This window comes from Paraburkholderia fungorum (assembly GCF_046027215.1).
Lineage (GTDB): Bacteria > Pseudomonadota > Gammaproteobacteria > Burkholderiales > Burkholderiaceae > Paraburkholderia > Paraburkholderia fungorum_D.
This window is the reverse complement of the sequence record NZ_JAQQEN010000001.1, coordinates 2,584,904-2,699,761: the sequence shown is the minus strand read 5'-3', so window position 1 is coordinate 2,699,761 and position 114,858 is coordinate 2,584,904. Positions and strand designations below refer to the sequence as shown.

The following is a 114,858-nucleotide window of genomic DNA, read 5'->3' as shown; positions in this document are numbered from 1 at the left end:
GACCCAGGAAGGCAACTTCAAGGGTACGGAAGGCTTTGGCGCGATTCCGTTCGACGGCGTGATTCTGGCGCACTCGAACGAGTCGGAATGGAAGGCATTCCGGAACAACCGCAACAACGAAGCACTGCTCGATCGGATCTTCGTCGTCAAGGTGCCGTACTGCCTGCGTTATGGCGAAGAGATCAAGATCTACGAGAAGCTGCTGCGCAATTCGTCGCTGGCCAACGCGGTATGCGCGCCGGGTACATTGAAGATGATGGCGCAGATGTCGGTGCTCACGCGTTTGCAGGAGCCGGAGAATTCCAGCCTCTTTTCGAAGATGCAGGTGTATGACGGCGAGAATCTCAAGGACACCGATCCGAAGGCCAAGTCGTATCAGGAGTACCGCGACTTCGCGGGCGTCGATGAAGGGATGACCGGTGTGTCGACCCGCTTCGCGTTCAAGATCCTGTCGCGCGTGTTCAACTTCGATTCCACTGAAGTCGCGGCGAATCCGGTGCACCTGATGTACGTGCTCGAGCAGCAGATCGAACGCGAGCAGTTCCCGCCGGAAACCGAACAGAAGTATCTGTCGTTCATCAAGGACGTGCTGGCCTCGCGCTATGCCGAGTTCATTGGCAAGGAGATTCAGACCGCGTATCTGGAGTCGTATTCCGAGTATGGTCAGAATATTTTCGATCGCTATGTGACGTACGCCGACTTCTGGATTCAGGATCAGGAGTTCCGCGACCACGACACCGGCGAAAGTTTCGACCGCGCGTCGCTGAACGCCGAACTGGAGAAGATCGAGAAACCTGCGGGCATCAGCAACCCGAAGGACTTCCGCAACGAGATCGTGAACTTCGTGCTGCGTGCGCGTGCTGCCAATGCGGGGAAGAATCCTGCCTGGATCAGCTACGAGAAGCTGCGCGTCGTGATCGAAAAGAAAATGTTCTCGAACACGGAGGAACTGCTGCCGGTGATCTCCTTCAACGCCAAGGGTTCGGCGGAAGAGCAACGCAAACACGAAGACTTTGTCAACCGGATGGTGACGAAGGGCTATACGCCGAAGCAGGTACGCTTGCTGTGTGACTGGTATCTGCGCGTGCGCAAGTCGTCATGATACGCACAGCGTGCCGCCCGCGCGGTCCGGCCGCGCGGGCACCTTGCGAGGCGCGAGTTGCATGGACATAGCGTTGAATGTGCAACGTGCGTCTCGCGCCCCCGGAATTAGCGCAGCTGCATGGGATCGGGATGAGCGGTATGGGACCAGAGTAAGCGCTGAAGCGGCGACTCTGGTCGACACGCTAACTCCGATCGACATGCGGTGCATGGGACCAGAGTAAGCGCTATGGGACCGGAGTAAGCGCTAAAGCGCTAATTCTGGTCGACACGCTAACTCTGGTCGACATGGGAGACCAGGCGTGCTTCATCAAATCATCGACCGCAGGTTGGCTGGCAAGAACAAGAGCATTGCGAATCGCGAGCGTTTTTTGCGTCGCGTCAAGAACTATATTCGTCGCGCCGTTTCGGAAGCGGTCCGCGACCGCAGCATCAAGGATATCCAGAACACCCAGAGCATCACCATTCCGCGCAAGGACATCGCGGAACCGTCGTTCCGGCATGGCCCCGGCGGCAAGCGGGAAATGGTGCATCCGGGCAATTCCGACTATATCCGCGGCGACAAGATTCAACGCCCGCAAGGGGGCGGCGGCGGAGGCGGGGGCAATCAGGCCAGCAACGAGGGCGACGGTCAGGACGACTTCGTGTTCGAACTGAGCCGCGAAGAATTCATGCAGTACTTCTTCGACGACCTCGAACTGCCGCGTCTCGTCAAAACGCATCTGATGGCCGTGCCCACGTGGAAAAGCATCCGCGCCGGCTGGGCGGCCGAAGGTACGCCGAACAATATCGACGTAGTCAGATCGCTGCGCAGCGCGCTTGGCCGCCGCATCGCGCTCGGTGCGCCGCTCGTCAATCAGTTGCACGAGATGGAGCGGCAACTCGAAACGATGAAGGCCGATCCCGCGGATCGCCGCGAGGAGATCAAACTGCTCGAAGAAGAAATTCACCATTTGCGCGGGCGCATCTGGCGGATTCCGTTCATCGACCCGTTCGATCTGCGTTATGTGAACCGCGTCAAGCAGCCTACGCCTTCGAGTCAGGCAGTGATGTTCTGTCTGATGGATGTGTCGGGCTCGATGGACGAGCAGCGCAAGGATCTCGCCAAGCGCTTCTTCATTCTGTTGTATCTGTTCCTGAAGCGGAATTACGAGCGCATCGAGGTAGTGTTCATCCGCCACCACACGCGCGCCGAGGAAGTCGACGAAGACACCTTTTTCCATTCGACCGAAAGCGGCGGCACCGTGGTATCGAGCGCGCTGGAGCTGATGCAGAAGGTGATGGACGAGCGCTATTCGCCAACTGAATGGAACATTTACGGCGCTCAGGCTTCAGACGGCGACAACTGGACGGACGACTCGCCGAAGTGTCGCAAGATACTCAAGGATGACATCCTGGAGAAGGTGCGCTATTTTGCGTATATTCAGGTAACGCCCGAAGAGCAGAACTTGTGGCTGGAGTACGCGCAACTGGCTTTGAGCCAGCCGCACATGGCCATGAAGAAGGTCGAAACCGCGGCTGACATCTATCCGGTGTTTCGCGAGTTGTTTGAAAAGCAGGTGGCGTCTTCATGACGACCAAACACCTGCACAACGAAGCGCGCGGCTATCAGCCGGAGCGTGGGAAAGGCGTGCCGCAGCGTCAGTCGGGGCATGCCGAGGCCGGGGCGGTCGAAGTTGAAGCCGCCGCCGCTGGAGCAGTCGACGCCGTTGCAGCACGGGGACACACCGGAACGCCCACAGAGGGGCAAAGGGAAGTCCGTATGAACGTAGCCGATAAACGGCCTTTGCCGTGCCCGTCCGACTGGACCTTCGAATTGATCGAAGAGTACGACTCGCATATTGCCCTTGTTGCAGAGCAATATGAACTCGACGTGTATCCGATCCAGCTCGAGCTCATCAGCGCTGAACAGATGATGGACGCGTACGCGTCCGTCGGCATGCCGGTGAATTACCGGCACTGGTCGTTCGGCAAACACTTTCTTGCTACTGAAAAAAGCTACCGGCGTGGGCAGATGGGGCTCGCGTACGAGATCGTCATCAATTCGAACCCTTGCATCGCGTACCTGATGGAAGAGAACACGATGACGATGCAGGCGCTTGTCATCGCGCACGCGGCTTACGGGCACAACTCCTTCTTCAAGGGTAACTATCTGTTCAGGCTGTGGACGGATGCGCACGCGATCGTCGATTACCTTGTCTACGCGAAGAATTACATCGCGGAGTGCGAGGAGCGCTTCGGTCTCGACCGGGTGGAGGAACTGCTCGACTCGTGCCATGCGCTGATGAACTATGGTGTGGACCGTTACAAAAGGCCGCAGAAACTTTCGCTGGAGAAGGAGTTCGCTGCGCGCCGCGAACGTGAGGCGTATCTGCAATCGCAGGTCAACGAATTGTGGCGCACCTTGCCGATGCGGCATACGCCGTTGCCGGAGGAAATCGAGGAGCGTTATCCGCCTGAACCGCAGGAGAACCTGCTGTATTTCGCCGAGAAGAATTCGCCGCTGCTTGAGCCGTGGGAGCGGGAGGTGATTCGTATCGTGCGCAAGGTGGGGCAGTATTTCTATCCGCAGCGCCAGACCCAGGTCATGAACGAAGGCTGGGCGACGTTCTGGCACTACACCTTGCTCAACACCATGTACAACCAGGGCAAGCTGGAAGACGGCTTCATGATGGAGTTTCTCCATTCACACAGCAACGTGGTGTACCAGCCGCCGGTGACGAAGCCGTACTACAGCGGGATCAATCCGTACGCGCTTGGTTTTTCGATGATGAGCGACATTCGCCGGATCTGCGAAGCGCCGACGGATGAAGACCGCAAGTGGTTCCCCGAACTGGCCGGTAGCCCATGGTTGCCTGCGATGCATTACGCGATGCGCAATTTCAAGGACGAGAGTTTTGTGGCGCAGTATTTGTCGCCGCATCTGATCCGGGAAATGAGGCTCTTTTCGGTACTCGATGATGATATGCGCGATGCGCTGGAGGTGTCGGCGATTCACGACGACAGTGGATATCAGTATGTGAGGCAGGCGCTGTCGCGGCAGTACGATATGCATCATCGCGAGCCGAATATTCAGGTGTGGGCGGTTAATACGCGTGGCGACCGGAGTTTGACGCTGCGGCATTTCATGAGCGATAACCGGCACTTGTCGGGTGATAGTGATGAGGTGCTCAAGCACATGGCGCGGTTGTGGCAGTTCGACGTTTATCTCGAGAGTGTTGACGAGAATGGGACTGTCAGGAAGCGGTACGAATGTCGGTATGTGCCTCCGGCGGTGAGGGTTTGATTTTCTTGTCGCCGTAGGCGGTGATTGGTGTTTTTGCCTTTTGCGGCGGCATTATTTGCTGTGTGCCTACGGCGTTTGGTTTTTCATTTCTTATTGGTCTATTAGCGTTCCCCCTGTGCGGGGGGGCACCTACTTTTCTTTGCCCACCAAGTGGACTTCCTTCGGGGCGCCGCCGCAAAGAAAAGTAGGCAAAAGAAAGCGGCTCACACCGCTAGTTCTTAAGCGGCTCCCCTGGCTTGGAGGGTGTAGTGGCTCCGTAGAGATTGAGTCTGCGCACCTGCTGGCCTGAGTGACCAGGCCGTCATGCTTCCGGCGGCGCTGCGCGCGCCGGGGCGGTACTTCACAAAACCATCGGTATATTTCGGCGCCTCGCCGAGGCGAAGCCGATGGCCCCCACCGCGCGCAAACGAAGCGCCCGGTTTCCCTGGTGTACCTGTCCGCGACGCACGTAGTGCGGAGTGGGAGCGGATGACGGCTGTGTCACAGACACTAATGGACCGAGGTGTGATCCGTTTATCACACCACAATCCCCTCCGAGCCAGGAGACCCACTTAAATGTTGGCGGTTTGAGCCGCTTTCTTTTGCCTACTTTTCTTTGCGGCGGCAAAGAAAAGTAGGTGCCCCCCGCACAGGGGGAACGCTAATAAACCAATAAGCAAACAAGGAAGGGCCACCGCCGTAGGCAACCAGCAGGGGGAACACTAATAAACCAATAAGAAACGAAACAGCCACCGCCAGAGGCGAACCAAACAATGCCGCCGCAAAAGGCAAAACCCCACCCCCTTTCTTCCTTGCAATTCTGTAAAATCCGCGCAACCACATAACAATCAAAAGACCACCTTGCGAAGGTAACTCAGAAACAATGAAAACCGACATCATGACCGACCAATCCGTGGCCTCACCCCACGACACCCGCCGCCGCATCTTCGCGATCGTCGGCGCTTCATCGGGCAACCTGGTCGAGTGGTTCGACTTCTACGTCTACTCGTTCTGCGCACTCTATTTCGCGCCAGCATTCTTCCCGAGCGGTAACACCACCACCCAGTTGCTCAACACCGCCGGCGTGTTCGCCGCAGGCTTCCTCATGCGTCCAATCGGCGGCTGGTTCTTCGGCCGCCTCGCCGACAAGCACGGGCGCCGAACCGCCATGATGGTGTCGGTGTTCATGATGTGCGGTGGCTCGCTCGTCATCGCCCTGTTGCCCACCTATGCACAGATCGGCGCATTGGCGCCGGCCCTGCTGCTGGTGGCGCGCCTGTTCCAGGGTCTGTCGGTGGGCGGCGAATACGGCACCAGCGCCACCTATATGAGTGAAGTCGCGCTTAAAGGGCGCCGCGGCTTCTTCGCGTCGTTCCAGTACGTCACACTGATCGGCGGCCAACTCTGCGCCTTGCTGGTACTGGTCGTCCTGCAACAAACACTCTCCACCGAAGAACTGAAAGCATGGGGCTGGCGCGTACCATTCGTGATCGGCGCAGTAGCCGCGCTCGTGGCGCTGTATCTGCGCAAATCGCTCGATGAAACCACCACCGCCGAATCGCGTCAGCGCAAGGAAGCCGGCACGCTGCGCGGCCTGTGGGCGCACAAAGTCGCGTTCATGACCGTGCTCGGCTTCACCGCCGGCGGGTCGCTGATTTTCTACACGTTCACCACCTACATGCAGAAGTACCTGGTGAACACCGCCGGCATGCATGCGAAGACGGCCAGCAACGTCATGACCGCGGCGCTCTTCGTCTACATGGTGATGCAGCCGGCCTTCGGCGCGCTGTCGGATCGCATCGGCCGGCGTCGTTCGATGCTGTTCTTCGGCTTCTTCGCAACCATCGGCACGGTGCCGCTGCTGCACGCATTGAAGGACGTGACGAGCCCGTACGCGGCGTTTGGCCTCGTCGTCGTGGCGCTGGCGATCGTCAGCTTTTATACGTCGATCAGCGGCCTGATCAAGGCGGAAATGTTCCCGCCGGAAGTGCGCGCGCTCGGCGTGGGCCTGTCGTACGCAGTGGCCAATGCGATCTTCGGCGGCTCGGCGGAATACGTGGCGCTCTGGCTGAAGTCAGTAGGCAACGAATCGCTGTTCTACTGGTACGTGACCGCACTGTGCGCGATCGCGGGCCTCGTCTCGCTGCGGATGCGCGATCCGTCGAAAGAAGGCTACTTGCGCCACGAACCGTGAGCGTCATGTGGAACATATAAGCGTTGATTGAGAGCGGCGGCGCGGGGCAACCCGGCCGCCGTTTTTCATTGGCGCAGGCAAGCGGATAAATTCAACGCGCGAGAGCAGGGCTCATGTTCATGTCACCACGATCTCCGTGCCCAAGGCATGCAGCAGATCGCGCAGCGCTTCAGCCTGCGCCATCTTCGCGTCGCTGCGCAAATGAATCTGCACCGCCCGCCCCGCGATTCCATCGACGGGCTGGGCGAGCCACAACTCCACCGCAAGCCCCAATCCCTCCGGCTGATTGACGACAACCGGCTCGATCACACGCGGTTTGAAACAGGCACTGTCGGACATGGCGAATTACCTCCGGGCTGATGATGTCCATCGTAACGAGGCACACATGCCCGATCAAACGACAAATACGCGTTTGCAAATCTGCGGATGCTTAGCAGAAAACGCGCTTATTACAGGAACATTTCCTGGTTCGGCGGCGCGGAGCGCGCTGCTAATGTGGCGGCCATGGATGCGCTCCGTTCACATCCGTTTCACCTGACCTCGAAGAAAGTGAACCCGGCGCTCACCAACTTCACGATCACCGACGAGCGCGCCAAACAGGTCGATTTGAGCATTCCGTATTTTTCGTCGGGCCAGCAGTGTCTGGCGAAGAAGGGCATGTTGAAGTCGGCGGATTACCGACTAACTTCGACGCCGCGGCGACGTCTGTCTGCTGATCGGGTCCATCCCGCACGCTGCGTGCGTCAAGCAATGAGCGGTTGAGTTCCGCTGCGGCTGAATCAGATCAGTTCGGAGCGGTCGGTCACGAGGTCCGTGACGAGTTCCGTCATAACGGCGGCCGGATCGGTCACGACAGCGGGCACCGCCGTAACTGCAGCCGCAACGGCCGCCTGCTGCCGCACTGTCAGCGTGGCCCGCAAGAGCATCAACAGATGGTAGTAGAGCCGCATGCTGAAGCCGTAGCGGTACGCAGACAGATGCGAGAGCGCGATTTTCAGGCCGAGCCGCAGCTGGCGATTCCTCGCATGCACGGAGACGACGATCGGCACGAGCCGGCGCAGTGCGAGTTTGCGCGACGGTTCCAGTTGCGGCGGCAAGTGCAGCGCCTCGACAAACGCATAAGCGCTGAGGGTCGCCGCGATCGTCGTGCCGCGTGTGCTATGCGAGATCGAGACGGCGGTCTTGCGATACACCGACACGTACTCGTGCAGGTAAAACACCGCCCGCGCCGCGAGGCAGAGTTCGGTGCCGAACACAAAATCGCAGCACATGCCGTACTGTTCCTTGTAGCCGATCCGTTTTACAAGGTCAGCGTTGGCCATCCAGCCGTTGTTCGGGAACATCTGGATCAGGCCGGTTCTACCCGGCAGCGGCTGCAAGCCCTCGGCGTCTTTCGTGCGTCGAAACGCCGTGTTCAGACGCATGCTGGCGTCGATGTTCACCGCGCCGCTGTGATCGGCCTCGTACTGATCGGCGAACGCTACCTGGAGCTGTGGATGACGCGCCCATAGCGACACCAGCTTTTCGATGCCGTCGGCGGTGAGTAGGTCGTCGTCGTGAATCAGCAGGATCTTGTCGCCGCTCGCCCGCGCGAACAGGCTCGCGACATTTCGCGCCTGGCCGAGCGACGGCTGATTCATTGCATAGCGAATGCGTGGTTCATTCGCATAGCGCGCCGCGATCAACTCTTGCGTGCGCGCGTCCTTCGAATCGTCGCCGATCACGATTTCCAGATTGCTGTAGGTCTGCGCAAGGCACGAATCGATGCATTCCACGATCAGTTCCGGGCGATTGCACGTGGGCAGGCAGATCGAGACTTTCAGGGTGGAAGAGGAGGTGGACATAGGCTTCGCCTTTTTTATCTGGTGGGGGGCGGCAGCCGGTTCGCTTTGCGCGCACATTGCTGCATGGAGGAAAAATAATCCATCACCGGATAAAAATATTCGGTAATAAATCGGAAGAAATGTCCATCTTCCGAAAGGCGTTCGAAGGGGAAAATTGTGCGGCTTTGCTGCAAAAACGCAGCAAAGCCGCTTGTAGTCAGCGTTTAATATTTCAACTGACTGACGGCTCGCCTTCACCGGGTTTCTTGCCGGGATGGTCTGCCGGCGACTGATCGCGCCCTTCATCGCCACGCTCGGGCAGCTTGCTCTTCTCGTTATCGCTATGCACGGTCGGCTGCGGATGCTCGACGTCGGTCGGCTTCGTTTGCTCGGGTTCCCTGGTTTCGTTCATCGCTGTGCTCCTTGGTTTGGGGACACCTGTACAGCAGCAAGGCTCAGGCCTGACGCCTCGCTTTGGACAACCGTTGCCGATAACGTCCCCCTGCGTTTTCCAGACTTTTTGTTGCATGCTGCTCCAACCCCGCGCCATTGCGGCAAACCGACACGGCGTGTCGTAAGGAGTGCACTGCTAATATCAACCTTACACATTGCTGACGTTTTATTAAAGCCTTGTGGATTTCATTGTTCCATCCAACGCGCATTGTGACGCGGAGGGAAGGGCTCTGGAAGAACTCCGATTAATGAACCACGGAACAGTAATCATGACTGTGAGCTTCAAGAGAATTTCAGCGGGTGCAATGTTGATGGCACCGCTGATGGGCAATGCTTATGCGGCCAACAATGCCTGCCCCGCGCCTGGCGGTATCAAACAAACTGCGGGCGAGTACGGCGGTTATACCTACACGGCGCCAGTGGGGAATGGGCAACAATGGAGCGGGGAGAATCCTATGGCCAAAGATAGTGATTTGGCGCGGTTGGTTTTCAAGGAAGCGTACATCCACAATCAAAAGAGCTTTGTCACTTGCGACTATGTTGTTCGAGACGGGAGGGGCGGTGTGAGAATGGTGCTGAAAACCACTGGGCCAGTTAAAGCGACCGGAAACTCCTGGCGCGATGCCAGGCAATCCGATGGAACCGTGCTGCAAAGCTGCGCCGGAGGGAATCCGGCGCTTTGTGCATTCGAGTAAAGTAATGACGCAGGTCTGACTGAATTCAGGGCACTGACGAGCCAGTTCAGTCAGGCCGCAGGACGGGGCGCCGTGCATTTTTAGGGGATTTTGTGCACACGGAATCCATCACTGCGGATCGCAGAGCAAATCGCATGACCGCCCCTGAAAAAGGGTCTTTTATCGACGCACTTACGATCGATCGCCAGACGACAGTCACCATTTGTCGCCAGGCGACATCATCGACGAATCCGCCGGACAAATGCAGCGCCTCCTGCTGTGCTATACGCGCGCGCTCATCACGCAAGATGGCGCAGACCGTGGTATGCAATCGCCATTGTCCGATCGATCAAGCATTGTGCGGCTGGCTGCTGCTCAGCATCGAGCACCTGCCGTCGAACGAATTGCGCATGACCCAGGAACTCACCGCCAGTATGCTCGGGTGCGCCGCTCTGGCGTCACCTTGGCAGCGCTGGTCTACGCGGGGCTGTGGCTGCACGCTAGCGTAGAGGATGCGAAGTTGCTTCTTCTTTGCCGATAACCGCCTGGTGGCCTCCGTATCGTTTTCGATGCGACTTCGCACTCGCCGAGCCGCGATTCAAACGGCCGGTTCACGCGTCAGGCCCCCCGTCAGCGAAACGATGAAGTCGAAGAATGCCCGTACTTTGGCCGGTGGCCGATGCCGCGAGGGATATAGCGCATACAGCGGATAAACTTCGTCGCCCCAGTCGGGAAACAGTTCGAGCAGCTTCCCATTGGCGAGCAGCGACTCGGCGCCCAGTTCGAGAATCTGCGCGACGCCCTGGCCGGCGGCGCAGACGCCATGCAAGGTGCCGACGTCGTTCACAGTCAGGCGGCCTCGCGGCGTAATCACAATCTTCTTGCGTCCGCGGTGAAACTCCCAACTGAACGGATGACCCGTCAGCGGATCGCGAAATTTGATGCACACATGGCGGCCGTTCTCGAGGTCGGTCGGCGTAACCGGGTGGCCGTGTTTCTTCAGATAGGACGGCGCGGCAACGGTCAGGATCCGCGTATCCAGCAGCTTGCGCGCAATCAGCGTGGATACCGGCGGCTCGCCGAACCGCACGGCCAGATCGAAGCCGTCGGCGACCATATCGCCAAGCTGATCCCGTGTGATCAGTTCAAGCTGCAGGTCGGGATGTTTGTCGATGAAACCACCCAGGCGCGGTCCCAGGACGAGCCGCGAAAAGAATGGATCCATGTTCACGCGCAAACGTCCGCGAACCGCAGTCGCGCCTTGTGCCGCCGAGGCCGCCGCTTCCTCCAGGCCGCCAAGCAGCGGCACGATCTGCTCGTAGAAACGCCGTCCCTCGTCGGTCAACGTCACCGAGCGCGTCGTGCGGTCGAATAACCGGATGCCGAGGCGCGCCTCGAGTCGTGCGACCGAGCGGCTCACGCCCGATTGCGACATGTCGAGCGCTTCGCCAGCCGCGGCGAAACTGCCGCAGTCGACAATCGCCGTCAACACGCCCATGCCGTTCAGCATGCGCTCATCAAATGGCATGATGGTGTGCCTTTTTAGTCGATTTCATGCATGACATGCTAACGCGAACGCGCGTTTGAACCCGTGCAGTCGCGTCGGCAAAAGCCATCCGGAAGTGCCGATCAATGACGTATCGTCATGAGCGTCGTGACAGCCAGGCTATCGCGTCAGGCGCCGGCCAGGCGCTAATCTTGTCGCAGTCGCCGGATGCACGACACGATGCGGTTCTCGTCATGCATTGGGCATAGGTTTAACTTTTTACGGAGAACGCCGCCATGTCGCGTATTTTTATTACCGGTTCCGCCGATGGACTCGGCCAGATGGCCGCGCGCCTCCTGATCGACGCCGGACATCAAGTGGTGCTGCACGGGCGCAGCGTAGCGCGCGCCGACGAAGCGCTGAAGGCCTTACCCGGCGCGCAAACCGCAGTGGCGGGCGATCTGTCGAGCATCGCGGCGACTGCCGCGCTGGCCGACCAGGTGAACCGGCTTGGGCGCTTCGACGCGGTGATCCACAACGCGGCGGTCGGCTATCGCGAACCGCGTCGCATTGCCACCGTCGACGGTTTGCCGCATGTGTTCGCGGTCAACACGCTGGCGCCGTACATCTTGACCGCACTGATCGACAAGCCACAGCGTCTCGTGTATCTCAGCTCCGGTTTGCATCGAAGCGGCGACGCGAGTCTGGACGATCTGACGTGGGAGCGCCGCCCATGGCAGGGCACGGCGGCGTATTCGGACTCGAAACTGCACGACGCGTTGCTGGCTTTCGCGATTGCGCGCCGCTGGCCACAGGTGTTGTCGAATGCATTGGAGCCGGGCTGGGTGGCGACGAAAATGGGCGGTGCGGGTGCGCCGGACGATCTGCAGGCGGCACCGAAGACTCAGGTGTGGCTTGCCGTCAGCGCTGAAGCGGCGGCCACGGTCAGCGGCGAGTATTTCTATCACATGAGGCCCCGCGAGCCCCATCCGGTGGTGTACGACGTCGCCGTGCAGGATCGCCTGCTCGAAGCCTGCGAGCGGTTGTCAGGCATTCGCTTGCCGGATTGAAACGCCTGGAGCGCTGCGGTGCCGGGGAGACTCCGCCCCGCGGACCTCAGTGCCCGGCGCTCTGCGCCGCGGGCCCATGCGCCGGACGCGTGGCGGGTACTTCGTCGAGATGGCGGAAAATCCATGCCGACACCAGCGTGATGGTGCCGACGCACGCAAAGCTCAGGCGGAAGCCGAGCGCCGCCGACCCCCAGTGCGCCGAGAACAGCGTCACGAGACCGCCGCCGATCGACACACCGAGACCGATCGCCAGCATCTGCACCATCGAAAAGAGGCTGTTGCCGCTGCCCGCGTCTTCATGCGAGAGGTTTTTGAGCGTGACGCTGTTCATCGCCGCGAACTGCATCGAGTTGGCCGCGCCGAATACCGCGAGAATCGCAATCTCGACAACCAGCGGCGTGCCGCGCGAAATGAATGCAAACGAGACGATCGCGGCGCCTACGATTACTGTGTTGACGAGCAGGAAGGCGTCATACCCATACCGGCGCACGAGCGGCGCGATCCAGCGTTTGGCGACGGTGCCGGCGAGGGCCGCGGGCAGCATCATCAGGCCGGAATGCAGTGGCGTGTAGCCCAGTTGCAATTGCAGCAGCAAGGGTACAAGGAAGGGCACCGCGCTCGAACCGATGCGGCACACCAGATTGCCGATCAGACCGACGCTGAAATTCGGCTCGCGAAAGAGCTTGAGTTTGAAGAGCGGATCGCTACGGCGTTTCGCGTGCGGAATATACGCGAGCGCGCTGACGACGGCGAGCACGAACAGACCCGCCGACCACGCCGCGCGATGCGTCTCCACGGGCGCGTCGACAGCCAGCGAAAAGGCGATCATGCATAGCGACAGCAGCCCACAGCCGACGAAGTCGAACGGCGGCGCCTGGGTCTCGCCATGCGGCGGCAGGAAGCGCTGCACCGCGTATAGACCGAACGCGCCGATCGGCACATTGATCAGGAAAATCCAGTGCCACGTGATCGCCTGAACGAACCAGCCGCCGAGCGTCGGGCCGGCGATCGGCCCCAGCTGGCCGGCCACTGAAATGAACGCGAGCGCCGAGACGTATTGCTCGCCCGACACGCTGCGCAACACGGCGAGCCGTCCGATCGGCAGCAGCATCGAGCCACCCAGCCCCTGCAGCACGCGCGCCATCACCAGTTGGCCGAGCGTGTGGGCGCTCGCACAGCAGATCGAGCCGAGCACGAACACGAGGATTGCCGCGAAATAGACGCGCCGTGTGCCGAAGCGGTCGGCGAGCCAGCCCGAGGCCGGCGTGAGCATCGCCATTGTCAGCGTGTAGGCGACCACGATCGGCTGCATCGCGAGGGGCGCGACGTGCAGGCTGTGCGCGATCGACGGCAACGCGGTGTTGACGATCGTCGTGTCGAGCGACTGCATGAAAAAGCCGGCGGCGACGATCCACAGTAGCGCGGTCTGGGAAGAATCCTGGGTCATGTTGGACTGGGCAGCGGGGCGGCGGGGCGCGCGACTGGCGGGCCGGGCTCGGTGCAGATCGTTGGGGGATTCCGTCATCATATTGACATTCGCGTCAATCGGGAACCCCACTAGGTATGCTGACTGTTATCGACTTTGCCGATAAGCAGCGCGACAATGGCCCATGCTCAATCCCATCTGGCTCAAGACCTTCGCGACCGTCGCGGCCTGCCACAGCTTCACTGAGGCGGGGCGGCAGCTCGATCTCACACAGTCGAGCGTCAGCGAACACATCCGTCGGCTCGAAGAGAGCGTCGGCCGGCGCCTGTTCGTGCGCGACACCCATTCGCTCGCGATGACACCGGACGGCGAGGCCATGCTCGCCCACGCCAGCGTGATCCTGCAGGCGCTCGCGCGGGCCGAATCGCAGTTTCGCGCGCCGCGTCTGAAAGGGCGCGTGCGGCTCGGCTCGTCCGACGATGTCGCGCTCGGGCCGCTGCCCACCGTATTGGCGGCGTTTCGCGACGCGCATCCCGATGTCGAACTGGAAATCACCATCGGCATGACCGGCAAGCTTTACGAATTGCTGGATGCCGGTTCGATCGACCTGCTGGTCGGCAAACGGCGTCTGGGTGACCGCCGCGGCGTGCCGCTTTTCACGGGGCGTCTGGAGTGGCTGGCGCGCGCCGGTACGCGGGTAGACCTGACGCAGCCGCTGCCGTTGATCCTGGTCGCCGAGCCGAGCGTGACGCGTGCCGTCGTGCTCGATGCGCTGGCCGAAGCCGGCTTTAGCTGGCAGGTGGTGTGCACTAGCAGCAGCCACGCGGGCTGCATCGCGGCCGCGCGCGGTGGACTCGGCATCACGGTTCGTCCGCAGTATCTGGCGGCTCGCGGCCTTGCGCCGCCGTTGAATACGGCCAGTTTGCCGACGCTGCCTTCGGTGGAATTTATCGCGCTGGCGGCCAAACGGCTCAGCCGTCCAGCCGGCACGCTGCTGCAACTCCTGCACGACAGCGACTTACGCGGCTCGTGGATCGGCGAGTAGCCACGCGCCTTCGCAATCTTTGGTGGATTTTAAGTAACTTAATAAAAGATGATTTATAGGTTACTATGACTGTGTGCACGACGCGCACGACGCGCACGCTGTGCCACGAGCCGTGAGGAGCCCGACCATGACCGCAACCGATACCGAAACCTCAGGCGCCGCGCCGGTCGATCCGGAATTCTTCGGCGATCATCCGGCCCTCGATTTGCTCAACACCGTCGTGCAGCAGGACGGTGCGCCCGTGGATATCTGGCAGACCGACGCCGACGTGCTGCGCTGGCTGACACGCCAGCATCTGCATGACGATGCGCGGGCGCCCGCGCGCCTGAAAAGCGGGGCATTGCTGAGCGCGGCGCGCGCGTTGCGCGAAACGGTGCGCAGCGCGGTTGCACAGCGCAAGGCACAAGCTCCGATCGACATCAAGGCGCTCAACGCCTTTCTGAGCGAAGGCCGCCGTCATCTCGAACTCGCGCTGAACGAGCAACACGAATTGCAGGCGATCGAACGCTATGAAGTGAGCACGCCGGCGCAATTGCTCGCACCGCTCGCCGAAACGGCCGCGCAACTGCTGGTTGCCGGCGACTTCAATCTGATCCGCAAGTGCGAGCACCCCGACTGCACGCTGTGCTTCTATGACCGCACCAAATCGCACCGGCGCCGCTGGTGCAGCATGGCGCTATGCGGCAATCGTCACAAAGTGGCGAGTTTTCGCCGCCGTCAGCGGCAGGCGTGAGTGCAATCGCCGGTCGCCGCAACTGGGCGCGGCAGTTGAGCGAGCCGAGGGCCGCTTTTAAAATCGCGGGCGATAGCGTCATAGTCGCGAGCGACAGCACGCGGCATGCAGCGGCGTACTGAGTCGATCCGGCGCAAGCTGGGTCGAATAAGCGCTTAGGAAACCAAAGCATGCGAGCGTTGCATCACCCTGCAACGCTCGCCGGTGCAACACAGTCGACTCGCCTCTGCCTCAGGCCGGCAGCTTGCGGAAGCTGATCGCGAAGCGGTTCCACGCATTGATCGCCGAGACCAGCAGTGTGAGATCGACCAGTTCTTCATCGCTGAAGTGCGGACGCACGATTTCCCACACGGCGTCAGGCACATGGTCGTGCGACACCAGCGTCAACGCTTCGGTCCATTCGAGCGCGGCGCGTTCGCGGTCCGTGAAGAAGGGCGTTTCGCGCCACACCACCACGGTCGCCAGACGGCGGTCGGTTTCGCCGCCTTTGCGGGCATCTGTCGTGTGCATGTCGACGCAGTACGCGCAGCCGTTGATCTGCGACGCACGCAGCCGCACCAGTTCGGTCAGCGATTTTTCGAGCGCCGATTTGCCGATGCGTTCTTCCACGCCGATCAGCGCCTTGATGGCAGCGGGGTTGGCTTTGTAGAAGTCGAGACGTTGTTCCATGATGTGCTCCTGAGGTCGGGTTGGACGCATTCCGTGATGCGATGAGTGAAGATTAATCGCTCGACTGGTTTCTGGAAATGACCGGTTTTATCTATTTTCAGGTAGCCAATTTTTGAAACCTGAGATGCGCCGGATGATTGCCTGAGCGTCCTTACCGCCTGTAATGGCATCGTTGTCGCGGTTCGGGCGATTCTGTATGGTGGGTCATCAACTACCATAAGAGATCCAGAATGATGTCCGACGCAGACCCACTTCAGTCCCCGATCCGCTCTGATGTACTGATCGTCGGCGCCGGCCCGGTCGGCCTGTTTGCCGCTTTCGAGGCGGGCGTGATTGGCCTGTCGTGCCAGATCGTCGATGCACTCGGCAAGGTCGGCGGGCAGTGCACGGAGCTCTATCCGGACAAGCCGATCTACGACATTCCCGCGATTCCCTCGTGTACCGCGCGCGAACTGGTGGAGCGTTTGATGGTGCAATGCAAGCCGTTCGACGTGCCGATCCATCTGGAACAGCGCGTCGAATCGGTCGAGCAGCGCGACGATGGCCGCTGGACCGTGCGCACCGATCGCGGCCTCGTGTTCGACGTGGCGGCGATCCTGCTCGCCGCCGGGAATGGCGCGTTTGTGCCGCAAAAACTGGCGCTTGCCGAGGCCGTGCCGCTGGAGTCTCGCCACGTGCACTACAGCGTGCCGCGTCTGGCCGACTTCGCCGACAAGACCGTGGTCGTGGCCGGCGGCGGTGATTCCGCGCTCGATTGGGCACTGGCATTGCGCCAGGTCGCGCGGCGTGTGACGCTGGTGCATCGGCGCAACGGCTTCAGCGCTGCGGATTCGAGCGTCGAGACGATGCGGCGCGCGGTCGAGGCCGGCGAAATGGACTTCATCGTCGGCGCGATCGCGGGGCTCGTCACGGAAGACGACGTGTTGAAATCGATCGCTCTGCGGCATATCGAAGGGGAAACCCAACTCGCTGCTGAACAACTGGTCGTGCTGTACGGGCTGGTTGCGGATCTCGGGCCGATTGCGCAGTGGGGCTTGACGATTCGCGGCGGCCGCGTCGACGTGGATACCTCGAACTACGAGAGTTCGCGGCCCGGTATTTTCGCGGTCGGCGACATCGCCGGTTATCCGAACAAGCAGAAGCTGATTCTGTCCGGCTTTCACGAGGCGTCGCTGGCGCTGCGCAAGGCGTACGCCTACGCGTACCCGGAAAAGAAACGCGTGCACGTCCATTCCAGCTACGACGCGAAGCTGGCCGAGAAGGTGGCAGCGGCCTGACAGGCACGCTGGCCGATCCCTACCACGTCTCATTCGAAACGCCGCTGGGCCGCGCGAGGGCCCAAGCGGGAATTCGTCTGCACATTCCTCGTCACCTGCTGCGTCCAAAAAACTGACGTTCACAAAGTTATCATTGACAGTATCTGACATTGCAGATATATTGATTTCAACCAACGAGGAGCTGCGCATGGACCACTACACGCCGGAGAGTTTCAGGTTGACGCATAGCGTAGGGTTTGCCATCAACAAGGCGCGCAACCTGTTGGTAACGGAACTGGATGCGGCGCTGAAGCATCTGGACATTACCAGTCAGCAAATGGGCATTCTGCTGTCCTTGCATAGAGGCATCGCCACCACGCCGTTTGAACTGTCCAAGTTGCTTGGAATCGACACGGGCCTGATGACGCGCATGCTCGACAAGCTGGAACACAGGGGCTTGCTGGAGCGTTCGCGCAGCCTGGAAGACCGCCGCGTCGTCAATCTGGCGTTGACGGAAGAGGGCGAAACGGTGGCCACGCAGGTTCCGCACATTGCTCCAGCGGTGCTGAACACACGGTTGAAGAAGTTTAGCAAGGCGGAATTCGAAGAACTGAACCGCCTTCTGTACAAGTTTCTCGGCGAGTAACCAAACCCACTGGAACCGGAATGCTGCGGATGATCGTAGCTATTTCTTTATCCATATATCTGATAGGTCAGTAAATGAAATCACAGTTAAATTCACAGGCAGTCGGGTCGCGGGTCGCGAAGGCTGGTGTGACCGTGATCTTCGCGGCCGTGCTGTCGGCTTGTGTGAACTACGCCGGCATTTCGAGCGACAAGCAGATGGCTCAGCCGCAGACCTACGCGACTCAACAAAGCATTCCCGCCGACAACGGTCACTGGCCGGCCGCCGATTGGGCCGACCAGTTCGGCGACACGCAACTGAAGGCGCTGCTTGAAGAAGCGCTCAAGGGCAATCCGTCGATCGAACAGGCCCGCGCCCGGGTGGCCGCGGCGGCCGCCTACAGCGATACGGCCAAAGCCAGCACGATGCCGCAAGTCGGCGCGACGTATTCGTTCACCCGTCAGCAATACTCGGGTACCGCGCTGGTGCCGCCGCCGTATGGCGGCTCCTGGCAGTCGGAAAACAAGGGGCTGCTGTCCGCTTCCTACGACCTCGATCTGTGGGGCAAGAACCGCGAAGCGCTGAAGGCGTCGCTGTCGCAATTGCAGGCCACTCAGGCCGACGCCGAAGTCGTGAAGCTGTCGCTGACCTCGGCCACCGCGCGCGCCTATAACCAGCTGGCCCGTTTGTATGTATTGCGCGATATCGCCCAGCAGGAAATCACGCAGCGCGAACAGATCGACCGCATCACCGCGGGCCGCATTGCAACGGGTCTCGACACGCAAGTCGAGCGCAAGACCGCGCAGGCGAACCTCGCCACCAGCCGCGCGAATCTGGCTGCGCTCGACGGCGCGATTCTCACCACACGTTATCAACTGGCCGCGTTGCTCGGCGCCGGTCCCGACCGCGGCCTCGCAATCACGCGCCCGGCGCTCGGTATCGGCGACGAAGTCCGTCTGCCCGACAACTTGCCCGCCGATCTGGTGAGCCGCCGCCCGGACCTGGTTGCCGCGAAATGGCGGGTCGATGCGCTCACGCATGACGTGAAGGAAGCCAAGGCCGAGTTCTATCCCGACATCAATCTGAGCGCCGCGATTGGTCTCGACGCGTTCGGCTTCGGCCGCTTCCTCACGGCGGCGAGCCGCACGGCATCGGCGGGGCCGGCGATCCATCTGCCGATCTTCGACGCCGGTCAGTTGCGCGCGCAACTGAGGGGCCGTTATGCCGACTTCGATTACGCCGTCGCCACGTATAACCAGACGCTGGTCACCGCGCTGTCCGAAGTGGCGACCCAGCTCGCGCAAATCCGTTCGACCGACGAGCAGCTCGGCGATGCGCAAGCCGCCCAGGAAGCCGCGCGCAGCGCCGATCAACTGGCCCTCACGCAATACAAGGCCGGTCTCGCGAATCAGTTGACCGTGCTCAACGCCGACACCACCGCGCTCGCCGCCGATCAGCAGGTCGCGAATCTGAAGATGAACCGGCGTGACCAGCAGATCGCGTTGGCCGCGGCGCTCGGCGGCGGCTATACCGACAACAGCGCCGACAACAGCGCCGACAACGGCGATTCCACCGCACACGCCACCGCACACGCCAACCCGGCGGCACCGGCAGCCGCAGCGGCGTCAGCAGTGCAAACCAACCCTGTGGTCGCCGCGCGCTGATGCGCCCTCGCGACACTTTTATATCCTGTCAGGAGCCAGAAAAATGAGCGATACGATCAACACCGACCGCGCGACGGCGAACGCGGACCAACCCGCGCAAGCGCAGGCCCCCACGAAGCGCAAGCTGCTGCTCGCGCTGCTCGCGGCAACCGTGGTGATAGCCGGCGCCGGTTACGGTGCGTATTACTACACGGTCGGCCAGTATTACGAGTCGACCGACGATGCCTACGTCAGCGGCAACCTCGTGCAACTGACGCCGCAAGTGACCGGTACGGTCGTCGCCGTGAATGCCGACGACACGCAGATCGTCAAGAAGGGCGAGCCGGTCGTCACGCTCGACAATGCCGATGCGAAGATCGCGCTGGGCAATGCCGAAGCGGCGCTTGGCCAGACCGTGCGCCAGGTCAGCGGCCTCTATGTGAATAACGACTTTTACGCTGCCACCGTCGCGCAACGCGAGTCCGATCTTGCCCGTGCCAACGCCGACCTCAAGCGTCGCCAGGCCGTTGCCGAAACCGGCGCGGTGTCCGGCGAGGACATCGCTCATGCGCGCGACGCCGTCGCTTCCGCGCAAGCCGCGCTCGATGCCGCCCGTCAGCAGTCCGAAGCCAACCATGCGTTGACCGACCGCACGTCGATCGAGCAGCACCCGAACGTGCAGGCCGCGGCATCGAAAGTGCGCGACGCCTACCTGAGTTACGCCCGCAACACCTTGCCCGCGCCGGTCACCGGTTACGTGGCGCGCCGCTCGGTACAGGTCGGTCAGCGCGTGGCGCCGGGCACGCCGCTGATGGCGATCGTGCCGCTGGACGGCGTGTGGGTCGACGCGAACTTCAAGGAAGTCCAGTTGAAGCATATGCGTATCGGCCAGCCCGTCACGCTCACCGCCGACGTGTACGGCTCCAGCATCAAGTATCACGGCCGCGTGCTCGGCTTTTCCGCCGGCACGGGCGCCGCATTTGCCGTGCTGCCCGCGCAGAACGCCACCGGCAACTGGATCAAGGTCGTGCAACGCTTGCCCGCGCGGATTCTGCTCGATCAAGGCGAATTGAACGCGCATCCGCTGCGGATCGGTCTGTCGATGCAGGTGGATGTCGAGACGCGCGATCAGTCCGGCGCTCAGCTAGGCGCGGCAGTCGGCACCTCGTATCACACCGACGTGTTCGCCGAATACGGCGACGAGGCCGATGCGGAAATCGCGAAGATCATCGCGCAGAACATGCCGGCAGCGCACACGGTTGCAGCGGGTACAACGCAAAAGAGCGCAGCACGTAAAGCGGGTTGAAACACCGCTTTTTTTCGGCCAATTAACTGCTAAGTCAGATATTTGTCTTTTTCTACAGGTGATGAAATGAATGGATCGACGACCGCCGCCACGCCCCCGCCGCTGAGCGGCGGCAAGCTCGTGCTGGCGACCATCGCGGTGGCGCTCGCCACTTTCATGAACGTGCTGGATTCGTCGATCGCAAACGTGGCGATCCCGACCATTTCGGGCAATCTCGGCGTCTCGGTGGACGAGGGGACGTGGGTGATCACGCTGTTCGCCGCCGCCAACGCGATTGCCATTCCGCTGACGGGCTGGCTCACGCAGCGCGTCGGCCAGGTCAGGTTGTTCGTGTGGGCGATTCTGTTGTTCGTGCTGTCATCGTGGCTGTGCGGCATGGCGCCGACGCTGCCGGTGCTGCTCGCCGCGCGGATCGTGCAGGGCGCGGTGGCTGGTCCGTTAATTCCGCTGTCCCAGGCGATTCTGCTCGGCTCCTATCCGAAGGAAAAGAGCTCGGTTGCACTCTCGTTATGGGCCATGACCGCGACCGTCGGCCCGATCGCCGGTCCGGCGCTCGGTGGCTGGATTACCGACAGTTACTCGTGGTCATGGATCTTCTACATCAACATTCCGGTGGGCCTGTTCGCAGCCGGCGTGACATGGGCGATCTACCGCACACGCGAAACGCCGACCAGGCGCTTGCCGATCGACAAGGTGGGACTTCTGTCGCTGATCGCCTGGGTGGGCTCGCTGCAGATCATGCTCGACAAGGGCAAGGATCTCGACTGGTTCAATTCGCCCGTAATCGTTGCATTGACCGTGTTCGCGGCAATCAGCTTTACGTTCTTCGTGATCTGGGAGCTGACCGAGAAGAACCCGATCGTCAATTTGCGATTGTTCGCAGGCCGTAACTTCATGGGCGGCACGATCGCGATCTCGGTAGCGTACGCGGTATTTTTCTCCAACCTCGTGTTGTTGCCGCAATGGATGCAGGAATACTTGAACTACCGCTCGGTGGATGCGGGCCTCGCCACCGCGCCGCTTGGCATCTTCGCCGTGCTTCTCGCGCCGGTGATGGCGAAGATCATGCCGAAGTCGGATTCGCGGGTGCTGGCAACCCTGGCTTTTCTCGGCTTTGCCGGCGTGTTCTTCATGCGTTCGCTCTACACCACCGGTGTGGACACATGGACCCTGGTATTGCCGACCTTGTTGCAAGGCATTCCTACGGCATTGTTCTTTGTTCCGCTGACCGCGATTATTCTCTCGGGTCTCAAGCCCGACAAGATTCCGGCCGCGGCGGGCCTGTCGAACTTCGCACGGGTATTTGCCGGGGCAATGGGAACCTCGCTTGCCGCGACGGGCTGGAACGACCGGACGATCCTGCATCATGCGCGGCTCGCTGAACAGACCGGTGTGAATAACCCGGTTTTCACGGCGGGTCTCGATTCGGTGCATAACACGCTGGGCGGAAGCACCGCGCAAGCGCTGGCCTTCTTCGAGAATTCGCTGAATGCGCAAGCAGCCATGCTTGGGTTGAACGATATTTTCTGGATTTCCGCTGTGATCTTCGTCGCGATTGTGCCGTTGATCTGGATCACGAAGCCGGACAAGAGCAGCGCTGCCGCGGCGGCTGGGGCCGGCGGCCATTAAGGTTTCTGATTTCGTGCGGATGACGCCCGGCCGTGATGGCTATCACGGCCGGGCTTTTTTTTATGTCAGGCTATTTTCCGGCGGGCGCGCTGGCGGCCGCTGCCGCGCTCGCGGCTTTGTCTTTCTTTTTGGCCTCGTGGTGGCCGATCGCGCAGCCTGCCGTCGCGCCTGCCACGCCGTGGTCGCCGGCGACGTGGCCCGTGACCCCGCCCACCACCGCGCCTTTGGTACAGCCTTCCGCTTGCACGGCTGAGTGGGCGAGGGCGAGTGTCGCAGTGATGGCGATCGTGGTGAGTACTCGTTTCAATTGGGACTCCTGTTGTGGTGTGCTTCCGGGGTGTAGCAAGACAGAGGCCCGCCACTCGCCGGCTGTGCGGAGGACGGGCTGCCGGGTGTTTGCGTGGGCCCCGGCGCGACACAATGTACGAAGCGGCGGCCCATTGCCGGTGTATGCTTTTGGACGGAGCCACTATCCTTCCCGCCATGAACGAACCAGACGTCCCTTCCGCCGGTGAAAACGGCGAGTCCGCCAAAGGCCAACCCGGACCGCGCCCGGGCGAGGCCGTGGCTATCGATTACTGGATGCTGGTGCAGGCGATCGAAGACTATGCGATCTTCCTGCTCGATGCGACGGGGCGGATCGTCAGCTGGAATGCCGGTGCGCAGAAACTGAAGGGCTATGCGGCGAACGAGATCATCGGTCAGCATTTCTCGCGCTTTTATACCGAAGAAGCAGTGGCGCGCGGCTGGCCGACCTATGAATTGCAACAGGCGTCGCTGACCGGCCGGTTCGAAGACGAGGGCTGGCGCGTTCGCAAGGACGGCACGACCTTCTGGTCGAATGTCGTCATCACCGCGATTCGCAATGACGCAGGCATTCTGACGGGCTTTGCCAAAATCACGCGTGATCTGACCGCGCAACGCGAGTATGTGGAAGCCTTGCGGCAAAGTGAGGAGCGTTTCCGCCTGCTGGTCGACAACGTGAAAGACTACGCGATTTTCATGCTCGATACCGAGGGCTATGTGGTCAGCTGGAACGAAGGTGCTGCGCGCATCAAGGGCTATACACGCGAGGAAATCGTCGGCCAGCATTTCTCCGTTTTCTATGTGCCGGAAGAGGCCGCGGCCGGCAAGCCGGCTCGCGAACTGGCCATTGCCCGGCAGGTCGGCCGGGTCGAGGACGAAGGCTGGCGTGTGCGCAAGGACGGCACGACCTTCTGGGCCAACGTCAACATCACGGCCGTGTATGACGAAACGAAGCGTCTGCGTGGTTTCGCCAAAGTCACGCGCGACCTGACCGAGCGCCGTCAGCGCGAGGAACTGGAGCGCTCCGGCGATCGCATGCGCACGTTTCTCGCCACGCTCGCGCACGAGCTGCGCAATCCGCTGGCGCCGGTGCGCAACGCGGTCAGCGTCATGCAGCTCGAAGCCGGGATGAGTCCGACGCTCATGCGCTCGCGCGATCTGATCGACCGGCAGGTCAGTCATCTCACACGTCTGGTCGACGATCTGCTCGACGTTGGGCGCATCATGTCGGACAAGGTTGAGTTGCGTATTGCACGCGTCGACATCGCCGAAACGGTGGCGCGTGCGATCGAAGCAGCGCGGCCGTTCACTGATGCGCGCGGACAGAGCGTGGCGACGCATATGCCGGCCGAGCCGCTGATGGTCGCCGGCGACATGACACGGCTCATCCAGGTGCTGCAAAACCTGTTGCACAACGCATCGAAATTTTCGCCCACGGGCAGCCGCATCGACATATCCGGACGCCTCGATCACAACATGGCCGTGCTCGAAGTGCGCGATTCCGGTTGCGGCATTCCATTGCGTTCGCTCGATTCGATCTTCGAGTTGTTCGTGCAGGAGAAGGACGGGCAAAACCCCAGCGAAGGCGGTCTTGGCATTGGCCTGACGTTATGCAAGTCGCTGGTCGGGATGCATGGCGGCAGCATCCTCGCCAGCAGTGAAGGGCCGGGGCACGGCAGCACCTTCTCGTTGAGTCTGCCGCTTGCCGCAGCACCCGCTGAACCCGCCGCCGACGCAGCGGGCGATGCCGTGGGCGCGGTGTCGCCACTGCGAATACTGCTGGTGGATGACAATCGCGACTCTGCCGATAGTCTCGCGATGCTGCTCGAACTCAAGGGGCACGTGGTGCGTATCGCCTACGAGGGCGCGCAAGCGGTCGACGTTGCGCCGCGCCTCGCGCCGCACGTCGCGGTGATCGACATTGCGATGCCGAAGATGGACGGTTACGCCACGCTCGCCGCGCTGCGCGAAATGCCCGCGCTCGCCGATACGATATTCGCCGCCATGACCGGCTTTGGCCACGCGAGTGATCGCGAGCGTACACGCCAGGCGGGTTTTGACACGCACCTCGTGAAGCCGGTGGAACTCGCGCTATTCGAAGCGTTGCTGGCGCAAGCCGAATTGCGGCGCCGGCAACGCGGGCTCGCCTAGCGCCCGGCGGGCGGGCATCGCTCTCGCTTTCTTTCGCCATCAAGGGCCGCTGCATGCGGCCTGTTTCGTCTGATCTCCTGTGATACCCAACCAGGTGCCGCAGGCACACGATGCCTGCGGCACGCCGCTTGCTGATCGTTTGCAAGCGCTGCGGCCATTGAAAGCCTGCTGGCATGGATTGAATGGGTTCAGGGAGAGACAATGCTCGATGCGCGTAATCGGGCGGCCAGCGTCAGTGCGCGGCCGCGTGAACAAAGCTGCCAGACCGGTGCACAGGCTACCCGTCTGGATCACTTCGCTGCGAACGGGAAGGACCGGCCAGCCTGCACCTCACTGGATGCGTTCCTGCACGGTGCACGTTTCCATGCGAACGACCCGGCCGCGCTCGGCGACATGTTGAGGGCGCTGGTCGAACGCGGCGATGACCAGTTGCCGTTGCCGGCGCGCGGCGAGACCCTTGCCCGTTGGCGCGCATTGGCCGCGGTCGCCGCGTGCGATCTGGGCCTCGTCAAACTGTTCGAAGGCCATACGGATGCGTTGGCGATCCTCGCTGAATTGCAGGGCCCCACACCGCAAACGCATAGCCGTTGGGCCGTATGGGCTGCGGAGCCGCCGGACGCACGCGTGAGCGCCACGCAAACGGGCGCCACATCGCTGCGTCTGAATGGCACAAAGGCGTGGTGTTCCGGCGCCGGTGTGGTCAGTGACGCGCTGGTCACCGTGTGGCTCGACGGCGAACCGGTGCTGGCGGCGGTCGCGATGGATCAGGCGTCGATCGCAATCGATACGTCGAAGTGGCAGGCGGTCGGCATGCAGGCGACCGCCAGCGCCGACGTCACGTTCGATCAGACATCGGCGACGCGGGTGGGCGCGGCGCACGCGTACGTTCACCGGCCTGGCTTCTGGCATGGCGGCGCCGGTATTGCCGCCTGCTGGTACGGGGCGGCTGCGCAGATTGGCCAGATGTTGCGCGATGCTTCCGTTCAGTACGCCGATGCACACCGGCTCGCGCATCTCGGCGCCGTGGAAGTCGCGTTGGCGGGCGCCGCTGCCGTGCTGCGCGAAACCGCCGCCTATATCGACGCGAATCCCCATGCCGATGCGCAACGCGAAGCGATGCGCGCGCGCCTCGCCGTCGAAGCCGCGGCAACGGCCGTCATGCATCACGCGACGCGCACGCTCGGCGCGGGTCCGTTGTGTCGCAATGCGCGTTTTGCGCGCGCGCTGGCGGACCTGCCGGTGTTCCTTCGGCAAAGCCACGCTGAGCGCGACCTCGCCGCGCTCGGCGAACTGACCGTCAAGGCCGGAACCGACACCCGTCTGGATGCCGGAGGTAGCCCGTGGATGCTCTGACACGCGACATGGAGGGCCGCTGACATGTCCTCTACGCTCGAATACTTTGACGCACTTTATCGACACAGCGACGACCCGTGGAATCTGCGCGCAGGCTGGTACGAACGCCGCAAGCGTTCGCTCACGCTCGCCTTGCTGCCACGCCCGCGCTATCGCAACGCGTTCGAGCCAGGCTGCGCGAACGGCGAACTGACGGCGGAACTGGCCGCGCGCTGCGAGATGCTGCTCGCAGCCGATCTGCATGAACGCGCCGTGCTGCTCGCGCGGGAGCGCGTGGCCGGCATGTCGCAGGTACGCGTCGAACAGCGCACCGTGCCGCGCGAATGGCCGACCGAAGCCGGGCCGTTCGACCTGATTGTCATCAGCGAATTCGCCTATTACCTCAATGCAGCCGACCTCGAAACGCTGGCCGCGCGGATCGCCGCTTCGCTCACCACCGACGGTACGCTGCTTGCCTGTCACTGGCGCCGGCCGTTCGCCGAAGCGCTCGAATCCGCCGATCATGCCCATGCGCTATTCGATGCGCGCTGCGGGCTGTCGCGTCTCGCGCATCACGACGAAGCCGATCTGCTGATCGACGTGTGGTCGCGCGATGCACGTTCCGTGGCACAACGCGAGGGGCTTCTATGATCGGTGTGATCGTTCCGGCGCATAACGAAGAGGCCTTGCTGGCACCCTGTCTGGCGGCGCTGCTCGAGGCGTCACGACATGAGGATCTCGCTGGAGAAGCGGTGCGCATCGTCGTCGTGCTCGACAGCTGCGGCGATTTTTCCGGGGCGATCGCGCGAGCCTATGGCGTCGAAACGCTGAGTCTGAAGGCACGCAATGTCGGTATCGCACGGGCGACCGGCGCCGATCTGCTGCTCGCGGACGGCGCCCGCTGGCTCGCCTTTACCGATGCCGACAGCCGCGTGTCGCCAGGCTGGCTGGTTGCGCAGCTGTCGCTGGACGCGGACGCGGTATGCGGCTCGATCGCCGTCGACGACTGGGCCGCGCATCCGCACAGCGTGCGCGAATATTTTCGCAAGACCTATGTGGACGCCGACGGCCATCGCCACGTGCATGGCGCGAATCTCGGTGTTTCGGCCGAGGCATACCGTCGCGCGGGTGGTTTTCCGCCCCTCACGTGCAGCGAAGACGTGGCGCTCGTCGATCGGCTGATCGCGATTGGCGCGCGCATCGCGTGGAGCGCTGCACCGCGCGTGATTACCAGCGCGCGTACGGCGACCCGCGCGCGTGGCGGTTTCGGCGATACGCTCGCGGCATGGGCAAGCGGGTGAGGCGGGCTGCGCTGATCGGCGTGACTACTTTTACCCGCGGCCGCCGCGCGCGATCTCTTCGCCGGCACGATGTGGCATACGCAACGTGACCGGAATCGACGCGAACGAGCACAGACCCACCACCAGAAACGCCGGCCAGAAATCCGACCACGCGATGCTCGGATGACCCTGCAGGACGCGCGAAATCTGCAGCACGATCCCGCCGATCGTCACACCGAGCCCGAGCGACATCTGCTGCACCACGCTGCCGAGGCTCGTGGCGCGTCCCACGTCACGGCTGGCGATTTCCGCGTAGGTCAGCGAGTTGAGGCTCGTGAACTGCAATGCAGGGAAAAAGCCGCCGAGCAGCACCACGAACCAGATTATCCAGGTCGGCGTGCCGGGGAAAAACAGGCCGCAGGCCGCAATCGAAATCCCCGACAGGGCTGCATTCACCACCAGCACCGAACGGAAGCCGAAGCGATGCAAGACCCGCGAGGCGATCGTGCGCATGAACATGCCGCCAAATGCTGACGCGCAGGTGATCAACCCGGATTCGAAGGCGCTCATGCCGTGGCCTTCCTGCAGCATCAACGGCAGCAGAAACGGCAGGGCGCCGAGGCCGATGCGAAACAGCGAGCCGCCAAGCACGCTCGCCTGAAAGGTCGGCACCTTGAAGAAGCGCAGATCGAGCAGCGGGAGTTTGACGCGTTGGGCGTAGGCGACATAGGCGGCGAGCAGCGCGGCGCCAAGCGCGCACATGCCGAAGGCGTCCCGATTCGATATGAGCTCGCCGCCCACTAGCGACAATCCCAGCAGAAGCAGCACCGCGCCGGCCGCCGACAGAAAAAAGCCGATCCAGTCGAGCGGACCCGGGTCCGGTTCTCGGGTGTTGGCGATATGCCGGTTGGCCAGATAGATGCCGAGAACGCCAATTGGCACGTTGATGAAAAAAATCAGGCGCCAGTGCAGATAAGTGGTGATAAAGCCGCCGAGCAGCGGCCCGGCGGCGGGTCCGAGCATCGCGGGGACGCTCAGGTAATTCATCGCGCGGATGAAGTCGGTTTTGTGAACCACGCGGAAGATGATGATCCGGCCCACCGGCACCATCATTGCGCCACCCACGCCTTGCACGAAGCGCGCGAGTGTAAAGGTGGCCAATGAATTCGACGCCGCGCACAGCAGCGAACCCGTCACGAAGATGCCGATCGCGGTCCGGAAGACGGTGCGCGCACCGAAGCGGTCAGCGAGCCAACCGCAAACCGGGATGAATACGCCGAGGCCCAGCACGTAGCTCGTCACCGCGATTTTCAGGGTGACCGGATCGCGCCCGAAGTCGCGCGCCATCGCGGGCAGCGCAGTGACGATCACGTTCGCGTCGACACTCTCCATGAACATCGCGCAGGCGACGATAAGGGGTGCAATCAGGGCTTTCTGGGCGAGCGTCATGGAGGCGGGCAGCGACGGGCAAGCACTAGCAAAGGGGCCATTATTGCACCTGTACGGTGCGGATTGTTAATACCGCACCGCCGGATGCTGCCCTTTTTCAAGATTTCAGGAGGCGCGCGCGTGACCGTCGCACAACAGGCTGGCGGTATTTTCGATATATGTTGCGATGCGGGATGAGAAGGCTATAATCGGGTTATTGCTTAGGTATAAACCCTAGAAGGAGTCCACCATGAACACCGCTTCCACGACCGCCCGCGCTGCCACTGTCGCTAACACCACGTGGCTCGGCAAGCTGCGTGCTTTGGCTCTGCTCGCGCTCAATCTGCATCTGCAAAACTGCGCCGTGATCGCCGAAGCGCATCGCCGCCCGAACTGAGTCACCGTCCGGCGTGAGTCTGCGCAGTCAATACGCGCGCTAAGTCACAGTAGCGGCGTTGGCAAAGCAGGGCGCAAACACGTTGCGCCCGCATCTTTATTTAGCGGCTGGGAATCTCGAACACGAGACACGTGGTCGTGGCATGCGCGTAGAGCGTGCCGTCGGGGCCGACCAGCCGCGCTTCCGCCGTCGCCAGTTGCCGTCCGCAATGAATCACCTTGCCTTCGGCACGCACACGCTGCACGCGCGGCGTCACCGCTTTCACGTAGTTCACGCTGAGTTCGGCCGTGGTGTAGCCGCGGCCAGGCGGCATCATGGTGTGCACCGCACAGCCAAGGGCTGAATCGAGCAACGTGGCGATCCAGCCGCCATGCACGGTGCCCAGCGGATTCAGATGCTGCGCGAGCGGCGTGCCCTGAAACACGGTGTGCCCCGCGTTGGCTTCAATGATCGTGAAGTCGAGTGTGCGGGCGATCGCCGCGTAGGGCAATTCGGCGTTCAGCATGGCCCGCATCACTTCGAGGCCGCTCTTGCCGGCCACCTGCTCGGGGCTGGCGACGCCTGGGCCGGGGCCCGCGTTCAGCCTCGCCAGAATCTCCTGCTCCTGCGCGAGCCAGCGTTCGAGTTGCTGTTCGTTCGTCAATCCGTGTCTCCTGTCCTGGTGGAACGCGTGTGCCGCATTCGATGCATGGGCATCGATTAAAGCATCAAACGCGTCAGGACGCAGTGGAGGGCCACCTCTGGATCGGGGCGCATGGCCGCACATTTGCACGGCGGGGCAACGTCGTGAAGCATCCCGCTGGTTGATCTGATCGCCCGCGCTCGCCGTAAGCGGACGCCGAATCTTCATCTCGCGCGCCGCGAATAGCGTTTACACTCATGCCCCCGGCATAGCAGTGACCTCAGCCACGCAATCGGCAATATCGACCGTTTATTGGTCGTTTATTGGCCGCATATTGCTCCGTTCATCCGCCAGACTCCCCGCGTTTCGATTTCCGGGCCAGGTTAAACCCCGGCTAACTGGCTGACGCTGTCAACCTTTTCAACAGTTTGCCGTTATCTCTTTGTAATCGCCGGAGTCAGGCGACGCCGTGGCAGACGACCCGTCGCCGCGACAGCACTACGCAAGGCCCGCACTTGACCATGTTCCACCGATACAGCAACACATTCGACCGGCTCGGCGCGATGTTCGACCGTGCGGCGAAGACGCTTGGCAACCGGAGCATCCTCTCGCCGCTGCTTGCGCTCGTCATTGGCGGGCTGCTGCTGATCGTCCTGCAACACCTGTCGCAAGCGGTCGACTATCGCTCGGTGATGCGCGAATTGCGCCATCTGACGGCGGGCGAGTGGACCGCGGCGCTCGGCGCGACGGCGCTCAGCTATATCGCGCTGGTCGGGCGCGACGCGGTCGGTTTGCGCTATCTGGGCGCCACGGTGCCGCGCGCGGCATTGTGGATCGGCGCGACCGCGGGTTCCGCGCTGGGCAACGCGACCGGCTTCGGCGCCTTGACCGGCGGCGCCGTGCGTGCGCGCGTGTACGGCGTCGCGGATGTCACGCCGGCCCAGATCGGCCGCATGACGGTGTTCACGAGCGTTTCGCTGGCGCTCGCGCTGGTATTGATGACGGCCCTCGGCATGGTGTGCGCCGCCGGCCCCCTCGCGACGATGCTGCATCTCGCGCCCATGACGCTCGCCTGGAGCGGCGCGGCGCTGCTCGCCTTGCTCGGCCTCATCGCCGCAGCCTGCCGCCAGGACACCCGACCGATCCGCACGCGCTGGCAGTGGCTCGTGTTCGATATTCCGGCGCGCCGCGACCTGCTCGCGCAAGTGGCGCTCGCCGTGCTCGACGTGGTGGCTGCCGGCCTCGCGTTGTGGGCCCTGCTGCCGCACGCGGACGTGAGCTTTGTGAGCTTCATCACCGTGTATGCCGCGGCGCTGCTGCTCGGCATGATCGGCCACACGCCGGGCGGTATCGGCGTGTTCGAGGCGGCGATGGTGTTCACGCTGAAGGGCAGCGTGCAGACGCATGAGATGCTCGCCGCGCTGCTCGCGTATCGCGCGATTTACTTCGGCGTGCCGCTGATCGTGTCCGCGGGTCTGCTCGCCGGTTTCGAAGGCCGCACGCTGACCAGCCGTTTGCCGCTGCGTCACGCACAGGGCGCGTCGAAACTCGCGCCGCTGTTTCTGAGCCTCGTGACCTTCGTGGTCGGCGGCATGCTGGTGATTTCCAGCGCGACGCCGGCGTTCTGGCAACGCCTCCAGATTTTGCGCGCCGTGTTACCGCTGTGGGTGCTCGAGAGTTCGCAGATGTTGTGCAGCGTGCTCGGTGTGCTGCTGCTGTTCGTCGCGCGTGGTTTGTTGCGGCGTCTCGACGCCGCGTGGTGGATGACGTTGCTGCTCGCGATGCTGAGTCTCGCGCTGTCGCTGACGAAAGGCCTCGCGTTCGTCGAAGCAGGCGTACTTGGTATGCTGATCGCGCTGCTGCTGTCGACACGCCGCCGTTTCAACCGTCATTCGTCGCTATTCGCCGAGCGTTTCACGGCAGGCTGGCTGGTATCGGTGGCGATGGTGCTGATGCTGGCAACATGGGTGATGCTGTTTGCGTTCCGCGATGTGCCGTACACGCGTGACCTGTGGTGGCAATTCGCTTTCGACGAGCGCGCGCCGCGTGCGTTGCGCGCAACGCTGGCCGCGAGCCTGTTCGCGGCGACCTTCGCGTTCTGGCAGTTGCTGCGTCCGGCGGCCGGCCGCTTTGTCAAACCCGCGCAGGAAGATCTGCTGGATGCCGCGCGCATTGTCCGCGCGCAGGAGCGCAGCGATGCCGGTCTCGCGCTGATGGGCGACAAGAGTTTCCTGTTCTCCGAGTCGCGCGAAGCTTTCCTGATGTACGCGAAAAATGGCCGTACGTGGGCGGCGCTGCACGACCCGGTCGGTCCACGCAAGGAGTGGGCGGGCCTGATCAGCAAGTTCGTCGCGCTCGCGCACGCGCATGGCGGCCGTGCGGCGTTCTATCAGGTGCGCGCCAACGCGTTGCCGCTTTATCTCGACGCGGGCCTCACGCTGATGAAACTCGGCGAAGAAGCGCATGTAGTGCTCGACGATTTCGACCTCAAGGGCTCGCATCGCGCGCATCTTCGCTATGCGCTCAAACGTGGCGAGCGCGATGGCTTCGCCGTCGAAGTGATCGATCAGTCCGAGGTGCCCGCATCGCTCGAGACACTGCGGCAGATCTCCGACGGCTGGCTCGACAGTCGCGACGCGCGCGAAAAGAGCTTCTCCGTGGCCGCGTTCACCGATGAGTACCTCGCCGCGCAATCGGTGATGCTGGTGCGCCAGAACGGCGAGCCGGTTGCTTTCGTCACCTTCATGACCACCGATCTGAACACCGAAGCGACAGTCGGCGTGATGCGGCATGTGGAAAGCGCCTCGCCGTATGCGATGGAATATCTGTTCACGCAACTGGCGCTGCATCTGAAACAGGCGGGCTTCCGCGTGCTCAGTCTCGGCATCGCGCCGCTCTCCGGTATGCAGCCGAGCCCACTCGCTTCGCGTTGGCATCGGCTGGCGGGTATCGTGTGGCGCTTCGGCGGCCGCTTCTATAACTTCCGCGGACTGCGCGCTTTCAAGAGCAAGTTCCAGCCGCACTGGGAGCCGCGCTACCTCGCGGCGTCGGGATCGGTGGGCGTGTTCTTCACGCTGGCCGACCTGTCATTGCTGGCGGGAGGCCGGCGTTCATGACATTGCATCCGTTTTTCAGGCTCGCCGTTGCAGCGGGCCTCGTGATTGGCAGCACTGGCGCTTTTGCGGCGACCACCACCGTGCCGGGCGGCCGTTATGGCGACGTGACGGTCACGCAGCCGGCCGGGCCGTTGCGCGGCTTCGTGGTGCTGTACTCGCAAGGCTCTGGATGGAGCGCGGCCGACCAGCAGAGCGCCGATGCGCTCGCGAAGGCGGGCGCGTTGACGGTCGGTGTCGACACGGCGCGATACGCGGCCAATCTGAGCGCCAAAAAAGAAACCTGCCATCAACTGGTGGGCGATGCCGAAGCGCTGAGTCATCAACTCGAACGGCAATCGCAGTCGAGCCGCTATTTCGCGCCCATCGTCGCCGGTACGGGGCAGGGCGCGACGCTGGCAATGCATGTGCTCGAACAGGCGCCGTCGAACACGATTGCCGGGGCGGTCTCCGTGGACCCGCAGCGCGAGCTGGACCCACGCTTTCAACCCTGTCCGCCGGACCCGACGGTGATCCGCGACAAGGTGCCGGGCTTCGTCGAAAAAGCAGGCACGGCCAACGGCGATCGCACGCGCCTCGTCGCGCTGATTACGCCGCATCTGCAGACGGCGTCGACGAACGATGACGACGTCTCCGATCTACCGCTGATCGAATTGCCGGCCGCGCATCCGAACGGGCTCATGGCGATCGTGATTTCCGGCGACGGCGGCTGGCGCGATCTCGACAAGACGATTGCCGAAAGCCTGCGTAAAGACGGCGTCTCGGTGATCGGCTGGGACAGCCTGCGCTATTTCTGGAGCGAGAAACCGCCCGCGCAGACGAGCCGCGACCTCGCGCGCGTGATGCAGACATACGGCGCGCGCTGGCATGCGCAACATATCGCGCTGGTGGGCTATTCGTTCGGCGCCGACGTCATGCCGTTCGCTTATAACCGGTTGCCCGAAGCGCTGCGCGCGAAAGTCTCGCTGATTTCGCTGCTCGGTTTCGCGCCCGACGCCGATTTTCAGATTCGTGTGGGCGGCTGGCTCGGCATGCCGGCGAGCGACAAAGCCCTGAACGTGAGGCCTGAACTGGCGCGCGTGCCGCCCGCGATCGTGCAGTGCTTCTACGGCGAAAACGAGAAAGACACCTTGTGTCCGGCACTGACTACTACCGGCATCGAAATCATTCGCACCTCGGGTGATCATCATTTCGGTGGCGATTACAACGCGCTGGAGCGGCACATCCTCAGCGCGTTCAGGAAGCAAAGCGGCGTGCAGGACTAGCGCTGCCTGGATGAGATGCGCCGCGCGTTTTGCCGGGCCGGCGGCACTACGTTGAGCGTTTTTTCACGGCCGCCCGCTCGACGGGCAAGCGCGCGCAACGCAGTGAACAGGGATTGACAAAGGCCACCAAGTCAACGAAGATCGACTTCATGAACTGCATCGATATCCGTATTGCGCTGATTATTAGCACCATTCATCGAATGGTGGGTTAGCGCGCGTCTGATAGCAGTGAACATCAACCCGCCCCACGAGGCGGGTTTTTTTATGTCCGTCTCCTGTGGCTACCCTGCGGATTTGTCTCTGCCACACAGGAGCTTGCCTTGTCGTTACACCAACTCAAACAGGCTGCCGAAGCCGCCGATAGCGCGGCGCTGCGGCACGACTACCTGAAGAAAACCCTGACCGCGCGCGTCTACGACGTAGCCCGCGAGACCGAACTCGAACGTGCGCCGAATCTGTCGGCACGGCTGCGCAATCCGGTCTATCTGAAGCGCGAGGACAACCAGCCGGTGTTCTCGTTCAAGGTGCGCGGCGCGTACAACAAGATGGCGCATATCCCGGCAGAAGCGCTGGAGCGGGGTGTGATTACCGCGTCGGCGGGCAATCATGCGCAGGGCGTGGCGCTGTCGGCGGCCCGCATGGGCGTGAAGGCGATCATCGTCGTGCCGGTCACCACACCGCAGGTGAAGGTCGATGCAGTACGCGCGCATGGCGGCCCGACGGTGGAAGTCGTTCAGTTCGGCGAATCGTATAGCGACGCGTATGACCACGCAGTGAAGCTGCAGGAAAAACGCGGTCTCACCTTCGTGCATCCGTTCGACGATCCGTACGTGATCGCCGGCCAGGGCACGGTGGCAATGGAAATTCTCAGCCAGCACCAGGGCCCGATCCACGCGATCTTCGTGCCGATCGGCGGTGGCGGATTGGCCGCGGGCGTCGCCGCGTATGTGAAATCGGTGCGCCCGGAGATCAAGGTGATCGGTGTGCAAACCGATGATTCGTGCGCAATGGCGGCGTCGCTGAAAGCAGGCGAGCGCGTCACGCTGAACGAGGTGGGACTGTTCTCGGACGGCACGGCGGTGAAGCTGGTCGGTGAAGAAACCTTCCGCCTGTGCAGCGAATATCTCGACGACGTGCTGCTCGTGAACACCGATGCCTTATGCGCGGCGATCAAGGACGTGTTCCAGGACACCCGCAGCGTGCTCGAACCAGCAGGCTCACTGGCAGTGGCAGGCGCCAAGCAGTATGCCGAGCGTGAAGGCATCGAGAACCAGACGCTGATCGCGATCACGTCCGGCGCGAACATGAATTTCGACCGCATGCGCTTTGTCGCCGAGCGCGCGGAAGTCGGTGAAGCACGTGAAGCGGTATTCGCCGTGACGATCCCAGAGGAGCGCGGCAGCTTCAAACGCTTCTGCGAACTGGTGGGCACCCGCAGCGTCACCGAATTCAATTACCGGATCGCGGATGCGAATTCGGCGCATATCTTTGTTGGCGTGCAGATCAGGAATCGCAGCGAGTCCGCGCAGATCGCGGGCGCGTTCGAAGCACACGGTTTCGCCACCGTCGATCTGACCTTCGACGAGCTATCGAAGCAGCACATCCGTTACATGGTCGGCGGCCGCTCGCCCCTGGCCCACGACGAACGTCTGTTCCGTTTCGAGTTTCCCGAGCGTCCGGGCGCGTTGATGAAGTTCCTGTCGTCGATGGCGCCGAACTGGAATATCAGCCTGTTCCACTATCGTAATCAGGGCGCGGACTACAGCTCGATTCTGGTCGGCATTCAGGTGCCGGAAACGGAAAACTCCGCGTTCGAACGCTTTCTCGCGACGCTCGGCTATCCGTACTGGGAAGAGACGCAGAATCCGGTTTATCGCCTGTTCCTCGCTTAGCCGCCTGATGGCCGCTCGTCAAAAGCGCGTATGCGGCCATCCAAAAACCCGCCGTGAATCGCCGGCCGGCATCCGCGAGCGGGTCGGGGTTTACCTTGAGTCCACGTTCAGCGCCGCACACGGGCAACGCCTGGACGATCAGCCACAAGGGCCGTCTGGGCGCGGACACAAGGCATTTGAACCCGCGCATGCGCCTCGACCGGGCATCCGGTTTATCCAAAATTTGAATAGTACATATCCACCATATCGCGTTGCGCGATACAGCTCATGATCGTCAAACTGAGTGCAAATCCAACGCCGCATTCAGGAGACAACTCATGCACACCCAAGTTGGCATCATCGGTGCCGGGCCTGCGGGCCTGCTTCTTTCTCATCTGCTTCATCTGCGCGGCATCGACTCCGTCGTGCTCGAATCGCGTAGCCGCGAACAGATCGAATCCACCATCCGTGCCGGCGTGCTCGAACAGGGCACGATGGATCTGCTGACGGAAGCCGGCGTCGGCGCACGCATGAAAGCAGAAGGCGCGCTGCATCATGGTTTCGAGCTGGCGTTCGAAGGCAAGCGGCGCCGCATCGACCTGACCGGACTCACCGGTCATTCGATCACGGTCTACGCGCAGCACGAAGTCATCAAGGATCTGGTCGCTGCGCGCGTCGCCGCCGGTGGGGCGCTGCGTTTCGGCGTGTCGAACACGTCAATTCACGGCATCGAGACTAATGCGCCGTCGATTCGCTATCGCCACGAAGGCGAGGAGTGCGAGCTGCACTGCGATTTCGTGATCGGTTGCGATGGTTCGCAGGGCGTGTCGCGTGCGTCGATTCCGCAGGCGTTGCGCAAGGATTACGAGCGCGTCTATCCGTTCGGCTGGTTCGGCATTCTGTGCGAAGGGCCGCCTTCGTCGGAAGAGTTGGTTTACGCGCGGCACGAGCGCGGTTTTGCACTGGTCAGCACGCGCTCGCACGACGTGCAGCGCATGTATTTCCAATGCGATCCGAAGGATTCCGTCGACAACTGGTCCGATGACCGCATCTGGGCTGAACTGCATGCACGTGTCGATTCGCACGACGGCCAGCAGGTGGTGGACGGCAAGATCTTCCGGAAGAACATTGTGGGCATGCGCAGTTTCGTGTCGGCCACGATGCAGCACGGCCGGCTCTTCCTGGCGGGCGACGCCGCGCACATCGTGCCGCCCACCGGTGCCAAGGGCCTGAATCTCGCGGTTGCCGACGTGCGTGTGCTGACTCGCGCGCTGAGCACGTTCTATGTCGAAAATCGCAGCGATCTGCTCGATAGCTACAGCGAAACGGCGCTCAAGCGCATCTGGCGCGCCGAGCATTTCTCGTACTGGATGACGAGCATGATGCATCGTATCGAAGGTGCTTCGCCGTTCGAACAGCAGCTTCAGGTCGCCGAACTCGAACACGTGACGACTTCGCGGTCGGCCGCCATGGCGATGGCGGAAAACTATGTGGGCGTCGTGGCGGTTTGAGCGCGAGGCACGCGGAACGCCGTCAAACGCTTGATGAGCGGGCCTGCGCCATTGTCGTGTCTGGCACAACAGTGAATTCGGGTTTGGAGCATTTATCCGCGACTGATCCGCTTTTAGACTGTCTCCATCGTCTGCAACAAGCGTCACATCCGCAGCACGTATAAGACATCTCTGGAGGTGGTCTCATGAAGTCGCTCATCAAAGCTGTTGCTATTGCTGTGGTACTCAGTGCGCCGATTGCATCATTTGCGCAGTCGAACCAGTCACTTCCGCAAAACGCACAGGGCTCGCAAGCTCAGGCTGTGCAGCAGCAAGGCGCGGCGCAGGCCGATACGAGCGGTTACGGGTCAGGCAACCGCGGCGCGTGGCAGGCCGGTTCTGGTAACGACACGGTGGTCAGTTCTTACTCGCCGCCGATTCACAACGCACGTTAAGCCGTTCATGTAGCACGCTATCAAATACAAATACAAAAAAAGCCACCGGAATATGTCCGGTGGCTTTTTTGTTTTCAAAGGCACAGCGCCGCCGATGCCGGATCGCAAGCGCCTATTGCGTGCGCAACAGCGTGACTTCATTGCGTAGCAACGCGAGAAGATCGTCGTCAGTCGGGCGCGTGCCCCAATGCCGCGCGCCCGCTACCGACGCAATGGCGATCCACGAGTGAGGCGGAAACCATTCGCGCAGGACAGCGCCGTCCTGGCGCAAACACAGTTGCCCGGTCAGTTCGCTGTATTCGGCTGAGATGAGCGTGCCGTCGAATTGCGCCGTCACCCGCCGTGGATCGTTGCGTAGCAAAGCGTCGCTCCTGCAAATGATGTGGGACGGATGCCGGCGTGTCCCGGCGGCGTCAGTGATACCGCGATGGCCGGCGCGTTAGTGATCGCCCCGGCCGTGGTCGTCGCCCGGGCCGTGCCAGTTGCCGTGGGGGCCGCCGTCGTGACCGTGCCAGTCGCCATGCGGACCGTCGCGATAGCCGCGTGCGTCATGCCATTCGCGCGGGTCGTGATGACGCTCCTCCCATTCGTGCCGTTCCCAATAGCGGCGGCCGTCGTAATACCGGTTGCCGTACCAGCCCGGGCTCACGACCACCACCGGCGGTGGCGGCGCATATACCGGAGGAGGCGGGGCGTATACCGGCGTGGGGACCACTGCCAGGCCGGGAATGCCGATGTTCACGCCCACATCGACGTGGGCCAACGCGAGCGACGATGCGCCGATCCCCATGCCGGCAACGAGTGCCATCGACAGCCAGCGGCTACGTGAATTACTCATGATTTGTTCTCGGGTTTTTCGATTGAGAGTGAAGGGCGTTGCTTAAGATTTCTGCGCTCAATAGTGGTCGCGATAGTGCTCGTGATAGCCGCCTGCGGGGACCACGATGCAACCACCCAGTGCACTGCCGAGCGTGATGGCGAGAAGGACTAGCGCGAAGATTCTTTTCATGATGTTGCACTCCGTTTTGCGTGTGATCCGAACTCTACTGAGCGGTGGGATTACCGGTGTGTTTGTGTGTAACAGGACGTGTCGATGCCTTTGCCTGTTTGCGCAGAAGACGAAGCGGGACGATGCGCTCGCGACGCATCAGGATTCGCCGCTGAGAAGACACGAAGCGAGCAGGCAACTCGTTGAGCGCGCTGCGAAAAAGATCGCGCGCTAGCGCATTCGGCTCGCTGCGTCAGATCACGCCGAAGATGGCAGAACAGCTTGAGCGCGCGTGGGAAGGCATATCGTTGCGCGCATGCGAAACAGATACATTCGGTTTCAGACTCGGGATCGGCGCTGACCTGATGTTTGCGCAATGGCGCGTTGCGCGGTCCCTCTTGACGACTCCCGCATCACGGCGATATCCACGTTATCGCATCAGTGCGCGCACGCATTGTCCGCCGCCTGATAAGCACAGAAAAAACAATTCTTTTGCGCGCGCCCGGAACACTGGTTAGATCAGGGACCCGACTGTCACCGGTCGTTCAGGTTTAACCGCATTTCTCTCCGGTCAGCCATAAGCACCGCGAGCGAAGCATTCAACCCGGATGACGCGGCGCGCCGGCCTCTCTCGTCCTTAAACTCAGGAGTTGCCACAGCATGTCGAATCTCAGTCTCGCGACGTCCAACGCACTGGACATTCATCCCGTTACGGGCCGTATCGGTGCGGAAATTCGCGGTGTGCGCCTGTCGGGCCAGCTTGAGCCGGCCACTGTCGAAGCAATTCGCGCCGCGCTGGTGCGTCACAAGGTGATCTTCTTCCGTGGTCAGACGCACCTGCAGGATGCCGATCAGGAAGCGTTCGCGAGGCTCCTCGGCGAGCCGGTCTCGCATCCCACCGTGCCGGTGGTGGACGGTACCGACTATCTGCTCGAACTCGATTCGCACCGTGGCGGCCGCGCGAATTCGTGGCATACGGACGTGACGTTCGTGGATGCCTATCCGCAGGCGTCGATTCTGCGTGGCGTAACGAACCCCGAAGTAGGCGGCGATACCGTCTGGGCCAACACCGCCACGGCTTATGACGATCTGCCGCCGCCGCTCAAGGCGCTGGCCGAACAACTATGGGCGGTGCATAGCAACGAATACGACTACGCGAACCATGCCAATGTCGGCGAGCGCGGCCGCGATGCCGAAGCGCTCAAGCGCTATCGGGAAGTGTTTGTGTCGACGCGCTACGAGACCGAGCATCCGGTAGTGCGCGTGCATCCGGAAAGCGGCGAGAAGACGCTGATTCTCGGACACTTCGTCAAGAGTTTCGTCGGCCTCACGCCGAATGCGTCAGCGCATTTGCTGGAGTTGCTGCAAGGCTACGTGACGCGCCACGAGAACATCGTGCGCTGGCGCTGGCAGGCGGGTGACGTGGCGATCTGGGACAACCGCGCGACCCAGCACTACGCCGTCAACGACTACGGCGATGCACACCGTGTGGTGCGCCGTGTGACGTTGAAGGGCGATGTGCCGGTCAGCGTGGACGGTCGCCGCAGCGTCACGCGCCGCGTCGAGCCGAATCAGGCAGCGAAGGCTGCTTAAGTGCTGCGGCCGCTGGCTGGCGCCGGCGCGGGCCAGCGAGGGAAGCCTGATGAGGCATGCCTCTGCGGGCTTCATCAACCGGTAGAGGCGAAGCTTCCTGGCCGGAGGCTCAACCTTGCTCGGCGGCCGCATGCTCCGGCGCTGTCGCGTCGCGATAGCCGAGTCGCGTCGAGATCGCGAGACCCGACTGCCTGAGCAGGGCGACATAGTGCGATTTCGTGTCGGCGCCGCAGCGCATTGTCGGAAACGAAATCGACAGGCCGGCGATCACGCGGCCGAAGCGGTCGAACACCGGCACGGCGAGACACTGCAGGCCTTCTTCCTGTTCCTCGTTGTCCTCGCCATAGCCCTGCTCGCGCACGCGCGGCAGGATGCTCAGCACGGCCTCGGCGGAGCCGAGCGTTTTTTGGGTCGACTTGCGAAATTCCACGTGCGAGAGCACCTCGCGCGCCTCGGCGGGGTCCATCCACGCGAGCAGCACCTTGCCGATCGCCGTGCTGTGCAGCGGATTGCGGCGGCCGATCCGCGACTGCATCCGCAACCCGTAGTCGGCGTCGATCTTGTGGATGTAGATGATGGCGTCTTCGTCGAATGCGCCGAGGTGGACCGCCTCGCGCGTTGCCGTACCGATGCGGCGCATCTCGACGTCCGCCTCGCGCACCAGATCGACGCTCTCCAACGCTTTCGCGCCGAGTTCGAACAGGCGGATGGTCAGCCGGTACCGCTCGGTTTCGACTTCCTGGGTCACATAGCCGAGCGCCTTGAGCGTCTGCATTACGCGATGCACGGTGGTCTTCGACATGCCGAGCCGCTGCGACAGTTCGCTGATGCCGATCTGCCCGCTGTCGCCGAGCGCGCCCAGAATCGCGAAGACCCTGCCGACCGACGAAGCCGATTCGCCCTTGTCGTTGCACAGGTTGCCCATGCCGCCGCCGTCCGCATTGTCCGGATCCTGCGTGGTGGCGTCGTCTTTACGCTGTCTGCCCATTGCTGTCATGTCCGTGATTCCCTGTCGATCCTACCCGATGCAACCCGGTGCCAGGCCAGTGTCAGGCCGCCGCTGGCCCGCTGCTGCCACGATACCAGGCGCCGAGAGCATACCGCGTCCCGCGCTGCGCGTGACGTTTTGCCGGATCAGCGTGCGAGCCACCCGCCGTCCACAGCGAGCGTATGGCCGTGCACATAGTCCGACGCGGATGACGCGAGGAACACGACCGGTCCCGCGAGATCCTCAGGCGTGCCCCAGCGGCCCGCCGGAATGCGGCCGACAATCTCGTCGTTGCGTTGCGCATCGTCGCGCAGCGCCGCGGTGTTGGCGGTCGCCATATAGCCTGGCGCGATCGCGTTCACGTTGACACCGTGCGCGGCCCACTCGTTCGCGAGCAGCCGCGTGAGGCCGAGCACGCCGCTTTTCGACGCCGCGTAGGACGCCACGCGTATGCCGCCCTGAAACGACAGCATCGACGCGATATTGATGATCTTGCCGCCGCTCTGCTGCTTCACGAACTGCCGGGCAACGGCCTGTGAAAGAAAGAATACGCTCTTCAGGTTGACGTCCATGACGGCGTCCCAGTCGTCTTCGGCGAAATCGAGCGCGTCTTCGCGGCGGATGACGCCCGCGTTGTTCACGAGCACGTCGACGCGGCCAAACGCTTCAACGGCCGCGCGCACGATGTCGTCGACCGGCGCGATCGAGGCGAGATCGGCGCGCACGTCCGCGAAACGGCGGCCCGTCGCCGCGACGCGCGCGGGCGTGTCGCCTGCATCCGCGCGACTGACGCCGACAATGTCGCAGCCGGCCGTGGCGAGCGCGACCGCCATGCCGGCGCCGAGTCCCGTGTTGCTGCCGGTGACGATGGCGACCTTACCGGTCAGATCGAAAGTGTTCACGCTACGTAGGTTCCTGTGTGGTTCTGGATGGGCAGCATGCGGGCCGTCAACGCAGGTCGCGGACCGCGATGTGATCCATGTCGCTGAACACCTGGTTCTCGCCGACCATGCCCCAGATAAAGGTGTATGCGCGCGTGCCGACGCCCGAGTGAATCGACCAGCTCGGCGAGATCACGGCCTGCTCGTTATGCACCACGATATGCCGCGTTTCCTGCGGCTCGCCCAGCATATGGAAGACGGCCGCATCATCGGCCACGTTGAAATAGAAATACACCTCCATGCGCCGCTCGTGCGTGTGGCACGGCATCGTGTTCCAGAGACTGCCGGGTTCGAGTTTCGTCATGCCCATCGAGAGCTGGCAGGTGGGCAGCACCTCGGGCACGATGAACTTGTAGATGGTGCGGCGGTTGCTCGTCTCGGGCGCGCCGAGCGGTTCGGGCGACGCCTGCGCGAGCGAGATCGTGCGGGTCGGATACGACGCGTGCGCGGGCGCGCAGTTCAGGTAGAACTTCGCGGGGCGCGCGGCGTCGTCGCTGCCGAACCCGAGCGCCTGCGCACCTTTGCCGATGTAGATCGCTTCTTCGTGGCGCACCGTGTAGCGCGTGCCATCCACATCGACCCAGCCGTCGCCGCCGATATTGATCGCGCCGAGCTCGCGGCGCTCCAGCAGATAGCCGACGCCGATGGCCTTGCCGAGCGACGTAGGCACTTCGACCGCGTGCGTGGCAGGCCATACGCCGCCGACAATGATGCGGTCGATGTGGCTGTAGGTGAGCTTCAGCGCATCGCGTTCGAACACCTGCTCGACGAGAAACTGCTTGCGCAGCCCCGCGGTATCCAGCGTCTTCGCGTACTCGCTGTTCACGCTCTGTCTTACTTCCATCGTTCTCCCTCCGTTCGTTCCGGACGCCATTGCGCGGCGCCGCTGTGGGCTCGACTGTAGCGCAAAAGCCGATTTGTGGAACAGTGGTCCGAAAATATCGTGCCCTCATATTTTGCCTGGCAAGGCTTTCCTTCGACGCACGGGTAAACGATGAGGCGTAAGTTTAATGAAATCGGAACGATGTTCCTTTCATGATGTTATATTGCGCCGAAAGGGAGCAGCCCGGCGATAGAACGGGACATCACCCCGGGTGATTCACCCGACAACTGGACGCGAAGTCCATGGAGGAGGCATGAAGATCAAGAAGGCGATCGACCGCATTCCAGGCGGCCTGATGCTGGTACCGTTACTGCTTGGCGCCTGTGTCCACACGTTTGCGCCCGGGGCGGGGAAGTACTTCGGATCGTTCACGAATGGCTTGATCAGCGGTACCGTGCCGATTCTGGCGGTGTGGTTCTTCTGCATGGGCGCGACGATCGATTTGCGGGCCACCGGCGTGGTGTTGCGCAAGTCCGGCACGCTGCTCGTGACCAAAATGGCGGTCGCATGGATCGCGACGCTGGTCGCCGCGCATTTCATTCCCGTGGACGGCGTCAAGGCGGGGCTGTTCGCCGGGCTCTCGGTGCTGGCGATCACGACCTCGATGGACATGACCAACGGCGGTCTCTATGCGGCGGTGATGCAGCAGTACGGCACCCGCGAGGAGGCGGGCGCGTTCGTGCTGATGTCGGTGGAATCGGGGCCGCTCATCAGCATGCTGATTCTCGGTGCGACCGGTGTGGCGTTTTTCGAGCCGCGGCTTTTCGTCGGCGCGGTGTTGCCGTTCCTGATCGGCTTCACGCTTGGCAATCTCGATAGCGATCTGCGCGAGTTGTTCGGCCGCTGCGTGCATCCGCTGATTCCGTTCTTCGGCTTCGCGCTCGGCAACGGCATCGACCTGAACGTGATCGTGACGAGCGGCTTGCCGGGTATCGTGCTGGGCCTCGGGGTGATCGTCGTGACCGGCATTCCGCTGATTTTCGCCGACCGCTGGATCGCGGGCGGCAACGGCGCGGCGGGGCTGGCGGCGTCGTCGACGGCGGGGGCCGCTGTGGCCAATCCGGCGATCATTGGCGAGATGATTCCGCGCTTCAAGCCACTGGTGCCGGCCGCGACAGCGATGGTCGCGACGGCGTGTCTCGTGACGGCGATCCTCGTGCCGATTCTTACTGCGCTGTGGGTGCGCAGGCATCATGCGCGCGATGCGTTGCGTGAGGAGTTCGCGGCGGCAACAACGCCACCCGCGCCGCTCAATGAGCGGGACGTGCACGTTTGATGCCGCGTGGGGCGGGCCCTGGCTTACCGCCCCAGTTTTTCCTCCAGCATCGCCTTCACCGCGGGCCACTCGGTATCGATGATGCTAAAGCGGACCGAATTGCGCTTGCGCCCGTCCGGCATGATCCGTTCATGCCGGACGATGCCTTCCTGCTTCGCGCCGATGCGCAGAATCGCCGCCCGGGATTTCTCGTTCAGTTCGTCGGTGGTGAACTGCACGCGCACGCACTGCATGACTTCGAATGCGTGGCTCAATAACAGGTACTTTGCTTCGGTATTGACTGCGGAGCGCTGCACCGATTCGCCCAGCCACGTATGGCCGATTTCCAGCTTGCGGTTCGCCCGGTCGATCTTCCAGAAACGCGTACTGCCGACAACCGCGCCGGTCTCGCGCCTGACGATCACAAACGGCATCACAGTGCCGGCCTCGCGTCCCGCGAGCGCGCTCTCGATGTAGCCGTCGACGGTTGCGGGCCCCGGCACCACCGTCAGCTTCATGTTCCACAACTGACCATCCGCGGCGGCGTCCAGCAATGCCTGTGCGTGGTTCTGCTGAAGCGGACGGAGCTCGACATGCTGTCCGGTCAGGGTGGGTTGCATCTGTTTCTGGATTGCGTCGTTCATAAAAGAAAAAGGTCCGCGAGCAACCGCTCGCGGACCTTCTACAGTGAGCAGGGATAGCAAAGGAGGGCAGAAGCCCGGCTTAAACCGCCATCACCGAAACCGCCTTCGTGACCAGATAGCCTTCCATGGCTTCCGGGCCGCCTTCCGAACCGTAGCCGGAGTCCTTCACGCCGCCAAACGGCATTTCCGGCGACGGCGTGGCCGGCTGGTTGATCCACAGCATGCCGACTTCCATCTGCTGCGACAGCAGATGCACGTTGCGGAACGATTTCGTGAATGCATAGCCCGCGAGGCCGTACGGCAGACGGTTTGCTTCGGCGATCGCTTCTTCGAGCGTGTCGAAACCGCGGATCGCGGCGATCGGGCCGAACGGCTCGTTGTTGAACACATCGGCTTCGAGCGACACGTTGGTCAGCACGGTCGGCGCAAAGAAGTTGCCTTCCGAGCCTACGCGTTCGCCACCCGTTTCGACCTTGGCGCCGGTCTTGCGCGCGTCGTCGAGCACCTTGCTCATCGCCGTCAGACGGCGTGCGTTGGCGAGCGGCCCCAGCGTGGTGCCTTCAGCCAGACCGTCGCCGAGCTTGAGGCTCTCAGCGTGCTTGACGAGTGCCGCCGCGAACTCTTCGCGGATGCTGTTGTGCACCAGAAAGCGCGTGGGCGAGATGCACACCTGGCCCGCGTTGCGGAATTTCGCGCCGCCTGCTGCTTTCACGGCCAGCGCCACGTCCGCGTCTTCGGCCACGATCACCGGCGCGTGACCGCCCAGTTCCATCGTCGCGCGCTTCATATGGGCACCGGCGAGCGCCGCCAGTTGCTTGCCCACCGGCGTCGAACCCGTGAACGTGACCTTGCGGATCACCGGATGCGGGATCAGGTAGGCGGAAATCTCGGCCGGATCGCCGAACACGAGGCCCACCGTGCCGGCCGGCACGCCGGCTTCGACGAACGCCTGCAGCAGCGCTGCCGGCGACGCCGGGGTTTCTTCCGGCGCCTTGACGAGGAACGAGCAGCCGCAGGCGAGCGCCGCGCTCAGCTTGCGCACGACCTGATTGACCGGGAAATTCCACGGCGTGAAGGCAGCGACCGGGCCGATCGGTTCCTTCAGCACCGTTTGCTGCGCCGCGAGGTTGCGCGACGGCACGATCCGGCCGTAGACGCGGCGGCCCTCGTCGGCGAACCACTCGATGATGTCCGCGGCGGCCAGCACTTCGACACGCGCTTCGGCGAACGGTTTGCCCTGTTCCTGCGTCATCAGGCGGGCGATGTCGGAGGCGCGCTCACGCACCAGTGCCGCGGCCTTGCGCATGGTGGTGGCGCGTTCGTTGGCCGGCACCTTGCGCCAGGCTTCGAAGCCGCGCTGCGCGGCGGCCAGCGCGCGGTCCAGATCGGCGATGCCGGCGTGGGCGACCTTGCCGATGGCCTGGCCGGTGGCGGGATTGATGACGTCGAGGGTTTTGCCGCTGGCGGCGTCGCACCATTCGCCGTTGATCAGAAGTCGGGTATCGGTATAGCTCGAGGTGGCCATGCTGGGGTTCCTGTATATGGGAAAACGATAGGTCGCGCGGGCGTGAGACGATGGGCTGAGCCTGCGCGGCCCGGGGTGGACTGCCGATAACAATCATCTTATCTGATTGCGCGCCTGGGCATCGGCGGCGCGCTCGATCGTGGTGCGGGCGTACGGTTTGCCGGGACTGTTGCCGCGACGGAAAAAATCAGGCCTAAGCATTGCCGCGCAAACTGGCGTAAAGTCAAATGGCAGTAGCGGGAGCTGGTTGAAGCCGGCGCTCCTGGATAGTGCAGGGCGCTGGTGAAAAGCGGCGAATGCAACCCAATCAACCCAGATGCAAACGAGGAATCGACATGCCGACCGGTACAGTGAAATGGTTTAATGACGCGAAAGGTTTTGGTTTTATTACACCGGATGACGGTGGCGAAGATCTGTTTGCTCACTTTTCGGAGATCCGCAGCGAGGGTTTCAAGTCGCTGCAGGAAAACCAGAAGGTCAGCTTCGAAATCAAGCAAGGGCCAAAGGGGAAGCAGGCAGCAGATATTAAGCCTGTATAAGGGTTGGGTTTTGCCTTTTGCGGCGGCATTATTGCTGTGTGCCTACGGCGTTGGGTGGTTTATTTTTCTGGTTGCCTACGGCGGTGGGCGTTTCATTTTTTATTGGTTTATTAGCGTTCCCCCTGTGCGGGGGGCACCTACTTTTCTTTGCCGCCGCAAAGAAAAGTAGGCAAAAGAAAGCGGCTCAAACCGCTAATTTTTAAGCGGGTCCCCTGGCTTGGAGGGGATCGTGGCTCCGTAGAGATTGAGCCCGCGCACCTTCCCTCGTTAGTGACCAGGCCGTCATGCTTCCGGCGGCGCTGCGCGCGCCGGGGCGGTACTTCACCAAACCACTTCGTTCTTTTGCCGCTCGCGGTTGACGCTGCGCTGCGGTTCGCAGTGGCATAGCCTTGTCAACTTCGGCACTTTCAAACCTGCCAGCATGCTTTGGCGCGTCGCCGCGGCGAAGCCGATGGCCCCCCACAGCGCTCAAACGAAGCGCGCGGTCTCCGTGCTGGACCCAACCGCGACGCACGCAGTGCGGAGTGGGAGCGAATGACGGCTGTGTCACTGGCGCTTATGGACCGAGGTGTGATCCGTTAATCGCACCACGAGCCCCTCCAAGCCAGGGGACCCACTTAAGAGTTGGCGGTTTGAGCCGCTTTCTTTTGCCTACTTTTCTTTGCGGCGGCAAAGAAAAGTAGGTGCCCCCCCGCACAGGGGGAACACTAATAAACCAATAACAAAAGAAACACCCAACGCCGCAGGCACACAGCAAACCACCACCACCGCCGAAGGCAAAAAACCCCCACGCCACCGCGTCCGCCCCCCTTAAGGTTTCCTTCAGCTTTCCTCCGTACTATCTGCGCGACAACTCGCACCCACGGGAATCCTGCTGGAGCATCCATGAAAACCCTGTTCTTGCAGGCGCCGTCATTCGACGGTTTCGACGGCGGCGCGGGTTCGCGCTACCAGAACAAACGTGAGGTCCGCTCGTTCTGGTATCCGACGTGGCTCGCACAGCCCGCCGCGCTCGTTCCCGATAGCCGCGTGCTCGACGCTCCCGCCGACGGCTTGTCCGTCGATGCATCGCTCGACATCGCGCAACAATACGAGCTGGTGGTCATCCATACCAGCACACCGTCCTTTCCCACCGACGCCTTTTTTGCCGAACAGCTGAAGAAGCGCAATCCTTCGGTCCTGATCGGCATGGTCGGTGCAAAGGTTGCGGTCGATCCGCACAATTCGCTGACAGCGAGCGATGCAATCGATTTCGTTTGCCGCGAAGAATTCGATTTCACCTGTCAGGAAATCGCCGCAGGCAAGCCATTCGAGCAGATCAAAGGTCTGAGCTATCGCGGCCGCGACGGTTCGATCGAGCACAATGAAGCACGCCCGATCCTCGAGAACATGGACGAGCTGCCCTTCGTGGCGCCAGTCTACAAGCGCGATCTGAAAATCGAAAATTACTTCAACGGCTACCTGAAACACCCGTATGTATCCATTTACACGGGCCGCGGTTGCCGCTCGAAGTGCACCTTCTGCCTGTGGCCGCAAACTGTGGGCGGCCATCGCTATCGCACCCGCTCGGTCGAGAACGTGCTGGAAGAAGTGAAGTGGATTCGCGACAACATGCCTGAAGTCAAGGAGATCATGTTTGACGACGACACCTTCACCGACTTCAAGCCGCGCGCAGAGGAAATCGCTCGCGGTATGGGCAAGCTGGGCGTCACATGGTCGTGCAACGCGAAGGCGAACGTGCCTTATGCGACGCTGAAGATCATGAAGGAAAACGGCCTGCGGCTGCTGCTGGTGGGCTACGAATCCGGCGACGACCAGATCCTGCTGAACATCAAGAAGGGCTTGCGCACCGACATCGCCCGTCGCTTCAGCGCGGATTGCCGCAAGCTCGGCATCAAGATCCACGGCACCTTCATTCTTGGTTTGCCGGGCGAGACTCAGGAAACAATCCAGAAGACCATCGAGTACGCGAAAGAGATCAATCCGCTTACGATCCAGGTGTCGCTCGCCGCGCCGTATCCCGGCACGACGCTCTACAACCAGGCGGTCGAGAACGGTTGGCTGGAAGAGAACAAGATCATCAACCTCGTCAGTAAATCGGGGGTGCAGGTCGCGGCGATCGGCTATCCGCATCTGTCGCGTGACGAGATTTACCACCAGCTCGAAAACTTCTATAAGCGCTTCTATTTCCGCCCGTCGAAAATCTGGGAAATTCTGCGCGAGATGCTGACGAGTTGGGACATGATGAAACGGCGTCTGCGTGAAGGCGTCGAATTCTTCCGCTTCCTGCACGCCCACAAGGCGTGAGCGCCGCGCATATGCTGGTCGCCACGCTAGCCTATGCGTGTGCGGCGGGCGCAGTTCTCGGCATTGCCTACACGGTGTTGGCCGGTGCGCTGATCGGCCGGTTCTTCAAGAGAGCGGTGTCCGAGCCGACCAGCTTCCCGCCGGTCACGATCGTCAAACCATTGCACGGCAATGAGTGGGCGCTGCTCACTAATTTGTCGAGCTTCTGTCGGCAGGACTATCCAGGCTCCGTGCAATTCCTGTTTGGCGTGCACGATTCGGCCGACCCCGCCTTGCAAACGGTCGACGATCTGCGTCGCCTGCATCCGCAAGCGGACATCACCGTGGTCGCCGACGCACGCCTGTACGGTCCGAATCGCAAGATCAGCAACATCCTCAATATGTTGCCGCAGGCCCGCCACGACGTGCTGGTGTTCGCCGATAGCGACGTGAGCGTCGGGCCGGAGTATCTGCGCAATGTGATCGGCGAATTGCAGAAACCCGGTGTCGGTCTCGTCACGTGCGTGTATCGCGGCACGCCGGATCCCGGCTTCTGGCCACGCATGTCGGCCAAGGCCACCAACTACCAGTTCCTGCCCGGCGTGGTGACCGGGCTTGCGCTCGGCCTCGCGCGTCCCTGCTTTGGACAGAGCATCGCAATGCGACGCGATACCCTCGAAAAAATCGGCGGCTTCACACCGTTCGTGGAGCATCTGGCCGAGGACCATGCAATCGGCGAAGCCGTGCGCATGATCGGTGAGAAGGTGGTGATTCCGCCGTTCACGATCTCGCACGCCTGCGTGGAATCGAGCGCGACGCAACTGATCGCGCACGAACTGCGCTGGAGCCGCACGATTCGTAGCATCGATCCGCTCGGCCATCTCGGCTCGGCGCTGATTCACCCGCTCGCTTTCGCACTGCTCGCCATCGTCTTGTCGGGCGGCGCGCTGTGGGCCTGGCTGCTCGCGCTGGTCGCCGTATGTGCCCGGCTCGCGCTGAAGCTGCTGTCGGATCGGGCGTTGCAGCAGGCGCATCGTGACCTGTGGCTATTGCCGTTATGGGATATCGTGTCCTTTTCGATTTTCGTCGCGAGCTTCTGGTCCTCGCGCGTGATCTGGCGCGGTTTCAGTTTCAAGGTGGATGGCGATGGTCTGTTGTCGGTCGTGCAGGACGGAATGACGGATGAACAGCAGGCTGGGTAAGCAATGATGCGGGAATATCCGGAAGGTGGTGGCGAGCACCCCGCGGCGCGCCTGAAGCAGGCGCGGAGGGTGGTCGCGTGATGAAGCATCTCGGCCGCATTGCCGCGCTTGCTGGCTTGCTGGTGTCGCTGTGGCTGGTCTGGCAGAGCAATCCCGGTGCCGTGCTCGGCGCACTGCGTGCCGCGGGTGCGGGCCTCTTTCTGGCAGCGATCGCGCACGTGTTGCCGATGATCGCCAATGCCTGCGACTGGCGCTTGCTCATTCGCGGCGCGAACCGGCCGAGCGTCGCCAATATGCTGCATCTGGTGTGGGTGCGCGAATCCGTCAATTGCATGTTGCCGGTGGCGCGCATTGGCGGCGAGGTGGTGTCGTTCCGCATGCTCAAACGCTGGGGCGTGCGTCCGTCCATGGCGGTCGGCAGCATCATCGTCGACATGCAACTCACGGTCATCAGCCAGTTGCTGTTCACGATGGTCGGCATCGGTTTTCTGTTCGCGCATGCGCAGTCGAATACGCTGCGCCTCGCCAGCCAGCTGGCGTGGGGCGTGGTGGTGTTGACGCCGCTGCTGGTGCTGTTCGCACTCGTGCAGCACGCGAGTCCGTTCGAGCGCATCACGCGCGCACTCAATCATATGACGAGCGGCAAACTGGCCGCGCTCGTCGGGCAATCGGCGCAGATCGATCAGGCGATCATGCTGATCTGGCGCAGACGCGCCGCGATATTGCGCTATCTGTTCTTCTGGCAACCGCTGCAATGCTTCCTGACGGCGCTGGAAATCTGGCTCGCGCTGTACTTCCTCGGCGTACAGGTGAGCCTGACCGAAGCGGTGGTGATCGAATCGCTGATTCAGGCCGTCAGCAGTGCGGCGTTTTTTGTGCCGGGCGGCCTGGGCGTTCAGGAAGGCGGCTTCATCCTGATCGGCGGCGCGCTGGGGCTCGACCCGTCGATCTGCCTCGCGCTCGCGGGGGCGAGGCGCATTCGTGATTTGCTGATCTTCGTGCCGGGACTCTTCGCCTGGCAATTCGCCGAGTCGTCGAATCGCGCGTCCGCTCCGCCTGAACAGTCGGGGCGCACGGAGCAGGCCGGCGTGGCCGAGACGAGCCGGCGCTAGGTTGGCGCGCCTGTCAAACGCAGGCTCAACTCACACGCGCGTAGGCAGGAAACGACACCTCGACCGCGAGCCCGCGTTCGTCCATGCCGGTGCCGAGATGCAGTTTGGCATCGAAATGTTCCGCAATCCGCGCGACGATCGAGAGACCCAGGCCGCTGCCGGTGGCCTGATTGCCGGTCGCGCGAAAAAAGCGGTTCGTCAGATGCGCGAGATCGTGGGGCGCAACCCCCGGGCCGTCGTCGCGCACCGTGAGCTGCACCCGGCCGTATGCGTACTCCACCGCCACTTCCACGCTGCCGCCGGCGTGTCCGTACTTGATCGCGTTGTCGAGTAGATTGTCGAGCAGGATGCCGATCAGTACGGGCTCCGCATTGATCTCGGCGCGCGCGTCGCCCGTCAGCGTCACGCGAATATTCTTTTGCTGGGCGTTGCGCTCGTTCGCGAGCAGCGTGTCTTTTGCGACCGCGGCCGGCTTGAGCGGCGCCGTCGACAATTTCTCGTGCACATCCAGACGCGCGAGCAGCAGAAGTTGCTCGGCGAGCCGCGCGCTGCGATCGACGCCTTGCACCACGCGTTCCATAGCCAGCCGCTGCAATGCCGCGTCCGTTTCGGCCAGCGCGACCTGCGCCTGCACCTTGATCGCGGCGAGCGGCGTTTTGAGTTCGTGAGCCGCGTCGGCGGTGAACGCGCGTTCGCGCTCGATGGAGTGCAGCAAGCGCGACAACACCAGGTTGATCGCATCGACGAGCGGCCGGACCTCGGTCGGCACCCGGCCGATATCGACCGGTTCCAGACGGTTGATATCGCGCGCGCGGATCGCGCCGGACAGGATCTTGAGCGGCGCCAGACTCCAGCCGATACTGAACCACACCAGCACAGCCAGCACCGGCAGCGCGATCAGCGTGGGGCGGGCGATCCGGCTCGCCACGCCGCTGACCAGATCGCTGCGTGTATTGGCCGGTTCGAACACGCGCACTGTGTGGCCGAGCGCGGTGTCGCGCAAGGTGAACGAGTGCCACATCTGACCGCCGAGCGTGATGGTTTGCGCGCCACTTGCCAGCGGCACCGGCAGGTCCCATGCCTGCAACGTATGCAATTGCGGGCTGCCCGCCAGCACATCACCTGTCGCGTTTCGCACCTGAAACAAGGCATCGCGCGGCAAGGTGTCGTCGTCATCGGCGTCGTTGGCGCCGGGGTCGCCACCTTTTTCTTCTTCACGTACGTCAATGCGCGCATTCGCGAGGGTGGTCAGGTTGCGCTGATCGAGCAGGGCGAGGATTTGCGCCAGTTCGGCGAGCCGCGCCTCTTCCCATTCGCCCACTTCATGCGTGGCCTGCCGGTAGCTCGACATCAGCGCGATGCCCCAGATCAGCACGATGCTGGCGAGAACCAGCAGCACGAGGCGCCGGCGGATCGACGCGGACCTCATGCTTTCTCCACGACGTAGCCGATATTGCGCACGGTCTTGATCAGTTTGGCGCCGAGTTTCTTGCGCAGATTGGACACGTGCACCTCGATCGCATTGCTTTCGATTTCTTCCTGCCAGCCGTACAGGCTTTCTTCGAGACGCGAGCGCGACTGGGGAATCCCCTGGTGGGTCAGCAACTGCATCAGGACCGCCCATTCGCGCGAGGTGAGGGGCACGCGCGCGTTGCCCACTTCGACGGTTTGCGCGGCCGGATTGACCGTCAGGTCCTGATAGCGGATCAGCTCCACGCTGCGGCCTTGCGCGCGACGCAGAAGCGCCCGGGCGCGCGCGATCAGTTCGCTCAGATCGAAGGGCTTGCCGAGGTAGTCGTCGGCACCCGCTTCGAGTCCGCCGACCCGGTCCACCACCGTGCCCTTGGCTGTCAGCACCAGCACCGGCACATCGTTGCCGGCGGCGCGCAGCCGTTTCAGTATCTCCATGCCGGAGACCCTGGGCAAGCCGAGGTCGAGTATCACCAGCGCATAGGCGGTCGTGGCGAGCGCGAGGTCGGCCTTGTGGCCGTCGCGCGCCCAATCGACCGTGAAGCCGGCTTGACGCAGCCCCGCTTCGACACCGCAGCCGATCAGGTCGTCGTCTTCTACGAGAAGCACGCGCATGGGACAGAAACTCCGTTCATTGCGATCAATATCGGGTGCGTGGCGGCGCTGTTTTCAGGCACGTGCCGCTCACGCACCTGAAGTGTATCCATGATGTCCGCTCACTGCTTTATACCGCTGTGTTCCTTAAGGTTTCCTTCAGTTTGAATCGATACTATCGCCCCTCATCAGGTCGGTGTCGCGCGGCCAATATGAGTGCGCGAACGACGTCGTGTTGCCGGAGCATCGCAACGTAATCGTAAGCACATCGATGAATGTGCGCGTCGGCGCTTTTCATCCACGAAATGCGCTGATGAAATACCCCGCGCATTTCGTCAGGTCACGAGACCACGCCATGAAGCCAGTCACCGTCGACATGTTGCGCGCCCATCTGATGGCTGCTTCGCTCACGGCCATGGGGGCCGAAGTCCTGATCGGTCTTGCGCTGCTGATCCTGCCAATTGCCCCGCAAACCCTCAGCTCCACAATGTTCCGATTGCTCGCGCTCGCGGTGATCGTAAGCGGCGTGATCGTGATACGGCAGTTCGCGCACGCCGCATTCGAGCTTGCCCTTAAGAGCCATCACGCAGCACCTGAAAACTGGCCCGTGCGACCCGTTTCGATCGCAGCGAATTGCCCGCGGCGCTGGCTGGTCATTCTTCATCTGCGCCTGACCGGCAGACCGTTCGTGCTCGCCGGGCGCTGACGGAACGTGGCGACGTCGGCTCACGCACTGACAGCATGCGAATGGGGCCTGTTCGTTGGCTGCAGTGCTGCTGCGCTGTACGCGCTGCTGGCGGCGGTGGCCATGCCGTTCTTTGCCGCGCGACGCTTTAGCGGCGCCGGCGAGTCTGCGCATCCCTTCGCGAAAGTCGGCGTGAGCGTACTCAAACCGCTGTGCGGTGCCGAGCCGCGTCTCTACGACAATCTCCGGACTTTTTGCGAGCAGCGTCACGGGCATTTTCAGCTGGTGCTCGGCGTGTCGTCGCCGGACGATCCCGCGATCGGCGTGGTGCGCCGTTTGCAGGCCGCGTATCCGATGCACGACATCGAACTCGCTGTCGATACGCGCGTGCACGGCAGCAATCTCAAAGTGAGCAACCTGATCAACATGGCGGAGCGGGCGCGCCATGACGTGATTGTGATCGCCGACAGCGATATCGCTATGGAAGCCGATTATCTCGACACGGTGGCCGCGCCGCTCGCCGACGAGCGGGTGGGCGTCGTCACGTGTCTTTATGTGGCGCAAGGCGTGGGCGGATTCTGGCCGCGCGTCGGCGCGCTGTTCATCAACGAATGGTTTGCGCCGTCGGTGCGAGTCGCGCACGCGGCCGGATCTCGCCGCTTCGGCTTTGGCGCCACGCTGGCATTGCGGCGTGCGACGCTCGAACGGATCGGCGGTTTCGACGCGCTAAAAAATCGTCTCGCCGATGATTACTGGCTGGCCGAACATGTGCGCGCGCTCGGACTGCGTACGGTGCTCTCGCGTGTGATGGTGGCCACCGATGTCATCGAGCCGACGTTCCCGGCCTTATGGCAACGGGAAACGCGTTGGCTGCGCACGATCCGTTCACTAAATCCACTGGGTTTTGCGTTCCTGTTCATCACGTTTCCATCGCCGTGGCTCCTTGCGGGTGCGTGGCTCACCAATAGCCTGGCTGCGGACCCACCCGATGCACTGCATCTGTGGGCCGCAATGGCTAGCGGCGCGAGTACGGCGGCTGGATTGGCCGCGCGCATGCTGCTGCATTTTCGTGCTGCGCGTCATGAGCGCACGTTCTGGCGCGATCTGCCGCTTGTGCCGTTGCGCGACGCGTTGCTGGCGGTGCAATGGCTGGTGGGTGGCTTCGGCTCACACGTGGTGTGGCGCGGCGCGCGCGTGCCGGTGCGGGCATCCGCAGCGGTCGAGCGCGGCACCGCGTTGGGCGTGATGGATGTCATGGAGACGTCCGATGGTGGTTAAAGCACGCGGGCTGATCATTACCGCCGACGATTTCGGCCTGCATCCACGAGTCAATCTCGCGGTTGAGCGGGCGCATCGGGACGGCGTGCTGACGGCCGCGAGCCTGATGGTCGGCGCGCCCGCCGCTGCCGACGCGGTGGCGCGTGCCCGGGCGTTGCCGCGCTTGCGGGTGGGGTTGCATCTGGTGCTGACCGACGGCGACGCGGTGATGCCGCGCGAGGGGATCAAGGCGCTGCTCGACGAGCATGGCCGCTTTGGCGGCAACATGGTGCGTGACGGGGTGCGGTTTTTCTTTTTACCGCATGTGCGAAGGCAGCTCGCGAGAGAGATTCGCGCGCAGTTCGAGGCTTATGCGAAGACGGGGTTGGTGCTTGATCACGTCAACACGCACAAGCATTTTCATTTGCATCCGACGGTGCTCGAGTTGATTGTGGAGATTGGCCGCGAGTATGGGATGCGGGCGATGCGGTTGCCGTTTGAGACGAATGCGCCGCTATGGTTGAGGCCATGGATTGCATGGGTGCGGGGTCGGTTGGACCGGGCGGGGATTGTGCATAACGATTATGTGGTGGGGATGGCTGATAGCGGACGGATGCATGAGGGGGTGTGGCTCGCTGCGCTCGCTGATTTGCCTGATGGAGTGGGGGAGATTTATTGCCATCCGGCAGTGGGAGGGGATGGGTTTTTGAGTGTTGGGATGCGGGGCTATCGGCATGAGGAGGAGCTTGGGGCGTTGTTGTCAGCTGATGTTGCTGACGCGATTCGGAAGGTGGGGGTTCGGGTTGGAGGGTTTGGTGATGTTTTGAATTAGTGGGTTTTTGCCTTTCGCGGCGGCATTGTTTTGGTTGTGCCTACGGCGTTTGGTTTTTCATTTTTCTGTGTGCCTACGGCGTTGGGTGTTTCTTTTCTTATTGGTTTATTAGCGTTCCCCCTGTGCGGGGGGGCACCTACTTTTCTTTGCCGCCGCAAAGAAAAGTAGGCAAAAGAAAGCGGCTCAAACCGCCAACATTTAAGTGGGTCCCCTGGCTTGGAGGGGCTGGTTGTCCGATTAACGGATCACACCTCGGTCGGTAACCGCCTGTGACACAGCCGTCATTCGTTCCCACTCCGCACTGCGTGCGTCGCGGTTGGGTCTGCCAGGGAAACCGAGTGCTTCGTTTGCGCGTGGTGGGGGCCATCGGCTTCGCCTCGGCGAGGCGCTAAAAATACTGATGGTTTTGGAAGTGCTGGCGCCAGTGCCGAAGCCGGCAAATCGCATGCGTAAAACGCGGCAGGCGGTTTTGTGAAGTACCGCCCCGGCGCGCGCAGCGCCGCCGGAAGCATGATGGCCTGGTCACTCACGAGAGCAGGTGCGGAGGGCCAATCTCTACGGAGCCACGAGCCCCTCCAAGCCAGGAGACTCACTTAAGAGTTGGCGGTTTGAGCCGCTTTCTTTTGCCTACTTTTCTTTGCGGCAGGCAAAGAAAAGTAGGTGCCCCCCCGCACAGGGGGAACACTAATAAACCAATAAGAAAACAAGGAAAGGCCACCGCCGCAGGCACAAGGAAATGCCGCCGCCAAAGGCAAAAACCCAAACCCACTCTCATCGTCTTGGTACGATGCACCCTCCCCAAAGCATCCGGTAAGCAAGAGTGAACCGCCTGAAGACACAACTTTCCGCGTCTTGCGCAGCAAAGAAACTAGGAAAAGTAAGGCCCCTGGCCGCAGAAACCCTGCGGCGCCTATCCCATCCTACGCGCCGCGGCGTGGCCATCACCTGCGCCGCGATCCCGGCGCTCCTGCTCCTGTATGTGCTGATCCTGATCCCGTTCACGCCGGGGATCGGCGACATCCGGAAAGCGAAAATCGAGCAGCCCGCGCAGATCCTCTCGTCCGACGGCAAACTGCTGGCCGAATTCAAACCCTCCAACCGGGAGTGGGTGAAGCTCAAGGACATCTCGCCTAACGTGGTCAACGCGCTGATCGCCACGGAAGATCATCGCTTCTATCAGCATTTCGGCCTCGACTGGCGGCGCACGGCATCAGCCGCACTGCACACCTTTTCCGGCGACCGGCAAGGCGGCTCGACCATCACGCAGCAACTCGCCCGCAATCTGTATCCCGATGAAATCGGCCGTGCCCCCACGCTGACCCGCAAGCTCAAGGAGGCCATCACAGCCTTCAAGATCGAAGCGCTCTACACGAAGGACGAAATTCTCGAGACATACCTGAATACGGTGCCGTTTCTCTATAACGCCTACGGCATCGAAATGGCGGCGCGGACCTATTTCGACAAATCGGCCGGCGACCTGAATGTGCTCGAAAGCGCCACGCTCACCGGCATGCTCAAAGGCAACAGCTACTACAACCCGGTGCTCAACCCGGAACGCGCGCTGCAGCGGCGCAATACGGTGCTGGCGCAAATGGTCAAGTACGGCAAGCTCACGCCCGCTGCCTACGCAACACTCGCGCGCCGTCCACTGCGCATCGACTTCGAACGGCAAACCGAACCGCCCGGCCCCGCGCCACATTTCGCGCAGCAACTGCGCAAGTGGCTGGCGGCCTGGGCCGATCGCAACGACTACAACATCTATTCCGACGGACTGGTGGTGCGCACCACCATCGACTCACGTCTGCAGACCATGGCCACCCAGGCGGTGATACTGCAGGGCAACCAGCTGCAGGGCATCGCCAACGCCGCATGGGGCACGCGCGCGGGTTGCGCGAGCGGTAAGGACCTGCTGCAGACCTTCCTGCGCGAAACCCCCGATTACCGCGCCGCGAAAGACGCGGGCCTGACAGATGACGACGCGCTGAAGCGCGTCTCGTCCAACCACGACCTGGTGAAGTCGGTCTGCGAGTCCAAGACCCGGGTGCAAGCGGACTTTCTCGCGATGGATCCACGCAACGGCCAGATCAAGGCGTGGGTCGGCAGCCGCGATTTCAGCGAGGATCCGTTCGATCACGTCCAGCAGGCGCGGCGTCAGCCGGGCTCGACCTTCAAGCCGTTCGTCTACGCCGCGGCGTTCGAAAACGGCGCGAAGCCCGCTGATACCTTCATCGATAAACCGGTCGAAATCCCGCTCGCGGGCGGCGAAATCTGGCGTCCCAGTGACGAAGACGAACCGAGCGGTCGCGCCATCAGCCTGCGCGACGGCCTGGCCTATTCGCGCAACCGGATTACCGCGCAGTTGATGGAGTCGGTGGGGCCGAACAAGGTCGCGAGGCTCGCCCGCGCCATGGGCGTGCGCGACAGCGAACTCGACGCGGTGCCGTCGCTCGCGCTCGGCACGAGCCCGGTGACGCTGAAGGAAATGGTCTCGGCGTACGGCACGATCGCCAATCTCGGCGGGTATGTCGAGCCGGTGATGGTCACGCGGATCGAAGATCGCAACGGCGAAGTGCTGGCCGATTTCGCGCCGGCCTCGCCCAAACAGGAGTTGCCAGCCGACACCGCGCGCACGCTGGTCGACGTGATGCGCGACGTGGTGAACCGGGGCACGGGTTCGAGCATCCGCAGCCGCTTCGGCGTGCGCGGGGATGTGGCGGGCAAGACGGGCACGACGCAGGGCAATGCCGACGGCTGGTTCATCCTGATCCATCCGCAACTCGTGGCCGGCGCCTGGGTCGGCTTCAACGACAGCCGGGTAACGTTGCGCAGCGACTATTGGGGCCAGGGGGCGCACAGCGCCTTGCCGATCGTCGGCGATTTCTTCCAGCGCGCACAGCGCTCGAGGTTGGTCGACAGCCGCGTCCGCTTCGACACGGAGCAGACCCCCGGCATGTTTGCCGAACTGACGGGCAAGATCCACGGGTGGTTCCAGCAGATCTTCGCCTCGCCGGCGAAGCCTGAAGCGCCGGTGACCCCGCGCAACACGACGCGGCGCGCGCCCACGGTAGCCGCTGAAGCGCGTCCGCAGCCGCCGCTGCTTGCGCCAACGCCGGCATCGGTAGCGGCGCCGGCGTCGGCACCCGCGCCGGCGAGCACATCGATCGATGGCGAGGCGCATGGCGGTGGCACGCCGGCATCCGCGCCGACACCCACGCCAGACGACGTCGTGCCGCCAACGCGGCCAACGCCGCCAACGCCGCCAACGATCTGCTGAACGCGCCGGCGAGCGCCACCGCATCGCCCTGAGCGTCAAAAGCAACCTGCGCCAGCGCGGCACAGACCGCGCGGCGTTCAGCACCGCTCAACCGCCGTCGCCCACCAGCCAGCGGTAATACGGATTGTCCGGATCCTTCCGCATGGCGTCGCCGATGTCCCGCGCCCACGCATCGCGGTCGCCGCGATAGGCATCGAGGCCGGCGGAATAGAAGCTCTGCAGCGCGCTGGCGCGGTTCGCCATTTCCGCGCGGAAGGCATCGTCCGCGCCATGCAAGGGCGGTTGGGTGCGCAGGGCGAGCAGATGGGCCAGCGTGGTTGGAAAGGCGTCGCGGCGGACCCACGGCGCGTATTCGATCCGCGGCTGGTCGTCGGTGACGGGTTGCGCATCGGCGGCGTAATACTCGAGGCCAGTACGATCGGTGATCCAGGTGGCGAGTAGTGCAGCCGGCGACGCAATTCCCACTTCACGCAACGCGGCGGCAACCTGCGGTTGCGCAAAGCGCGCTTTGATTCGCGGTACATCCAGTTCGAGCGGCTGCATCGAACCGACCAGCATCATCTCGTGCAACTCGGTGGTCCACAACGCCGCATACGGAAACACCTGGACGAAGCTCTGAATCAGCGCTCGGGTGTCCTCTTCGTTCTGCGTCGGCAACGGCAGCCATTGCGCGACAATGCCACCCGGCTGCAAGCGCGCTGCCGCCAGCCGGTAGAAATCCGCCGAATACAGATTGACGACGCCCGCAGCCGACGGCGGCGGCGGTTCCAGCGTGATCAGGTCGTAGTGCTCGTTGTTGCGCAACAGTTCGCGCCGTCCGTCGCGCAGACGGATGTCCATGCGCGGATCGGCGCTCATGCCATAGTTGCCCTGGAACTGCGGGGCGGCACGCACGACGGCCGGCAACAATTCGGCGACCGCGCGTTTTTCGAGCCCCGGCCAGGTCAGCAACGCGCCACCCGTAATGCCGGTACCAAGGCCGATGACGAGCGCGGAGCGCGGCGTCTCGCGATGAATGATCAACGGCAACAGCGCCTGCAAACGCATATATCGCAGCGACGCCATCGTGTCGCCGGAATTGGAAACCCCCTGGATATAGAGCCGCCGGAAACGCCGTTCACCGGCACGCTGTTCGATGACCGCCACCGTGCCGCCCGCGCTTTCTTCGTAAAAGCTCAGGGTGCCGCCGCGCGCCTGGGCGAGCAGCGTGGCGAGCCGGTCTGACGGCGTGAAGATCACGGTGATCAGCGTCAAGGCCGCGAGTAGAGGCACGCTCCAGCGCGCCAAAGGCCGTACGTTCGATCCGCGCAGCACGGCGGCAAGGCTCAACGCGCAGGCGAGAACGGCCAGCACCGCGAGCGCGTGGATCAGCCCCAGCGCCGGTACGAGCACGAATCCGGCGAGCAGCGTGCCGGCGATGCCGCCCGCCGTGTTCAACGCCACCACGGCGCCGACGTCGCGCCCGGTGTGCCGGTTGTCCACGTTCAGACGCAACACAAACGGGAAGGCAGCGCCCAGCAGCAGGGTAGGCACGAACACGACGCACGCGGCCGCCACCGCGAAGCCGGCACACATGGCCACAAGCAGACTGCCGGTCGCGCCGAACACGGCTTCTCGCGCGAGGCTTTGCCACTGCGGCAGCCAGCCGCCCGTCACGGCGATCTCGAGCAGCGCGACCAGTCCGGCCGACACGATCAGGATGGCGAACGTGCCCCACGGGTCGCGTGCGCGGTCGACGTAACGCGACGCGAGCGCACTGCCCAGCGTCAGACCCAGCAGGTAGGTGGCGAGCACGACCGCGAACGCAAAACTGCGGGTGCTGATGAACTGGACGATCATCTGCGACCACACCACCTCGTAACCGAGCGCGACCCCGCCGGCGATCGCGTAGAGCACGAGCGCGAGGCGCGCCTTCGCGGCGGGTGCGTCGCGAGCGGCGTCCGCTGATGCCGAGGCGGCGGAGTGTGGCTGCACCGGCGGCACGAGCGCCAGCCTGGTCCGGCCGAGCAGTGCGGCGATCAGCGCGGCGCCGGCATTGAGCGCGGCAGCGGCCAGCGCGCTGCCTTGCACACCCAGCGACGGAATCAGCATAAAGCTTGCGGCGAGCGTGCCGGCAATCGCACCCGCGGTATTGGCTGCGTAGAGGCGGGCACCGGCGCGGCCCAGATTCGCCGCGAGCGGGGACAGGGCCCGCATCAGTACCGGCAAGGTGCCGCCCATCAGTACGGCCGGCAGGCCGACCAGCGCAAAGGGCAGTGCCCACGCGAGCGGCCCCATGTGCTCCTGCAGCGAAGCAAATGGCGCCGCCGCGTGCGGCAAGAGCCAGGTGGCGGCGAGCGCGAGCAGCAGCACGCCGGCTTCCAGCAGCGCGTACAGGCGCACCGGCCGCGTCAGCCGGTCGGCGAGCCGGCCGAAGATCCAGCCGCCCACGGCGAGGCCCGCGAAAAACGCGCTCACGCCCGTGGTGACGGCCTGGACTTCGACGCCCACCACGAGCGCGAGCTGCTTGATCCACAGCACCTGGTAAATCAGCGAGGCGGCACCCGAGGCGAACAGAAGCAGCAGCGGCCAGGCGATCGGTAAGCTTGGGGTGACGGCGTCGTCGAGCGGTTCGTGCTCGTGCGGTTCGGCGCGACGCTGTGCGCGTTCTTGTGCGCGGCGCTCACGGCGTGAGCTTTGGGCACGGTTGGCCAGCGTATGGGTCATCGGATGAATTGCGTTGAAACGGTGGGGATGAACTTCGGTTCGGAAGCGCAGAAACGTTGCGCCCACCGGCCGGAGCCGGCGGGCGCAACGTCACAGCGCATTACTCGAGTCCGCGCTTCTTGAAGGACTCGTCGATCTTCTTGTCGACCTGTTTGCGCACACCGTCCACGCTGAAGCTCGCGGGCCGCTGGCTCGGCGGATAGTTGACGAAGGTCTGCAGGAACACCGACGCTTTCATCGTCGCGATGCCGTTCAGGTAGACATTCTTCGTGACCCAGTCGTTGTACTGGTCCGAGGTGATGTCTGCCCGCTCATACGGATCCATGCGCAGGTTGAACAGCTTGGGCAGCCGTAGGCAAACGAGCGGGTCCTGCCAGATGTCCAGATTGCCCTTGGCGCGCTGCTCGCAAAAGACCGCCTTCCAGGCATTGCCGTCCTGATCCCAGCGCATGGCCACCAGATCGCCGTCGTCGTCGAAGTAATAAAACTCCGTGCGTGGGTCCTTGGTGGTCTGGCCTGTCAGGAAAGGCAACTGGTTATAGCCGTCGAGGTGATTCTTGAAACTCGGGCCGCCCGCCTTGGGCGCCCAGCCTTTCAGGAGCCGGTCCTTGACGCCGGTGTCGCCCGCTGCGGCGACGAGCGTCGGGAACCAGTCGAGCCCCGAGAACATCTCGTTGGAGACGTCGCCCGCCTTGATATGGCCCGGCCATCGCACCATCGCCGGCACCCGGAACGCGCCTTCCCAGTTGGAGTCCTTCTCGCTGCGGAACGGGGTCGTCGCCGCGTCGGGCCAGGAGAACTGATTCGGTCCGTTGTCGGTCGTGTAAATGACGATGGTGTTTTTGGAGATATTCAGATCGTCCAGCAACTTGAGCAGTTTGCCGACGTCCTGATCGTGCTCCCACATGCCGTCGGCGTATTCGTTGCCGGGCATGCCGCTCTTGCCTCTGAATTCAGGCCGCACGTGCGTGAAGACGTGCATGCGCGTGTAGTTCATCCAGACGAAGAAGGGCGTGCCGTTCTTGACCTGCTTGCGGATGAATTCTTCCGCGTGGGCGCCGGTTTCGTCGTCGATGGTCTCCATGCGCTTGGCCGTGAGCGGACCCGTGTCCTGAACCTTGCCGTCGGAGGTGCTATGGATCACGCCGCGCGGCGAGAAGTTCTTCACGTACGGATCGTTCTTGTCCTTCGGCCAGTACGGGCGCTCGGGTTCTTCCTCGGCGTTCAGGTGGTACAGGTTGCCGTAGAACTCGTCGAAACCGTGATTGGTCGGCAGGTACTCGTTCTTGTCGCCCAGATGGTTCTTGCCGAACTGACCGGTTGCATAGCCGAGCGGTTTGAGCGCCTGGGCGATGGTCATGTCGCCCTTTTGCAGGCCGACCGGTGCGCCAGGCGCGCCCACTTTGGACAGCCCCGTGCGCAATGGAACCTGACCGGTAATGAACGACGAGCGGCCAGCGGTACAACTGTTCTCAGCGTAGTAGTCCGTGAAGATCATGCCCTCGTTAGCAATGCGATCGATGTTCGGTGTCTTGTAACCCACCACACCGCGCGAGTAGGCGCTGATATTCGTCTGGCCGATGTCGTCGCCGAAAATCACGAGGATGTTCGGTTTCGCCGAGTTTTTCGCGGCAGGCTGTGGTGCCGGCGCTGGTGCGGGCGCCGGTGCGGGTTTGGCCGTACTCTGGGTCTGGGCAGGCGCGTCGATCGACGGAAAGATCAACGCACCGAACGTGGCAAGGGCGATCGCTGTCGCCCCCGCCACGTAGTGCCCCTTTCGCAGGAACATTTTCATTGTGTCGCTCCAATGGAGTTACCTTCGGTTCACCCGTTGCGCGTTCCCTGCGCCCCGGGTTGCCTCGTAGCGGCCGCAACCCGCCTGCGGCTCGCGCTCTCCCGCGTCCGCCTACTGTTTCGAAGCGGGGTAGATGGTTTGCCAGTCGTCCTTCATGCTGACCACCGTCCAGCCATCGACGGTCGCTTCGTCCCACGCCTTATCGAGCTTGCCGATCTTCGAGGTGCGGTCGTACGCGAATTCACGCACGGCGTCGTCGTGATGCACCAGCAAGGCGAGATGCGGCCCGCTCCCGGAGGCGGTGTACTGCAGCATCTGCAGGTCGCCGTCGGAATTGCCGAACGCGAGAATCGGCTTGCGGCCGATGTTGCGATAGATGCCGACGGGCTTGCCGGGACCGTCATCGACGAAATCGATCTTCGGCTGGCGCACGAGCGCGGGCTGACCGTTGTGCATCTCATACTTGACGAGCTGGCTGGAGCCGACCACCTGTTCGGGCGGAATGCCGTAAGCCTTCTCCGCCCAGGGGCGCATGAATTCGATCGTGCCGCCCGAGACGATGAAAGTCTTGAAGCCGTTGGCACGCAGATAGGCGAGCAATTCCAGCTGTGGCTGGTACACGAGTTCGGTATACGGGCGATTGAATTTCGGATGCCGGGCATTGGCGAGCCAGTCGCGGATGGTCTTGTCGTACTCGTCCACGGTCATGCCGCTATTGGCCACCGCAACCAGTTGCAGCAACTGCTTCTGCAGGCCCGCCAGCGCGCCATAATCTTTCGCGACCAACGCCTTGAACGCCGGATTGTCTTGCCATTCCGGATGCTTCGGCGCCGCGGCCTTCACCTGATCGAGCATGAAGATGAACTGGAAGTACATCGGCTGCTCGCTCCAGAGCGTGCCGTCGTTATCGAATACGGCGATGCGCTCGGCCGGCGGCACAAAATTCGGCGAACCTTGACGGGTCACGTCGGCGACGAACTTCTGGATCGCCTGCTTCGCCGGGCCGTCACGCCAGGAGGGCAGCGCGGCAGCCGCGCTGACTGCTGCCGGCGGTGTTGCACCGGTGCTTGCGGGCGTCGAACAACCGGCTGCGCACAGCGCGATCAGGGCCGCGCCGATCAGCGTCGCCGCGCGAGCCGTGTACCTTGCCTGACGGAACCTTTGCATCCCACCTCCATTTCGATTGCACAATTCGATGACCCGCGAACGGGAGACACGAGTACAGCTCGAAGGAGCAGCGCGTGCTAGCTTCCGTCAGCGCCGGCAGCGCGGGCCGAGGCCTGACGCGCGACGGGTTCCTTCCACGTGTCTTCGTCCATCACGAGCCTGAAGCCGAGATGTGACATGCTGTTGTAGGGGTCGGTGCCACGCCGCGCGCTCGGCCGGTAGCTCAGGCAATAGGCCTCGTTGCACAGGAACGAACCGCCGCGTGTTACGCGCCTGGGCGCCTCGACAGGGACGCCCGGGTCGGACGGATCCCACGAATCGCTCGGGCCGGCTGGATTCTCGATCTCGCGGGTGCTGGTTGCCTCGCGCCGGAACTGGTCGGCGCGATACCAGTCGGCCACCCATTGCCAGGCGTTGCCGGTCATGTCGGACAGCCCGTAGCCGTTGGCCGGAAAGGTGCCGACCGGGCTCGTGCCGAGCGCGCCACCCGCTTTCGGACTGACGACGGGAAATGCCTGCGGCTGCTGACCCTGCCAGACGTTGGCCATCTGCTTGCCATCCGGTGTGAACTGGTTGCCCCATGCGTATGTGGCCTGTTCAAGGCCGCCGCGCGCGGCGAACTCCCATTCGGCTTCGGTCGGCAGGCGTTTGCCGGCCCACTTCGCATAGGCCTGCGCGTCCTCGTAGGAGACCTGAACGACCGGATGATCGTCCTTGCCCAGAATATTGCTGTCGGGCCCGGTAGGATGACGCCAGTCGGCACCGGGCACGTAACGCCACCAGCGCGAATAGTCCTCGAGCGGCACGGGTTGATTCGTGCCGACGAACACCATGGCGCCGGCCACCATCGCGCTATCAGGCGGACGCGGCGTGCCGGCGGGCAGTTGCACCTTCAGGGTGTCCCAGTCGGGTTTTTTCTCGGCAGTGGTCACGTACCCGGTGGCTTCGACGAATTTTCGAAACTCGGCATTCGTGACGTGATGGCGGTCCATCCAGAAACCATGAACACGCACCTTGTGCGCGGGGCGCTCATTGGGTTGCGCCTGCTTCGAGTCGCTGCCCATCAGGAACTCGCCGCCGGGCACCCATGCCATGCCACGCGGACCATGCGTGCCGTCGCCGTAGACGACTTGTGGATGCGCGGGTGTATGCGAACTCATGGCCCAGCTGACCGCAGCGCCAACGCACGCAGGAAGCATGACTAACAGTGCGCCCCAGAGCAGCAGTTTGCGATTGCGGCTGGCGGGCGCTTTCGTTGAAGACATACCTGACGGGCGATCCGTCTTTACCGATCCATCTTTTCGTGAACTCATCATTCCCTTCTCTCGTACCGGTGAAGCGGATGGCTTTTCACTCAGCCTGGGCCAGTTTTCCTTTGCATTGCGCAGAAGAAGTTTAGCGATGCGGAATAACAGTTCTTGCGTCGGTAAAAAATTCGTCAGGTGCAGGCTAACAATTTTTCAAGGAAATTTCACGCTATTTTTTGAACGCTCCGAAACTTTGACGGAATGACGGAGGTGCATTAATGTGGCTGGCGTCGGCCATTCTTACTGATGTTGTCCAACCATGAAATGATTGGGGAAATCGAAAGCTATGCGCGAAACTATCCTGCGCTTCGAATCAGGCGTCAATGAAGCGATAGTGGGGCAGCAGGCAGTGGTGCGGCAGGTTCTGATTGCCCTTCTGGCGGACGGGCACGTATTGCTCGAAAGCCTGCCGGGGCTGGCCAAGACGCGCACCGTCAAGGCCATTGCAACGCGTCTGGCGGCGACCATGAGCCGCATCCAGTTCACTCCCGATCTGTTGCCATCTGACATCACCGGCGCTGAAACGCTATTGCAATCCGGCACGGAACGCACCCTTAGCTTTCAACCCGGTCCTATTTTCGGCAATCTGATTCTCGCCGATGAAATCAACCGCGCGCCCGCAAAGGTGCAATCCGCATTATTGGAAGCGATGGAAGAGCGGCAGATTTCCGTGGCGGGAAAAACGCATCGGATGGCGGATCTGTTTCTGGTCATGGCCACGCAAAATCCGATCGAACAGGAAGGGACTTATCCATTACCTGAAGCGCAAATGGACCGGTTTCTTCTGAAGGTGCTCATTACCTATCCGTCGCCGCAAAGCGAAGTCGATATGTTGCGGCTGTTGCGGCGCGAAAATAACGAAGCCGCCGCCGCGCCGGAGGTTCTCGCGCAAGATGTGATTTTCGCGGTACGCGAAGAAATCAGCCGCATTACGGTTGCGCCGGCCATGGACGACTACATGGTGTCGCTCGTCAACGCCACCCGGCACGGTGCGCAAATCGACGCGGAGCTCGGCAAATGGATCGAGATCGGTGCGAGCCCACGCGGCTCGATCGGCCTCGATCGGGCGAGCCGCGTGCAGGCCTGGTTGCAGGAGCGCACCTTCGTCACACCGGACGACGTGCGCGCGGTCATTCATCCGGTGCTGCGGCATCGTCTGATTCTCTCTTATGACGCCAACGCCGAGAACATCAGCGCCGATGCAGTGGTCGACCGCCTGATCGAAAAGGTTGCCGTGCCGGCCTGAACGGCATGGCCGTCATGCATCGCCTGAACGCGGGGGAATCGCCGTGGCCGTGGTGTCCGAATCTGCAGGGTCCGCAATCGGCAGCGTGTATGTCGATGCAGCCCATCTGGCAAAGCTCGAATTTCATGCGCGCGGGTTGAGCTTTGTCGCCCCTGCGCCGGTTTCGAGTGTGCTGTCCGGCAGCCATGCGTCGCGGCTGCGTGGCCGTGGGCTCAATTTCGAGGAGATTCGCGCCTACTTGCCGGGCGACGACGTGCGTCATATCGACTGGAAAGTCTCGCTGCGACTGGGCAAGCCTCAGGTCCGCGCGTATACCGAGGAGCGTGACCGGCCGCTGCTGGTGGTGGTCGATCAGCGGATGAGCATGTTTTTCGGTTCGCGGCGCGCCTTCAAATCGGTGGTGGCCGCGGAAGTCGCGGCGCTTGCGGTGTGGATGGGTTTTGCCGCCGGCGACCGCGTCGGCGGCGTGCTCTTTAACGACAGCGAAGTGGTGCGGGTCAAGCCGTTGCGCAGCCGCAGCCGTATCAAGGTGCTGTTCGGCGCGCTGGCCGCGATGAATCGCGTGCTGCACGCGGACAGCGAGGCACGCACCAATTACGATCAGCTGGACGCGGCACTCGAAGGGGTGCTTCAGTTAGCCGGTCACGACTATCTGATCTGTATCGTCAGCGACTTTGCCGGCGCGAGCGAACGCACCCGCCGGCTCCTGCGGCAGCTGCGCGCGCATAACGACGTGGTCGCGGCGATGATTTTCGACCCCCTGTGGCAGCAGATGCCCGAGCACCGCGCGCTGGTGGTCAGTGAAGGCCATCTGCAGGTCGAATTGCGCATCGAGCAGGAGCGTGTGCGCGCACCACTATCGAGTCTCTTCAGCGGCCGCACGGCCGAAGTAGCGGAATTGCTGCGTTCGAGCGGCGTGCCGCTGATGGCGCTGTCGACCGCGGAGCCCACGGTCGAGCAGGTGCGGCGGATGTTCGGCGAGCGCGCGCGGCCCGCCACCGGAAGCGGCATATGAGCACGGCGTCCGGCGTAGCGCTCGTCCCGCCCGACTCGTCCGGACAACTGCAGCCGTTGCAGGAATTGCCGCTGCCGGAGGCGGTGTCTTATGCACCGCAAACCATCGGCTGGGTGTTCGTCGCGCTGGTACTGCTGGCGCTGCTGTTAGTGGCCGCCGTGGCCGTCTGGCGGCACCGCCGCAAGCAGCTTTACCGGCGCGTCGCGCTGGCCGAACTGGCGCGCATCGAAGCCCGTCTCGCCGCAGGCCCGGTGGACTTCGCACAACGTGCGAGCGCGCTCGCCGCCATCCCCCGGCTGATCAAACGGACCTCGCTGGCGGCCGTGCCGCGCGAGCAGGTAGCGGCGCTCACGGGCGACGAATGGCTCGCCTTTCTGCAACGCACGCGGGGCCATTTCGACGCCCGCAGCGGGGCATTGCTGGCACTCGCGAGCTATGCGCCGCCCGACCGGATTGCTGCTATTTCGCAGGACGAGGCGATGACGCTCATCGGCCATACCCGCGACTGGATCGAGCATCATCATGTGGAAGTTTGATTTTCCGTGGATGTTCGCGCTGCTGCCGCTGCCCTTGCTGGTGTGGTGGCTGGTGCCGGCTTATCGCACGACAGCCTCGGCGGTGCGCGTGCCGTTTTTTCACGAGATGGCGCAGGCCGCGGGCGAAAAGCCGGCGCCCGGTGGCGTGCGGCTGCGTCGCAACTGGCTGCAACGTGTGCTGATGCCGCTGCTGTGGGCGTTGCTCGTGGTGGCCGCCGCCAAGCCGGTCTATGTCGAAGCGCCGGTTGTACGCGAGGAGCCGGCGCGCGACCTGATGCTGGCGATCGATCTGTCGGGATCGATGGCGACGCGCGACTTCGTCAATGCCGCGGGCGAGCGGATGGACCGGTTTAGCGCGGTCAAACGGGTCGTGGCCGATTTCATCGCGAAACGCAAGGGCGATCGCATCGGCCTCATCGTATTCGGCGATGCAGCCTATCCGCAGGCGCCGCTTACGCTCGACCACGACGCCGTTCAGATCCTGCTCAACCAGATGCAGATCGGCATGGCCGGGCCGCGCACGGCGATCGGCGATGCGATCGGCCTGACGGTCAAGCTGATGGAGCATTCACAGGCGCAGGAAAAGGTGCTGATCCTGCTGACCGACGGCAACGATACCAGCAGCGCCATTCCGCCCGAGCGCGCCGCGGAAATCGCGAAGAGCCACAAGCTGGTGGTCCATACGATCGGTATCGGCGACCCCGATACCACCGGTGAAGACAAGGTCGATCTGGACGCGCTCGCGCGCATTTCCAGTATCACGGGAGGCCGCGCGTTCCGCGCACTCGGCCGGCAGCAGGATCTGGTCGACGTGTATGCCACGCTGGACAAACTCACACCCGAAAAGGTCAAGCGCGAAATCTACCGGCCGCAGCGTGACTTTTACTGGGTGCCGGCCGCTGCCGCCGTCACGATATTCGCGCTCTATCACCTGCTCGCGCTGCTGATTGCCGTGCTGCGCGCGCCGCGTCGCGAACCGCCGCCGGTGCGCCCGGAGATCACGGAGGCGGGTCATGGAAATTGATCTCACCACCTTCCATTTTTTGCGACCCGAGTGGTTGCTGCTGCTGATTCCGGCGATCCTGTTGCCGTTGGTCTGGTTCCGCCGCAACAACGTGCGCGCCCGCTGGCGCAATGTCATCGATCCCGCATTGCTCGAACATCTGCTGGTGGGCGACATCCGGCGTCGCACGATACAGCCGGTGCATACGCTGGCGTTGCTGCTGGGCATCGGTGCGCTGGCGGCGGCGGGGCCGACCTGGCAGCAGGAGCGCCCGCCGTTCAATCAGGACAAGGCGCCGCTCGTGGTCGTGCTGGAACTGGCCCACTCGATGGACGCGACCGATGTCGCGCCCACCCGGCTCGAGCGCGCCAAACAGAAAGTGCTCGACCTGGCTAGGGCGCGCAAGGGCGCGCGCACCGGGCTGGTCGTGTTCGCCGGTACAGGCCACCTCGTCGTGCCGCCCACCGAAGATCCGGCGATGCTCGAACTGTATGTGCCGGCGCTATCTCCGTCGCTGATGCCGCACGACGGCAAGAACGCCACGGCCGGGCTCGACGCGGCCGAGCGTCTGCTTGCGAACGATCCCGCCGCGGGCACGATCGTGTTCATGAGCGACGGCTTCGATTCAGACCAGGCCGATGCGTTCGTGCAGAAGGCCAAGGGGCTGCGGCATCAACTGCTGTGGCTGGCGGTGGGCACCCCGAACGGCGGCCCGATACGCGGCCCCGACGGCATGATTGCGATGGACCCGGAAGGCCATCCGCTGATGGGGACCTTCGACGCCGACGCGATCCGCAAGGTGGCCGACGCCGCCAACATTCCGCTCGCGAGCATGCGCGTGGATGACGACGACGTAGTGTGGGTCCAGCATCGCGCGCAGGCGTACCTCGCGCAAGCGGAAGAATCGAAGATCGTGCCGCGCTGGAAAGAAGCGGGTTATTGGCTCGTCATTCCGCTGCTGGCGCTCGCGCTCTGGAGCTTCAGGCGAGGCTGGACCGTCAAGTGGCTGCCGATGGTGCTGCTCTCGCTCGCCTTCAGCATGATGCCCCGGCACGCGCAAGCCGCCGAGTGGCGCTGGGTCGATCTGTTCGCCACGCACGATCAGCAGGGTCGCTGGAATTTCGAGCATGGCGACTACAAGGCAGCCGCGCAACGTTTCGAGGATCCGATGTGGAAGGGCCGCGCGCAATATCTCGCGGGCGACTACACCGGCGCGCTCGAAAGTTTTTCGCGTCTGAAGACCGCGCAGTCGTATTTCTACATGGGCAATACGCTGGCGCATCTCGACGACTACGCGGCGGCCATCAAGGCATACGACAACGCGCTCAGATTGCAGCCTTCGCTGCATCCGGCCGCGGCCAATCGTGACTTCCTGCAGCGGCTCCTCGCCAAAGACAAACAGGAAGAAATGGATCCCGAGGAGGACCAGCCCGATCAGGTGCAAGTCGACAAGAAGAAAGGGCGGGGTACCTCGACCGTGGTGACGGGTGCGCCACGCCCGAGCGAGGACGTCTGGATGCGCAGTCTGAATACGTCGCCGGCGGTGTTTCTGCAACAACGCTTTGAGCAGGAATCCGATGCAAAAGGAGCGGCTACGCCATGACAGCGATTCTTCTGCGGCTTCTGCTCGTCATGGTGTGGCTCGGACCGGCTTCGTTTGCGCTTGCGGTTCCGGCCCTGGTCGACCCCGCGCCGCAGACCATGGTTCGCGCGCATCTGGAACCTGCCGGGCCGGTTGTCGCCGGCAGCGAGGTCAAACTTGTCGTCGATCTGTTGACGACGACCTGGTTTACCGAGGCGCCGAACTGGCCGCTGTTTACCGTGGCCGACGCGATCGTGAGCCTGCCTGATGAAGAGGCGGTGAACCTGTCGGAGGACATCAGCGGCGTGCGCTGGTTCGGCGTGAGCCGCGCTTACCGCATCGCGCCGCAGGCCGGCAAAACTTACGAGATCGCGCCGTTTGCGATCACCGTGTATCCGGGCGGCATGAATGCGCCGGTGCAGGTCATGACACCGGCACTGAGACTGGTAGCGACGTTGCCGCCTGGCGCCGAAGGCATGGCGACGTTCTTCGCCACCTCGCGACTCACGGCCACGCAGAAAATCGAGCCCACACATGACCGGCTCAGAGTGGGCGATGCCGTCACACGCACGATTACGCAAAGCGCCGCCGGCACCGAATCGATGCTGATTCCACCGGTGAATCTGGGCGAGGTGGAGGGCCTGAAGCGCTACGCCAAACCGCCCAGCACGCGCAACATCGTGCAGGACAGAGTGGGTCTCGTTGCCGGCGAACGAACCGACACGGTGACCTATATCGCCGACCACAGCGGCCGCTTCAGGCTGCCGCCCGTGACCATCGAATGGTGGAACACAACGGCGCGGAAGAAGGAAACGATTGTCTTGCCTGGCGTGACGTTTTCCGCGGCCACGGCGCACGAGAAGCCGCTCTTTGAAATACCCGTCGAAGCGATAGGCCAAGGCTTCCCGCACCGGATCATCGTGATTCATAGCCGGCAACTGATAGTCGGATGCGCGCTTGCGCTGGGTCTCATCGTGCTGGTCTGGTCGAGAACACGGATTGCAGCATTCTTGCGGCGCACTCGCAAGCGGGCAAGCGATGCAAGACAACGTTACCTGGAAGGCGATGCCGTGGCATGGCGCGCGCTATGCGCGGTTGCGCGCAAGGGCGAATGGCGCGGGACCATTCCGGCGCTGTATCGCTGGATGGACCGAAGCCGTGACTTCGGACAGCCGGCGCGGCTGGACAACATCGCACGCGCGGACAATGCCGGAGTCGCGGAACTGGTCGACGCGGTGACGGAGCACTACGCGCAAGGCACCGCGCCGCAGGCGGCCCCGGGCGTGCCCTGGGAGGGCGCGGAACAGGCGCTACGGTGTACGGCGAAGCGGGCGAGGGCGCAGCGTCGGAAAACGTCGCCGCTGCCGCCGCTCAATGATTATTAACGCAGCGGCGCGCGCTTGCGTTGCGCGCTCCGCCTTCCGCACCGGCTGTCATGAACTCGCCGCGTGCCCGCTGTCGGGATGAGGCAGGCTGGACGATGCTTCGAGCGACGCGTCGTGATGAAGCAGCAGTACCGCCGCAACGCCGACGAGACCCGCTCCGGAAAGGCACAGCAGACCGGCACCGAAGCCGCCGGTACTGTCCTTGATCCAGCCCATCGCGTAGGGTCCGAAGAATCCCGCCAGATTGCCGAGCGAATTCACGGCGGCGATCCCGCCCGCCGCAGCAGCGCCCGACAGGAACGCCGCCGGCAAGGTCCAGATCACCGGCAGACAGCCGAAGATGCCGAACCCCGCAATCGACAGCGCGATCATCTTCTGCACCGGATCGTCGAGCCCCGCCGCTGCCGCGATGCCGCCGGCCGCCACCAGCAACGCGATCGCCACATGCCATTTGCGCTCGAGCTTGCGGTCGGAATGGCGTCCCCAGAACAGCATGCTGATCACCCCGACGATGTACGGCAACGACGTCACAAAGCCGGTCTGCACATTCGTGAGTCCGAAGGACTTGACGATCTGCGGCAGAAAGAAACTCAAGCCGTAATTGGTTGCGTTCGCACCAAAATAGATCAGGGCGACGGCCAGCACACGGGGATTGAAAAGCGCTTCCTTGACGCTGAACTTGCGCACGGATTCCCGGTGCGCACGTTCCTGCGCCTGGCGGGCGACCAGCCATTCACGTTCGTCGGCAGCAAGCCAGCTGGCGTCGGCCGGCTTGTCGGTCAGGTAGAACAGCACCGCGAACGACAGCAGCAGCGCCGGGAGCGCCTCGATCAGATAGACCCACTGCCAGCCGGCCAGGCCGCCGTGGCCGTCCATTGACAGCAGCAGGCCGGAGATGGGCCCGCCGATCACCGTGGACAGCGGAATGGCCGCCATGAAATAGCCGACCACACGGCCACGATAGGCGGCCGGAAACCACAATGTCAGCAGGAAGATGATGCCCGGGAAGAAGCCCGCTTCGGCCACGCCCAGCAGGATGCGCAGCGTGTAAAACACGTGGGCGGCGGACATACCCGTGAAACGGGCAATGTCCGGGATGTATGCCATCGCCCCGGCCAGAATGCCCCATGTGAACATGATCCGCGCGATCCAGCGCCGCGCGCCGAATCTTTCGAGCAGCAGATTGGACGGCACTTCAAAGAAAAAGTACGCGATAAAGAAAATCCCGGCGCCGAAGCCGAATGCGCTGGCGGACAAGCCGAGCGCCTTGTTCATCTGCAACGCGGCAAAGCCGACGTTGACACGGTCCAGATAGGCAATGAAATAGCAAACGATCAGGAACGGCACGAGCCGAACTGTCACGCGCGTCATGGTGCGTGCTTCGATCTCCATCGATGTCTCCTCCGGTTCAACATCCGGTTAATCCGAATGGTGTCGCTAAAGACTAGTCGCTGGAGGGTCAATCCGGAAGGATTTTGGCGGCAAGGGATAGGGTCTGACGATTCACATGCCCAGTACCAGATAGCGGGATCGGGCGGGCAGTGCGCAAGGACGCACCACGTAAAAAAAACCGGCCCGAAACGGGCCGGCCGGCAGCAATGGCGTAAAAACTTCGCGCGCCAGGCGCCGCGTCACTCAGAAGCGGTGCGTCATGCCCAACGTTGCGAGGATCTGTTTGGTACCCGGCGCGCTGACCGTCACGCCCGGCCAGCTCATCGTGGCGCTGCCGTTGTTCTTCAGGTAACCCGCTCGCATGTAGAGACTGGTACGTTTGGATAACGAATGATCGACGCCCACCTCGACGCCCGGCGTATTGTCGTGCGTGCCGCGCACGTTGCGCTGAACGGCGGCGATCGCGATGACATCTGCAGGCGTGGCCTGGATCGTCGCGCCCAGTTCGGCGATGCTCAGCGAATGAGCGGTACCCAGATGGGCGGCAAGCGAACCCGCAGCCGGGTCTTTCGACCGGTTGTACGAATAGTTGAACTGGAAGTTCACGATGCCGATCCGGTAGGCGAGCGCGCCGATAAAGTGCTCGGTGCCCAGCAGGCTCAGCGAGGTGGGCAGGCCGGCGATGGTGACCTGCCCCGGATGCTGGTTCACGTAGGCGAGACCGGCATAGAAGCCGTAGCCCGAGTAGCTGGCGCCGACGTTCAGCATGTTGCCGGTGGTAGACGGCACGGGCTGGCTCACGGTGGCTGAAAACGCGTACATGCCGTAGAGCTTCACGCCCTTCAGATCCGGCGATTGATACAGGATCGAATTGCTGGCGCGGCCGGAATCGTACTGGGTCGACAGGGTGTTCCGATCGACCGCGAGCACGCTTGCCGAAAACGGCGAGAGCACCTCATTCGCGCGGAACGGCTCGGCCGGATAGACGACCCGGAAGCTCGGCTCGTACTGGCGGCCCATGGTGAGCGAGCCATATTTCGCGTCGCTCAGGCCGACCCAGGCCTGGCGGTAAAAGAGCGCCGAGGTGTCGGCGAACAGGCCGCCGTTATTGACGTTGAAGCCCGATTCAACATTGAACAGCGCCTTCAGGCCGCCGCCCAGGTCTTCCTCGCCCTTCAGGCCAAAAAGCGAGCCGGTCGAGCCGCCGCTCTTTTCGGAAAACGAATGCACGCCGCCGTTACTCTGATACTGGATGTTCGCATCGACGACACCGTACAGCGTGACGCTCGAATCGGCCGCTGCCGCACCGCCGGCGGCAAGAACCAGCGTGGCTCCGCAAACGCCATGTTTGATCAAACGCATGCATGTCTCCTCTTTTTTGTATCCGCCTGCAACGGACTTGATTGCACATCGGTGATTCAGACGACCGCGAGGTCAGTAGGTCGATTCAGCCCGGCGGCCGCAGGAGCGGGAGTCAGTGGATTGCGGTTCCGCCTGACACACCTCGAGCCGGTTGCGCCAAAAAAGAATGGGCGTGCTAATTTCAAGGCAACTGGCTCGATAAAGCCAGTGCATTATTTTCATGAGGAGCGTGCAGAAACCGCATGATCCGGCGGGGTAAGGGGAACCGGCTCGAGCGAGCCCATGGCCCGAGTTTTCGGGAGTTGGAGGAGACCGGCGCAATGCGGTCCCCGGGTGGAACCGTGGGCGATTATATGGACGCCGGCAACAGTGTTTTCAGGTAACAAGGATGATCTCGCGCGCACAACTGCGGATAATTTCGGGATCGGAAAATCGGTTACCCATGCAGGTGAAACATGTTGGATTACGTCTTGGGCCGGGGGCCCAATCAGGACGCGGGCTCACGAGCGGACCAGAGCCAGAGCCGGAGCCGGAGCCTGTCGGCCAGGCACGCGCGAACACTCATTGCCGCTGCCATGTGCATTGGTCTGGTGGGATGCGCGTCATCGTCCGATGTGGTTTCGAGCGGCGAACCCGGCAGCTATTCAGTGGCGGCAAGCGCGACGGGTGGACGGCTGGCGTGGGCGCGCGCGCATCAGCAGGCGATGAACCAGGCGCGCGACTACTGCGAGCGGCGCGGCATGTTGAGCAGCGTGAAGGCGGAAACGGTGAGCGGCGTGCAGACGCTGACGGCGCATGGGTCGTCAGTGAATTTTGAATGTCATCCGAAGTTCTGACGTCGACGTCCACCAGCCGCTAATTACTAGCCGCTGGTGTATGCCTGCCGCTCGCGGGAACGGCGCGCCTTTAGTTCACGTCCACCAGCACACGGCCACGCAGCTTGCCCGCCAGCATATCGGCTGCCGCGCTGCCGACTTCCTCCAGCCGCACCGTTTTCGCCGTGATGCCATCAAGCATGGACAGCGGAAGATCGGCGACGATACGCTGCCAGGCGGCGAGCCGGTCCTTCGACGGCAACATCACCGAGTCGACGCCGATCAGCCTGACACCGCGCAGAATGAACGGCATCACGGTGGTCGGCAGATCGGCGCCGCCTGCCAGACCGCACGCGGCGACCACGCCGCCGTAGTTCATCTCGGCGAGCACGCGGGCGAGAACCTTCGAGCCGACCGTGTCGATCGCGGCTGCCCAGCGCTGGCCTTCCAGCGCGCGTGGCAACTCCTTCCACTCGGGGCCGTCGATCGCCTCGCTGGCGCCGAGTTTCTTGACGTAGTCATGCTTGTCAGGGCCGTGGGTCAGCGCCGAAACCGTGTACCCGAGTTTGCTCAGAATCGCTACCGCGACACTGCCCACACCGCCGGACGCGCCCGTGACCAGCACAGGGCCGCTTTGCGGCGTGATGCCAGCGGATTCCAGCGCATTGACACACAGCATGCTGGTGAAACCCGCGGTACCGATCATCATCGCCTGCCGCGTGCTCAAACCGGCCGGCAGCGGGACGAGCCAGTCGCCCCGCACCCGCTGGTATTGGCTATAGCCGCCCCAGTACTTTTCGCCGACGCTCCAGCCGGTCAACACCACCTTGTCGCCTGCCTTGAGATTCGGATTCGCCGTTTCGACGACCGTCCCGGCGAAATCGACGCCCGGCACCAGCGGCCACGTCCTGACTATTTTGCCGGTGCCGGTGACGGCGAGTGCGTCCTTGAAATTGATGGTCGAGAAGTCGATTTTGACGAGCGTGTCCTCAGCGGGCAAGTCATCGAATGACAGCGTTTCGATCGCTACCTTGGTCTTCTTGTCTTCTTCGCGCAGCACCATGGCGCTGAATGTCTGGTCGGGCATGAGAGTTCTCCGGAGTTTCAGATGGAATCGTCGTGAAGTGGGTGAGCGTTCAACGTTCGGAAAAGCGTCGATCGCGCCACTGGATCGCTTCGCGCATACCGCGCTCGCGGGCAACCGCCATGAAAGCCTGTTTGTCGGGGGAGCCTTTGGATTCGACGGCGTGGTCGAGGTCGAGCGCATGTTGCAGCGCGGCTTTCATGCCGCGCGCCTCGAAGCTGTGATTGATCGCGCTCTTGGTGACCCGAACCAGGTTGGGATCGATCACGGCCATTGTGCGCGCGATACGCATCGCCTCGGCGACGTGTTCGCCTTCAGGCACCACCCGGTTCACCACGCCGAGCTCGCGCGCGCTGTGGGCGTCGATCCGGTCGAGTCCTGTCAGAATGATTTCCTTGGCCTGCTTCGGCCCGGTCAGCCACGGCAACAGCATCGTGACGATGCCGGCGCCGAACTTCAGCTCGGGCTCGCCGAATATCGCGCTCTCGGCGGCCACGGTGATGTCGCAGGCCAGCGCGATCTCGAACGCCCCGGCGAGGCAGGCGCCATGCACCGCGGCGATGGTCGGCTTCGGCGAGTCCCAGAAGCGCATCGTGGTGTCGAAGTCGCGCGCCAGAATCTCGCGCCAGATAGCGTCGCCTTCGGGCCGCGCTTCCATTTGTTCCTTTAAATCGAAGCCCGACGAGAACGCCTTGCCGGCTCCGCTGACCACGATCGCGCGTACGCTGTCGTCGGACTCGGCGAGATCGAGCGCCATGTTGATCTCGACAAGAGACTGTTTGCCCAACGCGTTGAGCCGCTCGGGGCGATTCAGCGTGATATGCGCGATCCCCTGTTCGGCTGCGTAAAGCAAGGTTGAAAAGTTCGACATCGATTACCTCTGCCTGTCAGGCTTTGCTAGTCAAGGGTGCAAGCTCGCCGCTTGCGATCATGCTACGCAGTTCGCGGCGATCCGCCTTGCCCGTGCGGCCGGTGGGCAAGGCTTCGCCGACGTAGAAAAAATCCGGAATCTTGTATTTTTCGAGCCGTCCGCCGAGGAACGAGCGCAGAGCGGCGAGATCGACGGCACTGCCCGCGAACGGCACGATCAGGACGTGAATGCGTTCGCCGAGGATGGCATCCGGCGCGCCGACGGCCATCGCGGCGCCGACGCCTTCGAATAGCATCGTGGCCTGTTCGATTTCCATCGGCGTGACCTTGTTGCCGCCGCGCACGATCAGTTCCTTGTGGCGGCCCATCAACCGGACCTCGCCCTCCTCGGCGAGAACAGCGAGATCGCCGGTCCGGAACCAGGGCCCGGCAAAGGCCGCGGTGGTCAGTTCCGGTTCGTCGAGATAGCCTCGCATCAGATAAGGGCTGCGGATCTGCAGTTCGCCGATGGCACCGGCGCTCACCGGCGTCATGGTCTCGTCGACGACACGGAAGTCAACGTGGCTCGACGGCAAGCCAAGCGATAACGGCCTCGCGCGACGATAGTTCGGGAACTGGAAAAAGTCGCACGTCGAGGTTTCCGTCAGCCCGAAAATGTTGATCAGGTCCGCGTTGGGAAAGAGCGTTTCGATCTGGCTGGCGAGCTGCTCGCTGAGCTGTTCGCCGCCAGTGAGGATCTGATGCAACGCGGGGCAGGCGAATGCTTGCGCATCGCGCTCAAGCGTGGGAGCGAGCGAGAGCAGTGCGCGCAGCATGGTGGGCACCACGCCGACGCGATAGATGCGCTCGCCGCGTAGTTGCGCGAGCAACAGGGCAGGGTCGAACTTCTCGGGCAACACAACCGTGCCGCCACCCAGAAGCGTCAGCAGGCCAACCCAGATGCCGAAGCTGAACGTAATGTTCAGGAGCAGCAGCGTACGTTCGGCACGGCGGAAGTGGACCATGGCGTCGATCGCGAGCAGCTTGCCCGCGAAGGCCTGATGCGTGACCACGACGCCTTTGGGCGCGCCCGTCGACCCTGACGTAAAGATGATCAGCGCCGCGCCTTCGAGTTGCGCGCGCGCTGGGGGCGCACCGGTGCCACAGTCTGCAATCGCCGCTTCAGGGGTCGTCGTCGCGGTGGCGATGTCGACAATGAAGCGCGCCCGGGTTTTGTCGAGAATGCGATCGGTCACGGCGGCCGGCGAAGTTCGATGAACCGGCACCACAACGCAGCCGGCCAGCCACACGCCGAGAAACGCGGCGAAGTCTTGCGGCTGGTTCGATACGCGCACGTGGACCGGCTCGTGCGGCCCGGCTTCGAGCTGCCTGAGTCTTGCCGCGAGCGCGCTCGCCGTGTCCAGCAACTGCGTGTAGCTCAGCGTGTTGCTCGCTGACTCGATTGCGAGCGCGCCCTGGTGATCACGACAGGCCGCCGATACCAGCTCGCCTAGATTGGCCATGCTATTCATGATTGGAGTTCGTGCGAGTGAAAGGGTCGATATTCGGTGAAGCGGTTAGTGGCCGCACAGCAGCAACGTGCCGCCCATCACGGCAAACATGATGAAGAAGATGATCACGGTGAAGCCCATCACCCGGCCCATGCCCACGCCCGCAATGGCGAGCAGCGGAATCACCCACATCGGCTGGATCATGTCGGCGACGCCTTCGCCGAGCGCCACCGAAATCGCCACCGCGCTCTGCGAAACGTGCAGATGCTGCGCGGCCGGGACCACGAAAGGCGCCTGCACGATCCAGTGGCCGCCGGCGCTCGGCACGAACATGCTGATCAGGGTCGAGGATACGAAGCTCCAGAATGGCAGGGTCTGGGTCGTCGAGAAACCGATAAACCATTGCGCGATGACGTCGGCCAGTCCGGTTGCCGTCATGATGCCCATGATGCCGCCGTAGATCGGGAACTGCAGCAGGATCGGACCGGCCACCCGCGCCGCGTTGTTGATGGCACGCAGATAGGCCTTCGGCGTCCAGTGCGTGACGAGCCCGAGCAACAGGAAGATCATGACGAGCATGTTCAGATCCATCGTGAACGCATTCTTCGCGACCTTCAATCCGATATATCCCAGGCCCAGCGCAACCAGCACCAGGTTCAGGATCCACGCGTGATCCAGCTTGCCCGCGATCGTGCTGGCGGGCGTGTCCGTCGAGCTCACGGTATCTTCGGCGATCAGACGCTGCGGATCGGCGGCAATCGCTTCGTGCTCGCGCGGCATCATGATCCGGAACACCAGCGGCACGGCAATCGCCAGCACGATCACGGGAATGTAGTTCAGCGGCGAGAACAGGAATTCCTTCATCGGCAGGACGTTGCCGGTCACTTTCTCGATCACGTTAAGCGGCGAGCCCCTGGTCGCGCTCAGCAAAGCGATGGAGCTCGAAATTCCGCAGACGTAAAACGACCAGCCTGCGTAAGCGGCGGCCACCAGCCACGCGAAGTCGACCCGCACGCGCTTGGCGACTTCCCGTGCGAACAACGCCGACACCACGAGGCCGACGGCCCAGTTCAGCAGGCCGCCCGCCATTGACACGAAGAATGTCAGGGTCATCGCGCCCGCCGCGGTGGTGGGGAGCGACGCGATCCTTCTCAGCAGTTGCGACACGGGCCGGGAGGTCGACAGTGCATGGCCGGTCACGAGCGTGAGGGCGACCATGAAGGCAAAGCTCGCAATCTTGAAGACGCCGTCGTACCAGCTCGTCACGACTTCAGGAATGGACGCATGCGGTGCGATCGCGACCGCCAGCACGCAGGTCAACAACGTCAGCAGGATGGCGATCACAAAGGGATCGGGCATGATCCGCTCGACCAGAACGACACAGACCCGGGTGATTCTGCGCAGGCCGAAGGCCCCAGTCTGCGCGCCGGCCGCTACTGATGGCCCATCCACACTCAGCTTTTCCATGACGTAAGTCTCCATATGCCGGCAGCCTCCTGGGCCGCTCTGGCGGTGTATGTTGGTTACTAGACGACCGGTCAGTTAGTAGTTATAGAGACTAGTTGACCGGTCGTCTACAAAAAACTATAGTGGCTCGGGTAACTCCTGAGCCACGCACGGAACGCGACCGCACACATCAGAAAGTCGCAGCGCGAAGGCAACGGTGGCGACGGTGGCAGCGGGAATCAGGAGCATGGAGGAGGCGACGTGGAAGACAAGCTGGAGGTTGGACGGGCAACGGAGCACACCGTGGGTGTGAACCGCGCGGTGCTGGTGATCGCGATTGCCCAGTTGCTCGGCACCTCGCTGTGGTTCAGCGCGAACGGCGCGATGCGCGACCTGCAGGCGGCCTGGCAACTCAGCGCATCCGGCATCGGCTGGCTGACCAATGCCGTGCAGGCGGGGTTCATTGTCGGCACGCTGGTGTCCGCGACCACCGGTATCGCCGACCGCGTTCCTGCCAGCCGTGTTTTCGCACTGTGCGGTCTGATCGGCGCGGCGTTGAATGCGCTCTTTGCGTTGTGCAGCACCGGTCTCGCATCCGCCGTCGTATTCAGGTTCGGCGTGGGGGTGGCGCTCGCGGGAATCTATCCGCTGGGGATGAAGCTTCTCGTCTCATGGGCACCTGGTCGCGCCGCGCAGACGCTTGCATTACTGGTCGCCATGTTGACGCTCGGCACGGCATCCGTTCATGCGATTCGCGCGGCGTTCGCCAGTGTGCCGTGGCAAACGGTGGTGCTCGCTTCGTCCGCGCTCGCGGTTATTGGTGCGACGCTGGTGTTCTGGCTAGGCGAGGGGCCGCATGTTCGGGCGGGCGCTGCACGTCGTTCGGCGTTCTCCGGCGGCGTCGGCGAAGTCGTCAGAATCCGTGAGTTCCGGGCCGCGGCATTCGGTTACTTTGGGCACATGTGGGAGCTGTACGCCTTCTGGACGCTCACGCCGCTATTTGTGCAACACGCGTTTGCCGGATCGACGCATCAATCGGCTAGCGCGGTCGCGTTCTGGTCATTTCTTATCATCGGCATCGGTGCGGCCGGCTGTCTGTTCGGCGGCATGTTGAGCCGGTGGGTTGGAAGCGCGCGCACCGCGGCGCTGGCCTTGCTGGTTTCAGGTACGCTGTGCGCGGTCTATCCACTCGCGTCGACGCTTGGCACTTCGGTGCAGCTCGCGTTGCTGCTTGTCTGGGGCATCAGCGTCATTGCCGATTCACCGCAGTTTTCGGCTTTATCCGTGCGGGCGTGTCCGGCGGACAAAATCGGCGGTGCATTGACGCTTCAAAACAGCTGCGGGTTTTTTCTGTCGGCCTGTTCGATCCTCTGGTCGACAAGTGCATTTCATTCGCTCGATGTTCACGTGGCCTGGCTGCTTCTGCCCGGCCCGGTTCTGGGTCTTCTCGCAATGATGCCGCTTCTCGCCAAGCGGCCGCGCTGGTGACCGGTTGCCGCCGCAATTAGTCGACCGCAACAATCGACCGCAAATAGACGACCGCAAGGCCGCGGACATTTCTAGAGAGATACATGATGGCCACTCCAACAACCAAACGCGATACAGGCAGGCGTGCCGAGCTGGTGCGAATTGGCGTAGCCCTTCTGACGGAGAAGAGTTTCTACAATTTTTCTCTGGACGAGCTGGTCGCCATTGCGGGTGTGCCAAAGGGTTCCTTCCACTACTACTTCAGCAGCAAGGACGCCTACGCGCTCGAAGTCATCGACGCGTATGCCGCGTATTTTGCGCGCAAGCTCGATCGCCACTTGTGCGACACATCGCTTGATCCGATCGATCGTATCAAGGCATTCACCGACGACGCCGCTAACGGCATGGAGCGTTTCCACTTCAGGCGCGGCTGTCTCGTCGGTAACCTAAGTCAGGAACTCGCCGCACTGGACGAAACGTTTCGCGCGGCGCTTCTGAACGTGATCCAGGACTGGCGCGCACGCATCCAGACATGCCTGGACGAAGGCCAGGCAGCCGGGAAGATTCGGGCTGACGTCAACACGGCGGCCCTTGCACGCTACTTCTGGAATGCATGGGAAGGCGCGGTGCTGTGCTCGAAACTCGAGAAGTCTCGCGCGCCGCTCGATGACGCAAGCGCGGTATTCATCGCGCAGCTGAAGCCTTGAGCGGAACGCTCAGACGCTCCATCGAACGCATGGACGCCGACCACCCCAACTCTCTGCGGGCTTTTTCGCTGCTGACTTCCGCGTGGTCTTCGGCGATGTTATAGACGCCGCCCGGCGAGCGTTGCAGGGCCAGCAAAGCCGCGATCGCCGCGGCCTGAACGTGCAGCGGGCTCGCCCCGGACGGCGCGTCGGCGCCGGTGCCCGGACCATAGATCTGCCCATAGCGCAGCACCGTGCCGGTCAGGGCGGTCGATTCGAGAACCCATTTCTCCAGCGCGACGACCCCTTGCACGCTGATACTGCGCGGTGCGGCGGCGTCGACATCGAGCGGACTCGATTCCACATACGGCAGCGTGCCCGGGCGGTAGGCCCAGGCGATGCTCTGCGCAACGAGCCGGCTGCAACCGGCTGCCGCGGCTGCTTTGACCAGGTGGCGCGTGCCTTCGTTGCGGATGCGGGCGTTGTTGACGACTGCCTGCGCCATGCGCGAAGGATCGAGCCCGCGCGGCAGATCGGTCAGTTGGTGAATCACGCTTTGCGGCCTGATTCGGGCCAGCTCGTTGGCCAATGTCTGGGCATCGAACACATCGACGACGACCGGTATGACGCCCGCGTCTTCCAGCATCTTTGCGCGTTGTGCGCTTCGCGTGCTTCCGTAGACCGACAATCCCGCGTCGATCAGCAGGGGAATCAGGGCGGTTCCAATAGCGCCTGTGGCGCCGGCGAGAAAGACCTTGCTAGTCATGACTATCCTTTTTTTGAAAGCAAAGGGTGACGATGCGCCGGTTGGCTCTACGCCCGAGGCGGCGCATTTGACAGTCGTGTTGCCGATCGGCGTTTACCGGCAGCTTAGTTATCATATTGGTGTGCCGAAAGAGCCATTATCGAAAAACTGATTGAGCCATTTTGAGGTGAAAGTTGAGACGCGCCAAAGACATCGAGATCGCGCTTGCGCCTAAGCCAGAAGGGGCTTCACTGCAGCAATGGCTCTACGACGAGATCCGCGGCGCGATCCTGACCGGCCGGTTTTCGCCGGGAACCCGGTTGCCGGCCACGCGCGATCTCGCTACGCGGTTTGCGATTTCGCGAGGCACCGTGCTTGGGGTGTTCGCGCAATTACATGCGGAAGGGTATGTCACTGCAGCGGTGGGGCGGGGCAGCTTTGTCGCGGCGGAATTGCCCGAGCGGCGCCTCGTGCCCGGCAAACACCGGGCGAAGTCGGCGCAACCCGCCGTACGCAGCGCCGACGCACACATCGAGTTGTCCGCGCGTGGCGCACTGCTGTCGCGCACGGCTTTCCAGGTTGAGGGCCGCGCGACGCCCGCTCGCGCTTTTCGTCCCAGTCAGCCGGACCTTGCCGCTTTCCCGTCCGCTTTGTGGTCGAAGCTGGCCGCGAGACGTTCGCGCCGTTTCCGTGGAGACATGCTGGCCGACGGCGAGGCGCAAGGCTATGGTCCGTTGCGCGAAGCAATCGCCGAGCATGTGCGGACCGCTCGCGGCATCACGTGTTCCGCTGGAAACGTAGTGATGCTAAGCAGTGTTCAGCAGGCGATCGACCTGAGCGCGCGACTGCTGCTCGACCCGGGCGACACCGCGCTGCTGGAAGATCCCGGCTATCCGGGTGCGAAGCTTGCGCTGGAGGCGGCTGGAGCGCGTGTCGTTGGAGTGCCGGTGGACGCAGACGGGATGAATGTGGAGTGGGCGTGCCGCCACGCAGCCGATGCCCGCCTCGCCTATGTGACCGCCGGACGACAGGCGCCCATGGGACCGCCGCTTGCGCTCGAACGGCGCCTCGCGCTGCTGGAATGGGCGCGCAGAAGCGGCGCGGTGATCCTGGAAGACGATTACGACAGCGAATATCGCTTTGAAGGCCGTCCACTGGCGGCGCTCAAAAGTCTTGATGAGAGCGGTCACGTTGTTTACTGCGGTACGTTCAGCAAGCTGCTGTTTCCCGCACTACGCATGGCCTATGCGATCGTTCCAGACCGGCTCGTCGACGCGTTCGCCGCTGCGCTCTCGTTGACGTCGCGGCATCTGGCCGTGGACCAGCAATCGATCCTGCATGCGTTCATTGCCGAGGGTCATTTTGGCCGCCATATTCGCCGGATGCGGCTGCTGTACGGCGAGCGTGCCCAGGCGCTCAAATATTCGATCGAGCGCCATCTTGGCGGCCTGCTCGCGCTGCCCGCGATCACCACCGGGCTCGACACACCCGCCTTCCTGCCGGGCAAAACCGACGACGCGCGAGTGGCGCGGCACGCGGCGCTCGCTGGCATCGAAACGCGGCCGTTGTCGTTTTACGCGCTCGAGCGTGCCGTCCCGCCGGGTCTGGTGCTGGGCTTCGCCGCGTTCGATAGCGACGAGATCGAACGCGGCGCGGTCTGCCTTGCACGCGTACTGGAGCGTGCGCGGGCTCACGGCACCTGACCGGATCGTCGCGACGACCCGCTCCGCTTGCCGGTATGATTCCAGGATCAAGCCAATGCGGAGCCATCCATGCGAATCCTGGTGATCGAGGACGAGCTGAAAACAGCCGCCTATCTGAAGAAAGGCCTTGAAGAATCCGGCTACGCGGTCGACATCGCGAACGACGGCCCCCAAGGCTTATTGCTCGCGCAGGAAGAAGAATACGACGTCATCGTGCTCGATGTGATGCTGCCCGGCATGGACGGCTGGACCCTCGTCAAGACTTTACGCAACACGCGTACCACGCCGGTGTTGTTCCTCACCGCACGCGACGACGTCGATGATCGCGTGCGCGGTCTCGAACTCGGCGCGGACGATTACCTGGTCAAGCCCTTCGCTTTCGTCGAGTTGCTGGCGCGCGTGCGTACGCTGGCACGCCGGGGGCCGCCGCGCGAAAGCGAGCTGATCAAGGTCGGCGATCTGGAAATGGACGTGAACCGCCGGCGCGTGAAGCGTGGCGGCGCGCGCATCGATCTGACACCGCGCGAATTCTCGCTGCTGCAGCTGCTGGCGCGCCGCGAGGGCGAAGTGTTGAGCCGCACGCAGATCGCATCCTATGTGTGGGACATGAACTTCGACAGCGATACGAATGTCGTCGAAGTCGCGATTCGTCGGCTGCGCACCAAGATCGACGATAACTTCCCCGTCAAACTGATCCACACCGTGCGTGGCGTCGGCTACGTACTCGAACTGAAGGACGCGAGTTGATGCGCGGCCGCTCGCTCGCAGCCACACTCGCGCTAGCTTTCGGCGGCACCACGCTCGCGGTGTTCGTCATTGTCGGCAGTTATCTGTATTTCGCGTTGGAGAAGCAGACCGGGGCGCAGGCCGATCTCGACGTCGTGCTCGCCGCGCGCCACGCCCGGCGACTCGCTCAGGAACTCAATTCGCCGGAGGACTTTCGCGCGTACAAGGTACGCGTGACCAGCATCGTGCTCGGCAATCAGGCGCTGTCGATGGAGGTCTTCGGTCCGGATGGCAGCCGCCTGATCGGACATAATGCGGCGGACGCTTTCGCCGCGGCCGACGAGACCGACGGGACAGCGGGGGCGAATACGACCGATACGACCGATACGTCCGATACGTCCGATACGTCCAGCGAGCTCGGCGCTGTCGGCATGACGCCCCCGCCCAGCGCCGCGAGTGCCGCTCAGGCGGACAGCACCGCAAGCGACACCGGCGGCGCGGCGACCCTCGCCGCATTGCCGCCGCTCACCCGCGTTGCCAACTCGGCGCGCATCACGGAAACGTCGATCGGCGACTGGACCGGCCGTCACGGCGCACCGATCCGCGGCATTCTCGCTGAGGTTCAGTTGCGCGATGGCGAAGTGGTCCACGTGCTGATCGCGCGCAACATGACCGACCGTACGCTTTTGCTGGACCGTTACCGCAGCAAGCTCGAGCTGGCTGGTGCGGGCGGCCTGATTCTCGCGATGCTGCTCAGTTATCTGCTGATTCGTGCGGCCATGCGGCCGCTGCGCGATATCGCCGCGAGCGCGGGTCTCGTCACGGTGAACCGCCTCAATACGCGCATCGAAGTGGCGCGCGTGCCCAGCGAACTGGAGACGCTGGTGGCCGCGTTGAATGCGATGCTCGAACGGGTCGATCATGGCTTTCAACGCTTGTCGCGCTTCACCGCCGATCTCGCGCACGACATGCGCACACCGCTTGGCAACATGCGCGGCGCCGCCGAAGTGGCCCTCGCCCGGCCGCGCTCGGTGGATGAATACCAGGTGCTGCTCGCCTCGAATGTGGAGGAATGCGACCGCTTGTCGAGGATGATCGAAAACGTGCTGTTTCTCGCCCGCGCGGAGCATCCTCAGTTCGTCAAACACATGCACGAATTCGCCGCTGGCGAGGAGTTGATGCGCATTGCCGAATACTTCGAAGGCATTGCCGACGAAGCGCACGTGCGCTTGCGCGTGACCGGCGCGGCGACGCTGACAGCGGATCTCGAACTGTTTCGCCGCGCCGTCAGCAATCTGCTAGCCAATGCGATCCGCTATACGCCGCATGGCGGAGAGATCGTGCTCGACTCGAGCGCATCCGAAAACGAGGTGCGTGTGAGCGTAACGAACGAGGGGCTGCCGATCGCCGCGGAGCATCTTGAGCCCATCTTCCAGCGTTTCTATCGCATCGATCCGTCGCGCAGTTCGCTGCCGTCGTCGGGGCTGTCGCAGGCTTCCACGGGCTCGGCCGGACTTGGGCTCGCCATCGTGCGTACGATCATGGAATTGCACGGCGGCTCGGTACATGCCGAAAGCGACGCGCACGGCACGCGCTTCATTCTCACGTTTTTGCGGGTTTAGCGGCGGCCTGGCTGGCTGCCTGCGTGCCTGCCTGAGCGGCTGCCTGAGCGCCAGCCTGCGCGCCTGCCTGAGCATGCCAACTGCCACCCAGGGCCTTCAACAGCAACACGCTCGACACCAGCTGACGCGCGGCGATTTGATCGGCGCTGCGCTGGTTCGTCAACGCGATGGTCTGTGCGGTCACTACGTCAAGGTAGCTGACCGCGCCCGCGTTGAAGCGGTCCGTCGTGAGCCGCAGCGAAAGAGCGGCCGCCTGGGTCGCGCGCTGCTGGCTGTCCGCTTCGCCGGCGAGCGAATGCAAGGCGGACAGGTTGTCTTCGACCTGTTGCAAGGCCACCAGCACCGTCTGACGATAATCGGCCACCGCGCCGTTGTACTGGGCCGTTGCGCCATGCAGGGCGGCCGTGCGCTTGCCGCCGTCGAATAGCGTGCCGGCCAGTTGTGGCCCGAGCGACCAGAACAGACTCGGCGCGGTGAGCCACGGCGTGAAGAAGGTGCTCTCCAGACCAGCGCTCGCTGACAACACGAGATCGGGGAAGAAAGCGGCACGCGCCACGCCGATCTGCGCGTTCGCCGACGCCACCCGCCGCTCGGCCGCGGCAATGTCCGGCCGTCGTTCCAGCAATTGCGACGGCACGCCGACCGGAATCGCCGGCGCTGCCGCCGCCGTACCATTCGGCGGCAGCGCGAAAGTCGAGGCCGGCTCGCCGATCAGGGTCGCAATCGCATGCTGCATCTGCGCTCGCGTCACGTCGATGTCGGTGTCTTGCGTGCGCGTAGCTTCGAGTTGGGTCGTGGCCTGGGCGACGGCGGAGGCATCGATCGCGCCGCTTTTTAGCTGTTGCTGCAACAGCTTCAATGCAGCGGCGTAGGCGCTCACGCTGTCGTCGAGCAGGGTCTTCTGGGTGTCGAGCGAGCGCAAGGTGAAATAGTCGACGGCCAGGTCCGCGTTGACCGACAGACGTACGGCTTCAAGGTCCGCTTCGCTCGCCTGGGCATCGGCTTGCGCGCCGGTCACGGTATCGCGCACCCGGCCAAACAGATCGGGCTCCCAGCTCGCCGACACCCCGCCCGAATAGTCGGGCACGGTCTTGCCCGCGAGCGACCGGTCCACTACGTTCTGCGAGGTCCGGAAGCGATCTTGAGCAAGCCCGGCAGTAATCGTGGGAAGAAAGCCGGCGCGCTGGTAGTCCACCATCGAACGAGCCTGCTGCAACTGCGCAACCGCCTTGCGCACGGTCTGATTCGAGATGTCGACACGCGCTTCGAGCTGGTTCAGCACCGCATCGTCGAAGATGGTCCACCACGGGCCGCGCGGCATCGCATCCATCGGCGTGGCCGGCGCCCAGGCGGATGCCGCACCCGCGTACCATGCCGGTGTTTCGGCGGTGGGGCGTTGATAAGGCGGCAGGGTCGAACAGGCGCTCAACAGCACGCCGCTGAGCGGCACCACGAGCGAGGCCAGTAGTGAAACCCGCGGCGAGCGGCGCGACAGCCGCAGTGGTAAAGCCTCGAGGAACATCGCAAATCCTCCCGGTGATGGGCGCTCAAGCATGGGTTGCCGGCGCGATGCGGACCGCCTGACCGGCGCTCAACGAATCGCCCGGGTTGTCGATCACGCGGTCAGTGGCGGCGAGGCCCGTGGTGATTTCCACATGCGTGCCGAAATCGCGTCCGATATGCACGGTCTTGAGCACCGCCTTACCGCTGCCGTCCACCACGGCGACGGTCACGCCGTCCGGGCGAAACAGCAGGGCGCTGACCGGCAGATCGAGTGCCGGCGAGTTCGACCGCAACTGCAGGTGCACCTGCGCGTAAGCGCCGGGCATCAGCGCGCCGTCCTGGTTGTCGACGTCGACCTCGACGCGCAGCGTGCGGCTCGACGGATCGATCGAGCCGGTGCTGCGCGCCACCCGCGCGGGAATCTGGCGGCCGGGATACTGCTGGGCCGTCAGATAGACGGAAGTGTCCGGCGTTACGTAGGCTGCGTCGTTTTGCGGCACGTCGACAAACACGCGCAGCACGGCGGTCTGCTGGATATGAAACAGCTCGCCGGACATGCCCGCGGTTCCGGGCGTGCCGCCCGCCGTCACCAGCGCGCCGACGTCTACGTTGCGCGCGGTGATCACGCCGTCGAACGGCGCGGTGATCTTCTCGTACGAAACCAGCTCAGCGAGGCGCGCGACATTGGCCTGCGCCGACGCCAGCATCGCGCGGCGCGCTTCGCTGTCGCTCACTTTCGTATCGGCGTCCTGCTGCGCGACCGCCTGGGTTTTCAGCATCTCCTGCCAGCGCTGCGCGGTGGTCTTCGCGAAGTCGTAGTTGGCCTGCGCGGTGGCCTGGTCCGCGCGGGCCTGGCGCAACTGGTCATTGAGATCGGGGGCTTCGATCGTGGCGAGTATCTGGGCGCGCTTGACGTGGGCGCCGATGTCGGCGTTCCAGTGCGCGAGGTAGCCGCTCGTGCGGGCGTAGATCGATGCCTCGGCGAACGGCGTTACCGCCCCCGGCAGCAGCAGTTGCTGGGCCGCCGGCGCCGCACGCGGCGTAATGACCGACACGCTCAGCACGCTTTGCGCTCGCGTTTGCTGCGTCAGCGCTGTGCTCGCATGCAGGCGCGGCACGATGCCGACGATCAGCAGCACCACGGCCAGTCCGGTCAAGGCGAGTGGCAACAGGCGGCCGCGCGGTTTCCGTTCGGTGACCGCGTCGCCGGCTCGTGGGCCGTGCCCCTCGTTCGTTGTGTGGGCGGCCCGGGTGGCCTGATCGGCTTCGGCGGACCGCTCGTGTCGCGGGCCACGTTCGGGCGGAATCGAAGAATCGTTCATGAGGAATATCTCGTCGGAATCAATGGATGCGGGCGGTGTCTAGCGTGTCGGTTCGCGCCGCGCGACGTGAGTCGAGCCACGCATGAACCATCCCGTAGACGACCGGGACGAACAGCAGGGTCGAGAGCGTGCCGAGCGCGAGACCGCCGATCACCGCGCGGCCGAGCGGCGCATTCTGTTCGCCGCCGTCGCCGAGACCGAGCGCCATCGGCAGCATGCCGATCAGCATGGCGAGGGCCGTCATCAGAACCGGACGGAGGCGGCTAAAACCGGCTTCGAGGGCCGCTTGCAGTGGCGGCTGGCCGCCATGGTGGAACTCGCGCGCGGTGTTGATCACGAGAATGCTGTTGGCCGTGGCAATGCCGATGCACAGGATCGCGCCGGTCAGCGCCGGCACGCTCAGCGGAGTGCCGGTGCTGAACAGCATCCACGCGATCCCCGCGAGCGAACCCGGCAAGCCGCTGATGATGATGAAAGGATCGAGCCACGACTGGAAATTGACGACCATCAGCAGGTACACGAGGGCGATCGCGAACACGAGGCCGCTGGCAAGACCGCTGAACGAATCGTGCATTGCCTGCACCTGGCCACGCATGACGATCGACGCCCCCGGCGGCAATTGCGGCCGGATCTGCTCCACCAGCCGGGTCACGTCGGCTGCCACGCCGCCGAGGTCGCGTCCCTGCACGGAGGCGAAAATATCGAGCACCGGCTGGACGTTGTAGTGCGATACGACGGCCTGCTGGGTGCCGCGCGTCAGCGTGCTCAACGCGCCAAGCAGATTTTGCGGGGCGGGGCCATCCGCGTTCGCCGAGGCCGCTGTCGCCATCATGCCGCCCCCCGCGCCACGGGTCGGTGCGACCGGAATGTTGGCGAGCGCCTGCAACGAGTCGACGTCGTACTGAGGCATCATCGCCATCAGCGGATAGCTGACGCCGTTGTGCGGGTCGAGCCAGAAATTCGGTGCCGTCTGCGAACTGCCGGAGAGCGCGATCAGCAGGTTCTGCGACACGTCGCGTTGCAACAGCCCGGCCTGAATGGCGCGCGTACGGTCGACGTCGACGTTGATCGCAGGCGCGTCGCCGGGTTGCTGGATGCGTGCATCGACCAGACCGCGCACGCCGCGCAATTGCGCGAGCAGGCGGTTCGCGACGAGGCGGTTGGCGTCGAGCTTGTTGCCGACGATCTGGATATCGATCGGCGCGGGCAGGCCGAAGTTGAGAATCTGGCTGACGATGTCGGCGGGCAGGAAGGCGAACGTCACGCCGGGGAAGTCTCTGGCGAGCATCGTGCGCAGCGTCGCGACATAGGCGGCGGTGGGCGGGTGCCCGGCTGCGAGCGTGATCATCACGTCGGCGTCTTCCGGGCCGATCGGGTCCGACGAATCGTAGGTCAGATTGATCCCGCTCACCGGCACGCCGATGTTGTCCAGCAGCGCCGCCAGGTACGGCTTCGGAATCACACTGCGCACTCGTGCTTCGACCTGATCGGTGATGCGTGCGGTATCTTCGATCCGCGTACCGGTCGGCGCACGCAGATGCAGACGGATTTCGCCGGTATCCACAGCAGGGAAAAAGTCGCGGCCGGCAAACGGCACCAGCGCGAGCGAGCCGAGACACACCACCAGGAAGATCGCGATGAAACGGCGCGGACTGGCGATCGCCGCGCCCAACACGCCGCGATACCGTTCACGCAGCCGCTCGAAGCGATGCTCGAAGGCAGCCTGAAAACGGATCAGGCGCGCAATCGGTCCGCTTCCGGTGAGCGGGACTGCACCGCGCGCGCGCATCAGGACCATCGCAAGCGTCGGCACCAGCGTGCGCGAAAAGAAGTACGAGGCGATCATCGCGAACACCACCGCCTCGGCAAGCGGCACGAACAGATAGCGTGCAACGCCGGAGAGCAGGAACATCGGCACGAACACAATGCAGATCGACAGCGTCGAGACGAAGGTCGGCACCGCGATTTCTCCCGATCCGTTCAGGATCGCATCGTGCAGCGGCTCGCCGCTCTCCAGATGATGGGCGATGTTCTCGATCGCGACGGTGGCGTCGTCGACGAGAATGCCCACGGCGAGCGCAAGGCCGCCGAGCGTCATGATGTTGATGGTCTGGCCGAGCGCGGACAGCGCGATGATCGAAGTGAGCACCGCGAGCGGGATGGAGACCGCAATGATCAGCGTGGCGCGCCAACTGCCAAGAAACAGCAGGATCATCAGGGCGGTCAGGGCCGCGGCGATCAGCGCCTCGCGCGCCACGCCCAGCACCGCTGACTTCACGAACACCGACTGGTCGGATAGCGCGGTAATGTGCAGCGCGCTCGGCAAACCGGCCGCGATATGCGGCAGCATGGCCTTAACCTGCTCGATGATGGTGAGCGTCGACGTACTGCCGGATTTCTCGATGGTCAGCAGCGCAGCGCGCTTGCCGTTGCTCCGCACGATGTTGGTTTGCGGCGCGTAGCCGTCGCGCACATGGGCGACGTCGCGCACATACACCACGCCGCCGTTGATCGTTTTGATCGGCAGGTTGTTGAGCGCGGCGACGGTGTCGGTGCTGCCGTTCATCTGCACGTTGTATTCGCGTGTCCCGATCTTGGCCGTGCCGCCCGGCAAAATCAGGTTCTGGGCATTCACGGCATTGACCACGTCGAGCGGCGCGAGACCCTTTGCCTGGAGCGCGCGCGGATCGATGTCGACCATGATCTGCCGCACCTTGCCGCCGAACGGCAGCGGCACGGCAGCGCCCTGTACCGTTGCCAGTTGCGTGCGGATGGCGCTGTTGCCGAGATCGTAGAGTTGCTGTTCGGACAGTGTGTCGCTGGAGAGTCCGAGCTGCAGGATCGGCACCGTCGATGCACTGTACGTAATGATGTTTGGCGGCAATGTGCCGGGCGGCAGCACGCGCAGGATCGACGCGGAATTGGACGCCGCCTCGGCGATCGCGCGATTGATATCCGCGCCCGGGTGGAAATAGACCTTCACCACCGAGACGCCGTTCAGCGATTGCGACTCGATATGTTCGATGTCTTCGACGTCGGAGGTCAGCGCGCGTTCGTAATTCGACGTGATGCGGTTGGCCATGTCCTGCGCGGAAAAGCCGTTATACGTCCAGACAATGCTCACCACCGGGATATCGATGTTCGGAAAGATATCCGTCGGCGTGCGCAGTATCGCGAGCGGACCGACGATAAAAACGAGTATCGCGAGGACCACGAATGTATAGGGGCGCTGCAGCGCGAGCCTGACAATCCACATGGCGGAATCCTGAAAAGAAGGCAGATGGAAGCGCGCTTGACGGTCGCCGCTGACGGCGCAAGGGCGCGTGCTTCGTGAGTCAGGAGTGTGAAGGGGCGGGGCTTACGGGGCGGAGTCCGGCACATTACCATTTTGTTATCTTCAGATCGACGGCACGTCGGCCGGCCAGCTGACACGCCGTCACGCCGATGTTCGGAGATAACAACTTTGTAATCATCGCGTCGGAGTCGTGAAATCACCCGGGGAGCAGACTGCATCTGTGGTCGCCGGAAAGCATCTTCGAGCGGACGGTGTCTCACCCTGTTGGCAGGCGGTTTATACCGCACAGCTCAATTAACCTAATGAAGGAGTCTTAATCATGTCGAAAATCATGGTTGGTATCGCTCTCGCCGTTGCGACCCTTGGCGCCCCGGTTCTCAGCTTCGCCCAGTCGAACGCGCCGGTCACCCGTGCAGAAGTCCGTGCCGACCTGGTGCGTGTCGAGAAGGCCGGTTACGTGCCGATCGCCAACGACATCAACTACCCGTCGGACATTCAGGCAGCTGAAGCCAAAGTCGCCGCGCAGGACGATCGGCAGCTGACAAACCAGGCTGTCGGCGGCGTCGCGCAGAACGGTGGCTCGGCAGCGGGCTCGGCCATGCGCACGGCGATGCACACGAAGACGCCGAACAACTGCGTCGGCCCGGTGAGCTTCTGCAATCCGTACTTCGGCAGATAGGTGAGGTGAGACGGACCCTGCGTCATGTGCCGTCCCGTTCGCAGGATCTCCGTCCGTCCCGTTGCAGAAGTAGACGGCTTGATAGACGAGTGCATCGCATAGCTCGGCGTAGCCGTCGGATCAAGCCAGCTACTTTTTGAATTTTGGCTGCTTATTTCACCCGCTTATTTCAACTGCCTGTTTCGTTCTTTATTTACGGAATCTCATCATGAAAATTTTGTCTGCCGCGGCATCTGTCCTTTCTCTTACTGCTTGCCTGTTCGCTTCCACCGGCGCCATGGCGCAGGACGCGCAACCCGCCACCAAGCCGATCAGGAACATTGTTCTGGTGCATGGGGCATGGGTGGACGGCTCGGGCTGGAAGCCGGTCTACAACATCCTGACCAAAGACGGCTACCACGTCACGATGGTGCAGGAGCCGCTGACCTCGCTCGATGACGACGTCGCCGCCGCGAAGCGCGTAATCGACCTGCAGGATGGCTCGACGATTCTGGTGGCGCACGGCTACGGCGGCTCGATCATCACCGAAGCCGGCGCCGATCCGAAGGTGGCGGGTCTCGTCTACGTGGCCGCGCATGCGCCGGCCGTGGGCGAAGACGAGTCCGATCTGGGCAAGAAGATGCCCAGCTACACGTCGCAACAGGCGGGCGCTATCAATAAGACCGACGACGGTTACACGTATCTGAATCCGGCGGATTTCCCGAAAGACTTCGCAGCTGATCTGCCGCTCAAGCAGGCCCAGTTCGAAGCGCAATCGCAGATTCTCACCGCAGCAAAGGTCTTCTCGCAGCCGATGACGGTTGCCGCGTGGACCACCAAGCCGAGCTGGGGCATCGTGGCCGGTGACGACAAGATCATCAACCCGGATCTCGAACGCTTCTATTACCAACGCGCCCATAGCCACACCACCGTGCTGGCGGGTGCCAGTCATTCGGTCTACGAATCGCGCCCGAAGGAAGTGGCTGCGGTAATCGAAGACGCAGCGAAGCACGCCCAGCTGTAATGCGCTCGTTGGCGGTTTAAGGCGCGGCGCGCGTCGCAAGACGCGTGCGTATCACTGGCCGCAACCGGTGGTTATGCATCCGGGTGTCCCATAGCGGCGCAGCACGCAGCACGCAGCACGCAACACGCAGCACGTAACAAGCAGCACGTAACAAGCAGCACGCAGCACGCAGCACGACAGGGAGCAGGGCCGCAGCCTTCAGGCCGGCGGCCCGCTCCCGGCAGACTAACGAGAACAGGTGACGAGGTGTTTCCATGAGCGCGCCGCATAGCGTCCATACAGCCGTGCCGGTTGCCACGGGCGACGCTATCGACGCCGCTACAATCGGGCGCGTCGCGAGTATGTGCCTGAAGCTGGAGGTGATGACCTATCCCAAGCCGGGGCTGGTCAGTCACGTCGACAACGGCGCCCACGACGACATGAATGCCGCGTTGATGTATCGCAGCGCCGCCTCTCTGGCGCCGTATTTCAGCCAGCTAATGCACGCCGGCGCAAACGGGGCGCGCATGCCTGAGTTGCGCACCATCGGACTCGCCGCCGAGCGGGCCATGATGGCCGCCACAGAGGGAATCAACGCGCATCGTGGAGCGATCTTCGGCATGGGGCTGTTGTGTGCCGCCGCCGGGTTTCGCGAGGTGTTCGAGCCAGCCGGCACGCTCGGCGCAATCGTCGCGCGGGAGTGGGCGGACGGCATCGTCGGGGGCACGGGTACGGGAGATAGTCACGGTGCGCTCGTGTGCCGTCGTTTCAACCTGGGCGGGGCGCGCAAACAGGCCGCGAGCGGCTTTCCGGCCATCTACCGGTGCGCGTTGCCCGCGCTGCTGGAAGGCGAATCGTTGCGGCCAGGCGATGCGCAAGCCGCACGCGTTCATGCGCTGATGAGGCTGATCGCGACGGTGGACGATACCAACCTGCTGTATCGCGGCGGTGCCGACGCATTGACGTTCGCGCGCGAGCAGGCCAGCGGATTTCTCAAGCGCGGCGGAGTCGGTCAACCGGCCTGGCGCGCCAGCGTGATCGCGATGCATCAGGCGTTTGTCGCGCGCAGACTGAGCCCCGGCGGTTGCGCCGATTTGCTGGCGATGACGCTGTTCGTTCGACGGATGGCCTAAGCGCGGGGTATAGCGCGGCCGCTGCGGGTCTGTCACTCGCCGCGCCCGGCGACCTCGTCTCGCCCGGTGGAGGTACGCCACTGAACGCTCAACAGATGCTCGCGCATCGATCGTGCCGCTGATTCGGCGTCACGAGCTTTCATGGCGCTGACAATATCCTGGTGTTGCTGCGCGAAGTAGCGCCGGGTCTCCTGCGCGGCAGTTTTCTCGCGCACGTCCGGTTTGACCCGCATGCCGTTGATCACTTCCATCAGCGCAATGAGCGCGGGATTGCGCGTGGCCTGGCCGATCAGCAGATGAAAGCGATGATCCCATTGCTGCCACTCCTCGTCATTTTTTGCGGCGGCGTTCTTCCGGGCGCATTTTTCGAGTTCCAGCAAATCGTCCCCGCTCGCTTTCGTCGCGGCAAGCGCGGCCAGCGCCGGCTCGAAAAGCAGTCGCATTTCCGCGATGTCCGCCGGACTGGCTCCCGCGCGAAGTCCACGCAGGGTCGGGGCGAACTTCAGCGGCCGCGCACCCAGATAGGTGCCGCGCCCGACCCCGCGCCAGACGCGGCCCGCCGCTTCCAGCGAGGCCAGCGCCGCGCGTAGATCCCTGCGGGTGACCAGAAGGTCTTCGGCGAGCTTTCTTTCGGGCGGCAGTGCGTCGCCGTCTTTGAGCTGACGCTCGGCGATGTATTCCAGCAGCCTGTCGAGCAGCGTTTTTTCCATTTCCGATTGCTGAACCAATTTAAATTGGTTCAAAGATAACAGAATCAGACTGATTGAAGCGCAATCGACGGGACATTTTTTATCCACTAAAATCAGTGAAAAAGCGGGTTAACACTGGGTGCAACCCAGCGCTGTTAGCCTTACTCTCGTATCTTATTTGTTCTGTACCAATTCGTATTGGTACACGCTTAAACATCGATCGCGGATCGTCGCAAAAGGAGCTGCGCATGTCGTTCACAACCCGCCCGGAACTGATTGGCACATTCGGCATGGTGGCCTCGACGCACTGGCTGGCCAGCGCGTCGGCGATGGCCGTTCTCGAGAAAGGCGGCAACGCATTCGACGCGGCAGCGGCAGCAGGTTTTGTCCTGCAGATCGTTGAACCGCATCTGAATGGTCCGGGTGGCGAACTGCCGGTGGTGTTCTACAGTGCCCGCGAAAAACGCGTACGTGTACTGTGCGGGCAGGGCGTGACGCCTGCCTCCATGACGATCGCCCGCATGCGCGAGTTAGGGCTGGAGGTCGTGCCGGGTACCGGTCTGTTGCCGGCAGTCGTGCCCGGCGCGTTTGGCGCGTGGATGGCCATGCTGCGCGACTATGGCCAGCTGCCGCTCGAGGACGTATTGAGCTACGCGATCGGCTATGCGGAAAACGGCTATCCGGTGCTGCCGCGCATGACGTCGTCGATCCTCGCCATCAAGGACTTCTTCCAGACTGAGTGGCCCACGTCGGCCGCGCAATGGTTGCGCAACGGCGATGCCCCAATACCCAACCAGCTGTTTGCCAATCCGGCGATCGCGCAGACGTATAGGCGCATTCTCGAAGAGGCGACGACCCGCAGCGATCGTGCCGAGCAATGCGAGCTCGCCCGCAAGGTTTTTTACCGCGGCTTCGTGGCCGACGCGATTGACAGTTATTTCCGTTCAACAGCCGTTCTCGACACCTCCGGCCAGCGCAACCATGGTTTGCTCAATGCCGACGATCTCGCGCGTTGGGAGCCGTCTTATGAAGATCCGGTCTCGTACGACTATCAGGGCTTCCGTGTCCACAAGACCGGCCCATGGGGCCAGGGGCCGATGTTCCTGCAGCAACTCGCGCTCCTCAAGGGTTTCGATCTCAATGCGATGGACCCGATGGGACCGGATTTCGTCCACACGGTCATCGAATGTTCGAAGCTCGCGTTCGCCGATCGCGAGGTGTTTTACGGCGACCCGCAGTTTGCGCATGTACCCATGGAAGTGCTGCTGAGCGACGCCTACAACGACGAGCGTCGCCGGCTCATCGATTCCCATCGCGCGTCGTTCGAATTCCGTCCAGGCACACTGGGCGACAGCGAGCAGCGCGCCGCGCTCATTCTTGCCAATGCCGGGAAACAGCAGTCGGGTGGTTTCGGCCAGGGCGAGCCGACCTTCGCGCCGCTGCCGGAACTGCGCGGCGACACGGTGCATCTCGATGTCGTCGATCGCTGGGGCAACATGGTCTCGGCGACACCCTCGGGTGGCTGGCTGCAAGCCTCACCGGCCGTGCCCGGTCTCGGCTTCAACGTGACCACGCGTGCGCAGATGTTCTGGATGGAAGAGGGGCTGCCATCGTCGCTCGGTCCGGGGCGTCGTCCGCGAACCACGCTCTCGCCTACGCTGGTTACGCGAGACGACCAGCCCTATGCGGCGTTCGGCACGCCCGGCGGCGATCAGCAGGACCAGTGGTCACTCCAGCTGTTTCTCAGGCACGTGCACGCCGGCATGAATTTCCAGGCCGCCGCGGATGCACCTTCATTCCAGACCGCTCACTTTCCCGGCTCGTTCTACCCGCGCTCCATGCAACTGGGCAAGATGTCCGCCGAGTCACGCTTTCCCGAGCACACGCTTACCGAGTTGCGCGCGCGCGGCCATGACCTGACGGTGGCCGAGCCTTGGGCATTGGGCCGGGTCTGCGCCGTCGGGATCAGGGGCGGACTGATGCGCGGCGCGGCCACACCGCGCCAGATGCAGGCGTACGCTATTGGGCGATAGCTTTCGCATCCCCGAGATCAGATCCATTTCCGTCAGGGAGAACATGCCGTGTCTGCTGTCGCCGTCCGTCTTGAAAGACTGCCTTTGTCGGGCTTCCATCGGAAACTCCTGCTCATCGGCGGGCTGGGTTACATGTTCGACGGACTCGATTCATCGTCGCTCGCCTTTCTGCTGCCGGTCGTCAGCAAGCTATGGCATCTCACGAGCGCCGAAACGGGTCTCGTCGCGAGCAGTACCTATATCGGCTACTTCTTCGGGGCTTTCCTGTCAGGCGTACTGGCGGATGTGATCGGGCGTCGCCGCATCATGATGAGCGCGCTGGCGATCTACTGCGTGGCGTCGCTCGCGAGCGCCACCGCCACCGACTGGCACACGTTTTTTGCGTTACGTATCGTGGCGGGCTTTGGCTCCGGTGCGGAGACCGTGGTGATCGCGCCGTTTCTTGCCGAATTCGTACCGCGACGTTATCGAGGCATCTTTTGCGGCGCACTGGTCGGTTTCATGTCGTTCGGCTATCTGGGTTCATCGATCATCGGCTTCACCGTGGTGAGAAATTTTGCTGACGGCTGGCGCTACATGGCGGTGGCGACTTCATTGCCCGTCGTCATGCTGTTGTGGTGGCGGCGGACGCTGCCCGAATCGCCACGCTGGCTGGAAAGCCAGGGCCGCACGGTTGAAGCGAACCGTATCGTCAGCGCGATCGAGTCATGGTTCACGGAGCGGGGCATCGCGCTGGCACCTGTCGCGTCGCTGGGCCCGATTGCCACAGCGGCGCCCGTCAGGAGCAGTGCGGTGCAGAACGTGCTGGCGTTGTGGTCGCCGCGCCTCGCGCGCACAACCGCCGTCAGCTGGTTGATGTGGTTCTCGGTTGCATTCGCGTACTACTCGTTCTTCTCGTGGATTCCGAGCCTGCTCCTCAAGGAAGGGCTCACCATGACGAAAAGCTTTGGTTATTCCATCGCGATCTATGGCGCGCAGATTCCGGGTTATTTCTCGGCGGCGTGGCTCAATGAACGGATCGGCCGGAAAGCCGTGGTGGCGTCTTACATGTTGCTCGGTGGGGTGGCGGCGATCACGCTTGCGTTTTCTCACACCGGCCTGCAAATCATGGCCGCGGGCATCTGCCTGTCGTTCTTCATGAACGGCGCGTTCGCGGGCGTGTATGCGTACACCCCTGAGGTCTTTCCGACGGCGGTGCGCGCAACCGGTACCGGATCGTCTTCGTCATTTGGCCGCATTGGCTCGGTGAGCGCGCCCATTCTGGTCGGTCTGGTCTATCCCACGCTCGGCTTTCTGGGCGTCTTCGCCATGACCACGACGGTGTTGCTGATCGGCGCCTGTGTGGTCGCCTTCCTCGGTATCGAGACCCGCAACCGCTCGCTCGAAGACATCGAGGAAAGCGGTCTCGAACCGGCGCAGGGCGTGCGAGGTCCGCTCAAATCCACCGAAATGAACGGCTGAACGTCGTGACTTCTCACCTTTCCATCAAGACCATGCAAGACAATGAGATCGCGTCTGAGACGCCGGCCGCGCAAGCGCTTGATATTCCGGACCTGGAGCGTCTGGCCATGGCGCTGCGGCAGAAAGATCAGCCCATGGGCATTTTTCGCGCAGTTCATGCCGTGGCGGAACGGACAATCGGCTTTGGCCTGTTCACGATCATGTCCTACGATGCGCCGCGTCGCGAGGTGGAGCGCGTGTACACCAACATGCCGGCCGTCTATCCGGTGGGCGGACGCAAGCAGAAAGACGGCACCGCGTGGGCCAGCCAGGTGCTGCTGGACCTCAGGCCGTTTCGCGCAGAAACGATGCAAGGTATCCAGGGCGCGTTCGACGATCACGCCGTGATGACCAACCTGGGTCTCGGCTCGATATTGAACATCCCGATCGCCTACGACGGAGTCTGCGTGGGCACGATGAACCTGACGCATCGGGAAGGGTGGTATACGGCGAGGCATGAAGCAATGGGCCTGCTGATCGGTTCTTTTCTTGCCGCCGCACTCGTCAAGCGGAATACGATAGTCGCTGGTGAGTTCACGGATCGCTGACATGAGCACGACCAATCGCGTTACCACACCCTCCACGGTGACCCAGGCCGTCGAAGCCCAGGGCTCCTAGCTGCTTGTCTTCGCTCTCGGCTATCTTGCGCTCATGGCCGATGGCGCGGACGTCATGATGTACGGCCTGACGCTCACGCGCATCAAGGACGAATTCGGGCTGACCAATGTGGAATCGGGGGCGTTGGGGAGTCTGACGCTGCTTGGCATGGCCATTGGCGGGATTATCGGCGGATGGGCGAGCGATCGCGTGGGCCGGGTGCGAGTGGTGGCGTGGGCGCTGGCGCTGTTTTCGCTTGGCGCCGGACTGCTTGGGGTCACTCATGGCTTTCTGGAATTCGCGGTTGTGCGATTCATCAGTTCGCTGGGGATCGGCTCCATGGTGCTCGTCACCACGCTCGTTGCCGAATACGTGCCCACGCAACGGCGCTCGCTGATTCTCGGTGCGCTGCAAACCGGTATTTCGGCCGGCTATATCGTCGTTATCGGCCTGAGTAACTGGATTTTGCCGCACTACGGCTGGCGCATGCTGTACTACGTGTCGGCGCTGCCGGTGCTATTGGCACTGGTCATCAAATTCGCCGTGCCGGAGCCGGCGAGCTGGCTCGCGAGCCGCACCGCTGCGCGCGCGAACCCTCGTGGACGTGCCGAGAATCGCTATTACCTGATCTTCAGCAACCGGCAATCGCGAACCCTGTTTATCCTGTGGACCCTCGCTTCGGTATTCGTCCTTTCCGGGTTCTATGGTTTGAACAACTGGTTGCCGACTTACCTGGAAAAGGAACTGCACGTCAAGTTCAGCACGATGGCCGGGTACATGATTGGCACGTACGTGGTCGCGTTCGTCGGCAAGATCGTCGCCGGATGGCTGGGCGATCGCTGGAGCCGGCGCGGTGTGTATGTCCTCGGCTGCGTGGGCGCGGCGCTCTTTCTGCCGCTGATCATCTTCTTCCACACGCGCGAGAACATCGTCTATCTCATGCTTCTGTTCGGCTTCATGTACGGTGTGCCGCTGGGTACGATCGGCACCTTCATGTCGGAGAGTTTCGCTACGTCCGTGCGTGGCACTGCCGTGGGCGGTTCGTATAACCTCGGTCGCTTCTGCTCAGGCGCGGCGCCCATCGTGATCGGTTACCTGGCCACGCAGTTTTCGATCGGTATCGGCTTCCTGGTAGTCGGTGCGGTGTTCTTTCTGAGCGGTGTCACCGCGCTGTTCATTCCCGACCGATTGCACGACACGCAGCGTGAGGCCGCTTAGCGACCACGACTCAGCCTTCAGTCGAAATCAACTTCGCTACGTAGCCAGCGCCGGAAAATGTCGATGGCATCGACCTTCGCGTTGTCCGGGCGCCAGACTACGAAATGCGCGTGAACGTCGATGATGCTCGCTTTCCATAGGCGCACCAGTTTCCCCGCCGCCAGCTCGCCATTGGCCAGCGAGCGGCGTGCCAGCGCAATCCCTTCTCCTCTGGCCGCGGCGTCGAGCACCTGGCCCGCGTCTTCGAAAAGCGGACCGGTAACGGGCTCCGTCATTTCGAGTCTTGCCGCCTGAAACCAGGGCTCCCACGGCTGCGATCTGTGCCTGAGCAGCGTACAACGCGCCAGTTCGCTGGGCCGGCGCGGCAGCTTGCCGCTGCGGTAGTCCGGGCTCACCACGGGAAAGATTTCTTCGTCCATCAACTTCTCGCTCTGCAAGCCGGGCCATTGCCCCGGCCCGTATCTCAACGCGACGTCGATACGATCGCGACCGTCGAGCCGCGCGAGCGATGCCGACGGCCGAACTTCCACTTCGACTTCCGGATGTGCCGCGTGAAATCGCTGCAAGCGGGGATTCAGCCAGCGTGTCGCAAATGAGGGCAACACGCTCACGGCGAGCCGCACCGGCGGTGCGGCCGCCGTGCGCCCACGCGGCCGTTGAACCGCTGGCGCACCGAACGCACGCACGAGCACCGTCAACCCTTGCCGGACCTGCAAGGCCAGCGCATGGGCACGAGGTGTGGGCGTGACGCCCATGTGTTCGCGCACAAACAACTTTTCGCCGAGACGGGCCTCCAGTGCCCTGACGTGCTGGCTGACTGCGCCTTGCGTCAATGCGAGTTCGTCGGCGGCATGCGTAAAGCTGCGCAGTCGCACTGCCGCCTCGAAGGCGCGCAGTGTCTGCAGAGGGGGAATGCGGGCAGATAGCATGGTGCCAGCATTAATATCACTAATGCCCGATCCTCACAAATGATCGTTTGTCTCCGGTATGAGCGCTCAATAAACTGCCGCCATGACCTATCGACTTTTCTATTCCCCCGGCGCCTGCTCGCTAGCCGCGCATATCGTGCTCAATGAACTGGGCGTCGATTTCGAACTTGAACGCACCGCAGTAACGGAAGGCGCGACGCAACGCGCGTCCTATCTCGCGATCAACCCCAAGGCGCGCGTGCCGGCGCTTGGCGTTCCCGGCGAAGACCGCGTGCTCACCGAGTTGCCCGCGATCCTGACGTACCTCGCGAGCCGGCATCCCGAAGGCGGACTGTTGCCAGCGGCCAATCCAATCGATGAAGCGCGCTGCCACGAATGGCTCGCGTGGCTTGCCGACTGGGTTCACGGCGTGGGCTTTGGCGGGATCTGGCGACCGATGCGCTTCAGCGCGGAACCTGCGCACTACGACGGGATACGCGCGACAGGCCGGCGCACGGTAATCGATAGCTTCGGGATCATCGAAAGTCATTTTGCCGCTGGCCGTTTGTGGGCCGTGCCGTACGGCTACACGATCGTCGAACCGTTCCTGTTCGTGCTTTATCGCTGGGGGAATCGCATCGGCATTGACATGCGCAACAACTATCCGGCGTGGACGGCGGCGAGCGTGCGGCTGCTGGAACGGCCGGCGGTGCAGCGCGCGCTGAAGCGCGAGGGCGTGTCAGTCGATAGCTGAAGGTGTGGGGCGGAGCATTGCCTCAGATGCGCGCGACGGGTGTTGCAGCTGTCCAGCAGGGATCCTCCGGGCCGGTCAAGCCGAATGCCGCCGCTATTGTTGCGGGGACTGGTCGTTCGGCAACGGCATCGCGCAGATCGCCGATCTCTAGCCGTGCGTCGTGTATGCGGACGCCGGTCCGCATGCTGCCGCTACTGTGAAGCCAGTTCGTGCAGCGCAGCGATACAGGCGACCACGGCGGCGTCGCTCGCCGAAGCATCCGCGAGAACGTGATAAGCAAGCGCGGAAGCGGCGCATGGAATCGCCAGTTCAACCAGCTGGTCTTGCAGCGCTTGCGGCGCGCCAGTCGGCTTGCTCAGCAGCGCCACGCCGAGACCTTCCGCCGCGGCAGTCAAGGTCAAAACATAGTCGCCGTAAATTCGGTCGGCTGCCTTATTCCGGAAGTGGAGTTGATGCGCGTTGAACCACGCGCGCCATCCCGCGGTATCCCCGTTATGAAGAAGCGGCAACTGCGCCAGGTTGCCGGTCGCCTGCTTCCGTTCAACCTCGGAAAAATGGTGGCGTGACACGACCGGCACCAACGCCTCCTGTTCGAATAGCGGCTTTTCGTAATGGGTCTGCCAGCCGCCTCGACCGTAGCGGATTGCAATGTCCGCCTCCTGGGTAGCGAGATTGACGTTCTGTTGACCGGTCACCACTTCGATACGCAATGGCGCCACGGCGCGTTCCAGCAGCGCGAGACGCGGCAACAGCCAGACTTGTGCAAACGATGACGTGGTTGCAATCACCAGCGAGCGTCGTTTGGGTTTGCGCCACAGGTCCGCCGTTTCGTCGATGATCGCGAACGCATGTTCGATGCGGCCAAGCACGCGCTGTCCATCGGGCGTCAGCCGCACACCGCGGCCGACGCGCTCGAACAGCGCCACCGCGGCCCATGCTTCGGCGCCCGCTACGCGTCGGCTGATCGCCGCGTGACTGACATTCAACTCTTCCGCGGCGGCAGTAAAGGAGCCGCAGCGCGCGGCGGTCAATGCAGCGACGAGGCATTCAAGAGGAGGCAGGGAAGGAATCGATCTGTGCGCCATACGTACAGGTGATCAGCTATCGAGCGCATAGCTGACGATGAGATGTAAAGCCACAATCATACGCATACACGGGGCGCGGCGAATCGCACCGTGAGCCCTTTTTTTATGCGTCTATTTTGAGTGGAGGAGTGCGGAATGTATCGCGTCGCGGTAGGGGGTGCCACCGGCAATGTCGGCGGCGAAATGATCAAGGTGCTGGAACAGCGTCATTTTCCGGTTGCGAAATTTACGCCGCTGGCATCCAGCGCTTCGACTGGAAAACACGTGCAGTTCAATGGCGAGCGCTATCCGGTGCGCGACATGGCGAACGCCGATTTCAGCGAGTTCGATCTATTGCTTCTCTCGACCGGATCGGCAAACTCCAAAGCGATCAGTCCGCTCGCGGCATCAGCAGGTTGCGTGGTGATCGACAATAGCTCGGCTTTCCGCATGGACCCTGACGCGCCGCTCGTCGTGCCGGAAGTGAACGCGGAGCAACTCGCTGGATGGACCCGGAAAAAAATCCTGCCGGTGGCGAACTGCTCGACGATTCAACTGGTGGTGGCGCTGAAACCTCTGCACGACGCCGCGCGTATCAAACGGATTGTCGTCTCGACCTATCAATCGGCTTCAGGCGGCGGCCGCGCCATGCTGGAGCGACTCACGGGGCCGTGGGATCCGGCGGGAATCGACGTGCGTTCGCTGGTTAAACATGCCAAGGCGTCCCTCGATGCGGGCGAAGACAAACCGATCACGTTCAACGTCGTGCCGCATATCGATACGTTTATGGAAGACGGGCGGACCCGCGAAGAATGGAAGATGGAAGTGGAGACGCAAAAGATCTTCGGCTCGCCGATTCCCGTAGCCGCGACGTGCGCACGCGTGTCGACTTTCGTGTGCCATACGGAGGCGATCAGCATCGAACTGGAACAGCCGCTCGCGGCGGCCGACGCGCGGCAATTGCTGTCGGCTGCGCCGGGCGTACGCGTCGTCGATGAACGGGTGGCCGGCGGCTATGCGACGCCGCTCGACGCCATGGGCACCGACGACGTGTTCGTCTCACGGATTCGCCGCGACCACACGGTGGAGAACGGCCTTCAGATCTGGGTGGTGGCGGACAACATCCGCAAAGGTGCGGCGCTGAATGCGGTGCAGATCGCCGAATGCCTGGTGGATCGCGAGGATTTCGCCAAGCATCGGCAAGCGAGACTGGCTCGCTAGCGTCTGACAGGAAAAGGCCAGGCAGTACAGGCCATATGGATCGCAATCAGGAGATGGAAAAAAGGATGAACGAACCGCAGCTATTTCATATCGATGCCTTCACGCGAACGGCGTTTCGGGGTAATCCGGCGGGTGTGGTGCTCAATGCCGATTCGCTCGACGCGAATCAGATGCAGGACATCGCGCGCGAACTGAAACACTCCGAGACGGCGTTTGTGATGTCTCCCCACGGCAGTGACCATGACGTTTATATCCGGTACTTCACCCCCGTGACTGAAGTACCGATCTGCGGTCACGCAACGATTGCCGCTCACTACGCACGGGCACGCTCGATGTCGTTGGGCGACACCGTCGTCACGCAAAAGACTGGAGCGGGCCTGCAGACGATAACGGTCGAAACGGATGGCGACGACTACCGGATCGTCATGCAGCAAGGGCCGATCAGTTTCGACCAGCCGTTCGACTCGGAAACGCGGCGCCTGATCGCACAGGCATTGCGCATCGACGAATACGATATCGACGAAACGAAGCCGGTTCAGATCGTATCGACCGGGCACTCGAAGGTGATGGTGCCGCTACGCGCGAGCGTGGCGCTCGACACCATCGTGCCCGACCACGCACTGCTCGTGTCGCTCAGCGAGGCCATCGGCTGCAACGGCTTCTTTCCTTTCCTGATGCGTAGCGAGCCAGCCAGCACAGATGGGCGGATGTTCGCGCCCGCCATCGGCATCGCTGAAGATCCCGTGACGGGTAATGCGAACGGTCCGCTCGGCGCTTACCTCGTCAGGCATGCGCTGATGCCGAACGACGGCGTGAAACTGACATTCGACGGCCATCAGGGCAGGGCACTCCGCCGCGACGGTGTCGTCAAGGTCACAGTCGATATTCAGGATGGCGAACCGGTCAGGGTGTCGATCAAAGGCGAGGCGGTGATGCTGTTCTCGACCGCGCTAAATCCCCCAATCGGCCGGTAGTCACGCGCCTCGCGCTGCATTCTGTATCGCGTCGATACGCTGCCGGCGAGCCGCAACTTCAACTTCGGAGAAAACATGGAGCACACTGGCGTCACCCTTCCTTCACCGCACTGGCGGACCTATTCCCTGGTGCTCGCGCTGGGCACATTCGCCGTCGGCACGGACGCGTTTGTTATCGCGGGCGTGCTGCCCTCGATCGCGTCGACGCTGAACGTCAGCACCGCGTCGGCGGGCCAACTCGTTACGGTCTTTTCTCTCACGTATGCGATTGCCGCGCCGATTCTCGGCGCGCTGACGTCGGGATGGTCGCGCCGGATGGCGCTCGTCGTCGCGCTATCCGTGTTCGTGGTGGGCAACGCGATCACCGCGGTCGCGCCGAATTTCGCCCTCGTGCTGCTGTCCCGCGTGATGGCCGCCGCGGGCGCGGGGCTATTTACCGCGACAGCGAGTGCTACAGCCGCAGCATTCGCCGGTCCGAAGAATCGTGGTGGTGCGATTGCGCGCGTGATGCTGGGGCTCACGTCTTCGCTGATTCTGGGTGCGCCGCTGGGCACGGCGATCAGCGCCTGGTTCGACTGGCGCATGACGATGTGGCTGGTTACCGCTTTGGGCGTGATCGCAGGCGCGGTGATTTTCGGGTGTCTGCCGAATTTTCGTGAAGCGGGCGGATCGAGTCTGGCGGAGCGTCTTTCGCCGTTGCGCAATCATCGGGTGTTGACCGATCTGCTGCGCACGCTGGTGGTGTTCACCGGTGTCTATGTTCCGTACACGTACATCAGCGTGGTCTATGCACCGCTGACGCATTCACAGCCGCAAATTCTGGGGATGCTGCTACTCGTGTTCGGTGTGGCTGGAACAGTGGGCAATCTGCTGGCGGGGCGTCTCTCGGATCGTCTCGGGCCGCCGCCGGTCATCATCGGCGGTTCACTGGGGCTGGCCGCGGTATTTCTGCTTGTGCCGCTGCTACGCGCTTCGCTGCCGCTCGCGGTGATTGCCGTGGCACTGTCGGGCGTGTTCTCTTTTTCGCTGACGACGCCGCAGCAGCATCAACTGATTTCTCGTGCGCCGGACGGTAAGCTCTCGCTGCTCACGTCGTTGTACCAGTCGGTGTTGTATCTGGCGATCTCGCTGTCGGGCGCGTTTGGCGCGGCGGTCATCAAATGGGGCGCCGCTGACCAGCTCACGGTGATTGCGACGCTGCCGGTTGTGCTTGCAACGCTGATCATGTGGCTTCAATCGCGTGCACAGGTGAAGCGGGCCAGCGCGTAGCGGCGCGAGGCGAAGGGCGCGGAAACCTGCATTCTGCGAGCGTGTCCTGAGCGCGGCGCCAGCCTATGTCTGGCGCCGCGTTGGCGCATGATCCACGCAGTCCCCGTACATGGCGATTCCGCTTTCGGCCAGCACGTCGATCAGCGAATGACGCAACAGATCGACCGGCCGCATCAGCCGGCCGGGGAGCGCCCCATGAATGAACCACACGTCGATGCCGCTACGAAAGTCCGAGGTCTCGACGATCCGGAGTGCTGAGCGATGCACCGAGCGCTCCAGGATGTCCGGCGTGACGAGGCCAATGCCGATGCCGCGTGCCACCAGCGACAACTGCAACTCGGACCCGAACGCTTCCACGGCGACATTGAACGGCAGTCCCGCCGCTTCTAGCGCCTGCCTCAGTGCCGAGCGCATCCCGCAGCCATCCTGATTCAGAATCCACTCGTGCTGCGCCAGATCCGCCAGCTTCAGCGGTTCATCGGGTAGACCGAGCGTGCGCGCCGCGACGATCACGGTTGGCAGGAAGGCGAGGGGCGTGGCCTGCAACGTCTGGGGCGGCGAGAAGTTCGCTGGCATCAGCACGATCGCCGTATCAAGCGACGCGCGTTCCACGCTCTGCACGAGACCTGGCGACCAACCCGCGGTGACACGCAGCGTCAGTCGCGGAAAGACACTGCGCAGCAGATCGACCGGCTTCTCCAGCGCCACTTCGGCAAGAAACGGCGGCATGCCGATTCTCAACTCGCCGGCAGGCTCGCTTTCGGGCGACGCAACCGACAGCAGATCGTCGACCGCGCGCAACACCGTGCGCGCGAGCGCATAGACCTCATTGCCCGCCGCGGTCGGTTTGAGCGGCTTGCTCAGGCGATCGAGCAACTCGACACCCAGGGTACTTTCCAGGTTCTGCACGCGCCGCGTGAGGCCGGGCTGCGTGAGATGAAGTCTCTCCGCGGCGCGCACCATCGAACCACTTTCGACGACCGCAACGAACGCCTGTAGATCGCGCGTATTCAAAGTGAACTCGCATAATCATTATCAACATATTTCAATTGTCGCATATAAGGCGCTTCATTAGGATGGGCTCACTGATCCTGCTCACTGATCCTCTTTTGAGAGCCCCATTCGATGAATTCGTCCGCCGAAAGTCCCATCAGTCCCCTAAGTCCCGTTAACGCCGTCACAACGGAAGCGGCCGATACGCCACAGAAACTCACCCCATTGCTCACCGTGTTCTTCGCGACCGCGGTGGGCGTGATCGTGATGAATCTGTTCGCCGCGCAACCGCTGACCGGTGCGATCGGCCGCAGTCTGCACCTTGCGCCCGAGTTCGCCGGCCTGGTCGCGATGTTGCCGCAGCTCGGCTATGCGGCCGGCCTCGTGCTGCTGGTGCCGTTATGCGACCTGCTGGAGAACCGTCGTCTGATCGTGCGCACACTGGCGTGCTGCGCGTTTTTTCTCGCCGTCGCGATGTTCACCGATTCGCGCGGCGTGTTTTTCCTCGCTGTGTTTCTGGCCGGTGCGGCCTCCAGCGTGATCCAGATGCTGGTGCCGATGGCGGCTTCAATGGCGTCGGAAAGCCACCGCGGTCGGGCAGTCGGCAACGTGATGAGCGGTCTGATGCTCGGCATCCTGTTGTCGCGCCCGGCCGCGAGCGTGGTCGCGGGGGCGATCGGCTGGCGTGCTTTCTACGGCATCGCCGCGCTGATCGACGCGCTACTCGGCGTGGTGCTGTACCTGAAACTGCCCGTGCGCCGGCCGGTTGTCGCGACGCGCTATCCGGCGCTGTTGCGCTCGTTGTGGACCTTGCTGCGAACTGAGCCCGTACTGCAACGCAATGCGGTATCGGCTGGGCTGGTGATGGGTGCGTTCAGCGCATTCTGGACGGCGATCGGTCTGCGCCTGGCACAGCCGCCGTTCAGCTTCGATATGAATGGCATCGCGCTGTTTGCGCTCGCTGGCGCGGCGGGTGCGATCGCGACGCCGCTTGCCGGTCGCGCGGGTGACAGCGGGGCGGGTCGCCGGGCACTGATCGCAGGTCACGTGACGATGCTCGTCGCACTCGTGGCCATCGGCGCAGCGGGCGCGGGGTGGGGCGGCTTTTCGGCGAGTGTCCATCCGGTGCTGGCGATTGCGTTGCTCGTCGCGGGCGCGGCCGCTCTCGATGCCGGCGTCGTCACGGACCAGACGCTAGGCCGACGCGCGATCAACCTGATGAATCCGGCCGCGCGCGGCAGGCTCAATGGACTGTTCGTCGGGGTGTTTTTTGTCGGCGGTGCATTGGGTGCGATGTTTTCGGGTGCGGCGTGGTCGCTGGCCGGTTGGACCGGTGTGTGCGCGGTGGGCCTCGTGTTTACCGGCATCGCTTTGGTTCTCAGGTTGACCCGGCTGGTTCACCGGGCCGACGTCTGACCCGGTGTATTGCATCGCACCGAAGGAAGGTGTCGACGCGCGTCTGCGCCGCCTTCAAAGGGGCGATGAACCAGCGGAACGCGATGGCGGCTGCGCGAACTCGATAATCACGTTGCCGGCCGATCCTGGCGTAACGGCGATGCCATGCTCGGTGCGAGCATGCGTGACGCCGTTTTCAGTCAGAACACGCGCGGTTTGCGTTAAGTCACGCACGCGCACCTGCAGGGCCACACCATGCGGCTTGTCCGTGTAACTCACGGGCATACCGACTGGCGCGAAACGTCGCTGCGCCTGCGCGGGCGTGAGCGCGAGCATCCGTCCGCACCCCGTCTCGGCCTCGACGTGACCGTCGACTCGCGACGTGTTGTCAACGCCAAACAGCTTCGACCACCGGCTTTCCAGCAGCCCGGGGTCGGCCGCGACATAAACGACCTCGTCCACGGCGAGCGCACCGTTCGGATGGTTTTGCCAGTCTTTACGCCAGATAAATTCCGGCCGATGCTGCTGGCAAAGAAAGTTGGATGCGTCGCCCAGTTCGGTATCCATCAGCATGCCCAGTGACACGACGGCCTCGTCAGGTGTTCCGTCCGCTTTCGTCAGCTTGCGTCGGAAGTCGACGCGTTGCTGGGCAGGCAATCCGCTCGCCTTGAGCGCCGCGAAGTCGCCTTCGATATCCTTGCTATGAAGGGCGACCAGCCCCAGCCCTTCGGACCGCTCCAGAAACTGCCCGAGCGTTCTGCCGTAGCAAAACCCGTTCACTTCACCTGTCCCAAACTTCGCGGGATCGTCGATGCCGATGAGCTCGATGAAATTGTTTTCGAACATCATCAAGGTCAGGACAGAGCCCCACGGGTGATACGTAATGGGGCTCGGCGAAAAGCCCAGCCGGATGAAATTCTCGACAGCTTCCCGGTGATTTCTGACTGAGACAACAGGATGGTCGATGCCCAGTCGATGCTGGTTCGGTGGAATCATCAGGATGTCCTGGTCGTTGAGGGAGCAGTAATGGCAGCGTACGTTGCGGATACAGCCTTGATCACTTTCGCGGGAATGCCGGCCGCAACCATGCCGGCGGGAATCGATGTGCGGACCACGCTTCCCGCAGCGATGACCGCGCCTTCACCGATTTCGATATTGCCGAGAATGACCGCGTGCGCCGCCAGCGTCGCACCTCGGCGCACTTTCGGATGCCGGTCGCCCGACTCGCTGAACGTGCTGCCCAGCGTCACGCCGTGCCACATGCTTACCTCGTCCTCGACGACCGCCGTTTCGCCGATGACGATACCCATCGCGTGATCGACGAAGAGTCCTTTTCCGATGCGCGCGGCGGGATGGATGTCGACGCTATACAGTTTGGCGCTCCAGTTCTGCAGCAGCACGGCGAGCGTCTGCTCACCGTCAACCCAGTACGCGTGTGCAATCCGATGAAGCTGAATCGCCTGGATGCCCCGGAACGAAAGAAAGGCGGTGAGCGCGTTGGGGCAGGCCGGGTTGGACGACGCGATCCTGTACACGTCCGCAGCCGCCGATGCATCGATGTCCCTGCGCCGCACGATCTGACGGAATTCGTCAGTCAGGTCCGGCAGCGCGCTATCGAGCCGGACCAGTTCGGCCGCCATCTGCGCCGCCAGCGCGTCGGCGTAGGTTGTGTGAGAGAGCACCGCGTTATCGAAGTAGCGCTGCATGGCTGGCCGCGCCTCGCAGGCCGCGCGGGCTTCGTCGCGAATCGTTTGCCAGACGGTTGAGTGGTCGATGTTATTCAAAGGCTGCCTCCAGTCCCGCTAGTGTCGGTCCGACAATAACCATCACCCATGCTCTTGATGAGGAAAAGCGTTCTGGATTTTAGAACTCTCGATGCCACGCGCTTCATGCATCGCTTCATGCATCGAATCGCGCTGGACTTCGGACTACCTGAAGGCCCGCATCTGCGAGTGCATCATCTGCAGCATCTTGTTCGACGCGACGGACAGCTTGCGGCCGAC

General features: G+C 63.1%; 99 protein-coding genes and 2 pseudogenes (2 of these 101 only partly in view). 61 read left to right on the top strand and 40 right to left on the bottom strand.

The window, feature by feature from the left end; translation table 11 throughout:
• The 3 genes from PQR27_RS11985 to PQR27_RS11975 form a co-directional block, all read left to right on the top strand.
• Window positions 1–1,102, top strand: the 3' portion of a protein-coding gene (locus PQR27_RS11985; RefSeq protein WP_408523859.1) for a PrkA family serine protein kinase. Its footprint begins 821 nt before the window's first position; only the last 1,102 of its 1,923 coding nucleotides appear in the window; its start codon lies off the left edge, out of view; it ends in the stop codon at window positions 1,100–1,102.
• Between the two features lie 301 nt (window positions 1,103–1,403).
• On the top strand, window positions 1,404–2,675 hold the full coding sequence (locus tag PQR27_RS11980; RefSeq protein WP_408523858.1) for a YeaH/YhbH family protein: 1,272 nt from the start codon (window positions 1,404–1,406) through the stop codon (window positions 2,673–2,675).
• The gene (locus tag PQR27_RS11975; protein ID WP_408523857.1) at window positions 2,672–4,387 is read left to right on the top strand and encodes a SpoVR family protein; all 1,716 of its coding nucleotides are present in this window, start codon (window positions 2,672–2,674) and stop codon (window positions 4,385–4,387) included. The genes PQR27_RS11980 and PQR27_RS11975 overlap by 4 nt, the downstream gene beginning before the upstream one ends.
• Window positions 4,388–4,972: 585 nt before the next feature.
• Here PQR27_RS11975 and PQR27_RS11970 read toward each other — a convergent pair.
• A complete protein-coding gene (locus tag PQR27_RS11970; protein WP_408523856.1) occupies window positions 4,973–5,266 on the bottom strand; it encodes a hypothetical protein in 294 nt (97 codons plus the stop codon).
• On the opposite strand from PQR27_RS11970, the gene PQR27_RS11965 reads away from it, so the two are divergent.
• Window positions 5,250–6,560, top strand: a complete 1,311-nt coding sequence (locus tag PQR27_RS11965) for an MFS family transporter (RefSeq protein ID WP_408523855.1) — start codon at window positions 5,250–5,252, stop codon at window positions 6,558–6,560. The two genes, PQR27_RS11970 and PQR27_RS11965, sit on opposite strands and share 17 nt — an antisense overlap.
• A 117-nt stretch (window positions 6,561–6,677) precedes the next feature.
• Here PQR27_RS11965 and PQR27_RS11960 read toward each other — a convergent pair whose 3' ends face one another.
• Window positions 6,678–6,899 carry a hypothetical protein gene (locus tag PQR27_RS11960; protein ID WP_408523854.1) on the bottom strand — a complete coding sequence of 74 codons (222 nt, stop codon included), beginning with the start codon at window positions 6,897–6,899 and terminating at the stop codon, window positions 6,678–6,680.
• Between the two features lie 195 nt (window positions 6,900–7,094).
• On the opposite strand from PQR27_RS11960, the pseudogene PQR27_RS11955 reads away from it, so the two are divergent.
• Window positions 7,095–7,235, top strand: a pseudogene (locus PQR27_RS11955) (transporter substrate-binding domain-containing protein); the annotation flags it as partial.
• A gap of 104 nt (window positions 7,236–7,339) precedes the next feature.
• Here PQR27_RS11955 and PQR27_RS11950 read toward each other — a convergent pair.
• Complete coding sequence (locus PQR27_RS11950) at window positions 7,340–8,404, bottom strand: glycosyltransferase family 2 protein (RefSeq protein WP_408523853.1); 1,065 nt, start codon at window positions 8,402–8,404, stop codon at window positions 7,340–7,342.
• 211 nt (window positions 8,405–8,615) lie between these two features.
• Complete coding sequence (locus tag PQR27_RS11945) at window positions 8,616–8,795, bottom strand: hypothetical protein (protein WP_408523852.1); 180 nt, start codon at window positions 8,793–8,795, stop codon at window positions 8,616–8,618.
• Between the two features lie 310 nt (window positions 8,796–9,105).
• Between PQR27_RS11945 and PQR27_RS11940 the strand changes: the two genes are divergently transcribed.
• The gene (locus tag PQR27_RS11940) at window positions 9,106–9,531 is read left to right on the top strand and encodes a DUF3757 domain-containing protein (RefSeq protein ID WP_408523851.1); all 426 of its coding nucleotides are present in this window, start codon (window positions 9,106–9,108) and stop codon (window positions 9,529–9,531) included.
• 241 nt (window positions 9,532–9,772) lie between these two features.
• A pseudogene (locus PQR27_RS11935) lies at window positions 9,773–9,985 on the top strand (Crp/Fnr family transcriptional regulator); the annotation flags it as partial.
• Between the two features lie 123 nt (window positions 9,986–10,108).
• On the opposite strand, the gene PQR27_RS11930 reads toward PQR27_RS11935, so the two are convergent.
• The gene (locus PQR27_RS11930; RefSeq protein ID WP_408523850.1) at window positions 10,109–11,038 is read right to left on the bottom strand and encodes a LysR family transcriptional regulator; all 930 of its coding nucleotides are present in this window, start codon (window positions 11,036–11,038) and stop codon (window positions 10,109–10,111) included.
• A 254-nt stretch (window positions 11,039–11,292) separates the two neighbouring features.
• On the opposite strand from PQR27_RS11930, the gene PQR27_RS11925 reads away from it, so the two are divergent.
• Window positions 11,293–12,066 (top strand): SDR family NAD(P)-dependent oxidoreductase, encoded by a 774-nt coding sequence (locus tag PQR27_RS11925; protein ID WP_408523849.1) that lies wholly within the window; start codon window positions 11,293–11,295, stop codon window positions 12,064–12,066.
• Between the two features lie 46 nt (window positions 12,067–12,112).
• On the opposite strand, the gene PQR27_RS11920 is transcribed toward PQR27_RS11925, so the two are convergent.
• Window positions 12,113–13,513 carry a DHA2 family efflux MFS transporter permease subunit gene (locus PQR27_RS11920; RefSeq protein ID WP_408523848.1) on the bottom strand — a complete coding sequence of 467 codons (1,401 nt, stop codon included), beginning with the start codon at window positions 13,511–13,513 and terminating at the stop codon, window positions 12,113–12,115.
• A 163-nt stretch (window positions 13,514–13,676) separates the two neighbouring features.
• Between PQR27_RS11920 and PQR27_RS11915 the strand changes: the two genes are divergently transcribed.
• Both PQR27_RS11915 and PQR27_RS11910 read left to right on the top strand, forming a co-directional pair.
• On the top strand, window positions 13,677–14,537 hold the full coding sequence (locus PQR27_RS11915) for a LysR family transcriptional regulator (protein WP_408523847.1): 861 nt from the start codon (window positions 13,677–13,679) through the stop codon (window positions 14,535–14,537).
• Window positions 14,538–14,664: 127 nt separating this feature from the next.
• A complete protein-coding gene (locus PQR27_RS11910) occupies window positions 14,665–15,270 on the top strand; it encodes a CGNR zinc finger domain-containing protein (protein ID WP_408523846.1) in 606 nt (201 codons plus the stop codon).
• Between the two features lie 231 nt (window positions 15,271–15,501).
• Here PQR27_RS11910 and PQR27_RS11905 read toward each other — a convergent pair whose 3' ends face one another.
• The gene (locus PQR27_RS11905; protein ID WP_408523845.1) at window positions 15,502–15,939 is read right to left on the bottom strand and encodes a carboxymuconolactone decarboxylase family protein; all 438 of its coding nucleotides are present in this window, start codon (window positions 15,937–15,939) and stop codon (window positions 15,502–15,504) included.
• A gap of 230 nt (window positions 15,940–16,169) precedes the next feature.
• Between PQR27_RS11905 and PQR27_RS11900 the strand changes: the two genes are divergently transcribed.
• The 5 genes from PQR27_RS11900 to PQR27_RS11880 all read left to right on the top strand — a co-directional run bounded on the left by PQR27_RS11900 (window position 16,170) and on the right by PQR27_RS11880 (window position 22,398).
• Entirely contained in the window at window positions 16,170–17,216 is a 1,047-nt protein-coding gene (locus PQR27_RS11900; protein WP_408523844.1) for an NAD(P)/FAD-dependent oxidoreductase, read from the top strand.
• Between the two features lie 187 nt (window positions 17,217–17,403).
• The gene (locus tag PQR27_RS11895) at window positions 17,404–17,841 is read left to right on the top strand and encodes a MarR family winged helix-turn-helix transcriptional regulator (RefSeq protein ID WP_408523843.1); all 438 of its coding nucleotides are present in this window, start codon (window positions 17,404–17,406) and stop codon (window positions 17,839–17,841) included.
• 74 nt (window positions 17,842–17,915) lie between these two features.
• The gene (locus tag PQR27_RS11890; protein WP_408523842.1) at window positions 17,916–19,484 is read left to right on the top strand and encodes an efflux transporter outer membrane subunit; all 1,569 of its coding nucleotides are present in this window, start codon (window positions 17,916–17,918) and stop codon (window positions 19,482–19,484) included.
• Between the two features lie 43 nt (window positions 19,485–19,527).
• Window positions 19,528–20,769: an HlyD family secretion protein gene (locus tag PQR27_RS11885; protein WP_408523841.1), complete on the top strand. Its 1,242-nt coding sequence runs from the start codon at window positions 19,528–19,530 to the stop codon at window positions 20,767–20,769.
• 66 nt (window positions 20,770–20,835) lie between these two features.
• Window positions 20,836–22,398 carry a DHA2 family efflux MFS transporter permease subunit gene (locus tag PQR27_RS11880; protein WP_408523840.1) on the top strand — a complete coding sequence of 521 codons (1,563 nt, stop codon included), beginning with the start codon at window positions 20,836–20,838 and terminating at the stop codon, window positions 22,396–22,398.
• Between the two features lie 70 nt (window positions 22,399–22,468).
• Here the strand turns inward: PQR27_RS11880 and PQR27_RS11875 are convergent, their stop codons facing one another.
• Complete coding sequence (locus tag PQR27_RS11875) at window positions 22,469–22,705, bottom strand: hypothetical protein (protein ID WP_408523839.1); 237 nt, start codon at window positions 22,703–22,705, stop codon at window positions 22,469–22,471.
• Between the two features lie 176 nt (window positions 22,706–22,881).
• Here PQR27_RS11875 and PQR27_RS11870 point away from each other — a divergent pair, with 176 nt between their 5' ends.
• From PQR27_RS11870 to PQR27_RS11855, 4 genes are all read left to right on the top strand, one after another.
• Window positions 22,882–24,855: a PAS domain-containing hybrid sensor histidine kinase/response regulator gene (locus PQR27_RS11870; protein ID WP_408523838.1), complete on the top strand. Its 1,974-nt coding sequence runs from the start codon at window positions 22,882–22,884 to the stop codon at window positions 24,853–24,855.
• Window positions 24,856–25,056: 201 nt separating this feature from the next.
• On the top strand, window positions 25,057–26,208 hold the full coding sequence (locus tag PQR27_RS11865; protein WP_408523837.1) for an acyl-CoA dehydrogenase family protein: 1,152 nt from the start codon (window positions 25,057–25,059) through the stop codon (window positions 26,206–26,208).
• A 24-nt stretch (window positions 26,209–26,232) separates the two neighbouring features.
• Window positions 26,233–26,838 carry an SAM-dependent methyltransferase gene (locus PQR27_RS11860; protein ID WP_408523836.1) on the top strand — a complete coding sequence of 202 codons (606 nt, stop codon included), beginning with the start codon at window positions 26,233–26,235 and terminating at the stop codon, window positions 26,836–26,838.
• Window positions 26,835–27,488: a glycosyltransferase family 2 protein gene (locus tag PQR27_RS11855; protein WP_408523835.1), complete on the top strand. Its 654-nt coding sequence runs from the start codon at window positions 26,835–26,837 to the stop codon at window positions 27,486–27,488. The genes PQR27_RS11860 and PQR27_RS11855 overlap by 4 nt, the downstream gene beginning before the upstream one ends.
• Window positions 27,489–27,518: 30 nt before the next feature.
• On the opposite strand, the gene PQR27_RS11850 is transcribed toward PQR27_RS11855, so the two are convergent.
• The gene (locus PQR27_RS11850) at window positions 27,519–28,916 is read right to left on the bottom strand and encodes an MDR family MFS transporter (protein ID WP_408523834.1); all 1,398 of its coding nucleotides are present in this window, start codon (window positions 28,914–28,916) and stop codon (window positions 27,519–27,521) included.
• A 229-nt stretch (window positions 28,917–29,145) separates the two neighbouring features.
• On the opposite strand from PQR27_RS11850, the gene PQR27_RS11845 reads away from it, so the two are divergent.
• Window positions 29,146–29,292, top strand: coding sequence for a hypothetical protein (locus PQR27_RS11845; protein ID WP_408523833.1), 147 nt, complete (start codon window positions 29,146–29,148; stop codon window positions 29,290–29,292).
• Between the two features lie 100 nt (window positions 29,293–29,392).
• Here the strand turns inward: PQR27_RS11845 and PQR27_RS11840 are convergent, their stop codons facing one another.
• Window positions 29,393–29,935, bottom strand: coding sequence for a PaaI family thioesterase (locus PQR27_RS11840; protein WP_408523832.1), 543 nt, complete (start codon window positions 29,933–29,935; stop codon window positions 29,393–29,395).
• Between the two features lie 542 nt (window positions 29,936–30,477).
• Here PQR27_RS11840 and mprF point away from each other — a divergent pair.
• The 5 genes from mprF to PQR27_RS11815 all read left to right on the top strand — a co-directional run bounded on the left by mprF (window position 30,478) and on the right by PQR27_RS11815 (window position 38,108).
• Window positions 30,478–33,030 carry a bifunctional lysylphosphatidylglycerol flippase/synthetase MprF gene (gene mprF / locus PQR27_RS11835; protein WP_408525474.1) on the top strand — a complete coding sequence of 851 codons (2,553 nt, stop codon included), beginning with the start codon at window positions 30,478–30,480 and terminating at the stop codon, window positions 33,028–33,030.
• Entirely contained in the window at window positions 33,027–34,292 is a 1,266-nt protein-coding gene (locus PQR27_RS11830; RefSeq protein WP_408523831.1) for a virulence factor family protein, read from the top strand. Before mprF ends, PQR27_RS11830 begins: the two co-directional genes overlap by 4 nt.
• A 320-nt stretch (window positions 34,293–34,612) precedes the next feature.
• Complete coding sequence (ilvA, locus tag PQR27_RS11825) at window positions 34,613–36,184, top strand: threonine ammonia-lyase, biosynthetic (RefSeq protein WP_408523830.1); 1,572 nt, start codon at window positions 34,613–34,615, stop codon at window positions 36,182–36,184.
• 317 nt (window positions 36,185–36,501) lie between these two features.
• Window positions 36,502–37,674 (top strand): 4-hydroxybenzoate 3-monooxygenase, encoded by a 1,173-nt coding sequence (locus PQR27_RS11820; protein WP_408523829.1) that lies wholly within the window; start codon window positions 36,502–36,504, stop codon window positions 37,672–37,674.
• 185 nt (window positions 37,675–37,859) lie between these two features.
• Entirely contained in the window at window positions 37,860–38,108 is a 249-nt protein-coding gene (locus PQR27_RS11815; protein WP_408523828.1) for a hypothetical protein, read from the top strand.
• 112 nt (window positions 38,109–38,220) lie between these two features.
• On the opposite strand, the gene PQR27_RS11810 is transcribed toward PQR27_RS11815, so the two are convergent.
• Entirely contained in the window at window positions 38,221–38,469 is a 249-nt protein-coding gene (locus PQR27_RS11810; RefSeq protein WP_408523827.1) for a hypothetical protein, read from the bottom strand.
• Between the two features lie 78 nt (window positions 38,470–38,547).
• Window positions 38,548–38,946 (bottom strand): hypothetical protein, encoded by a 399-nt coding sequence (locus PQR27_RS11805; RefSeq protein ID WP_408523826.1) that lies wholly within the window; start codon window positions 38,944–38,946, stop codon window positions 38,548–38,550.
• A gap of 810 nt (window positions 38,947–39,756) precedes the next feature.
• On the opposite strand from PQR27_RS11805, the gene PQR27_RS11800 reads away from it, so the two are divergent.
• Window positions 39,757–40,689, top strand: coding sequence for a TauD/TfdA dioxygenase family protein (locus PQR27_RS11800; protein ID WP_408523825.1), 933 nt, complete (start codon window positions 39,757–39,759; stop codon window positions 40,687–40,689).
• A gap of 109 nt (window positions 40,690–40,798) precedes the next feature.
• Here the strand turns inward: PQR27_RS11800 and kdgR are convergent, their stop codons facing one another.
• The 3 genes from kdgR to kduI form a co-directional block, all read right to left on the bottom strand.
• Window positions 40,799–41,686 carry a DNA-binding transcriptional regulator KdgR gene (gene kdgR, locus PQR27_RS11795; RefSeq protein ID WP_408523824.1) on the bottom strand — a complete coding sequence of 296 codons (888 nt, stop codon included), beginning with the start codon at window positions 41,684–41,686 and terminating at the stop codon, window positions 40,799–40,801.
• Window positions 41,687–41,823: 137 nt separating this feature from the next.
• The gene (kduD, locus tag PQR27_RS11790) at window positions 41,824–42,579 is read right to left on the bottom strand and encodes a 2-dehydro-3-deoxy-D-gluconate 5-dehydrogenase KduD (protein ID WP_408523823.1); all 756 of its coding nucleotides are present in this window, start codon (window positions 42,577–42,579) and stop codon (window positions 41,824–41,826) included.
• 46 nt (window positions 42,580–42,625) lie between these two features.
• Entirely contained in the window at window positions 42,626–43,462 is an 837-nt protein-coding gene (kduI, locus tag PQR27_RS11785) for a 5-dehydro-4-deoxy-D-glucuronate isomerase (protein ID WP_408523822.1), read from the bottom strand.
• A gap of 292 nt (window positions 43,463–43,754) precedes the next feature.
• On the opposite strand from kduI, the gene kdgT reads away from it, so the two are divergent.
• Window positions 43,755–44,777 carry a 2-keto-3-deoxygluconate transporter gene (gene kdgT, locus PQR27_RS11780; protein ID WP_408523821.1) on the top strand — a complete coding sequence of 341 codons (1,023 nt, stop codon included), beginning with the start codon at window positions 43,755–43,757 and terminating at the stop codon, window positions 44,775–44,777.
• Between the two features lie 23 nt (window positions 44,778–44,800).
• Here kdgT and PQR27_RS11775 read toward each other — a convergent pair whose 3' ends face one another.
• Together PQR27_RS11775 and PQR27_RS11770 are read right to left on the bottom strand one after the other, a co-directional pair.
• Entirely contained in the window at window positions 44,801–45,400 is a 600-nt protein-coding gene (locus PQR27_RS11775) for a GNAT family N-acetyltransferase (RefSeq protein WP_408523820.1), read from the bottom strand.
• Between the two features lie 79 nt (window positions 45,401–45,479).
• Window positions 45,480–46,925, bottom strand: coding sequence for an NAD-dependent succinate-semialdehyde dehydrogenase (locus tag PQR27_RS11770; protein ID WP_408523819.1), 1,446 nt, complete (start codon window positions 46,923–46,925; stop codon window positions 45,480–45,482).
• Window positions 46,926–47,260: 335 nt separating this feature from the next.
• On the opposite strand from PQR27_RS11770, the gene PQR27_RS11765 reads away from it, so the two are divergent.
• The 4 genes from PQR27_RS11765 (at window position 47,261) to PQR27_RS11750 (ending at window position 52,064) form a co-directional block, all read left to right on the top strand.
• Window positions 47,261–47,464: a cold-shock protein gene (locus PQR27_RS11765; RefSeq protein ID WP_007181784.1), complete on the top strand. Its 204-nt coding sequence runs from the start codon at window positions 47,261–47,263 to the stop codon at window positions 47,462–47,464.
• A gap of 885 nt (window positions 47,465–48,349) precedes the next feature.
• Entirely contained in the window at window positions 48,350–49,771 is a 1,422-nt protein-coding gene (hpnJ, locus tag PQR27_RS11760; protein ID WP_408523818.1) for a hopanoid biosynthesis associated radical SAM protein HpnJ, read from the top strand.
• 11 nt (window positions 49,772–49,782) lie between these two features.
• Window positions 49,783–50,952, top strand: a complete 1,170-nt coding sequence (hpnI, locus tag PQR27_RS11755; RefSeq protein ID WP_408525473.1) for a bacteriohopanetetrol glucosamine biosynthesis glycosyltransferase HpnI — start codon at window positions 49,783–49,785, stop codon at window positions 50,950–50,952.
• A gap of 80 nt (window positions 50,953–51,032) precedes the next feature.
• Window positions 51,033–52,064 (top strand): lysylphosphatidylglycerol synthase domain-containing protein, encoded by a 1,032-nt coding sequence (locus PQR27_RS11750; RefSeq protein ID WP_408525472.1) that lies wholly within the window; start codon window positions 51,033–51,035, stop codon window positions 52,062–52,064.
• A 25-nt stretch (window positions 52,065–52,089) separates the two neighbouring features.
• On the opposite strand, the gene PQR27_RS11745 is transcribed toward PQR27_RS11750, so the two are convergent.
• Window positions 52,090–53,493, bottom strand: a complete 1,404-nt coding sequence (locus PQR27_RS11745) for an ATP-binding protein (protein ID WP_408523817.1) — start codon at window positions 53,491–53,493, stop codon at window positions 52,090–52,092.
• The gene (locus PQR27_RS11740) at window positions 53,490–54,149 is read right to left on the bottom strand and encodes a response regulator (protein WP_408523816.1); all 660 of its coding nucleotides are present in this window, start codon (window positions 54,147–54,149) and stop codon (window positions 53,490–53,492) included. The genes PQR27_RS11745 and PQR27_RS11740 overlap by 4 nt, the downstream gene beginning before the upstream one ends.
• 334 nt (window positions 54,150–54,483) lie before the next feature.
• On the opposite strand from PQR27_RS11740, the gene PQR27_RS11735 reads away from it, so the two are divergent.
• The 4 genes from PQR27_RS11735 (at window position 54,484) to PQR27_RS11720 (ending at window position 60,176) form a co-directional block, all read left to right on the top strand.
• Window positions 54,484–54,834 (top strand): hypothetical protein, encoded by a 351-nt coding sequence (locus PQR27_RS11735; protein WP_408523815.1) that lies wholly within the window; start codon window positions 54,484–54,486, stop codon window positions 54,832–54,834.
• 6 nt (window positions 54,835–54,840) lie between these two features.
• Entirely contained in the window at window positions 54,841–56,091 is a 1,251-nt protein-coding gene (hpnI, locus tag PQR27_RS11730) for a bacteriohopanetetrol glucosamine biosynthesis glycosyltransferase HpnI (protein WP_408523814.1), read from the top strand.
• Window positions 56,081–56,902: a hopanoid biosynthesis-associated protein HpnK gene (hpnK, locus tag PQR27_RS11725; protein ID WP_408523813.1), complete on the top strand. Its 822-nt coding sequence runs from the start codon at window positions 56,081–56,083 to the stop codon at window positions 56,900–56,902. The genes hpnI (PQR27_RS11730) and hpnK overlap by 11 nt, the downstream gene beginning before the upstream one ends.
• 829 nt (window positions 56,903–57,731) lie before the next feature.
• On the top strand, window positions 57,732–60,176 hold the full coding sequence (locus PQR27_RS11720; protein ID WP_408525471.1) for a penicillin-binding protein 1A: 2,445 nt from the start codon (window positions 57,732–57,734) through the stop codon (window positions 60,174–60,176).
• An 87-nt stretch (window positions 60,177–60,263) separates the two neighbouring features.
• On the opposite strand, the gene PQR27_RS11715 is transcribed toward PQR27_RS11720, so the two are convergent.
• From PQR27_RS11715 to PQR27_RS11700, 4 genes are all read right to left on the bottom strand, one after another.
• A complete protein-coding gene (locus tag PQR27_RS11715) occupies window positions 60,264–62,882 on the bottom strand; it encodes a fused MFS/spermidine synthase (RefSeq protein WP_408523812.1) in 2,619 nt (872 codons plus the stop codon).
• 100 nt (window positions 62,883–62,982) lie between these two features.
• Entirely contained in the window at window positions 62,983–64,677 is a 1,695-nt protein-coding gene (locus PQR27_RS11710; RefSeq protein ID WP_408523811.1) for an arylsulfatase, read from the bottom strand.
• Between the two features lie 111 nt (window positions 64,678–64,788).
• A complete protein-coding gene (locus tag PQR27_RS11705; RefSeq protein ID WP_408523810.1) occupies window positions 64,789–65,844 on the bottom strand; it encodes an HAD family hydrolase in 1,056 nt (351 codons plus the stop codon).
• Window positions 65,845–65,921: 77 nt separating this feature from the next.
• Window positions 65,922–67,109, bottom strand: coding sequence for a formylglycine-generating enzyme family protein (locus PQR27_RS11700; RefSeq protein WP_408523809.1), 1,188 nt, complete (start codon window positions 67,107–67,109; stop codon window positions 65,922–65,924).
• Between PQR27_RS11700 and PQR27_RS11695 the strand changes: the two genes are divergently transcribed.
• From PQR27_RS11695 to PQR27_RS11665, 7 genes are all read left to right on the top strand, one after another.
• Complete coding sequence (locus PQR27_RS11695) at window positions 67,003–67,356, top strand: hypothetical protein (protein ID WP_408525532.1); 354 nt, start codon at window positions 67,003–67,005, stop codon at window positions 67,354–67,356. The two genes, PQR27_RS11700 and PQR27_RS11695, sit on opposite strands and share 107 nt — an antisense overlap.
• A gap of 81 nt (window positions 67,357–67,437) precedes the next feature.
• Window positions 67,438–68,397, top strand: coding sequence for an AAA family ATPase (locus tag PQR27_RS11690; RefSeq protein ID WP_408523808.1), 960 nt, complete (start codon window positions 67,438–67,440; stop codon window positions 68,395–68,397).
• Window positions 68,398–68,449: 52 nt separating this feature from the next.
• A complete protein-coding gene (locus PQR27_RS11685) occupies window positions 68,450–69,412 on the top strand; it encodes a DUF58 domain-containing protein (RefSeq protein WP_408523807.1) in 963 nt (320 codons plus the stop codon).
• The gene (locus PQR27_RS11680; protein WP_408523806.1) at window positions 69,409–69,948 is read left to right on the top strand and encodes a DUF4381 domain-containing protein; all 540 of its coding nucleotides are present in this window, start codon (window positions 69,409–69,411) and stop codon (window positions 69,946–69,948) included. The genes PQR27_RS11685 and PQR27_RS11680 overlap by 4 nt, the downstream gene beginning before the upstream one ends.
• On the top strand, window positions 69,935–70,972 hold the full coding sequence (locus PQR27_RS11675; protein ID WP_408523805.1) for a vWA domain-containing protein: 1,038 nt from the start codon (window positions 69,935–69,937) through the stop codon (window positions 70,970–70,972). The genes PQR27_RS11680 and PQR27_RS11675 overlap by 14 nt, the downstream gene beginning before the upstream one ends.
• A complete protein-coding gene (locus PQR27_RS11670) occupies window positions 70,962–72,554 on the top strand; it encodes a vWA domain-containing protein (protein ID WP_408523804.1) in 1,593 nt (530 codons plus the stop codon). The genes PQR27_RS11675 and PQR27_RS11670 overlap by 11 nt, the downstream gene beginning before the upstream one ends.
• A complete protein-coding gene (locus tag PQR27_RS11665) occupies window positions 72,551–73,918 on the top strand; it encodes a hypothetical protein (protein ID WP_408523803.1) in 1,368 nt (455 codons plus the stop codon). The genes PQR27_RS11670 and PQR27_RS11665 overlap by 4 nt, the downstream gene beginning before the upstream one ends.
• Window positions 73,919–73,966: 48 nt before the next feature.
• Here the strand turns inward: PQR27_RS11665 and PQR27_RS11660 are convergent, their stop codons facing one another.
• Complete coding sequence (locus PQR27_RS11660; protein ID WP_408523802.1) at window positions 73,967–75,310, bottom strand: MFS transporter; 1,344 nt, start codon at window positions 75,308–75,310, stop codon at window positions 73,967–73,969.
• A gap of 243 nt (window positions 75,311–75,553) precedes the next feature.
• Entirely contained in the window at window positions 75,554–76,672 is a 1,119-nt protein-coding gene (locus tag PQR27_RS11655; protein ID WP_408523801.1) for a porin, read from the bottom strand.
• 575 nt (window positions 76,673–77,247) lie between these two features.
• Between PQR27_RS11655 and PQR27_RS11650 the strand changes: the two genes are divergently transcribed.
• Window positions 77,248–77,508: a hypothetical protein gene (locus PQR27_RS11650; protein WP_408525470.1), complete on the top strand. Its 261-nt coding sequence runs from the start codon at window positions 77,248–77,250 to the stop codon at window positions 77,506–77,508.
• A 70-nt stretch (window positions 77,509–77,578) separates the two neighbouring features.
• On the opposite strand, the gene PQR27_RS11645 is transcribed toward PQR27_RS11650, so the two are convergent.
• From PQR27_RS11645 to PQR27_RS11630, 4 genes are read right to left on the bottom strand one after another with little or no spacing between them, the layout of a single operon-like run.
• A complete protein-coding gene (locus tag PQR27_RS11645) occupies window positions 77,579–78,574 on the bottom strand; it encodes an MDR family oxidoreductase (protein ID WP_408523800.1) in 996 nt (331 codons plus the stop codon).
• A gap of 49 nt (window positions 78,575–78,623) precedes the next feature.
• Window positions 78,624–79,442 carry an enoyl-CoA hydratase/isomerase family protein gene (locus PQR27_RS11640; protein WP_408523799.1) on the bottom strand — a complete coding sequence of 273 codons (819 nt, stop codon included), beginning with the start codon at window positions 79,440–79,442 and terminating at the stop codon, window positions 78,624–78,626.
• A 16-nt stretch (window positions 79,443–79,458) separates the two neighbouring features.
• Window positions 79,459–80,952, bottom strand: coding sequence for a class I adenylate-forming enzyme family protein (locus PQR27_RS11635; RefSeq protein WP_408523798.1), 1,494 nt, complete (start codon window positions 80,950–80,952; stop codon window positions 79,459–79,461).
• Between the two features lie 45 nt (window positions 80,953–80,997).
• Window positions 80,998–82,398 carry a short-chain fatty acid transporter gene (locus tag PQR27_RS11630; RefSeq protein ID WP_408523797.1) on the bottom strand — a complete coding sequence of 467 codons (1,401 nt, stop codon included), beginning with the start codon at window positions 82,396–82,398 and terminating at the stop codon, window positions 80,998–81,000.
• 240 nt (window positions 82,399–82,638) lie between these two features.
• Between PQR27_RS11630 and PQR27_RS11625 the strand changes: the two genes are divergently transcribed.
• Both PQR27_RS11625 and PQR27_RS11620 read left to right on the top strand, forming a co-directional pair.
• Complete coding sequence (locus PQR27_RS11625; RefSeq protein WP_408523796.1) at window positions 82,639–83,865, top strand: MFS transporter; 1,227 nt, start codon at window positions 82,639–82,641, stop codon at window positions 83,863–83,865.
• An 83-nt stretch (window positions 83,866–83,948) separates the two neighbouring features.
• Window positions 83,949–84,551 carry a TetR/AcrR family transcriptional regulator gene (locus tag PQR27_RS11620; RefSeq protein WP_408523795.1) on the top strand — a complete coding sequence of 201 codons (603 nt, stop codon included), beginning with the start codon at window positions 83,949–83,951 and terminating at the stop codon, window positions 84,549–84,551.
• Here the strand turns inward: PQR27_RS11620 and PQR27_RS11615 are convergent.
• The gene (locus tag PQR27_RS11615; protein ID WP_408523794.1) at window positions 84,529–85,296 is read right to left on the bottom strand and encodes an NAD-dependent epimerase/dehydratase family protein; all 768 of its coding nucleotides are present in this window, start codon (window positions 85,294–85,296) and stop codon (window positions 84,529–84,531) included. The genes PQR27_RS11620 and PQR27_RS11615 overlap by 23 nt on opposite strands.
• Between PQR27_RS11615 and PQR27_RS11610 the strand changes: the two genes are divergently transcribed.
• From PQR27_RS11610 to PQR27_RS11595, 4 genes are all read left to right on the top strand, one after another.
• Entirely contained in the window at window positions 85,295–85,447 is a 153-nt protein-coding gene (locus PQR27_RS11610; protein ID WP_408523793.1) for a hypothetical protein, read from the top strand. The genes PQR27_RS11615 and PQR27_RS11610 overlap by 2 nt on opposite strands.
• Before the next feature lie 22 nt (window positions 85,448–85,469).
• Window positions 85,470–86,978 (top strand): MocR-like pyridoxine biosynthesis transcription factor PdxR, encoded by a 1,509-nt coding sequence (pdxR, locus tag PQR27_RS11605; protein ID WP_408523792.1) that lies wholly within the window; start codon window positions 85,470–85,472, stop codon window positions 86,976–86,978.
• Window positions 86,979–87,047: 69 nt separating this feature from the next.
• Complete coding sequence (locus PQR27_RS11600) at window positions 87,048–87,725, top strand: heavy metal response regulator transcription factor (RefSeq protein WP_408523791.1); 678 nt, start codon at window positions 87,048–87,050, stop codon at window positions 87,723–87,725.
• Entirely contained in the window at window positions 87,725–89,326 is a 1,602-nt protein-coding gene (locus PQR27_RS11595) for a heavy metal sensor histidine kinase (RefSeq protein ID WP_408523790.1), read from the top strand. Before PQR27_RS11600 ends, PQR27_RS11595 begins: the two co-directional genes overlap by 1 nt.
• On the opposite strand, the gene PQR27_RS11590 is transcribed toward PQR27_RS11595, so the two are convergent.
• The 3 genes from PQR27_RS11590 to PQR27_RS11580 are packed head-to-tail and all read right to left on the bottom strand — an operon-like array spanning window position 89,307 to window position 95,407.
• Window positions 89,307–90,848 carry an efflux transporter outer membrane subunit gene (locus PQR27_RS11590; protein WP_408523789.1) on the bottom strand — a complete coding sequence of 514 codons (1,542 nt, stop codon included), beginning with the start codon at window positions 90,846–90,848 and terminating at the stop codon, window positions 89,307–89,309. The two genes, PQR27_RS11595 and PQR27_RS11590, sit on opposite strands and share 20 nt — an antisense overlap.
• Window positions 90,849–90,873: 25 nt before the next feature.
• Entirely contained in the window at window positions 90,874–92,151 is a 1,278-nt protein-coding gene (locus tag PQR27_RS11585) for an efflux RND transporter periplasmic adaptor subunit (RefSeq protein WP_408523788.1), read from the bottom strand.
• Between the two features lie 19 nt (window positions 92,152–92,170).
• Window positions 92,171–95,407: an efflux RND transporter permease subunit gene (locus PQR27_RS11580; protein ID WP_408523787.1), complete on the bottom strand. Its 3,237-nt coding sequence runs from the start codon at window positions 95,405–95,407 to the stop codon at window positions 92,171–92,173.
• Between the two features lie 358 nt (window positions 95,408–95,765).
• On the opposite strand from PQR27_RS11580, the gene PQR27_RS11575 reads away from it, so the two are divergent.
• The 3 genes from PQR27_RS11575 (at window position 95,766) to mdcB (ending at window position 98,240) form a co-directional block, all read left to right on the top strand.
• Window positions 95,766–96,125, top strand: coding sequence for a DUF4148 domain-containing protein (locus PQR27_RS11575; protein WP_408523786.1), 360 nt, complete (start codon window positions 95,766–95,768; stop codon window positions 96,123–96,125).
• Between the two features lie 208 nt (window positions 96,126–96,333).
• A complete protein-coding gene (locus PQR27_RS11570; RefSeq protein ID WP_408523785.1) occupies window positions 96,334–97,128 on the top strand; it encodes an alpha/beta hydrolase in 795 nt (264 codons plus the stop codon).
• A 254-nt stretch (window positions 97,129–97,382) separates the two neighbouring features.
• Window positions 97,383–98,240, top strand: coding sequence for a triphosphoribosyl-dephospho-CoA synthase MdcB (gene mdcB, locus PQR27_RS11565; protein WP_408523784.1), 858 nt, complete (start codon window positions 97,383–97,385; stop codon window positions 98,238–98,240).
• Window positions 98,241–98,272: 32 nt separating this feature from the next.
• On the opposite strand, the gene PQR27_RS11560 is transcribed toward mdcB, so the two are convergent.
• Window positions 98,273–98,950 (bottom strand): FadR/GntR family transcriptional regulator, encoded by a 678-nt coding sequence (locus PQR27_RS11560; protein ID WP_408523783.1) that lies wholly within the window; start codon window positions 98,948–98,950, stop codon window positions 98,273–98,275.
• A gap of 227 nt (window positions 98,951–99,177) precedes the next feature.
• On the opposite strand from PQR27_RS11560, the gene PQR27_RS11555 reads away from it, so the two are divergent.
• The 4 genes from PQR27_RS11555 to PQR27_RS11540 all read left to right on the top strand — a co-directional run bounded on the left by PQR27_RS11555 (window position 99,178) and on the right by PQR27_RS11540 (window position 104,277).
• Window positions 99,178–100,962: a gamma-glutamyltransferase family protein gene (locus PQR27_RS11555; RefSeq protein WP_408523782.1), complete on the top strand. Its 1,785-nt coding sequence runs from the start codon at window positions 99,178–99,180 to the stop codon at window positions 100,960–100,962.
• A gap of 48 nt (window positions 100,963–101,010) precedes the next feature.
• On the top strand, window positions 101,011–102,423 hold the full coding sequence (locus PQR27_RS11550) for an MFS transporter (RefSeq protein ID WP_408523781.1): 1,413 nt from the start codon (window positions 101,011–101,013) through the stop codon (window positions 102,421–102,423).
• Between the two features lie 32 nt (window positions 102,424–102,455).
• A complete protein-coding gene (locus PQR27_RS11545; RefSeq protein WP_408525469.1) occupies window positions 102,456–103,010 on the top strand; it encodes a GAF domain-containing protein in 555 nt (184 codons plus the stop codon).
• 70 nt (window positions 103,011–103,080) lie between these two features.
• Window positions 103,081–104,277: an MFS transporter gene (locus tag PQR27_RS11540; RefSeq protein WP_408525468.1), complete on the top strand. Its 1,197-nt coding sequence runs from the start codon at window positions 103,081–103,083 to the stop codon at window positions 104,275–104,277.
• A 17-nt stretch (window positions 104,278–104,294) separates the two neighbouring features.
• Here PQR27_RS11540 and PQR27_RS11535 read toward each other — a convergent pair whose 3' ends face one another.
• The gene (locus PQR27_RS11535; RefSeq protein ID WP_408523780.1) at window positions 104,295–105,206 is read right to left on the bottom strand and encodes a LysR substrate-binding domain-containing protein; all 912 of its coding nucleotides are present in this window, start codon (window positions 105,204–105,206) and stop codon (window positions 104,295–104,297) included.
• Window positions 105,207–105,288: 82 nt separating this feature from the next.
• Between PQR27_RS11535 and PQR27_RS11530 the strand changes: the two genes are divergently transcribed.
• Window positions 105,289–105,939 (top strand): glutathione S-transferase N-terminal domain-containing protein, encoded by a 651-nt coding sequence (locus tag PQR27_RS11530; protein WP_408523779.1) that lies wholly within the window; start codon window positions 105,289–105,291, stop codon window positions 105,937–105,939.
• 191 nt (window positions 105,940–106,130) lie between these two features.
• Here PQR27_RS11530 and PQR27_RS11525 read toward each other — a convergent pair whose 3' ends face one another.
• Entirely contained in the window at window positions 106,131–107,024 is an 894-nt protein-coding gene (locus PQR27_RS11525) for a LysR substrate-binding domain-containing protein (protein WP_408523778.1), read from the bottom strand.
• 135 nt (window positions 107,025–107,159) lie between these two features.
• On the opposite strand from PQR27_RS11525, the gene PQR27_RS11520 reads away from it, so the two are divergent.
• The 3 genes from PQR27_RS11520 to PQR27_RS11510 all read left to right on the top strand — a co-directional run bounded on the left by PQR27_RS11520 (window position 107,160) and on the right by PQR27_RS11510 (window position 110,467).
• The gene (locus PQR27_RS11520) at window positions 107,160–108,224 is read left to right on the top strand and encodes an aspartate-semialdehyde dehydrogenase (protein ID WP_408523777.1); all 1,065 of its coding nucleotides are present in this window, start codon (window positions 107,160–107,162) and stop codon (window positions 108,222–108,224) included.
• Between the two features lie 65 nt (window positions 108,225–108,289).
• Window positions 108,290–109,198, top strand: coding sequence for a PhzF family isomerase (locus tag PQR27_RS11515; RefSeq protein ID WP_408523776.1), 909 nt, complete (start codon window positions 108,290–108,292; stop codon window positions 109,196–109,198).
• Between the two features lie 75 nt (window positions 109,199–109,273).
• A complete protein-coding gene (locus tag PQR27_RS11510; RefSeq protein ID WP_408523775.1) occupies window positions 109,274–110,467 on the top strand; it encodes an MFS transporter in 1,194 nt (397 codons plus the stop codon).
• Window positions 110,468–110,530: 63 nt separating this feature from the next.
• On the opposite strand, the gene PQR27_RS11505 is transcribed toward PQR27_RS11510, so the two are convergent.
• Window positions 110,531–111,481, bottom strand: coding sequence for a LysR family transcriptional regulator (locus PQR27_RS11505; protein ID WP_408523774.1), 951 nt, complete (start codon window positions 111,479–111,481; stop codon window positions 110,531–110,533).
• 111 nt (window positions 111,482–111,592) lie between these two features.
• Between PQR27_RS11505 and PQR27_RS11500 the strand changes: the two genes are divergently transcribed.
• Window positions 111,593–112,876, top strand: a complete 1,284-nt coding sequence (locus tag PQR27_RS11500; protein ID WP_408523773.1) for an MFS transporter — start codon at window positions 111,593–111,595, stop codon at window positions 112,874–112,876.
• A 54-nt stretch (window positions 112,877–112,930) separates the two neighbouring features.
• Here PQR27_RS11500 and PQR27_RS11495 read toward each other — a convergent pair whose 3' ends face one another.
• The 3 genes from PQR27_RS11495 to PQR27_RS11485 all read right to left on the bottom strand — a co-directional run.
• Window positions 112,931–113,851 (bottom strand): VOC family protein, encoded by a 921-nt coding sequence (locus tag PQR27_RS11495; protein WP_408523772.1) that lies wholly within the window; start codon window positions 113,849–113,851, stop codon window positions 112,931–112,933.
• The gene (gene epsC, locus PQR27_RS11490; RefSeq protein WP_408523771.1) at window positions 113,851–114,639 is read right to left on the bottom strand and encodes a serine O-acetyltransferase EpsC; all 789 of its coding nucleotides are present in this window, start codon (window positions 114,637–114,639) and stop codon (window positions 113,851–113,853) included. Before epsC ends, PQR27_RS11495 begins: the two co-directional genes overlap by 1 nt.
• A gap of 144 nt (window positions 114,640–114,783) precedes the next feature.
• On the bottom strand, window positions 114,784–114,858 hold the 3' portion of the coding sequence (locus tag PQR27_RS11485) for a LysR family transcriptional regulator (RefSeq protein ID WP_408523770.1). 837 nt of this gene lie beyond the right edge of the window; only the last 75 of its 912 coding nucleotides appear in the window; its start codon lies beyond the right edge, outside the window; the stop codon is at window positions 114,784–114,786.

Bases quoted from the DNA above. Each gene is read 5' to 3' on its own strand.
- PQR27_RS11555 (WP_408523782.1), top strand. From the start codon at position 99,178: ATGTCGTTCACAACCCGCCCGGAACTGATTGGCACATTCGGCATGGTG.
- PQR27_RS11845 (WP_408523833.1), top strand. From the start codon at position 29,146: ATGAACACCGCTTCCACGACCGCCCGCGCTGCCACTGTCGCTAACACC.
- PQR27_RS11770 (WP_408523819.1), bottom strand. From the start codon at position 46,925: ATGGCCACCTCGAGCTATACCGATACCCGACTTCTGATCAACGGCGAA.
- PQR27_RS11885 (WP_408523841.1), top strand. From the start codon at position 19,528: ATGAGCGATACGATCAACACCGACCGCGCGACGGCGAACGCGGACCAA.
- PQR27_RS11715 (WP_408523812.1), bottom strand. From the start codon at position 62,882: ATGACCCATACGCTGGCCAACCGTGCCCAAAGCTCACGCCGTGAGCGC.
- PQR27_RS11500 (WP_408523773.1), top strand. From the start codon at position 111,593: ATGAATTCGTCCGCCGAAAGTCCCATCAGTCCCCTAAGTCCCGTTAAC.
- PQR27_RS11520 (WP_408523777.1), top strand. From the start codon at position 107,160: ATGTATCGCGTCGCGGTAGGGGGTGCCACCGGCAATGTCGGCGGCGAA.
- PQR27_RS11695 (WP_408525532.1), top strand. From the start codon at position 67,003: ATGGCCCAGCTGACCGCAGCGCCAACGCACGCAGGAAGCATGACTAAC.
- PQR27_RS11675 (WP_408523805.1), top strand. From the start codon at position 69,935: ATGTGGAAGTTTGATTTTCCGTGGATGTTCGCGCTGCTGCCGCTGCCC.
- PQR27_RS11650 (WP_408525470.1), top strand. From the start codon at position 77,248: ATGTGCATTGGTCTGGTGGGATGCGCGTCATCGTCCGATGTGGTTTCG.
- PQR27_RS11570 (WP_408523785.1), top strand. From the start codon at position 96,334: ATGAAAATTTTGTCTGCCGCGGCATCTGTCCTTTCTCTTACTGCTTGC.
- PQR27_RS11960 (WP_408523854.1), bottom strand. From the start codon at position 6,899: ATGTCCGACAGTGCCTGTTTCAAACCGCGTGTGATCGAGCCGGTTGTC.
- kduI (WP_408523822.1), bottom strand. From the start codon at position 43,462: ATGGAAGTAAGACAGAGCGTGAACAGCGAGTACGCGAAGACGCTGGAT.
- PQR27_RS11940 (WP_408523851.1), top strand. From the start codon at position 9,106: ATGACTGTGAGCTTCAAGAGAATTTCAGCGGGTGCAATGTTGATGGCA.
- PQR27_RS11510 (WP_408523775.1), top strand. From the start codon at position 109,274: ATGGAGCACACTGGCGTCACCCTTCCTTCACCGCACTGGCGGACCTAT.
- PQR27_RS11820 (WP_408523829.1), top strand. From the start codon at position 36,502: ATGCACACCCAAGTTGGCATCATCGGTGCCGGGCCTGCGGGCCTGCTT.
- PQR27_RS11560 (WP_408523783.1), bottom strand. From the start codon at position 98,950: ATGGAAAAAACGCTGCTCGACAGGCTGCTGGAATACATCGCCGAGCGT.
- kdgR (WP_408523824.1), bottom strand. From the start codon at position 41,686: ATGACAGCAATGGGCAGACAGCGTAAAGACGACGCCACCACGCAGGAT.
- PQR27_RS11710 (WP_408523811.1), bottom strand. From the start codon at position 64,677: ATGAAAATGTTCCTGCGAAAGGGGCACTACGTGGCGGGGGCGACAGCG.
- PQR27_RS11900 (WP_408523844.1), top strand. From the start codon at position 16,170: ATGATGTCCGACGCAGACCCACTTCAGTCCCCGATCCGCTCTGATGTA.
- PQR27_RS11775 (WP_408523820.1), bottom strand. From the start codon at position 45,400: ATGAACGACGCAATCCAGAAACAGATGCAACCCACCCTGACCGGACAG.
- PQR27_RS11925 (WP_408523849.1), top strand. From the start codon at position 11,293: ATGTCGCGTATTTTTATTACCGGTTCCGCCGATGGACTCGGCCAGATG.
- PQR27_RS11615 (WP_408523794.1), bottom strand. From the start codon at position 85,296: ATGACTAGCAAGGTCTTTCTCGCCGGCGCCACAGGCGCTATTGGAACC.
- PQR27_RS11765 (WP_007181784.1), top strand. From the start codon at position 47,261: ATGCCGACCGGTACAGTGAAATGGTTTAATGACGCGAAAGGTTTTGGT.
- PQR27_RS11945 (WP_408523852.1), bottom strand. From the start codon at position 8,795: ATGAACGAAACCAGGGAACCCGAGCAAACGAAGCCGACCGACGTCGAG.
- PQR27_RS11580 (WP_408523787.1), bottom strand. From the start codon at position 95,407: ATGTGGATTGTCAGGCTCGCGCTGCAGCGCCCCTATACATTCGTGGTC.
- PQR27_RS11735 (WP_408523815.1), top strand. From the start codon at position 54,484: ATGAAGCCAGTCACCGTCGACATGTTGCGCGCCCATCTGATGGCTGCT.
- PQR27_RS11890 (WP_408523842.1), top strand. From the start codon at position 17,916: ATGAAATCACAGTTAAATTCACAGGCAGTCGGGTCGCGGGTCGCGAAG.
- PQR27_RS11590 (WP_408523789.1), bottom strand. From the start codon at position 90,848: ATGTTCCTCGAGGCTTTACCACTGCGGCTGTCGCGCCGCTCGCCGCGG.
- PQR27_RS11645 (WP_408523800.1), bottom strand. From the start codon at position 78,574: ATGCCCGACCAGACATTCAGCGCCATGGTGCTGCGCGAAGAAGACAAG.
- PQR27_RS11495 (WP_408523772.1), bottom strand. From the start codon at position 113,851: ATGATTCCACCGAACCAGCATCGACTGGGCATCGACCATCCTGTTGTC.
- PQR27_RS11870 (WP_408523838.1), top strand. From the start codon at position 22,882: ATGAACGAACCAGACGTCCCTTCCGCCGGTGAAAACGGCGAGTCCGCC.
- PQR27_RS11660 (WP_408523802.1), bottom strand. From the start codon at position 75,310: ATGGAGATCGAAGCACGCACCATGACGCGCGTGACAGTTCGGCTCGTG.
- PQR27_RS11515 (WP_408523776.1), top strand. From the start codon at position 108,290: ATGAACGAACCGCAGCTATTTCATATCGATGCCTTCACGCGAACGGCG.
- PQR27_RS11535 (WP_408523780.1), bottom strand. From the start codon at position 105,206: ATGCTATCTGCCCGCATTCCCCCTCTGCAGACACTGCGCGCCTTCGAG.
- PQR27_RS11930 (WP_408523850.1), bottom strand. From the start codon at position 11,038: ATGCCATTTGATGAGCGCATGCTGAACGGCATGGGCGTGTTGACGGCG.
- mprF (WP_408525474.1), top strand. From the start codon at position 30,478: ATGTTCGACCGTGCGGCGAAGACGCTTGGCAACCGGAGCATCCTCTCG.
- PQR27_RS11905 (WP_408523845.1), bottom strand. From the start codon at position 15,939: ATGGAACAACGTCTCGACTTCTACAAAGCCAACCCCGCTGCCATCAAG.
- PQR27_RS11740 (WP_408523816.1), bottom strand. From the start codon at position 54,149: ATGCGCGTGCTTCTCGTAGAAGACGACGACCTGATCGGCTGCGGTGTC.
- PQR27_RS11880 (WP_408523840.1), top strand. From the start codon at position 20,836: ATGAATGGATCGACGACCGCCGCCACGCCCCCGCCGCTGAGCGGCGGC.
- PQR27_RS11525 (WP_408523778.1), bottom strand. From the start codon at position 107,024: ATGGCGCACAGATCGATTCCTTCCCTGCCTCCTCTTGAATGCCTCGTC.
- PQR27_RS11975 (WP_408523857.1), top strand. From the start codon at position 2,672: ATGACGACCAAACACCTGCACAACGAAGCGCGCGGCTATCAGCCGGAG.
- PQR27_RS11915 (WP_408523847.1), top strand. From the start codon at position 13,677: ATGCTCAATCCCATCTGGCTCAAGACCTTCGCGACCGTCGCGGCCTGC.
- PQR27_RS11950 (WP_408523853.1), bottom strand. From the start codon at position 8,404: ATGTCCACCTCCTCTTCCACCCTGAAAGTCTCGATCTGCCTGCCCACG.
- PQR27_RS11800 (WP_408523825.1), top strand. From the start codon at position 39,757: ATGTCGAATCTCAGTCTCGCGACGTCCAACGCACTGGACATTCATCCC.
- PQR27_RS11970 (WP_408523856.1), bottom strand. From the start codon at position 5,266: ATGATGTCGGTTTTCATTGTTTCTGAGTTACCTTCGCAAGGTGGTCTT.
- PQR27_RS11630 (WP_408523797.1), bottom strand. From the start codon at position 82,398: ATGGAAAAGCTGAGTGTGGATGGGCCATCAGTAGCGGCCGGCGCGCAG.
- PQR27_RS11600 (WP_408523791.1), top strand. From the start codon at position 87,048: ATGCGAATCCTGGTGATCGAGGACGAGCTGAAAACAGCCGCCTATCTG.
- PQR27_RS11895 (WP_408523843.1), top strand. From the start codon at position 17,404: ATGGACCACTACACGCCGGAGAGTTTCAGGTTGACGCATAGCGTAGGG.
- hpnK (WP_408523813.1), top strand. From the start codon at position 56,081: ATGGTGGTTAAAGCACGCGGGCTGATCATTACCGCCGACGATTTCGGC.
- PQR27_RS11670 (WP_408523804.1), top strand. From the start codon at position 70,962: ATGGAAATTGATCTCACCACCTTCCATTTTTTGCGACCCGAGTGGTTG.
- PQR27_RS11745 (WP_408523817.1), bottom strand. From the start codon at position 53,493: ATGAGGTCCGCGTCGATCCGCCGGCGCCTCGTGCTGCTGGTTCTCGCC.
- PQR27_RS11595 (WP_408523790.1), top strand. From the start codon at position 87,725: ATGCGCGGCCGCTCGCTCGCAGCCACACTCGCGCTAGCTTTCGGCGGC.
- PQR27_RS11655 (WP_408523801.1), bottom strand. From the start codon at position 76,672: ATGCGTTTGATCAAACATGGCGTTTGCGGAGCCACGCTGGTTCTTGCC.
- PQR27_RS11910 (WP_408523846.1), top strand. From the start codon at position 14,665: ATGACCGCAACCGATACCGAAACCTCAGGCGCCGCGCCGGTCGATCCG.
- kdgT (WP_408523821.1), top strand. From the start codon at position 43,755: ATGAAGATCAAGAAGGCGATCGACCGCATTCCAGGCGGCCTGATGCTG.
- PQR27_RS11860 (WP_408523836.1), top strand. From the start codon at position 26,233: ATGTCCTCTACGCTCGAATACTTTGACGCACTTTATCGACACAGCGAC.
- PQR27_RS11545 (WP_408525469.1), top strand. From the start codon at position 102,456: ATGCAAGACAATGAGATCGCGTCTGAGACGCCGGCCGCGCAAGCGCTT.
- PQR27_RS11610 (WP_408523793.1), top strand. From the start codon at position 85,295: ATGACTATCCTTTTTTTGAAAGCAAAGGGTGACGATGCGCCGGTTGGC.
- PQR27_RS11850 (WP_408523834.1), bottom strand. From the start codon at position 28,916: ATGACGCTCGCCCAGAAAGCCCTGATTGCACCCCTTATCGTCGCCTGC.
- PQR27_RS11750 (WP_408525472.1), top strand. From the start codon at position 51,033: ATGAAGCATCTCGGCCGCATTGCCGCGCTTGCTGGCTTGCTGGTGTCG.
- PQR27_RS11830 (WP_408523831.1), top strand. From the start codon at position 33,027: ATGACATTGCATCCGTTTTTCAGGCTCGCCGTTGCAGCGGGCCTCGTG.
- PQR27_RS11665 (WP_408523803.1), top strand. From the start codon at position 72,551: ATGACAGCGATTCTTCTGCGGCTTCTGCTCGTCATGGTGTGGCTCGGA.
- PQR27_RS11855 (WP_408523835.1), top strand. From the start codon at position 26,835: ATGATCGGTGTGATCGTTCCGGCGCATAACGAAGAGGCCTTGCTGGCA.
- mdcB (WP_408523784.1), top strand. From the start codon at position 97,383: ATGAGCGCGCCGCATAGCGTCCATACAGCCGTGCCGGTTGCCACGGGC.
- PQR27_RS11690 (WP_408523808.1), top strand. From the start codon at position 67,438: ATGCGCGAAACTATCCTGCGCTTCGAATCAGGCGTCAATGAAGCGATA.
- PQR27_RS11700 (WP_408523809.1), bottom strand. From the start codon at position 67,109: ATGTCTTCAACGAAAGCGCCCGCCAGCCGCAATCGCAAACTGCTGCTC.
- PQR27_RS11865 (WP_408523837.1), top strand. From the start codon at position 25,057: ATGCTCGATGCGCGTAATCGGGCGGCCAGCGTCAGTGCGCGGCCGCGT.
- PQR27_RS11965 (WP_408523855.1), top strand. From the start codon at position 5,250: ATGAAAACCGACATCATGACCGACCAATCCGTGGCCTCACCCCACGAC.
- PQR27_RS11805 (WP_408523826.1), bottom strand. From the start codon at position 38,946: ATGAGTAATTCACGTAGCCGCTGGCTGTCGATGGCACTCGTTGCCGGC.
- PQR27_RS11635 (WP_408523798.1), bottom strand. From the start codon at position 80,952: ATGAATAGCATGGCCAATCTAGGCGAGCTGGTATCGGCGGCCTGTCGT.
- PQR27_RS11585 (WP_408523788.1), bottom strand. From the start codon at position 92,151: ATGAACGATTCTTCGATTCCGCCCGAACGTGGCCCGCGACACGAGCGG.
- PQR27_RS11575 (WP_408523786.1), top strand. From the start codon at position 95,766: ATGTCGAAAATCATGGTTGGTATCGCTCTCGCCGTTGCGACCCTTGGC.
- PQR27_RS11705 (WP_408523810.1), bottom strand. From the start codon at position 65,844: ATGCAAAGGTTCCGTCAGGCAAGGTACACGGCTCGCGCGGCGACGCTG.
- PQR27_RS11680 (WP_408523806.1), top strand. From the start codon at position 69,409: ATGAGCACGGCGTCCGGCGTAGCGCTCGTCCCGCCCGACTCGTCCGGA.
- PQR27_RS11640 (WP_408523799.1), bottom strand. From the start codon at position 79,442: ATGTCGAACTTTTCAACCTTGCTTTACGCAGCCGAACAGGGGATCGCG.
- PQR27_RS11530 (WP_408523779.1), top strand. From the start codon at position 105,289: ATGACCTATCGACTTTTCTATTCCCCCGGCGCCTGCTCGCTAGCCGCG.
- PQR27_RS11920 (WP_408523848.1), bottom strand. From the start codon at position 13,513: ATGACCCAGGATTCTTCCCAGACCGCGCTACTGTGGATCGTCGCCGCC.
- PQR27_RS11620 (WP_408523795.1), top strand. From the start codon at position 83,949: ATGATGGCCACTCCAACAACCAAACGCGATACAGGCAGGCGTGCCGAG.
- hpnI (WP_408525473.1), top strand. From the start codon at position 49,783: ATGCTGGTCGCCACGCTAGCCTATGCGTGTGCGGCGGGCGCAGTTCTC.
- hpnJ (WP_408523818.1), top strand. From the start codon at position 48,350: ATGAAAACCCTGTTCTTGCAGGCGCCGTCATTCGACGGTTTCGACGGC.
- PQR27_RS11815 (WP_408523828.1), top strand. From the start codon at position 37,860: ATGAAGTCGCTCATCAAAGCTGTTGCTATTGCTGTGGTACTCAGTGCG.